Here is a 115,343-nt window from a genome sequence, read left to right on the forward strand (position 1 = left end):
TCAAAGGAGAAGGTTTCTTTAAGGTTCAGCCAGACAAGACCAAACCATTTGTAATAGAAACAAGTGACCTTACTGTAACAGTAGTAGGCACCTCATTCAATATCAGGGAAAGAGAAGGTTCAACCGAGGTGCTGGTAGAATCCGGCATCGTAAAGGTTTCACATAAAAATGAAGAAATTGAACTCCGTCCCGGTGAAAAGGCCACGCTGGCCTCGCCTGCAGCACCGTTGAAGAAAGAGCAGGTGACAGACAGGCTGCACGATTATTACAGGACCAAAACATTTACCTGTAACAATACCCCGCTTTGGAAACTGGTGGAAGTATTGAATGAAGCCTACCAGGCAAAGATCGTGATCAAAGACCCGGCCATAAGGGACCTGCGTTTGAACACGACGTTCAATGAAGAGCCTCTGGACAGAATCTTATACATAGTAAGCCAGACCCTCGACCTTACCATAAGCAGGGAAAACGGCACCATCATTCTCCAATAGTTCCGACGATGAGACAACAGCACAGGAAATTATTTATCCCGGTATTCATTCTTATCAGCCTGCTAACCTTTACCATTGAGTTGCGGGCACAGCAACTGCTTGACAGGAGAATTAACCTGCAGGTCAACCGCCAGCGGCTTGAAGACGTGCTGGAGATCATCAGCAACCAGGGAAATTTCTTCTTCAGTTACAACAGCAATATTGTGCGACGTGACAGCCTGGTAACGGTGAATGGACGGAACATCACTGTAAGGTCTGCCCTCGGCATTATTTTCCCAACCGGTTATGAATACCAGGAAAGCGGCAATTACATCATTATCCGCCGCGCCCCGCTCCAGGTCACGATCGTGACGGAACAGAGCCAGAGTGACGAAAATTATTATGTGGTGAAAGGCTATGTACGTGATGACCAGACCGGGGAGCATATCCGTGATGCTACTGTTTATGAAAAGCAACGGCTCAGTGCAACCATGACCAATGAGCAGGGATATTTCAGGCTGAAACTGAAATCACGTTTCAGAACTGCTGCGCTGACTGTGAGTAAGGAATACTACCAGGACACAACGGTGCAGATCCAGGCAGGTTACAACCAGCAGTTAACCATTACCCTCTCTCCTGCTGCGATTCCCGGGGCCAATGTGATTGTCGGTCCGGCCGGTCTGCCCGCGCCGGATTCGATTTATGTCGCGGTACCCCAACCCGATAGCACCACCATGTTGTATCTCTACAAAAAAATGGACAGCATCCGGGTTCAGCGCACGGCAATGGGAAAGTTCCTGTTGTCATCGAGACTTCGTTTGCAAAGTATAAACCTGGACAAGTTCTTTACTGTGCGGCCGGTGCAGGTTTCGCTTACTCCCGGACTGTCGACGAACGGCAAACTGAATGCGCAGGTGATCAACAATTTTTCGTTCAACGTATTCGGCGGGTATTCCGGTGGGGTTAACGGGTTTGAGCTTGGTGGACTGTTCAATATCGACAAGAAAGATGTGCAGTACCTGCAGGTGGGCGGCCTCTTCAATATCGTGGGTGGCAGCATGAAGGGTGTGCAGGTCGGTGGATTAAACAATACCGTGCTTGATTCTGCAGGAGGTGTACAGGTAGGCGGCATTAACAATTTCGTGAAAAACAATTACCGCGGTGTTCAGGTAGGTGGCGTGTATAACCACACCGGCAAAAAAATGAGCGGCGTACAGGTTGGCGGTGTGTTTAATTTTGCCGGACAAACCGCGAGTGGTGTGCAGGTGTCGGGCGTGTTCAATTATGCGAAGCGGTTACGTGGACTGCAGATCGGGCTGATCAACATTGCCGATACTTCCAATGGCTACAGTATCGGCCTCATCAATATTGTGTTGAAAGGCTATCATAAGCTTGCCTTTTATGGCAATGAAGTATTGCCCTTCAATGCTGCATTTAAAACAGGTAACCATAAGTTGTACAGCATCCTGATGGGTGGCGTTAAGACCGGCACTACCAACCGGCTTTTTGCGTTTGGCTATGGCATTGGAACCGACATCGGCTTCAACCGGACGCTGGGAATGAATATCGAACTTGGATCACAATACCTATATATGGGTTCATGGGACTATGTAAACCTATTGAACAGGGCTTCGGTGAACCTGCAGGTGAAGTTTGGGAAATACGTTTCTGTGTTTGCCGGGCCAGCATTCACGGTGTTCTATTCCGACCAGGACAGGAGTTTCCCCAATTACAAATACCCCGTTCCGGCAAGCTCATACAAAACGTATGATATGGGCACGAATCTGACGGGTTGGATTGGTTGGACTGCCGGGGTGCATATATTCTGATGCAGCCTCCTAAAAGCCGTGAAAGAGCCGACTAAGACAATTTACAGAGGAGAAAAGAACCAGAAAAGCACAGGTCGGGAACAGGAAAAGCACGGGAAAAGCACAGCCGAAGCACGAGAAAGCAGGGAGAACTGCGCACGAACAACACGGTCATGTATGCACGAACGACAGGAACTTTAAAGTATTACCAAATAATCACCATTTATCCGGATCAATGCTGTACAAATCAGAATCCTGGATCCATCCCGTAAAAATCTTACTAGAATTAGTAAGAGGACTATATTCCACTCGTGACCAACCCTGTACTTTTTCTATAATTTTTACAACATCATTAGCCACAACATATATTTTGGTCTTTTCAAGAGAAGGTGCCTGATGTAAATGGGCTTTATCTGCTCTAATAATACCGATCCTTTGCCATTTCCTATTTGCAGTTTTTTCAAATTTATACCCCTCACCTTCAAAATCAACCGCGGCATACCCATTTGGCTGATCTTTTAAGGCTAATCTAATTCCACCATCATAAGTTATTAAACCCGATATAAGTTCTTCACCTGGCCAACCAGACTTAATGGCAATCTTTCCATTACTTAATCTGCCAAAAAAATAAAACACATTAACATCTGTGAATTGCTTGGCACTCTCATTCCATTTATCATAATACTCGTACACTCCCGTTACAGTATCTCCACTTACTGCAATAGATACATCACCATATTTTCCACTCTCCAGTTTAGTAGTCTGTCGGTTATCATTTTCTTCTGAGTAAACCTCTTTTTTCTCCTTTTCTATATTAGCACAGTTCAGGGCACATACGATCAACAAAGAATACAAAAAAATAACTTTCATATTAGTTCATATTTTATCTCTGGATTCAGTATTCCTTCCAACCTACACCATATTTCAGGTTGCCATTTGAACCTAAACTTTCTCTTTCTACAATCAAGCATCTATGAAGCTAGCAGGAAGCTGCAAAAATGCATGAAAGACACATATATGTGTGCACGAACGACACATTTTTCAGCAGAGTTGCATTCCTGGGATTCAAAATCATCCACACATAGCCAACATCTTTCGCCCTGCTTAAGAAACTCCAACATTCAATCAACTAAAAGGCCGGCTCAAAGCCGGGTATAGGCCGTCTCAACTATAGAAAAGGGTAACAACCAGGCGGCAACGAGCTTTCGCGGAAGCGGAAAAACAGGGAGGGACAAGGGAGAATGAGCATAGTTCAAAGCCAGAAAACTGTATGAGTAGCATATACAGTAGGTATGAGTGACCGAAATTCGCCGCCTGTCGAGGTTCCTTAACCATAGGAAGAAGCTAAGAAGAAGCTAAGAAGAAGCAAAGAAGAAGCTATCGGCAAACATTAAAACTGCTGGCCCGGTACTACAAACACCGGTCAACGGATATAGAGAGGATATACAGAACCTTATACAACCTCCATAGAAAAATACCTTAACTGCCACCCTTTATAGACACGACCAGCAACATTCAGCGGTCCCCGCTACATACCGTGGCAATCGTCCCTCTTGCAGTCCGCCTCCCACCCTCGGCTAAATGCCCTTTTAAGCCTCATGGCAGGCCTGAGAACCAGGGAGAGTAGGTCAGGGGCGACAGTACGACGATATGCCGAATTTTCGGCTATACATGGCAAAGGCGCCTGGCCCCAGCCAGATATCAACAATAAACTATGAACCCGCCACCGTATTTCACAAAAATTCGCCCGTCGTCAAAATGGACACAGATGCGGAACCGGAGAGGCGTGAGTAGATGCAGGCAGCGCGCGCAACCAGCGAAAGTGCAGGGATAGTGCCGGGAGAGAGCCGAGAGAATGCCGGGACAGCAAAAGAAAAGCGTAACAAAAGTGCTACAGAAGTGCTGAAAAAGTGCTACCGCACAGGGAGGATTCCCGGAGAAAACCCATAGCTCGTTCGGAGAAAATGGCATGAATGACATATCCTGGGAGGCCTGAATGACATGAATTAAGACTATTCAGAATGTAACCAATCGCCGTTTTATGCCCCGATCCTTCACAATGCCTTCACAATGCCTTCACTATTCCCTCATGGATTGGTCATGCTTCTCCAATGAAACAATGAACAAACAGTATACGAATCGTGAACCCATTGTGAACCCATTGTGATGAAATCGACTGTCTGTCGATCCGATCACCGCCCCCTCATTACCATCTCACCAATCTTATCACTATCCGTAAAAATGTCACGCTGCTCATCATTACTCAACATGATCAAGCACACGTCAGTGTCGGGATAGAATTGGATATTCGCACGGAAACCCGGTACACCGCCCGCATGTGAAATACACACCCGGCCCTTTTTCAACTCATTGAACCACCCATATCCATAGTCGCCGCTGCGAGCAGTAAACGCGGCGGCGCGCGCACTGTCACTGAACACCGATCCGCTATAGAGGCCCTTGTACCACCTGTACAGGTCACCAGTTGTCGTATACATCGACCCGCATCCCGGCGCATACGTCGAATCAAAATCAACGATGGCTGTTTTCAACCGCACATCCGAATAGCCGGTTGACTTGTTCGTATCCACCACATGCATAAAATCAAAACCCGAGTGCTGCATTTGCAGCGCATCAAAAATGGCATCACGCGCCACGTGTTCGAACTTCCTGCCTGTCACTTTCTCCACAATAGCCGCCAGCAAAATGTAATTGGAATTGGAATACGCAAACTGAGCCGGCCGCAGCGCAGCACGCGGATAAGTACTGAAGCACGCTATCAGACTATCCAGGGTAATCGGCGCCGATGAATCCGGCAGTTGCGCGATAAAGGGAACCTCGAGATATTCCTTCACACCGGAATGATGCGTGAGAAGATCTTGCACTGTGAATCGGTCACCGTCCGGGTACGTGGGTAAAAATGTTGCAACAGGATCCGTTAATGCCATGCGGTTGGCAGACGCCAGTTGCAGTACCACCGCGGCGGTAAACGATTTGGAAGTCGAGCCGATACGATAGATCGTATTCGTATCATTCAGCGTGCCCGCCCGTGCATCCTTCACGCCATAGCCCCGGTGAAAGATAACCTGCCCGCGATCGGCAACAAGCACTGTGCCGTTGAAATGCACACCCTTTTTACCTGCCGACAAATAACGATCGATCTTATCCGGAAGTGGCTGTGAAAAAACGACACCCGCGAAGCACAATGCAACAGTTGAAAATATAAAGTGCATACGCATACAACAAAATACACTGGGATTTATATACGGATTCGTTAAAAGTGTAAATATTAAAATATTGCAAAGTGCCGTAGGGGTAAGAAGATGGTTCGTTGTCGTACTTCGAAAATGAAGTATTATGAACAGGAGCAGGAAGCTAAACCTTATCATGATGATGCTTTTGTCCGGGCTGTGGCTGCAGTTGGGGGCGCAACCCACACAAACTTTAAGGGGACAGGTTTTCGACCAGTTGATCCAGAGTCCGCTCGCAGGTGCAACCGTCGAATTACTTTCCACCGGGCAAACGGTTGTCACCGATGCCCAGGGATTTTACCGGTTTACCCGGATCCCTATCGGTACCCACCAGTTGCGGATCAGTTATGGCGGATATAAGCTGGTTCAGCTGGATAACGTCACATTGATTTCGGGGAAGGAACTGGTTCTCCCCATAGCCATGGAACTCGACGTTAAGGAGGAAAAGGAAGTGGTGGTGAAGGCAAAGGCCATTCGCAGCAAACCCATCAATGAGCTGAGTGTCGTTAGTTCAAGGGCATTTTCAGTGGAAGAAACCCAGCGCTATGCGGCGGCAGTGAATGATCCGCTTCGCATGTCGACAAGTTTTGCGGGCGTGGTTGGCGCCGACGACGGCAACAACAATATTGTAATCAGGGGAAACGCCCCTACTGCCTTGCTCTGGCGTATGGAAGGGGTCGATATTCCCAACCCGAACCATTTTGCAGGTGCGGGCAGTGCAGGTGGCGGCATCTCCATTCTCAGTGCGCAATTGTTGTCCAACGCAGATTTTGTAACAGGAGCTTTCGCGGCTGAATATGGAAATGCGGTGGGCGGAGTATTCGATCTTCACCTGAGGAAAGGCAACAATGAAAAACGCGAATACACTTTCCAGGCCGGGTTCCTCGGACTGAACCTCGCGGCAGAAGGTCCCTTCTCAAAAAATTACAATGGATCGTACCTGGTAAATTACCGGTATTCCACCCTGACACTGCTGGATAAAATGGGCGTGAATATCGGCGATGGAACAACTGACTTCCAGGATCTCTCCTACCATATTCACCTGCCCACAAAGAAAGCCGGCACTTTTTCCCTGTTTGGTTTTGGCGGCATCAGTGCACAGGAATTCGATACGGAAACCGACCCGGAAAAATGGGAATCGGAAGCAGATCGTTACGGGGGAACATATAAAGCAAATACCGGGGTATCCGGCCTCACCCACACTATCCAACTTGGAAGAAAAACATCCCTCCGTTCATCGATTGCCTATTCGTACCAGGACTTTGGTTATGATGAACAGTTTGTGGCAAAGCCCGATAGTGTGATCAACTCGCAAAAGGAAAACTACGCCACAAAAAAATGGATCCTGAATGGAACGGTGAATCACCAGTTCAACAGGCGTCATTCCATCAGGACCGGCTTCATTGTAAATTCAATCAATTTCGATTACTTCCAGCGGTCGAGGGAAAATCCCAATGCCCCGGTGGAAGAAAGGATCAATACGAACGATAATACCAGCACCATCCAGGCTTTTGCCCAGTGGCAATACAAAGCCACGGAGAAACTCTCTTTCACCGCGGGCATGCAATACCTGCAGCTGCTGCTCAATAACAGCAACTCTCTTGAACCTAGAGCATCGGTTAAATACGACTTTGATAACAGGCAGTCTGTTGCCTTTGGTTATGGCCTCCATAGCCAGGTGCAGGCCATGGGCGTATATTTCGCGAAAGCCCAGGATGCTGCAGGTAACTGGTATTCGCCAAACAAATCACTCTGCCTCACAAAGTCAAATCACTTTGTGCTTTCATACAACAGGTTGCTGAACAAAAGCCTTCGCCTGAAAACAGAGGTTTACTACCAGCACCTCTTTGATGTTCCCGTAAGTATTTACGATACCAGTACCTTCTCGACCGTGAACATTGAACAGGGCTTTGTTACAGAACCGCTTTCAAACAACGGGAAAGGGCGCAACTACGGCATTGAAATCTCCATTGAAAGACAGCTGAGAAACTATTTCTATTTCCTCTTTTCGAATTCACTGTACCAGGCAAAATATACTGCTGCTGACGGCATTGAACGCAATACCCGGTATAATGCAGGCTATGCCGGCACGTTTACTGCGGGTAAGGAATTTGTCCATGTTTCCCAGAAAAGAAGCTTCGGGGTGAATCTCAAGATGGTGTATACCGGCGGGTTCCGTGATACCCCGATCGATGTGGAAGCATCCACCAGGGAGGGCTACACGAAATACATTGAAAAAGATGCGTTCAGTATCCAGCAGCAGGCTTACTTCAGGACTGACCTCAGGCTGAGCATGAAGTGGAACAGGGCCAGGCATACCAGCACTTTGTCGCTCGACATCCAGAACCTGACCAACAGGAGCAACCTGTACAACAGGCAATATGACCCGCTGAAAGGCGAAGTGGTGAATATTTACCAGGCGGGGCTCATTCCAATCCTTAATTACAAAATCGAACTCTAATAGCACAACGATGAAACAATCTCAATCAAGGCTCTTATTAATATTTCTTGTATCGGTAACAGTTTTGGCAGCATCATGCAGGAAGGTCAATGGCGAAGGTCCTGTTGTCAGTGAAACGCGTGAACAGTCTGCTTTTGACGCAGTACAATATTCCTTGCAGGGAACTTTATATCATATCCCCGGTCCGCAGTTTTCCGTTGAACTCAGGGCACAGCGCAATATCCTGGATGTGATCGAGACTTATGTATCCGGCAATGCGGTGAAGATCAAACTCCGCGATAATACCGTGATCCGTTCATACGAGCCGGTGGAAGTATATGTGCATTCTCCTTCGCTGTCGGGCATTTCATTGAGTGGTTCGGGGAATGTATTTGTTCAACATGAGCTCACAACTCCACACTTGTCGATGGAATCGAGCGGGTCGGGAAATATTACGATCAATTCGGTAGTATCGGAAAGTCTCGATTGCCGGATCAGCGGTTCCGGCGAAATGCGCATCGCGGGCGGAAGCACGGGAAGTTCCAGGCTGAAGATCAGCGGCAGCGGGAATATTGACGTTTCAGGAGTGCAGTCAGATTCAGCGGAAACGCGCACCAGCGGGTCGGGAGATATTTCCCTTTGGGTGAACGATTACCTCGACAGTGAAATTTCCGGCAGCGGAACGGTGAAATATAAGGGCGGCCCAAAACTTATAGTTAAAATCTCGGGATCGGGTAAAGTCATCCCCTGGTGATGCAGCATGCATGATTTTTGCCATATTGCAGGTAGTTTATGAATCAGCATATGGCAAGCAACAAAAACAATTACCAACTGGTAATAATCGGGGGCGGACCAATCGGACTGGCGTGTGCGCTGGAAGCAAAAAAGGCAAAACTCGACTACCTGATCCTGGAAAAAGGATGTCTCGTAAACTCGCTTTACCACTACCCGCAGAATATGACTTTTTTCTCCACCTCCGACAGGCTGGAGATCGGGAACGTGCCTTTTGTAACGAATAACCCGAAACCGACACGTACGGAGGCGCTGGAGTATTACCGTCGCGTTACTGTCAGCAGTGAACTGAAGATCCACCTTTTTGAAGAAGTGGAATCCCTTCGCAACGAGGGTGGAATGTTCCGGATCAGCACGACAAAAGATGAGTACACGGCGAAGTATGTAATCATCGCAACAGGATTTTATGACCTTCCCTACCTGTTGAATATCCCGGGAGAAACGCTACCGAAAGTGACGCATTACTATAAAGACCCGCATTTTTATGCGCTGCAGCGGGTCGTGGTGATCGGCGCCCAGAATTCTGCTGTGGACGCAGCCCTCGAAACCTGGCGGAAAGGTGCGGAAGTGACGCTGGTGGTTCGCCAGCCCGATGTAGGGGAACGCGTTAAATACTGGGTTCGACCGGATATCCTGAACCGGATCAAGGAAGGATCGATCAAGGCTTTTTTCAACAGTTCGGTTGCGGCTGTCCGTGAGGGGGAGGTTGATATCCAGACTCCTGATGGAATAGTGACGATTGGAAACGACTGGGTCATTGCCATGACCGGCTACCAGCCGAATATTGAATTCCTGCGGAAGTGCGGGATCAGGCTCGCCAAGGACGAGAGCCTGAGACCGGAGTTCCAGGAAAGTACACACCAGACCAATATCCCAAACCTGTATCTCGCCGGGGTGATCTGTGGCGGCATGGACACGCACACGCTATTCATCGAAAACTCACGCGTGCATGCTAAAAGGATCATTTCGGACTTGAAGAAAAAAGAAAAGACTACGACAGGCTAAAGAACCTGTGACAGCAGCAGTACGAGGATCAGTCCGCTTACCGACACGATCGATTCCATGATGGTCCAGCTTAAGACTGTCTCCTTTACAGTAAGGCCAAAGTATTCTTTGAACATCCAGAAACCGGTATCATTTACATGCGAGCAGAATACGCTTCCCGCACCTACTGACAGCACCATCCATTCGGGCGAAACGCCGGTCGCCACTACAAGTGGCGCCAGCACGCCGGCAGCAGTGAGGCCGGCGACAGTAGCGGAACCAATAATGATCCTGATGGCTGCCGCAACCAGCCATCCCGCGACCAGTGGCGGAAACTGGTAACCCGTAACGAAAGCGGCCACTTCTTTTGCCACACCCGTAACCGTGAGTACTTCCTTGAATGCACCACCGGCAGCAATAACCATCATGATAAGCGCAATGCTTTCAATTGCGGATCCATAGTGACCCATTATTTCTGTAACCGTCATTCCCTTTCTCAGTCCCAGGAAATAGCCGGCGGAAAGTGCTGCAAGCAGCATCGCGAAAACCGGTTCACCGAGAGCAAGCAAAACTTTTAGTATAACAGAACTGTCCGGCAAAACGGGCACGAGAGCCGCGGGCAGGGCTATAAGTAAAACGGGCAGTAAGGCAACTAAAATACTGGTTGAAGCAGAAGGCAGGTTTTCCTCTTCCGGGGCAACAGTAGTAAAGTTTACCTTGTTTCCAGTCCTGATAAAGCGCCTACCGAAAAGTATGCCCGCAATGCATACTACTGGTACGGCAACGATCAATCCATAAAGAATCGTTTTTCCCAGCGAAGCATTGAACAGCGAGGCCAGTCCAACAGGTCCGGGGTGCGGCGGCAGGAAACCGTGGGTAACCGAAAGCGAAGCGGCCATTGGAATAGCTACATATAGTAGAGGCACATTTGCACTTGCCGCGATGGTAAACACGAACGGTACGAGTATTACGAAGCCGGCATTGTAAAACAGTGGAATGCCAACCAGGAAGCCCATCAGGAGCACAGCCCATTGCAGGTGGCGGACGCCAAACTTTTTCATCAGGTACCTGCTGATGACCACAGCGGCACCGCTTTTTTCGAGCATCCGGCCCTGCATGGCACCGAGACAAAGAATAAGCGCCATACTACCGAGGATATTGCCGACCCCGGCCTGGATGGTCTGCATGAGCTTACCGAATGGAAGTCCATATGCCAGTCCCACCAGCAGGGAAACAACCAGCAACGCAAGAAAAGGGCTCACCTTTTTTATCGTAAGGAAAAGCAGGATCAGGATGGCGGCAATGATGATGACGATCGACATAAGTGAAGAAAGTATTGGTAGTTTTTATCGTAAGTCATTTTCGTGTGGGCAGCAGGGTTATATACCTGCGTTGCGGGAGTATTCAACAGGTCCCAGTTACTGATGATGCCTGCCGATTTTAACGCAATAGCTATTGCCCCCATCGCAGAAGCGTCCCTTTCATCGCCCGGCAGAACCAGCGGGCGTTGAAGGATATCGGCCATCAGCTGCACCCACCATTTGCTTTCGGTAAAGCCGCCGCTTGCCATGATCTGCCGGATCGGTCCATGCGCTGCTTCGAGTTTTTCAAGCAGTTGCCGGAAGCTGAAACAGATTCCTTCCACGAGTGCCCTTTTAAAAGTTGCGTGGGTATGACTGATCTTAACTCCGCCGAAAGTGCCGGTTGCGGTCGCATCCCAGACCGGCGAGCGTTCGCCTGCGAACCAGGGCACACAGGTCAGTCCATCACATCCCGGCTCAACAGAAGCCGCATCGGCAGCAAAAGCTTCCATTATCTCAGCACTGTTTCCTTTTGCCTGCATCACTTCCTCCTGCCACCACCTTGTAATGATTCCGCCATTGTTGATTGCAGCTCCACAAACAAAATGATCCGCATCGATCATATAGGTAAAGAGCTCCATGTTTTCGTCTGTCCATAACCGGGGTAACATCACCCGGATTGCCCCGCTGGTGCCGATGGTAAGTGCTGCCGTGTCGCTGTCAGTGGCTCCGCTACCGATTTGTGCTAGTCCGCCATCACTTCCCCCGATGACCCAATTAACCGCGTGGATTTTTGAGTCGACTGTATAAGAACCGGTAATGTTATGGGTCACTGCCACAGGTGTTGAAAGCTGGCGGGGTGCTACACCTGCAATCCTCAGCGCGTCCGGGTGCCAGCTGACAGTGCGTTGTGAAAACAGGCCCGTTGCTGCGGCAATACTGTGGTCGACCTGCCACTGGCCGGTGAGCCGAAACCATACAAACTCCTTGATACCTACGCATTTCGCCGCTGTTGCAAGCATTGAAGGCTCTGACTCTTTGATCCAGGCCAGTTTGCAGAAAGGAGACATGGGGTGCAGCGGGGTACCGGTTTCGCTGAATAACTTTACAGCCATGGGATCCTGTCTCAACCTTGCCATAACAGGCTGGGCGGAAGCATCAGCCCAGGTAAAGAGTGGTGTCAGGGGAATGGCGTTGCCATCAACCAGCACCAGGCTGTGCATGGCAGAACTGAAACTTACGGTAAGATTATCGTCAGCCTTAAGGAAAGTGGAAAATACTTCCTGAAGCAGGAGATTTACATTGTCAAGTATTTCAAGTGAATCAAGCGTCGCCCCCGCCCCTTTTACATAGGGGCGCTTCGACTGGAAATAAACTGTCAGTGCCTGGTCGCAGATAACAATTTTCGTATGTGTGGTACCGATATCCAGTCCGGCGAAATAATGCATAAGCAGGTTTACTGCACCGAATATAATAAATCGGCGCGAGGTCCCTGGAAGCTGGTAATATCCAGCGGGAAATGCCTTGTCTTCCGCTTGTTCATGTTCAGCAGTTGTTTCAGATTGAAGGCTGCTGATTCAAGGTATCTTCCATCTTTGGAATCATAGTCATTCAGGACCAGGTCAGTTGCTTCTTTCACCGCAAGATCCGGTTCGTCGAGATAGTAATACATTTTCGCCAGCAGGTAATGCGATGCATATCTCAGTTTGCGGTCCGACTTGCTGCTGCTGTTGTATCGCTTCCTGACCTTTTCAAAATAGGCTACTGCTGGTTTTACTTCCTCCTTAACATCATCGACTGGTTCATTCGGGTTAAGGCGAAAAAGTGCGTTCTTGATGATTGCCCAGTTGGCCCGGAATTTTTCATATTCAGGGTGTTTCCTGCTGTCGAGGATCCACACCTGGTCGGTGACATTCAACTCTCCGTAACCATACTGCCGGCTGAGGGAATTCGTCAGCCGCTGGATATTGTCATACAGCACATCGCGGCTCAGCGTGGTGGTAACGGTCATCATATTGAGCAGGATATTGGCTGCTGCCGACCTGCTGGGATATTCCGTGCCCTTATAGGTATGCTGGGTTTCCCGCGACACCGCCTGGTATTGCTGCAACTGTACACCCTTATGGTCCTTTACGAGTACCCGCGCTGCGTACGTATAGGTCAGCAATGGCGCATACCAGTTGCGCTTGCCGGTTACATTGCCGTTCTTGTCTTTCAGTGTCTCCTCACGCTGGCTCACATCCGATTTCATGATGATGATGTCTTCCATCCGCAACTGCACGGTTATATGGGCACCGGTGGTCAGCCTTCGCCAGCCTTCGATCTCGAGGGCTTCTTCCGGGCGATCCTTCATAGTGCTTAATTTCATGAGCGGACCTGCATCCCAGTCGAACTGGAATGTATGGAAGGAAGTATCAATTTCCACGGAAGGCAGACTGCGGTATGAAACCGAAAAAGAATACCTGTCAAGGTCCACTTTCTGGGCCAACAGGGTCGTCGTAAGAAGAAATGCCGACATCAGGGCGAGGCAATTTTTCATAACAGGGGATAATTGGACTTTCCCTATAACGGGAAAGTCGGCAATTTAGTCTGTTATCGCCGTTTGCCAAACACATTCAGGAAAGATCGTTCTACGCTGATAAAGTAATTGTTCCGGGCCAGGCGGTTCATATCCCCGGTGGCTTCAAACCTCGCGCCCAGGTTCACCTTGGTATTGCTGGCGAAGATCAGCTGCAGTGCCGGTGCTATGTCCACGTAATACATGCCATTCTCGAATCCTTTCATTCCAAGCATCTCCACATAAAGGTTCAGGTTAACCTGGTCGTAGTTGTCATAGCTGCGGGGAAATAACAGGTAACCCGCAGAAAGACTGTAATTAAATCCAGTCTGGTCGTGCATGTCGCCGTGCGAAGTTTTGAATTTCTCATCCCAGATGCGCATAACCCCGGCCGTTCCGGAAATGGCCAGTTTATTGATCAGCTGGGTGCCGATGATTCCGCCCTGGATCCCGCTGTTATCGCCATCCAGGTTCATTTCGTCATATACCAGGTCATTTTTGGAATAGGAACCATCAACAAAAGCCGCCATCCTGAAATGGGAGTGAATGCCATCACTGGACAGGAACCGCCATTTGAGATATCCTTTTACGGACTCCCACTTCATGCCGGAAGAATAAAAATCAGAGAATGTGGTACTTGCCCGGAACATCAGTTGCTTGCTCAGCCCGGCTGTTAACTCAGGCATATAACGCTGGTTCAGTTTCTGCTGGCTGGCATTGTCGGCCAGTCTTGCCGTGATCTTTGCACTCAGCGATTTTGCCGGTACATTGCTGGCGGGTTCGGAGAATACGTATAGCTCCTGGCCCCGGACGAATGTTGCGAACAACATGCACCCGGCCAGTAATAGTTTGTTTTTCATCTTGATTAGTTTAAAGCCTGTTGCAGGTAGCGCTGCAACTCAGTTGGACTGGGATCAATAGAAATGATTACTCCATGCCTGTCGACCAGGAATGAAGTGGGTAACTGGTCAATCTTCCAGGCGAGGGCAGTTGCGCCGTCCCAGCCACCTGGTTCCAACATCTGCCACCAGGTCATCTTATCCTTTTCTATCGCATGTTTCCAGGCGGACTTATCTGTATCCAGGCTGATAGCGAAGATCTCAAACCCCTTTTTCGCAAACCGGTTATAAATGGGGGTGACTTCCCGGATGCCTTTACGGCAGGGCATGCACCAGCTTGCCCAGAAATCGACCAGAACCACCTTTCCTTTTAGTGAAGACAAAGTGCGGGTTTTGCCGGTGATGTCTGTCATTGAGATCTCAGGTGCCTTCTGCCCTATTTTCGGTTGCGCGTAGCCGGAAGCGGCCACAAGCATGGCGCCTAAAATGAATAAGAAAGTTCTCATATAAGTGTTGAAAAAAACCCATCCCTGGCGGGATGGGTCGGGAATGATCAAATAGTTACGTGGTAAATACGGGTTTCTGCTGAAAGGCCATCTTTCCGGCAACAGTCACCTGCCTTGCCGGTCTGAACACAGCTCATTTTGCTGGAAGCGCTGTATTTTTTAAAGTCTTTCGCCTGGACAAAATTCTTATCTACCAATGTCAGCTGCTGTTCACCGTCGAGCACACGCGGCTTCACGGAAAGAAAGTGAAATGCCTTTCCGTTGATTACCTGGTGGGCATCATTTTCAATGCTGACATTATTGAAATTACCGGTCAGCTGAAGCTTTGCCACAGAGAAGCCGGCGTCTTCCACTCCTTTCCGCAGGGCATCGATATTTACATCGGCGTCCTTTTTAAAAGTAATGCGGAAGGATGAAGTTTTGATATCAGCATTTACAGATTCAACAAAGGGAAGTTGCTCCAGGGATTTGTTGATCGCTTTTGTACAAAGCGCACAGGTCAGCCCGCTGGCCTGCAGGCTGGCACTGCTGAACTGGGCAGTGGCAACCATTGTGGACAATACAATGCCCATCAATAATATTACTCGTTTCATGATTGTTGTTTTTTATTGCTTTTTGCAACATGCTTTACCGGAGCCGGCGGATTTGTCCTGGCAGCACTCACCTGCATTTTTTTCGCAGGCTGCCCCGTCTTTGCATTTTCCGTCCAGACATTTTCCGTCTTTGCAACAGTTGTCTTTGCAGCTGCCTTCAGAACAACAATCGTTCTTTGAAGCTTTAGTAAGATCTGATGAAGCGGCCTTGCGCTCATACTGGCAACATTCATGAAGGTTGTCGTATGCTTTATTATCGGCTGTGAATTTTTCGGTGTCGTATCCGCTTGCTGCAATCGCCTGCTGGATCTTATCACTGCTGGTTTTTGATGAAGCGAAGCTTACCTGTAATTCTTTTGTTTCTGAATCCCAGCTGGCCTGTGAGGCACCTGCAGATTTTGCGGCGGTTTCGATTGTCTTCTTACACATGCCGCAGTTTCCCCATACTTTGATGGTTTCTTTCTTAGCAGATTTTGACTGAGCAAATGAGAAAGTGGAAACAAGTACGAATAAAATAATAGATAGCGTTTTCATATTGATGAAAAATAAAAAATTAAAAATTAAAATTCAAAAGGGCGCATTTCGATTTTGGATAGCGCGCAGCGGGTCGCAGTAAAAAGTATGTTTACTTTTTACTTTTCAATTTTAATTTTTAATCTCAAATCCTGAAAACACAGAGCAGGCTCTGGGCCGAGGAAAGTTTGGGGGGCGGAGCGTTTGCACAATAGGCAGTAACGCTTTCCTGGCTGGTAATGGTTTCGTACCTGGCCGGGAGTGTGAAGCCAGCCAATAAAGTAACAGGCGCTTCAATGAGATATTGTATCGAACTGAACTTCTGGTCAGATGCGATCTTAACCTGCTTGTATTCGTCTTTACAGCAGTGTTGGGATTCTTTCCCTTTATCCATACCACACTTACCACACTTATCATTGTCGGCATGCGACGTGAATATGGTAAGCCCTGCATCTGCGATGCGACCCATACAGTGATGGACCTCAACCAACAGCCCGCTGGAAATCAGCAGGTACATAAAGGCAAAAGATATGGCGAGAAACTTTTTCAACGTCGCAAAAATAGAAAACCTGCCGGTAACATGCAATAGCAACCTGTTAAAATCCTGAAAAAGAATCAGTTAACAAATCCCCAGAAGATACCCAAACGTAACTGGGCGCCCGGGTAGGGATAGTACGGAGCAGCAAGGTTGTTGTTGGTAAAGCCAAAGGAACCATCTTTCAGGCGCATCGTATTCAGGTTCTCCAACCGGAAATAGGTGGTAAAGCTCCTGATCCGGAAATGGACATAAGCAGCAATATCCGGAAGCTTCAGGCTGATGGTCTGCGTATCCTGGTAAAAGAACTGGCTCTGCAGGGGAGAATAGTTGTCTGCTTTGTAAGAGGTATGATATCTGCCCTCCAGCCCGGTAGAGAACACCAGGTTCTTGAAACCCAGGTTGCCTTCATATCCGAAACGCTGGTGCGTAAAGAAGAGTGGCATATTAACAGGGCCATTCCCCACACGTTGGTTAAACTGGACATTCACCAGCCAGTGCCAGCGGCGGCCGACACGGAATGTTTTTTCAGCAGAGAGGTTAACCACGTTGAAAAGGGCGGTTGCCTGGTCGGCTTTGTAGTAGTCGTGGAAATAGGTGTAGTTGCTCACCAGGTAATAACTGGCACCGAGTTTCCAGCGCCGCTGGTCATTCTCCAGGCTGGCAAATAAACGGGTGATATTTTCCTTGCTGAAAGAAGGCTGCTCGCCCAGGCTGAAACTGCTGGATGTTTCATAAATAAAGGACGGAGTCCTGTTCACATTCTGCAGGCCAAGCTGGGCAAACCCCAATGTTTTGCTGAGATATCTTTTCAGGCTGCCGTACACATCAAAGTCACCGTTATTAAACCCCGTCAGGTAAAACTTACCCGCGGCTTCCATATCCCATTTCTTGTTCTTTGTCTTGTTCCGGTATTCACCATGGACAAAAACGTTATAATATTTCCTCCTGCCCTCTTCGAATCTACCGGTAAGGTTCTGCAGCGAGATGCCGGCTTTCAGGAACTGCTGCGGATTCTGGTCGTCGGGAAAACTGTACAGTGAAAAATCGTTAACCATTTCCGACCACTTCTCTTCAATATTGAAACCATTGGCGGGTGTCAACAGGAAATCATAGTTCTTCCGGTAGTACACGCTATCGGGCTGTGAATCATAGTACCTGAAGCGGTGGCCACTGTACTGGAAATTGTATTCCATCCTGAACTTGGGATAGAACAGCTGCACAACAGTTGAATCGGTAACCAATGAATCCCTTCTTCCCAAATCATATTGCTGGCGAATGAAAACGGTGCTTGACCGCTGCCGGTTACCGGTATTAAGGGTACTGTTAAGGAAGCCCTGTCCCGGCGGCACATAATCTCCCAGCTGCACAGGAATGGTCGTACGCTCCGAGAATGAAACCACATCATTGAGGTAATCATAGTCGTCTTTTATTCCTCCATTTTCATTGGCCTGCATGGAATTGCCCATGAAGATGAAATAGAGGCTGTACCGACGGTTCTTTGACTGGTAAAGAGAATTAAAGAGGTAACGGTTGTGATTGGTATTCTGGTTCTTGAAAAAACCCGGGGCGTTGATCAGGTCATATTGGAACGCGAAGTTCCAGTTTGGCTGGATATTCTGCGTATGCAGAAGGTGGATGATCTGTTCAGATTTGCTACCCAGCAGGTATCCCAGTTGGGAAAAAGGCCTGGTGGTCTGGTAGAACTTGATCCGGTCGAGCCGCAGTTTATAAATATCGAATGCATGAAAGCCTGGATCCCAGCCACTCACCATGCGGGGTGAAAATGCATAAGGCTTTGCCGCCAGTCCCAGGTTGCCCAAAAAGGTATAGTCCATCGGCAACGGAAACCTTACCCTGAAATCAGTAACGGATGAATCAAGCATCATCAGCCTCGAGGTATCGAGATACCGGAAACGGATAGTAATGGAGTCTTCGGTATTGTCGCGCCGCTTAAGGCTGTCCTGCCCCGTACCTGTGCCCGAACGCATTCCCCTTACACCAGGAATCCTGTCGAGAGGATTCTGTGCATAGAGGTTCACTGTTCCCAGCAGCAGGAATAACGAGAATATATATGCGATATTTTTCAAATCAGATAGCTTGGACCAGTTGACTGAAGATGGCCGTTAGTTTTGGTTCGGCTTCCCTTGCCGCCTCCAGTACTTCTTCGTGCGTGATGATATTGTCTTCCTCCCTGATCCCGAGGTCGGTGATCACGCTGATGGCAAATACATTCATGTTCATATGCCGGGCGGTGATCACTTCCTGAACGGTACTCATACCCACTGCATCTGCACCCAGTTTGTGCAGCATTTTATATTCGGCACGGGTTTCAAAAGTCGGGCCAGTGACACCGACATAGACCCCACGATGCACTTTGATATTTTTGTCAGCTGCTATTTTCACGGCTTTCTTAACGAGCTCGCGGCTGTAAGGTTCACTCATATCGGGGAACCTTGTTCCGAGTTCGTCTTCATTCTTCCCGATAAGCGGGTTTACCGCAAACAGGCTGATATGATCTTCGATGATCATGAGGTCACCTACGGAAAAGGCAGCGTTCATTCCGCCGGCTGCATTGCTGAGGAGCAGGGTCTCCACTCCCAGCATCTTCATCACCCGCACAGGGAATGCCACGTCACTGGCAGAATAACCTTCATAATAATGGAACCGTCCAGCCATTGCAAGCACTTTCCTGCCGGAAAGCTCCCCGAAGATGAGTTTCCCCGAATGCCCCTGTACCGTTGATACCGGGAAATGAGGCACTTCACTATAAGGGATCTCAGCTTCCACCTTCATTTCAGCAACCAGGTTGCCCAGGCCACTGCCCAAAACAATTCCCACTATTGGTTTACTGTTATAACGAGACCTGATAAAGGCGACTGTCTCATTCAGGCGGTCCATTAATGTTGACATAAACTGTGGCTTGACGTTAACATCTTTTTGAGAGAATTCCGCCGGGGCGGGGCGCAAATATAATGATCTGTCATTTTTAAATGTGGATTTCCGCCAATTCATGTCAAAACAGGGGCATGGCACCAAACTTGACTATACACCCTTCCACTTCCTGCAGAATAAATAGTAGCTTGGAAGTGTTATTTTGTCATATCAACAGACGAACATGAATGAATCGAATTTTTTCCTGAAGCCTGAAGACGAGATGGATTTTATTCCTATTATTCCCCTGAATGAACATGAAGCAGATGACAGCTCGGAGATAGAGATCCCTTCTGATATACCGGTTTTGCCCCTTAGGAATACAGTCCTTTTTCCCGGGGTCGTTCTGCCGATAACGGTAGGGCGCGACAAAAGCATCAAGGCGGTAAATGAAGCATATAAAGCCGACAAACTTGTAGGTGTACTTGCCCAGAAAGACAGCAATATCGAAGATCCTGGAACTGCTGATTTGGAAAGCATTGGAACCATTGCCAAGATCGTGAAACTGATCAAGATGCCTGATGGCGGCACTACGGTTATTATCCAGGGAAAGCGCAGGTTCAGGCTCACAGAATTCACCGCCGAAGATCCGTTCTTCCGGGCGCGGGTAGAACTTATTGAGGAGCAGGCTGCCCCCGAGGATGAAAATTTTGCAGCATACGTGGCTAATATCAAGGACCTGGCCACACAGATCATCCAGCTTTCACCAAATATTCCTTCTGAAGCAGCCATTATACTAAAGAATATAGAGCACCCGGCATTCCTGATACATTTCGTATCAAGCAATCTGAATACGGAGCTTGGTGAAAAACAGCTGTTGCTTCAATCCAATGATATCAGGGAAAGGGCCGACCTCCTGTTGCAGCTGCTTCAGCGTGAGCTGCAGTTTGCAGAACTGAAGAACAAACTGACCAACAAGACGAAAACAGAACTCGACAAGCAGCAACGTGAGTACTTCCTGCAGCAACAGATGAAAAGCATCAAGGAAGAACTGGGCGGCGACACCAACGAGCTTGAGCTGAAGGAGCTGAAGAAAAAGGCAGAACAAAAGAAATGGTCCGCGGCAGCAAAAGAAGTGTTCAAAAAGGGCATCGAGAAACTGGAAAGGATGCATCCTTCCACCCCGGATTATTCGGTTGTATACAACCATCTCGACCTGATGCTCGACCTGCCATGGGAACAATATACAGATGATTCCTATGACCTCGCCCATGCAAAGGAAGTGCTGGATCATGACCACTATGGCATGGATAAGATCAAAGAGCGGATCATTGAATATATCGCCGTGCTGAAACTGAAGGGCGATATGAAAAGCCCGATCCTTTGCTTTGTTGGTCCTCCGGGTATTGGTAAGACCTCACTCGGCAGAAGCATCGCCAGTGCTATTGGCAGGAAATACGTGAGACTGAGCCTGGGTGGACTGCATGATGAAAGCGAGATCCGCGGTCACCGTAAAACTTATATCGGGGCTATGCCAGGAAGAATCCTGCAATCGATCCGTAAGGTAAAATCATCCAACCCGGTACTGATCCTGGATGAGATTGACAAGGTTGGCGCAGATCACCGGGGTGACCCCTCTTCTGCCCTGCTTGAAGTACTGGATCCTGAACAGAATAATTCCTTTTACGACAACTACCTTGAGCTGGAGTACGATCTCAGCAAGGTCCTGTTCATAGCAACAGCAAATAATATCAACAACATTCAACCTGCTTTGCGCGACAGGCTCGAGATCATTGACCTCAGCGGTTATGCCATTGAAGAGAAGGTTGAAATTGCAAAGCGGCACCTCGTACCAAAACAGAAGGAAGCCCACGGACTTGCTAAAGTGAATTTCAGGATCAGTGATAAGGTGCTGGAAAAAGTTGTGGAAGACTACACGCGTGAAAGCGGGGTCCGCGAACTCGACAGGCAACTGGCATCGATCATGCGTTCACAGGCCAAGGAATTCGCCATGAATGGCAAAGTAAAGCCAACACTGAACGTGGCCGATGTGGAGCAGATCCTTGGCAAGCCGAGGTACAGTAACGAGATCTATAAGTCTGCGGCTATGCCCGGTGTGGCGGTTGGACTTGCATGGACATACGTAGGCGGTGATATCCTGTTTATTGAAACGACGCTCAGTGAAGGCAAGGGTGAACTGCGCCTTACCGGCAATCTTGGTAACGTGATGAAAGAAAGTGCGAGCACAGCACTTACCTACATCCAGGCAAATGCCCGCAAGCTCGGTATAGATCCCGAAATCTTCCAGAAGAAGAATATTCATATCCACGTGCCCGAAGGCGCAGTTCCGAAAGATGGACCAAGTGCGGGCATTACAATGATGACCGCACTGACCTCGGCGTTCACCGGCAGGAAGATCAAGCCTTACGTGGCGATGACGGGTGAGATAACGCTGCGTGGACAGGTACTGCCGGTTGGGGGCATCAAGGAAAAAGTGCTTGCTGCAAAACGTGCGGGACTGAAAGAAGTAATCCTTTGCTGGCAGAATGAAAAAGATGTTGCAGAGATTGATGAAGGATTTATCAAAGGCCTCAATTTTCATTATGTAAAAACAATGCAGCAGGTGCTGGATATTGCACTGAACTAATAAAAGTTGAATAAGCATGCGGCATTTCGTTTTGCTGATCATTCCTGTATTCACGATCGTACTGCTGACCTGCAGTTGCGATATACAGGCTCAATCAGCAGGAGGAAATGCCGTTTATAATTTCCTGCGTTTCCCGGCGAACCCGCTGGCCTCTTCCCTTGGAGATGAAAACATTACCGTGATCAGCAGGGAAGTGACGATGTCGTACCAGCAACCATCACTACTCAGGGAAGAAATGCATGGACAGCTGGGAGCTGTATTCACTCCCATGTTTGACGGGGTAAAAAACCTGCACCTGGCGGGAGCCTTCCACAGTAAGTCGCTTGCCACCACGTTTGCCGGAAATATCCGCTATTTCAGTTATGGAGAGCTCACGCAGACGGATGCTGCCGGAAATATTGAAGGAAGTTTCAAACCGAGGGATTTTGTGATCCAGGCCAATGCATCGCGCCGATATGGAGAAAGAATTTATTATGGCGCCGCATTGAAATATATCCAGTCAGATTATGGCATGTACAGGTCGGGTGCAATAGCGATGGACATTGGCGCAAACTACTACGACAGCAGTAAGCGACTACAGGTCGGGATCTTAATGAAGAACATGGGAACGCAGTTGAAGAGTTATACGGGCCAGGGCTCCGACAACCTTCCGTTCGACCTGCAGGCCGGAATAACAAAAAGACTCGCCAGGGCACCTATCCAGTTTTCCGTTACGGTGCGTGAACTGCATAAACTGGTATTGTATGAAGCAGACAGTACCGGCACCTTCGATCATATCATGCAGCATTTTGTTTTTGCCACACAGTTCTTTATCGCGGATATAATTGAGATCAATGCAGGTTATAATCACCTGAAGAGAAAGGAACTCGGCATCCCCAATACGACCAACGGGTTAACAGGATTTGCATTCGGGACAGGTGTGATCCTGCCCCGGTTGCAGATCCGTTATGCCAGGAATTATTATTCGAACAGCAAAGCCATCAACCAGTTTGGCTTCAGCTGCACGTTTCCTTGAAAGCTTCGCGCGGCTTGAGGCCGAGAAGCTGGAACATCATATTGTCATCGTCAAAAGAAGGGTTGGGTGTGGTCAGCAATTTTTCACCCGCAAAAATAGAGTTGGCGCCTGCCATGAAACAAAGGGCCTGCTCAGCAACTGTCATATCATTCCTGCCCGCGCTTAATCTCACCATGGAACCAGGCATCAGGATCCTTGCTGTAGCGATCATCCGCACCATATCCCAGATATCAATCTTCTTGTTGTGCTCCAGCGGCGTTCCGGCTACTGGTACAAGAGCATTGATGGGAACTGATTCAGGGTGCTGGGGTAAAGTTGAAAGGGTATGCAGCATACCAATCCGGTCTTGATGCGTTTCACCCAGCCCGATAATTCCGCCACTGCAAACGCTGATCCCTGCTTTCCTCACATTGTTGAGTGTGGAGAGGCGATCATTGTAAGTGCGGGTAGTGATGATATCACTGTAATGTTCTTCGGAGGTATCGAGGTTATGGTTATACGCGTAAAGACCAGCTTCCTGCAGTCTCTGGGCCTGGCCTTCGGTAAGCATTCCCATGGTGCAGCAAACTTCCATGCCCAGTTCATTCACTCCTTTCACCATTTCTATTACCCTGTCGAAATCGCGGTTGTCGCGAACTTCACGCCAGGCAGCGCCCATACAGAAACGGGTAGAGCCGGCATCCTTTGCTTTTTGGGCATAGGTAAGCACTTCCTCCGTTTTCATGAGGGCGTGAACATCAACGCCGGTATTGTACCTGGCGGCCTGCGGACAATAAGCGCAATCTTCCGGGCAACCGCCGGTCTTGATGCTGAGCAGTGTACAAACCTGTACTTCTGCGGTATCCTGGTGTTCACGGTGTACAGTAGCTGCACGGTAAATCAGTTCAAGCAGGGGAGTATTATAGATTTCAGTTATCTCTTCCCTTGTCCAGTCATTTCTTCTCATATTACGCAATTAAACTAGTGGCGAAGATACACTGCAGAATCTTTCAACAATGGAATCTCTTCCTTGAAATACTTTTTCAGCACAACCCGGAAAGTATTAACAGCACTTATTGAATCGTACAGGTATTTATAATCCCCGTCGGGGAAATAAACTGCAGTCAGGTTGTTGAATTCCAGGCAGGAATCTTTCTTTTCAATAAACGACCGGTAACCATGGTCACTCTGAAAAATTATTACCCTTGGCCGCTTCGCGTCATGCACAAGTGTAGTGCTGAGATCACGGATCCAGGTATTGGTGTGTTTAACTTGTTGAAGGTAACGGGTTGCTTTTTCCCGGCCATCAAAAACCATCCACTCCTTTTTGGGAAATACATTACTTAAACTATCAAAATAGTATGGGTCGTGAGGCAGAACAAAGTGGCCGTATACAAAAACTGGTTCACTGAACCTACGTGCAGATGTCGCTTTGACAGACGAATAGTTTTTCACCAACTTTTCAAGATCGGTTTCCATAATGTCAAGCAGTTCTTTATTTGTCTTCCTGTGAATCTTCACGAGCCAGTCAGGCAAATTAAAATTCCATCCGAGGTCATCAATCATGCAGTAGGAAAGCGTTTTTGCAAAGATGAGTTTTCGGCGGTCGTTTAGATAGGAAAAATCCATCGGCGGTTTGTTCTCACCTTCCAGCTCAAAAATGGAATGATTGACAATACGGTATCCATGCTTTGCGAGAAATGAAGGAAGCACCGTGTGTCGGATATCCCGCGCAGCTGTCCAGAACATTCTGAAATTAATCGTGTCGGTCTCAATCTTCTTATAGTAATCAAGATTCAGAATACTGCCTATTGACAACGGGGTAAAATTATAATTGCTTGTTGAAAGGTTTGCGTTATAATAACCTTTGGCCCTTAGAAACGTGTCTATTCCCGAATTGTCATATCCCCAATGTTCCTTCAACGTCCGGGATGCACTATAACCATCAAAAACAATGTAGTAAATATCAGGTCGCATCTTCATACTGTCACCGGCATCCAGCCAGGCAGGAAGCAATACCTTCTGTTTTTGAAGATTCGCATTGCCAACCTGGAACACGGTCAATAAGGTCAGGATAGCCATCAGGGTATTGAAGTACAGATAAAGGCGGGGAGACTTTCCCTGCATTCGGCTGCATTGCCTGAATAATGCAAACAACAAAACCAGCAGAACAGGCAACAAAACACTATACTTCGCCAGGCTGGGAAAAATGGACTTCACCGAATCCCTGATGGGGTCAAAATACAAGTATATTATGAACACAACCGCAAATGCGACGGAATAGTCTCTCCCTTTTGGCCTGAACCAGGTGCAAAAAGCAAAGCAAAGAATCCCGGTGAAAACAAAAAAAAGCGATGCCAGCTCCAATAGGTGCCTGTAAGTGAAGAGTGGGTGGTAGTCTTCCACCAGGTACAGGAGATAGTAAACCGGTATCAGTAGAAGAAAATAGGGAGCTTTTTGGAAATGCGATACTATTTGCTTCAATGTTCTGCTTTGTTTACAAAATGTATGGAAAAAATATTTATCGTTGAATCCTTGCTGTTTAAAGGTCCGGTCTTTTTACCACCATTCACTTTTGAGAAATACTCTGACAGTGCTTCCTTCGGACGGCCCCAGAACAATACTTTATCCGAACCAGGGACATCGCTAAAGGAGTTCAACCCGAAGCGCTGGAGAATTCGCCAGTGAAGGTTCATAAGAAAATGGTCGCTATCCAGGTAGTTTGGCAGCGGATACTCACGAGGATCAGACCATACGGGGACTGACTCTAACCGGAATGTCCCCATTGTGTTGATAAATAGATGTTCCGGGTATTTCTTATAAATACTATAATTCCTGCAAAATTCTTCTGCCCGAATATTGTTTCGGATCCCTAGCTTATATAATCGTACCGCTCCCCAAAGCATCAATATTGAAGTTGCAATTATGATCACATAGTTGACAAACCAGAAATCAATTCGCAACTCAAGGTGGATAATGGTTAACAGGGTAAAAACGAAGAGGCACGCAACAGGAAGATACTCCGGAAGTTTTGCGTGCACAGCAAGGAGCCAACAACCAAAAACCATTAATAAAGCGCTGATCATCACGACTAATAACCTGTTGCCATTTTTCAGACAAAACAATAAAACCAGCATCAATGCGGTAACAAAATACAGTCGGTTGTTTATCCAGAACCACTCCGACCACCCTTTTCGTCTGTTCTGCACCTCTTGTTCAATAGCTCGATTTAGCTCTAGAAGTTTAACCCTTGATATATATGCACTATCAGCGGGCAGCCCCATTCTCACCAGGTCCAGTTCATTCTGAAAATCACCTCTCCTGAAAGATGTCGTTCCGGATTTGTTGTACAACCCATAAATGAGTTGACGGTAACTCTCTTCGTCTGACCATCCTGGGATATTCGAACTGTACCACCATTTCTGCACGAGGCCCATAGCAAAAATTGATACAATTAACAGAAACAGGAAGGCCAAATTTCCTCTGTTGAATATTTTGTCTTTGAAGAATAAGTAAGGCAGCGCGATACCAAATAGGGGAATCATGACATGCAAACGAAATAATGAAGCGGCGACCAGGAATATAAAAGCGTACACCCGGTTCCGCCCACCTACCAACAAGGCGATGCCGGCAATGGTGAGTATTATTGCTACAGAAGTGAAACCAATATGCACCATTAACCACCCCTGGAATATAACCTGAATTGCGAAAAACACCCACATTACTTCCCTTCTCCGCGTTCTTTCAAGCAGCACGGACAATATAGCTGCACCTGCAATGTAGTGCATTAGAAATAACGCAAAAGTATACCAGTTCACTCCTTCAAATACATCAAAAAATGTTTTCAGCACCACGTTGATCAATGGGCTCATTATATGGTTGTAATGAAGCAACACACTGGTAGGACTTCCAAAACCGCCCCCCAACAGATAAAGGATAAAGGCATCTTCTTTCGAATAATAGGCAGGTTTACCGATCCATACTATAAATACAAAGACCAGTGAATAAATAAAAAAAGATATCAGACTTAACCTGTCTTGCTTCATTGTTTAATTTTTCGGCCAGGTGCTTTCTTCATTTTTTTTTATCAAATACAACACGCGATCTGAATGCAACAGGGGAACTCTTTGAACGATTGAGAAATACCTGGTCAGGTGATGTTCAAAAGCTTCAAATGTATATCCGGCAAGCAGCGCCTTCTTTTCCCTGCTGATCTGCAAGACCTTTTCATCATGTGCAGGAATCATTTCCACAATGCAATATTTTTTTGAAAGCTTCGCCAGCTGCCTGGCGACGGATTCCAGTGGAATATTATTGGTAAAATATAAATGATGAATAAGTGCGAGAGCCACCACAATGTCAGCTTTCCCCCTTTTGAGAAACGATTGATGCTCCTGGTTGTCCCAGCCAGTGCCCGGACTAGGATTAACCAGGTTTGTCACCATCGGATTTATTTTTGTATCATTTCGTGCCGATGCTGCGAGATACAACTCATTTACAGCCTGAGGGTCGGCATCAACCGCTATCACTTTGAAGCCAGCTTCAGAAAGTATAAGAGTAAAATTACCGGTATTCGCCCCTAGGTCGATAGCAGTACCAGTTTCCAGCCCATTCAACAACTTACGAAAAGCAGTTTCCTTTTCCCGGAGGTATTCACGACTTAAAATCGATTGCTGGTAGTATTGATTCCATGTTGAATTTCTTTTTCGATAACGCAAAGAACGAATAACCGATTCGAGGTGTTGCAGGATCTGTACCATTTTCGTTTTCGAAAATAGCACTTGTCGCTCTTCACCCTGATGGCGCATGGCAATGCGATTCTGCAGATGAACATGTAATGCCGGTCCCAGACTGAACTTTGTCCTGAAAGGAAGGAGTTCAGCCGTCAGCTGAACTGGTAGCCCATCATGATGAAGCTGCAGCCATTGTTGCGCTTCGATGCCTTTATAATGATTGATCAAAAGTGGAAATAGAAAATGCTGACAAAACTGCCGATAAGCGATCCAAGGCCTAGCAGCATCATAACTTTCAAATGAAAGTGTGTCAATAAAGACAGGCTGGCTGCCATCAAAAAGGATATTGTATGCACTCGCATCCTTGAGGATCATTCCGTAGTCTACAGCTTTTCGGTTGATCGCCAGCGTTAATAACGCGGCATCTTTCAGCATGTCAAAAGACCATTCATAAGGATAACTGTTGAACGGGATCTGTCTTGGGGCCAGTACGAGCCAGGCATTGCCATCTTCACCGGTATGACCAGGCAGTTCCTGGTGGTGCAATAACCATTTCTTTTCCCATAATGCCGTTAACAGGCCGGAATCACGCAATTGCGTATACTGGCCTGAATATTCCAGGTTAACTTGGCGAAGCAACCGGCCGTTTTCCATAAAAATATACCCGGCCGGATCTTTAAAGGAAGCAGGATGCCGCTCTCTATTTGTCATTGGGATCAGCCTGTTTTCCACTTTCTTTCTGCTTACGCCCAAAGATGGACCGGATTCGCGCCCCTATTTGCTTAAAGTAGAAGAGTCCACCCAGTGCAGCTGCGATCAGCATCTGCACCAGGTAGCTCCCACTTCCGGGATCGATATACAAAAGAAATGAATGCATTACAGGTATTGAAGATTTGTTTTCGGAGTCAGTACCAGCAAGGTTTCATACATCAGCCTGATGGTGTTCTCGATGTCATCTTTGTGCAGCATTTCCACTGTGGTATGCATATAACGCAGCGGAATGGAGATCAGTACGGAAGGACAACCATCATTCGCATAGGCAAAGGAATCCGTATCCGTTCCGGTACTGCGGCTTACAGTACGCATCTGTACCGGGATCTGGTTCTTCGCTGCTACCTCTTCCACGAGGTGTAATAGTTTCACGTGTACTGCAGGTCCGTAGGCCAGTGACGGTCCCTTTCCTGTAGCAACATCACCTTCAATGATCTTGCTCACCATTGGCGTTGACGTATCATGGGTAACGTCTGTGATGATCGCAATATTTGGTTTGATCCGCCTGGCGATCATTTCTGCTCCGCGAAGGCCGATCTCTTCCTGCACTGCGTTTACTACATACAGGCCGAATGGAAGTTTTTTCTTGTTTTCATTCAGTAACCGGGCAACTTCCGCGATCATGAATCCGCCAATGCGGTTATCGAAAGCGCGGGCGATATAGTTGTTGTTGGCGAGTTCGTCGAATCCGTCCTGGTAGGTCACTACAGCACCGATGTGGACACCGAGGTCCTCCACTTCTTTTTTATTCCGCGCACCACAGTCGAGGAACAGGTTGTCAACCTTTGGTGCCGGCTCTTTCTGGTCGGGGTTAGCAAGCCTCGTGTGAATGGCAGGCCAGCCGAAGACCGCTTTTACCGGTCCTTTTTTACCGTGGATGAATACCCGCTGTGCAGGCGCGATCTGGTGGTCTACACCCCCGTTTCTCTTCAGGTAAATAAGTCCTTCGGCAGTTATATAATTTACGAACCAGCTGATCTCATCTGCATGCGCTTCAATAACCACTTTAAAAGGTGCGTCGGGGTTTATCACTCCTACCACTGTTCCGTAGGGATCCACAAAGTGAGTGTCAACGTATGGCTTTAAATATTGCAACCAGACTTTCTGGCCTGCACTTTCGAAACCTACCGGTGACGGTGTATTCAGGTAATTACGTAGAAACTCGTGTGACTTGTCGGTAAGGATCCCAGCTGCCTTTTTCGTTGATTTTCCCTTGGCCATATGCGGTTTGAATTTTACTATGGTCAAAGATAGGGGGAAACCTACTGATCGAGCAGCACGATCTGGCCGGAGATGGCGGTATCGCTGGTGTTGCCTGCGCGGTCCTGCAATACGAAACGAATGCGGATGGTGTCATTCTTGTCGTGCCCCGGTGTATTGTCGGCAATCTCTTTATAGTACAGGAAATGGTCGAGGCGAAGTTCGATTTCGCCGGATGATTTGTCGGGAAAATCAGGGAGGGGGTCTTTAACCGGAATATATTCACGCGGACCAACGGGCCTGCGAACATTGAGTAATTCAGGAAGGTACCAGATGGAATCGCGGGCAATATCACCTTCCTTATCGGTAAACTTTAAACGAACATATATTTGTCCATCCCTCGGTACTATACTGCTCTCGTCTAGAACTTCCAGAGAAGGTTTGGTCTTGTATTTATCTTTGCTACAGGCGTAACAAACAGTCAGAATAAGCAGCGCGGGTACCAAAATCCTAATCATATACGATCTATCTTGTGAACGAATTTATCAACTACCCGGTGATTTACCTAACATGCGGAGCGAATTGATTCATAAAATTTTCCAGGGGAACGGCGTAATGGACGATGCCCTGGTCCTCGAAGTTTACCGTTACCAGTATGAGAACAATGAGGTGTATCGCAGGTTTGCGGATTGCATCGGGCGTTATCCCGATGCTGTTAGCGAAGTAGCTGAGATCCCTTTTCTTCCTATCCGTTTTTTTAAAACCCACGATATCCGAAGTGGTCATTACGAGCCCGAAACCTGGTTTGAAAGCAGCGGCACCACTGGCATGACCACAAGCCGGCACCTGGTTCGTTCATTGGATGTCTATCGCGAAAGCTTCACCCGTGGTTTCCGGCATTTTTATGGTGATCCTGCAGACTGGTGTATTATCGGGCTATTGCCTGCCTACCTGGAACGCAAGCATTCTTCACTTGTCGTTATGACGGATGAACTGATCCGGCTTTCGGGTCACCCCGACAGTGGTTTTTACCTTTATGAATTTGCAAAACTGTTTGAGGCGCTTTCATCGTTGGAGGAAAGGGGACAAAAAGTGCTGCTTTTGGGTGTCACCTTCGCCTTGCTGGACTTTGCCGAACAGTTTCCCATGAACCTGAAATCGACAACCATAATGGAAACCGGGGGAATGAAGGGCAGGCGGAAAGAAATGACCCGACCCGAACTGCATGCCCTGCTTTCGGAGGCATTTGGAGGTGCCCCGATCCATTCCGAATACGGGATGACCGAATTGCTGTCCCAGGCCTATTCCCAGGATAATGGGGTGTTTTTCTGCCCGCCCTGGATGAAAATCTCCCTACGCGAAGAAGATGACCCGTTGAAAATCATTGACTTACATTCACCCGACGGGTGGCACCCGACGGGTGAGACCCGACGGGTGAAGAGCGGGGTGATCAATGTGGTTGACCTGGCCAATATCGATTCCTGCAGTTTTATTGCGACCGATGACCTGGGAAAAATCAGGGGGGATGGTGGGTTTGAGGTGCTTGGGAGGATAGACAATTCAGACATCCGGGGATGCAGCCTGATGTTTTTTTAATTATTTTTTAATTGTAAGCAGCATATCGAGATCTGCCGCAGTCTAATTTACCTGAAGGATTTATTTTCTCCTTTAACTGACCAGATCTTACTGCTTTCTTGCTTACCAGCCACTGAACCGGGAATTAACAATTCCCGGTTTATTTTTTCCCGGGCTCCCCTGTCGAAGGCAGGGCGAATGCCACGTAGCTGTCACCAGACTTTGTCCTTAATTTTCCGCCGCCACAGGCGATAACTATATACTGCCTGCCGCTTACTTCATATACTGAGGGGGTAGCAAAACCGCTGGCCGGCAACGTAAATTCCCAAAGCAACTGACCGGTTCTTTTATTGAAAGCGCGCATTTTCCGGTCACTTGTAGCTGCAATGAATACCAGTCCACCTGAGGTCACCACCGGCCCACCATAGTTTTCAGTCCCGGTATGGTGCCCCTTTGCCTTCAGTTCCGGGATCTCCCCGAGAGGGATCTGCCAGACATGTTGGCCGGAGTTGAGGTCTATCGCAGTCAGGGTGCCCCATGGTGGTCGAATCGCCGGTTGCCCGTCTTTTGTCCTGAACTTGGTATATCCCGCACCCATGTAAGGGAGCTGGCGGAAAGTGTCCGGGGTCGAGGGCGGCACGGTAAACCGTTTTTCCTGGTCCGCCTTCAGGGAAAGGATATATGAAGCGATCGCTTTTCTTTCTTCTTCCTGCAGGTGTTGGAATGAGGGCATCATCCGCCTGCCCGACAAAAGCAGGGAATCGAACTGCGGTTGACTGTACCGTTTTTCCATATTCAGGAGTGAAGGATAATGCCCCCCGCCTTTTGTGTCAACGCCATGGCACGACTGGCAATGCATGCCATACAATCTTTTGCCGGCCTGTAACCAGTTCTCTGATTTCGGCTGCTCGTTTTTTGCATCCAGCATCTGGAGGATCCAGGGCATTTCATTGGCATTGACATAAATGATGCCGGTGGATGGATCAAAGGCCGGCCCGCCCCACTCCGCTCCCCCATCATAGCCGGGAAAGATTACCGTTCCTTTTTTTGAAGGAGCCTGGAACATGTGACTATGGTTCAGCGTGGCGAGTTTCTGTTTCAGCTCGCGCTGCTCTTCCGGCGAAACCAGGTCATTTATATCGTTTTCAGTAATTGATTGCCTTACAAAAGGTTTCGGCAGAACAGGAACAGGTTGTGTGGGATATACCTTCTCACCGGCAAGGTCCGTTTCAACAGGCACCGGTAGTTCGTTTACCGGAAACAGTGGTTCGCCTGTTTCCCGGTCTAACAGGAATATATAACCGGTTTTAGTAGGTTGCGCAACTGCATCTACATCTTTACCATTGTGCTTTACCGTAACCAGGGCTGGCGGGGTGGGAAGATCACGATCCCAAAGGTCGTGATGGATCTGTTGAAAATGCCAGCGTCTCTTGCCGGTGGCGGCATCGAGAGCAAGCACACAATCGGCAAACAGGTTTGCACCTTTGCGCATGCCACCATAAAAGTCGTAGGATGCCGAGCCGGTCGGGGCAAAGACTATCCCCCTTTTTTCGTCGAGGGTAAATCCACTCCAGCAGTTTGCACCACCAATATATTTCCAGGCATTGGGGTCTTCCCAGCTTTCAAAACCATCTTCACCAGGCTGCGGGATGGTATGAAAGATCCATTCCTGTTTTCCTGAACGCACATTATATGCCCGGATATGTCCCGGCGCTGCAACCGGTCCTTCGTCGACCCTGGATCCCAGGATAAGCAGGTCTTTGTACACAACCCCTGGTGAGGTATTGGTAATGAACATGCCGCTGACATCACGACCCAGTCCTTCATGCAGGTCCACTTTTCCAAAGCGACCGAATGCGCTGTCAAGCCTGCCTGTGGTTGCATCAATTGAATGCAGGAAAGGACCTGCGGTAAAAAAGATGCGCTTTGCCTTACCGTCCGTCCAGTAGGAAAGTCCGCGCGTATTATTCATCACAAACCTGCCTTCATCGCTCTCAAGAGCTGAAAGCGGATCAAATGTCCAAAATTCCTTCCCGGTGGAAGCATCGATAGCAAACACTTTCTGTTGCGGGGAAGTGCCGTACATAACGGCATCCACGATGATAGGATTACACTGGATCTGGGAGAAATTTTCAATGTCGGCATCGCCGGTATGGTATTCCCAGGCAACTTCAAGCTGGGCGACGTTTGACGTGTCGACCTGGTTGAAAGCTGAAAACCGGGTTCCTTCATTTGAACCACCATAGACCTCCCAGCCCCGGGAGTGATCAGAGGTGGCTGCATGGTGCCCATTCTCACAAGCTGCGGTTAGTAATATCGAAATAACTGCGGCGGAGAATGAGATCTTTTTCATGGGGCTTTCAAAAGATCAATATATAAACATTTCATCAAAGAAGATCCATGTCTTGTCCCCTTTCTTCTGGTGCCATTTGGGCAAGGCCGCGAGTGGCCGCACTACCACCTTCATGTTTTTCACCATTACAGGTTTGATCGGAATGGCATAGGAAGTTTGGTATGCCGATGTATCTTTTGAAGGCTGTTTGGGAATAAGTTTACCAAGCAGTGTCATCTTGCTGCCGGTTCCGCCCCAGACCTGGATTTCCCCCGGGGGCATAATATGGGAACCGATATCCACCAGGCCCGTAAGCCAGATAGATGACAGTTCGATAGGGTTGTTAAAATCCATGCTCACTTCCAGGTTCCTGCCATGATAACCGATCCACTTTGGCGTTTTAAAATTCAGGTCGCCCTTATCGAAATCGAACAGGGTGGCTGCGCCATTTCCTTTGTAGGCAGGATCCGGTGCTGATGCCAGGCGGAAAGAATCCGGTCTTTTTCCCTCGAGGTAGAACGCCCGCGTCGTAACCGGGCTGGTGATCCAACCCTTTTTATACGCCTTTGATTTAACTACTGCGGTACTGCTGATTTCCGCACCGCTGTCATATTTGAGGGAATGGATACTGTCGGGCTCACTTCCATCCAGGGTATAACGGATCTCAGCGCCCCTGACATAATGTTTCAGCAGTAAAGGCGTGCCTTGTTTGATTACCTGCGCCGCGTTTTCCACGATAGGCGCATTCAACTGGATTTGTATAGTATCACCGTCGAAACCTGACTCGATCTTCCAGGCTTTGTTCCTGTGTTGAAGGCTTTTGATATCCGCCAACGTTATTCCTGTATTCCAGCAATATAATTGCTGTAAAGCAGGCAATGCGGAAAGCTTCTCCACTCCTTTTGCTGTAACCTGCGTTCCCGAGAGTGACAGCTGGCGCAGCCTGGTCAGTGGCTTTAAGAATGCCAGGCCGGAATCTGAGATCTGCGTGAATGAAAGAATCAACTGCTGCAGGTTGGGAAACTGGGCAAGTACCTCAAGGTCTTTATTATTCACCGGCATCTTGTTCAGGTTCATACTGATCACCTGTTCTTTCACCGGCAGGATCTCACTGAGTTGCTTCGGGGTAAAATTTGCAGCACCGAAAAAATTAACCTCGAGTGCAGGCGAACCAGCGGCAAGCGGCGATATTACCCGGTAGTGATTGTTAAGGGAAGCAACGGTTCCTTCATCCGCCGGATCAAATTCAAACACCGGTTCAGATGGTGTTGAAAATTTCATTTCAGCAAGGATCCGGAGACTGTCTGCCGGATCAAGCTCAGTCAATCGTTTGGTCGTGCTGCTACCTGAGCGGACCCAATGATAAAGGATCGCAATCTCTTCTTCAGTCAGTTGCGGTTTGCCTTTTGGCGGCATGTGCTTCCGATCTTCAACGGGCAGGTGTACGCGACGCAGCATCAGACCGTAATCCTTGGCTGTCGTATCCCACAGGATCCCGTTTCGGCCGCCTTTAAGCAGTCCTGCCGGGGACTCCATTATCAGGTCTCCTTTGGCTTTCTGTGAATTGTGGCAATTAATACATTTCGCCTCGAGCACGGGTTTCACCAGGTGTTCGAAAACGAGCGCGTCTTCAAATGCAATCACCTGTTGCTGCTCATCCTTGCTGACCGGCGCAGTGAGGAACTGGTCACCATGCGTTATGGTAGCTCCCTGGTGCCCGGTAAAAATCAGCAGCACAAGGGTTGCCGCGGAAGTACTGAAATAAAGTAATCTTTTCTTTCTCAAAGAATCCCGTAACCCATACCAGAACATGCAAATAACAGGCAACAGTATACCGCCCCATTTATGCAGCATTACCGTATTGCCTTCATACCCTTCTTCCCGGGAAAGCAGTAATCCCATAATTGCGGTGATAGTGGACGTTACTGCGGTTGCCAGCAGCAATCCATCGCCGATGGAATCATACCAGTCTTTATCTGCATGGCGCCGGAAAATTCCAGACTCCCAGGCAATGTTAAGCAATAGGAGTACTACCGGGAAATGCAGAATGAGCGGATGCATCCTTCCGATAACCTGGAGCCAGGCCGGGACAACGATATACTTTTCTGCGGCAAGCAAAAAGAGCAGCAGGCAGTTACCGGCAAAAATGATATTAAATACAGTGTTCTTACGGATGGTCATTACACCAGGGATAATTTGTACGGGTAAACTTTTCCTGAATTCCATTGGGCAACATATAGGTTCTCATCATCATCGACACATACGTCGTGCGGATACGAAAATATAGCTGAAGACTGGCCCATATTCTGCAATGTGCCGCCAGTATAAGCGGGCTCAGTGCCACCGGGATTTGAAATCACTTTATCTGATTTGTCCAGGATGGTAATGAATCCTGACTGTTTCCATTGGCGGTCGTTGGACTGCAGCACAGCTGCATAAAGGTTGTCGCCATGAATTACCGGCCTGCACACCCATGCACCGGGCATTGCGATAGTGCCCAGGTATTTACCCATTAAGTCGTAACGCTTGAAAGCGTTTTCCATCCGCGAAGTAGCAATGAGGGTGGGATTGTTCTTATCACGCGCATCAAGGGCAATGCCGTGTGCATTAAGCAGGTTGGAAGGTTCGCTGCCCTTCCCGCCGAAATGGCCGAGATACCTGCCTGATGCATCATAGCGCAGGATATAGTCCTTGCCATAACCATCCGCCACATAGATATCACCGTTAGGTGCAATGGCAGTTTCAGTCGGAACGTATTCTTCAGCCTTTGTATATAGCCCGCTTTCTTTCGGGTAGTCAAGTACCATCAACTCACGGCCATCAATAGTTGTTTTGATCACCTGGTGACGGTTATTGTCACAGATGAACAGGACATCCGTACCATTTTCATTGAAGATGGTGAGACCATGTGCACCAGGATAACTGTTGCCCCATGTGGAAAGCAGCTTACCCTTTTTGCTGTATATAAGAACGTTGTTCTTTGTTTCATTGGTCAGCAAAAGGATGCGTCCCTTGCTGTCCTGCACCATTTCATGACAATCATTTACCGGGTTTCTACCTGCGTCGGCCTTACTCCAGGCTGTATCGATGCGGTATTTCTTTTTGCCATGACCGATGGTCTCCTTCCCGGAAAAAAAAGCTGACGGGTCAACAAAAGTGCCGGCCATTACAAGTGAACTGTTCCTGATAAATCCTCTGCGGTTCATACCAATATGGTGTTATGCTTTAATAATATCGTTTACTACTTTTCCTGCGACGTCGGTAAGACGATACCTGCGGCCGAGGTGCTTGAAAGTGAGTTGTTCGTGGTCCATGCCCATCAGGTGTAACACCGTTGCATGAAAATCATGTACGTGAACGGGGTTGTTGATGATATTGTATCCGTATTCATCTGTTTCTCCGTAAACTCCCGGTTTGATACCACCACCTGCCATCCAGATTGAAAAGCAACGTGGGTGATGATCACGGCCATAATTTTCTTTTGTCAAAGCACCCTGGCAGTAGTTGGTCCTGCCGAATTCACCACCCCAGATCACCAGGGTTTCATCAAGCAGTCCGCGTTGTTTCAGGTCTGTAACCAGGGCTGCAGATGCCTGGTCGGTATCCTGGCATTGGCCACGCATTTCACCTGGCAGGTTACCATGACTATCCCACCCCTGGTGATAAAGCTGAACAAAGCGTACGCCGTTTTCTGAAAGCTTTCTTGCCAGCAGGCAGTTTGCTGCATAGGTTCCGGGAACCAGGCAGTCGGCACCGTACAGCTTGATCACTGATTCGGGTTCTTTGCTAAGGTCCGTAACCTCCGGAACTGCTGTTTGCATGCGGTAAGCCATCTCGTACTGCTGCACTTTCGCACTGATTTCCGGGTCGCCGAACGTCTTGTAATTTTCATCGTTCAGGGCCGCGAGCTCGTCAAGCATTTTGCGGCGATCAGCCTTATCAATGGATTCGTGGTTGTTGAGATATAAAACGGGGTTCTCGCTGCTGCTGAACTGTACTCCCTGGTGGATGGAATCGAGGAAACCGTTGGTCCACAGTTTAGAGTAAACACCCTGGCCGTTTCCTTTTCCTTTAGACAGCAGCACGCAGAATGCGGGTAGGTTGGCATTCTCACTTCCCAGTCCATAACTCAGCCATGCACCCATGCTCGGCCGGTTACCGACCTGCGCACCTGTCTGGAAGAACGTGAGTGCGGGGTCATGGTTGATCGCCTCGGTGTACATGCTTTTGATGATGCACAGTTCATCTGCTATTGCAGCCGTGTGTGGCAGCAAATCACTTATCCATGCCCGTGATTCACCGTACTGGGCGAAATCATAGAAAGAACCGGCAAGTGGGAATTTCGTCTGGCCGGCAGTCATACCCGTCAGCCTCTGCCCCATCCTGATGGAAGCGGGAAGGTCCTTTCCAAACTGTTCGCGCAGCAATGGCTTGTAGTCAAACAGTTCCAGCTGCGAAGGTGCACCGTTCTGGAAAAGATAAATGATGCGTTTTGCTTTTGGTGCAAACTGGGGCAGTCGCTGAAGCAATTCCTCCTGGTGATCCTTGGAACCGAACAGGTCGGGAATCAGGAGGGATCCGAGGGCAACGCTTCCGACACCCAGGCTAAGTTTAGACAGGAACCTGCGCCTGTTCATATTCAGGTGGTGCTGCAGTACTTCTTTTTCCATTGTCAGGATTTTACGATGGTTTCTTCCATATTGTACATCAGGTTGATCACTTTCATCATCGCAGCGAGCCCGTCTTTATCGAGCTTTTCGTCATGAGCAAATTCTCCTACCCTGATTGTTTTTTCCGCGTTGAGTTGTTTGGCTTTGAAAGCCTGTAACTGGCTGTTGTAGTATTGATTCAATAATTCCAGTTCCTTAGCTGAAGGTTTCCGGCAGACGATCTTCCTGAAAGCGGTTTCCACGTTTGTTTCCGCATTAGCTCCGGTCTCAAGCAGGCGCTCGGCAAGTACCCTTGAAGCTTCCAGCACCAGTGGATCATTCATCATAGCAAGTGCCTGCAATGGCGTGTTCGTCTGAAGTCGTTTTACTTCGCACTGGTCGCGGTTGCTCGCATCGAAGATGATCATGGAAGGTGGTGGAACCGTCAGCTTGATGAAAGTATACATACCGCGCCGGTACAGGGCTTTACCCGTATCCTGCTGGTAAGTTGCCAGTGCTCCGCGGCCTGAAGTGGCACTTTCCCAAAGCCCCTTCGGCTGGTAAGGCTTCACACTTGGTCCGCCGATCTCAGGTACCAGCAGTCCGCTGCTGGATAATACGAGGTCCCTCACCCATTCTGCTTTCAGTCTCTGGCGTGGCGCGTGCGAGAGGTAAATATTTTCAGGATCTTTTTCCAGGCTTTTCTTTGACACCTGGGCAGATTGACGGTACGCAGATGACATTACAATCTGTTTCACCAGGCGTTTGATGTTCCAGCCGTTTTCCATGAAGTCGACCGCCAGCCAGTCGAGCAGTTGGGGATGTGAAGGAAGATCTCCCTGCATGCCAAAATCGCCTGAAGATTTAACGAGTCCGCGACCGAAGAACTCCTGCCACATCTGGTTCACAAACACCCGGGCGGTGAGCGGGTTCTTTTCACTTACCGTCCACTTCGCGAGACCGAGCCTGTTCCGTGGCAACTTAACGGTGTCATATTCCATTACCGACTGAAGTGCTGCCGGTCTAACGAGTGCACCGGGCTGGTCATACACGCCCCTGTTGAGCACATAAGTTTTACGTACCGTGTCCATCTCACCCATTACAGATACCATCAGTGAGCCGGTATCCTTTTTATTGATATAGGGAAGGATGTTTTTGATCTCATCTTCAGTAATCGAAAGGACAGGTTTTTTGGCAGGCCTTGATTGCAGGATATCGCCCTCAAAACCCAGTTCATAGGTATTATTGAAGAAGGCGAACAATTGGAAATAATCCTTCTGTGAAATCGGATCATACTTATGATCGTGGCACTGTGCACACTCAGCGGTTAGTCCCAGGATCCCCTTACTGAATGTTTTGGTCTTATCAATGATATATTCGATCCGGTATTCTTCGGGTATCACGCCGCCTTCCTCAGTGTATTTATGGTTCCTGAAAAAGCCGGTTGCCAGGATCTGTTCTTTCGATGCTTCGGGCAACATATCACCTGCTACCTGCAGGGTGACAAATTCATTATAGGGGATATTTTTATTGAAAGCATGGATTACCCAGTCGCGCCAGGCCCACTGGGTGCGGACATTATCATCCTGGTACCCATAACTATCCGAGTACCGCGCCACATCCAGCCAGTGCACCGCCATCTTTTCACCGAACTGGGGTGCGGCCAGCAATTCGTCAGTCATCTTTTCGTAGGCGTTTGCTGATTCATCAGCAAGGTATTTGTCCATCTGCTCCAGCGAAGGCGGCAGACCCGTCAGGTCGAGCGACAGCCTTTTAAGCAACCTTTCCTTATCGGCGAGGGCGTTTGGCTTAAGGCCTTTCTCCTGCAATTTCTCCAGGATGAACTGGTCGATTTCGTTGGATGCCCATTCCTTGTCCTTAACTTTTGGCAGCGGGGCTTTTTTAGGGGTGGTAAATGCCCAGTGAGGTTCATATACCGCTCCCTGCTCTATCCACCGGGTGAACAGTTCCACTTCATAAGGTGTAAGGGCGCCAAGGTGTGATTCCGGCGTAGGCATCTGGTAAGTTGGATCCTGCGAACTGATCCGCCTGATCAATTCGGAAGAATCAGGTTTGCCCGGCACTATGGCGTAAGCACCTTTTGTTTCTTTGAGCGGGGCGTAGGCAAATTGTGGATAGTCCAGCCGCAGGCCAGCTTCCTGCTTACTTACATCCGGACCGTGGCATTTAAAGCATTTGTCGGACAAAACCGGTCGGATGTGAAAATTATAGCTGACCTTTTCAGGCAGGGCAGTTTCATCTCCCGGGTTCTGGTTCAGGCAGGCGGCAAAGCCAATTACTAGGCTTGCAATTCCGGCAATGGCAATCAGTTGTTTTATTCTCATTCAGACAGAAGAAAATGATCCATCAAATGTATATACATATATACTTATAAAACCTTTTTTTCCTGTTTTTTTTTGGACCCGTATTTCCCCGGTTCCGGTAAACTGCCAAAAAAAGCAGGAATTGCCGGTTTCAATACTCTAAAATTAAGTTACATGTGGAAAGAATGAGACAACTGATTTACCAATAGCTGGTTGAAATTTAACAGAAGGTCATAAAAAAGGGTAAAGCACTTGGATGAGCAAGCGCTTTACCTGTTCACTATTTTTTCCTTCGCAGGCATTACCCTGATCAGGTAGTATGGGTGTTATCTCAGGTCTGAACAAACTAACCTAAAGTCAGTTTATTATTAAACCACCCCATAAATAGTGATTGTACCTGATATAGTGTCAAAACTGTGCCAGTTTTTCCTGCCGCTGAAATCCGGCCGTAGGTCCCAAAATTTGAGGAAATTTATGCAGTGGGTGTGGAATAGACTCAACAATTAAATTACGATCGGGTGATAGGTAAACAGGTGAATCAGTGACAGGTTACGGTGCAACTGCGGATATGAGCAACCAATGGATGGCGAATCTACCGGCACAGAAATTTTATCTGGAGGCAAAAAAATCATATGAAAGATTGGCTGCGCACTTTACTTGCCGGATACGGCGCCTATAAATGGGGCGGCGGTTGCCTGGGAACGATAGTAGTTTTTATACTGTTGTACTGGTTACTGGGACAAACAGGATGTTAGGTATGATTATTTTTTGAACCAGGCTGATGAAAAGACTGGTGATAATAATTCTTGTATTGGCAGCAGTTGGCACTGCTGTTTATTTTGTTGCAAGGAAATATGTCGAATCTCCCGACCTGGCGCGGCAGCTGAAAGAACGGCTCGTGCAACTTGTTGCGGAAAAAAGCAACGGCCTCTACCAGCTGAGCATCGGTGAAATTAATATTGATGCAGACAACACATCGGCGGTATTAAAGGATATCAGGTTGCAGACAGATAGCGTGTTACTCGGGCAACTTATCGAAAATCGTGTATCCCCTGCCGTTGTATATGATTTCTCCCTCGATAATCTCATCATCAAGAATGTTGACATTCTTTCTTTCCTGAATGAAAATTCGGCACGGTTAAAAACGATCACGGTCTCCGGCGGGAAGCTGGTAATCCGCCGGCTCGGCCGCGGAAAAGACAGTGTAGCCGTCGCCTCTGAGCCCAGGCATGAAGTATTGAAATCTGTAAGGCGCTCCCTCCGTGAAGTAAGGATCGATACCGTTCACATCAACGATATTGATTTCCGCTATGTTAACCTGAAAAAACAGGAACAGAAACTAAAGAAATTACATATCGACCTCTATTCAATCGCAATTGACAGCACGGCATTGCATGACAGCACCAGGATATTTTTCGCAAAGCAGATCATGGTTTCAATGGATAGCATTTCGCTGCCGGTAGCGAAAAATATGTACAGGCTGTCGGCAGAAAAGCTGGTCCTGGCTGCCGGTGAAAAAAGGATCACTACCATACACCAATTGCGTTTCCTGCCGGTATCCGGCAAAAGCCTTGAAGCGCTTGCAGCGGAGACAGGCAAACAAAGAGATGTGTTCAGGTTAAAAGTGTCTGATCTTACCATTCATGATTTTGATTACATGGCTTTACTGGAAGACAGCGCAATCGTAGCAGGATCGGTGATATTGAAAAAGCCTGTCCTGCAGGTTTTCAATGATAAAAGCCAACAGCCACCCACAGAGAGCAAGGTGGGAAAATATCCCATCCAGCTTCTTGCAAAACTACCATATGGAGTAAGGATTCCCCGGGTGGAGATTGAACAGGGCAGCGTCACTTACCAGGAAAAGAATGAGCAGGGAAACGATATCGGAAATATCAGTTTTGACCAGGTGAACGGAAGTGTTGGTCCTCTCCGGTTTTCGTCAGCAGGCACTTTCGCAGTGAAAGCGGAATTCCGGGCAAGGTTTATGTCCCGCTCGCCCATGCATGTCAGGTTCGACTTTCCCGTATCACGCAATGGCCAGTTTTCGGTCAGGGCCCGCTTCGATCCGTTTGAGGTGGAACAGCTAAACCAGGCAGCATTGCCCCTTGGCAGCATGAAGCTGAAAGAGGGGAAAGTAACACGGCTGGATTTTGAGATTAAAGGTGATAATACCAGTGCAACCGGGACTACCACCATGAACTACGAAGGGTTGAAAGTAGAAGTGATGAAAAGCGATGACGGTGAAGACTATAAGAAGAGAGGCTTACTGACATTGTTCGCCAACAAGTTCGTGTTAAACAAGGACAACAAACCAGGCGACAGGCACAAAGACACCTACACTGCGTCGTACAAGCGCGTAACTACAAAATCCTATTTCAACCTGGTTTGGAAGACGCTCTTTTACGGCGTAAAAGCAAATACCGGAGTAGGCCTGAAAGGAAGAGATAAAGAAAGGGCCAGGATACATTAACTTTATCTCCTTGTTATCAGCACAACAAATAAAGGAAACCCTCGGTCGGGAAGCAGCCGGGTATGTAAAGGATGGGATGACCATTGGCGTGGGCACAGGCTCCACTGCGTTCTGGTTCATCGCTGCATTGGGCGATCTCGTCAAAAGCGGGCTGGCCTGCAGGGCGGTACCCACCTCACTGGAAACAGACCGACTGCTCAGGCAGCTGAAGGTACCCGTTATATCACTCGCAGACACAGACGAAATAGACCTTACGATTGATGGGGCTGATGAAGTGGACCACCAGATGCAACTGATCAAGGGAGGTGGTGGCGCGCTGCTCCGTGAAAAGATGGTAGCGTTTTCTTCCAGGAAAATGATCATCATCGCAGATGAAACCAAACTGGTAAAAAAACTGGGCGCATATCCGCTGCCGGTAGAGGTGATTCCCTACGGGTACAGGCAGGTAAGTCTTCATATAAAATCAGAGTTCGGGATTGATCCCACACTGCGGATCAAAGACGGAAACCCGCTGCTGACCGATAACGGGCACTACATTATTGATTGTCCTTTCGGCGAAATCAATGATGCTGCGGCACTTCATATTATGCTGAACAATACGCCGGGAGTGGTTGATAATGGTCTCTTCCTTAATCTTGCAGACAATGCCCTGATCGGGTACAACGACGGAACAGTAAAACTCATATAGATCAATGAAAAGAACACTTGCCCTGATTATCTCATTTGTACTCCTGGAACAAAGCTTCGCACAGAAAACAGAAAAAGGCACCTCGTCCGGGAACCCGATATTCCCCGGCTGGTATGCCGATCCGGAAGCAATCATCTTCGGAAAAACTTACTGGGTCTACCCCACTTTTTCTGCACCTTACAACAAGCAGGTATTTCTTGATGCATTCTCCTCCCCTGATCTGGTGAACTGGAAAAAACATGAAAGGATCCTTGACACCAGTGCGGTGAAATGGGCCAAACGGGCTATGTGGGCTCCGTCCATTATCAAAAAGGATGATAAGTATTTCCTATTCTTTGGCGCCAATGATATCCAGAGTGATGCAGAATCAGGTGGCATCGGGCTGGCAGTAGCCGATAAGCCGGAGGGTCCGTATAAGGATTACCTGGGCAAACCGCTGGTCGGTAAGTTTCATAACGGCGCGCAACCCATTGACCAGTTCGTATACCGGGATGATGATGGACAGTACTACCTGATCTACGGAGGTTGGCGGCATTGCAATATTGCAAAACTCAACAATGATTTTACCGGGTTTACGCCATTTGAAGATGGCAGCACTTTCAAGGAAATAACACCTGAAAAATATGTGGAAGGTCCGTTCATGTTCAGGCACAACGGAAAATATTACTTCATGTGGTCAGAGGGTGGATGGACAGGCCCTGATTACAGTGTTGCCTATGCGATAGCAGATTCTCCGCTCGGGCCGTTTAAGCGGATCGGGACGATCCTTCAGCAGAATCCTGCAATTGCAACGGGGGCGGGACATCATTCCGTAATCCATCCTGACAAAGACAGCTGGTACATTGTGTATCACCGGAGACCGCTTACAGAGAAAGATGGCAACTCGAGGATGACCTGTATTGATAAAATGGAATTTGATGAGAACGGTTTGATCAAACCGGTTGTGATCACCAATGAGGGTGTAAAGAAAAGAAAAATCAGGTAGTACCGGTAGATTGCCGCACTACCAGTTCCGCTTCCATATTCACCTGTGTAACGCGAACACTGGAATCAAGGCCATCCAGAAGAATACGGGTGGCCTCTTTTCCCATTTCCTTCAATGGCTGGCGCAGGTAGGTCAGCGGGGCATAAAACAGGTCAAGACATTCCGTTTCATCGAAACTTACGAGTGCCAGTTGATCCGGCACTTTCAGGGATAAAGTGTTGATGTATTTAACCGCGTGTTCGGCAATCCTGTTGGAGGCAAACAACAAGGCATCCGGCGCAGGGTCGGCAGATAACAATTCCTTTGTGGCAGCAATAATCTCCGCGCTGTAACTCTTAATGCCCACCTGCCTGATCATATGCCTGCGTGCAGAAATGCCAAAGTACTTGCAGGCTTCCAGGAATCCGCGCTTTCTTTCATTGATGTGAAAAAGCTGGCTTTCGTAAGTGATCAGACCGATGCGCTGGCGGCCTTTTTCCGCGAGGTGCTGTACGGCCTTCCAGGAAGCATTGTAATTATCAAGACCGACATAATTGGAAGTGAGGCCCGGAAAATACCGGTCCACGAGTACGAACGGTACTTTTTGTTCCTGCAGCTGGCGGAGCTGATCTTCTGTACCCGCTGTGGCCGCGATAAGGAGTCCATCCACATTTCTGCCAGTAAAAGTTTCGATGAGTTTCGCAAACTTTTCCGGGTTTTCATCGGAGCTGCCGATGATCACGGTGTAGTTTCTTTTATCCGCTTCATCCTCGATGATACGTGCCAGTGAAGAAAAGTAAGGATTAGAAATATCCGCGACGATCATACCAATGGTATCCGTACGGTTTGTTTTCAGGCTTTTGGCGATCTGGTTGGGCCGGTAGTTCATGAGCCTGGCGGCTTCCCGGATCTTTTCTGCCACGTCCTTGCTGATACGCCCTTCCTTCTTATTGTTAAGGACGTAAGACACGAGGGCAGTTGATACGCCCACTTTCTCCGCAATGTCTTTCAGACAGACTTTTTTACCGTGATCAGCCATGGCAAGAAATCGTTAACAATTATTTAATCGTTTAAACAAATTTATAGGAGATTTCAAAAAATAAAAAGTAAAAATTCAGAAACGGACAATCGTCAGGGCCAGATTGGGCTTATTTGAAGCTGTTTCAAGTGTTAAAATCAGGACATGTGTTTAATCGATTAAACAGAATGTGGTAATTTTGTGCTGAATCCTGATTGATTAACCAAACACTTTAAAAGATGACAACAACAACTAAAAATATCGGACTCGTTGCAGCAAATGCCACCGGTCACCCACTTGAACTCCCTGTTTCAAACGCAGTAAATGGCTATCGCCTGAAAAAGGTATTTATCCAGGGTGATCTATCGGAAAGCCTGGCTAAGACCCATTACCCCATGGCGGAAATAGTCGGCGACCTGCGCGATCTCATTCACGACGAATCCATTGACCTGGTACTGGTAGAAGCCCCCAAGGGCGCGGACCTCGGTATCGTCAAAGAGGTTCTTGATGCCGGAAAGCACGTCCGGATTCTATAATTAAAAAACAATTATGCATAATCCCATATATCCACACATTTCAAAACGTAAGGCCTATGTGGCCTGGTCACCAAAAACCAATACTAAAGAACAGATGAGCAAAACGGCAAATGACACAACAGACAGTCTGCAGAAACCAGCGAAGAAAAAAAAAATGCTCGCAGGGCTTAAGCCCAGCCTGTTGACACTGACAATCGGCGGATTCAGCATCGGGATGACGGAATTCATGATGATGGGCGTTCTTCCGGATGTTGCTTCCGACCTTGGTGTCACTATTCCGGCCGCAGGCCACCTCATCGCGGTATACGCCCTCGGTGTGGTGATCGGCGCGCCGCTGATGGTGGCACTTGCCGGTAATTACCCGCCACGGAAAGTCCTGATTACGCTCATGGCGATGTTCGCTGTATTTAATGGTTTGTTTGCGATCGCTCCCAATTACGGGACATTAATGATCGCGAGGCTGTTTTCCGGCCTCCCTCACGGCGCCTTCTTCGGAATGGGCGCCGTTGTTGCAAGCAGGCTGGCCGAACCGGGCCGTGAAGCCAGGTCGGTATCCCTGATGTTCGCAGGCCTGACCCTGGCAAACATCATCGGGGTGCCCATGGGTACCTATATCGGCCACAACCTCAGCTGGCGCCTTTCCTTTGTCATTATTGCCGCCATTGCAGCCATCGCTGCCATAAGCATCAGGCGCTGGATGCCTGACCTGAAGGCGGAAGGAGGCACCAGCTTCCGCGACAGCCTGCGCATTTTCAGGAAACCTGAGCTCTGGCTCATAATTGGAATTGCCTCGATCGGTACGGGCGGGCTCTTTGCCTGGATCTCTTATATCGCCCCCCTCATGACTGAAGTTGCCGGTTTCGGCAGCAATGCGATCACCTATATCATGATCGTGGCCGGGGTCGGTATGGCGGCAGGAAATTATTTTGGCGGCAGGCTTGCAGATCGGTTTTCACCCCTGAAGACAACAGGTTCCCTTCTCCTGCTCATGATCGTTTCACTACTCGTCGTAGCTACTGTTTCCCGTTTCCAGGTTCCCGCGGTGATCATGACATTTGTCACCGGCGCAATTGCCTTTGCAGTAATCGCACCCATGCAGATGCTCATTATTAACGCAGCCAAAGGATCAGAAATGCTGGCGTCGGCCTCACTGCAGGCATCGGCAAACATGGGTAATGCCCTGGGTGCCTACCTTGGCGGAATACCGATCGCAGCCGGACTGGGATTCACCTCACCACAGTATGTCGGTGCCCTGCTGGCATTTATCGGCTTTCTTTTCTGCCTTTCACTTGCCCGCAAATCGGGCCGGAAAACAGCACTGGCGGCTACTGCCTGACCGGCTTTTGCCCGTCACGGAATTTTGCCCGTAAAGCTTCATCGAACCTTTATTTATACTTTTTTGTATAGATAAAGGTATTTTTGTAGCCGCAACGGGCTTTATCATTTTATCAATACCATACCATGAGTAATGAATTAAGCACGATCGAACAACACGTCCTCAGCGATTATAAATATGGGTTTGTGACCAATATTGAAGCTGATGAAGCTCCCAGGGGACTTAGTGAGGACACCGTCCGTTTTATCTCCGCCAAAAAGAATGAGCCGGAATGGATGCTGGAATGGCGGCTGAAAGCATACAGGCACTGGTGCAATATGACCATTCCGCACTGGGCAAATATCAAATATCCGCCCATCGATTTCCAGGACATCATCTATTATTCCGCACCGAAACAAAAAGTGACGCCGAAAAGCCTCGACGAGATCGATCCCGAACTGCGCCGCACTTTCGAAAAACTGGGTATCTCCCTGGAAGAACAGAAGAGACTCAGCGGTGTTGCCGTAGACGCAGTGATAGACAGTGTATCCATTGGAACAACATTTAAAGCACAACTTGCCGAACTGGGAATTATTTTCTGTTCCATGAGCGAAGCGATCCGCGAACATCCTGAACTGGTCAGGAAATACATCGGCTCTGTTGTGCCGATTACCGACAATTATTTCGCGGCTCTGAACTCTGCCGTTTTCAGTGACGGATCTTTCTGTTATATCCCAAAAGGTGTGCGGTGTCCGATGGAACTGTCGACCTATTTCCGGATCAACGCAGAAAACACCGGGCAGTTTGAACGCACCCTGATAGTAGCGGAAGAGGGCAGTTATGTCAGCTACCTCGAAGGTTGTACCGCACCGATGCGTGATGAAAACCAGCTGCACGCTGCAGTTGTGGAACTCATCACAATGGATCACGCCGAAATAAAATACTCCACCGTACAGAACTGGTATCCCGGTGACAAGCAGGGTAACGGCGGCATTTACAACTTCGTTACCAAGCGCGGCATTTGTAAGGGAAACCATTCCAAGATCTCGTGGACACAGGTTGAAACAGGATCGGCAATCACCTGGAAATACCCAAGCGTTATCCTGAAAGGTGATCACAGTACCGGTGAATTCTATTCAGTAGCCGTTACCAATAACCACCAGCAGGCGGACACGGGAACCAAAATGATGCACCTGGGAAAAAACACCCGGAGCAGGATCGTATCAAAAGGAATTTCTGCCGGAGTCAGCAATAACAGCTACCGCGGACTGGTTCACATTGGCAAGAACGCTGCAGACGCACGTAACTTCTCGCAATGCGACTCACTGTTGTTGGGAGATAAATGTGGTGCGCATACCTTCCCATATATCGAAGTAAAGAACAACACTGCTGTTGTGGAACATGAAGCCACTACCTCCAAGATAGGCGAAGACCAGATCTTCTATTGCAACCAGCGGGGCATCGACACTGAAACCGCAGTGGCCCTGATCATTAACGGGTTCGCAAAGGAAGTGATGAACCAGCTGCCAATGGAATTCGCAGTGGAAGCGCAAAAACTGCTGGCCATCAGTCTCGAAGGCAGCGTAGGCTAACCACAAGCGCAGTTCAACCAATTTTGAAATTTGAATTTGACTTTGAAATATCATGATAAAGATTAAAAACTTACATGCAGGCATTGAAGGAAAACAGATCCTTAACGGCATTGACCTTGACATCAGGCCTGGTGAAGTACACGCCATCATGGGACCAAACGGTTCCGGAAAGAGCACGCTGGCTTCAGTGCTGGCGGGAAGGGAAGATTATGAAGTCACTAAAGGATCAGTTGAGTTCCTGGGTAGAGACCTGCTTGAACTGAAGCCAGAAGAACGGGCAGGCGAAGGACTGTTCCTCGCTTTCCAGTACCCCGTTGAGATCCCCGGACTAAGCACCATCAATTTCATCAAGACTGCGGTAAACGAAGTCCGAAAGTACAAAGGCCAGGAACCACTGGATGCCGTCGCCTTCCTTAAGCTCATGAATGAAAAGATGGCGCTGATGAACATGGATAAAACATTACTGAGCCGTTCACTCAATGAAGGGTTTTCCGGTGGTGAAAAAAAGCGCAATGAGATCTTCCAGATGGCAATGCTGCAACCGAAGCTTGCCATCCTTGATGAAACCGATTCCGGTCTCGATATCGATGCGATCCGCATAGTTGCCAATGGCGTAAACAAATTGAAAAGCAGCGACAATGCCATACTGGTGGTGACTCACTACCAGCGCCTGCTGGATTATATCGTACCTGATTTTGTACACGTACTGTACAATGGACGTATTGTTAAATCCGGCTCCAAAGAACTGGCCCTCGAGCTCGAAGAGAAAGGATATGATTTTATCAAGAATGAGAACCCAACAATAAACGAACCGGCATGGACACGCTGACCTATTTTAAAAAAAGATTTGAGCAGCTGGGCAATGCAAACGGGAATGGGCTGTCTGCCATCCGGCGGAATGCGTTTGACGCATTCTCCAAAATGGGCGTTCCTACTTCGCGACATGAAGAATGGAAGTACACCCGTATCAGTTCACTGTTCAATAAAGAATACGAGATTCCCGGGGAAACCGTGGAATCCGGCATCTCCCCTGCTGACCTGGATGGCATTCGGCTGCCAGGATACGGGGAAGCCAACGAGCTGTTTTTTGTAAACGGAATTTATTCACCGGAACTTTCGGTGGTACGATCACCTGAGTTGCAGGTGCAGAACCTCGAGAAGGCTGCGGCAGGCGAACACGCTGCCTGGATCAAAGCACAATTAGGGCACAGCGCTACATACCTGAAAGATGGTATTAACGCATTGAATACAGCCTTTGCCCATGGTGGTGCATTCCTGAAAGTGAAAAAAGGAAGCATTACCGAACATCCTGTATACATCTACAATATCACTGACGCCCGGGGCAGGAATATGTTATCGCAGCCGAGGAGCCTTATACATGTAACGGAGAATGCACAGGTAAGCATTGTTGAAACCTATGCAAGCTTCGGAAAGGAAGAAAGTTTTTCCAACCAGGTAATGGAAGTAGTGATGGAGAGGGATGCGATGCTGGAATACTATAAAATCCAGAACGACGAAAGCAGGACGGGACAGGTGAGTACCACGCATATCCGCCAGTCGGGCAAAAGTCATGTGCATGCAGTAACGGTTACGCTCGGTGGAAAGATGGTGCGCAATAACCTGAACATTGTGATGGAAGAGCAGCATTCCGAAGCGCATATGTACGGCTTTTATTTTCCGGAAGGTGATGCGCATGTCGACAATCATACCATTGTAGACAATGTGGCGCCGAACTGCTACAGTAATGAACTGTACAAAGGGGTGATGAAAGAAAATTCAACCGGCGTGTTCAATGGAAAGATTTTTGTCCGGCAGCAGGCCCAGAAGACAAATGCTTACCAGTCGAACAAGAACATCCTGTTATCGCCCGATGCAACAATAAACACAAAGCCGCAGCTTGAAATATTTGCAGATGATGTAAAGTGTTCACATGGCTGTACAGTTGGAAAGCTTGATGAAGAAGGACTGTTTTATCTCAGGTCCAGGGGTGTTCCTGAATCCATAGCCAGGTCATTGCTCCTGCATGGATTTGCACTCGACGTCCTGGAGCAGATCCGACCAGAACACATTCGAACCTATGTAGACAGACTCATTTCTGAACGACTAGAATTATTGTAGCATGATTGACGCACAAACAATTCAAAGCAGGTTTGATATTGACCATATCAGGAGCCAGTTTCCCATCCTCAGCCGGGAAGTGAAAGGCAAGCCATTGGTATACTTCGACAATGCCGCGACCTCGCAGAAGCCGCGGCAGGTTATCGATGCGCTGGTGCATTACTACTCTTACCAGAATGCCAACATCCACAGGGGAATACATTCCCTCGCGGAAGAAGCCACTGCCGCTTTCGAGGATACACGTGATGAAGTGAAGAGGTTTATCAATGCGGCACATCGTGAAGAGATCATTTTCACCCGCGGGGCTACTGAGGGTATCAACCTGGTTGCCTATACCTGGGGTCGCCAGAATATTTCTGCAGGCGATGAGATCATTATCTCCGCCATGGAGCACCATTCCAATATAGTGCCGTGGCAGCTGCTCTGCGAGGAGAAAGGCGCCCTGCTCCGGGTAATACCTGTTACCGGCAAGGGTGAGCTCGACATGGATGCATTCAGGAAAATGCTGACCGGGAAAACAAAACTGGTTGCTGTAGTGCATGTTTCAAATGCGCTGGGAACAGTTAACCCTGCCCGTGAAATCATTACCCTGGCACATGAGGCAGGAGCACTTGTCCTGCTCGATGGTGCGCAGTCAACCGTTCACCTCGATATCGACGTGCAGGAGCTGAACGTTGACTTTTTCGTATTCTCAGGGCACAAGATTTATGGTCCGACCGGCGCCGGGGTGTTATACGGGAAGAAGCATTTACTTGAAGAGATGCCCGTCTTCCTCGGTGGCGGGGAAATGATCAAAGAAGTGAGTTTTGAGGGTACTACGTACAATGAACTACCATACAAGTACGAGGCGGGAACGCCTAATATTGCGGATACTGTCGCACTGAAAGCAGCGCTTGAGTTTATCCGCCACACGGGCAAGGAAAATATCCGCAGGCATGAAAATGAACTGCTTGCCTATGCCACGGAAAAACTGGAACAGATCCCCGGGGTACGGATCATCGGAACGGCGAAGGAAAAGATCAGCGTTATTTCATTTGTGATAGACAAGGTTCATCCCCAGGATGTCGGCATCCTGCTCGACAATCGCGGTGTAGCGGTGAGGACAGGCCATCATTGCGCGCAGCCGCTGATGGACATCTTCTGCATTCCTGGTACGATCAGGGCATCCTTCGCGATGTACAACACGAAAGAAGAGATAGATGAAATGATCACCGGGGTGCAACGCGCGATCAAGTTATTATCCTGACAATAACCCGGAAATGAAAACAGTAAAACCGATAGTGGAAACAGAACAGGAGATCATCGAGGAATTCGGCCTCTTTGATTCGTGGGATGAGAAATATGAGTACATCATAGATCTCGGCAAAAAGCTGCCCACGCTGGACGAGGAATACAAGCAGGACGAAAACCGGGTGAGAGGCTGCCAGTCGACAGTGTGGCTCGTGGCCTTTTACCACGACGGGCAGGTAACATTCAAAGCCGACAGTGACGCTGTGATCGTGAAGGGGCTCATCAGTATGCTGATCAGGGTTTTGTCCGGCCACAGTCCCGATGAGATCATCAATGCACCACTCGGCTTTATAGACAGTATAGGAATGACCAGCCATTTGGCGCAGACCCGGTCGAACGGGTTGCTGGCCATGGTGAGGCAGATGAAGCATTATGCGCTGGCATTCAAATTAAAACACCAATCAGCCGCTACGTAGCATGGAAACAACAGACTTAAAACAACAGGTTATTGATTGCCTGCAAACGATATACGATCCGGAGATACCGGTAAGCATATACGAACTGGGGCTGATCTATGAAGTCGAAATTTTGCCGATAGGGAATGTCCAGATCGTGATGACGCTCACGGCACCCGGTTGCCCGGCAGCCCAGTCGTTACCCGTGGAAGTAGACCAGAAAGTGCGCAACATCCCGGGGGTAAACGACGTACATGTGGCGGTAACCTGGAATCCACCCTGGAATAAGAGCATGATGTCAGAAGCGGCGCAACTGGAACTAGGAATGTTGTAATAAGCATCACATGAAAATTTCAGCACAGGAAGAATACGGTTTGCGGATCCTGATCCGGATTGCGGGCTGCAAGTCCGCAACAGGCATGAGTATCCCACAACTCAGTGAGGCTGAGGGGCTAAGCCAGACTTATGTAGCGAAACTTACCCGCCTGATGCGCATTGAGGGATTCATCAACAGTACCCCGGGTAATAAAGGCGGTTATGTATTGGCGAGACCCGCTGAAACCATCGTCATCAACCAGGTCCTGAAAGCGCTTGGGGGAACGATGTTCGACAAGGAATTCTGCGGCTTTCATGCGGGCAATATGAACCTGTGCACCCACTCTGTCGACTGCTCCGCCCGCTCACTCTGGCAGCTGATCCAGTACACGCTCGACCAGATGCTCGACAAAGTTACCCTGCACGATCTCGTTAATACGGAAAAAGAATCAGGAAAAATTCTTGCGTCAAAATTTTTCATTTGATGATTTGTAAAAAAGAATTTAATTTAAAGGAACGATTAGCTCTCTCAAATTCTTTGCCATGGATACCGTCAGAAATATCCTGCAATTAAAAGGAAACCTGGTTTATACAGTGAGTCCGGATAGCTCAGTGTATGAAGCCCTCGAATTACTTGAATCAAAAAACCTGGGATCATTGGTCATCGTAGAAGATGACGGGAAGTTGGACGGAATATTCACTGAACGCGACTATGCACGCAAAGTCATTCTCAAAGGACGATCCTCGAAGGAAACATTTGTACGGGACATTATGACTGATGATCCGATTTTCGTAACGCCTGACACCAAGATCGAAGAATGCATGAAGCTGATGACTGAAAAGTTCATCCGCCACCTGCCTGTGCTGGAAAATAATCAATTGATCGGACTAGTATCGATTGGTGATTTAGTGAAGTACATCATCAATCAAAAGGATTTTATTATTGAGAACCTGGAACATTATATCTGTAGCTGAAAAGGGTGCATTCATCCATCTATGAAGCTATTTAAATGCCGGAACATCAAGCGTATAGTATCCCGTTATGGCCGATGCTGTTATATGCAGGCATCGTGCTGATTTTGCTTTCCGCAATTCTTACACTCTCCTATTTACTGGGGCAGCGGCATAGCGAAAGGGCTACTGCAAAGCCATATGAAGGCGGCATTGAACAAACCGGTTCAGCAAGGCTTCGCTTTTCCGCGCAGTTCTACCTCGTTGCGATGCTCTTTGTGATCTTTGATGTGGAAGCAGTGTTCCTGATGTTGTGGGCCCTTGGTTTCTGGGAACTCGGGTGGCCAGGATATATCGGCGCTTCCATTTTCGTTCTGCAGCTTGTTGTCGTCCTGATCTATGAGTGGGGCACCGGCGCATTGAACATCGGCATCAATCCGAATAAATTAATGAAAGTGGTACGTGATCACCATAAAAAATCACAGCAATGAAATGGTGGGCCAGTAAAGCAGGTGATCCTGCAGGCAGGGTAAGCGGTAACGGCAGTATGGAAGAAGCCGTCAGCAAAAGCATTATGCTTACCACCGTGCAGGACCTCGTGGCGTGGGGAAGGAAGAATTCCATGTGGCCATTTCATTTCGGTCTCAGCTGCTGCTTCGTGGAAATGGCCACGAGCATTACCAGCAAATACGATGTTGCCCGCTTCGGTGCGGAAGTAATTCGCGGCACGCCCCGCGAAGCAGATGTGATGGTGATCGCCGGTACTGTGTTCATAAAAATGGTCCCCATCATCAAACGCCTCCATGAACAGATGATGGAACCACGATGGGTCATCTCCATGGGAAGCTGTGCAAACAGCGGCGGCATGTACGATATATATAGTGTGGTGCAGGGCGTTGACAAATTTCTCCCGGTTGACGTTTACGTTCCGGGATGCCCGCCACGACCAGACGCATTCATGCAGGGATTGGTATTACTCGCCGAATCGGTCGGAAAGGAAAGACGGCCATTGAGCTGGGTGATCGGTGAACAGGGCGTTATACGGCCCGAACCCGAAAGCATGAAAGATCGCAAGCGCGAAGAAAGAAAGAACATGGTACACTTCAGGGGTATTGACGAAGTGTAATTAATTTTTATACCATGCGGCCTGCGGATACCATATTACAGCAGCTGCAGCAAACATTTGGTGCAGCCGGGTTTCACCAGCAGAACACTGTTGACGGGATAGCTACATTCTGGCTTCCCGCTGAACAGGTAATACCGGTGATCAGCCACCTGAAGACCTCAACCGGCCTCGCATATCGCATGCTGTACGACCTAACGGCACTGGATGAACGCAACAGGCAGATCCACAATGGCGTGCCGAGGTCTTCCTTTACCGTTGTATATCATCTCTTCTCCTATGAGCGCAATGATTTCATCCGGCTGAAAGTACCACTCGATGGAGATTATCCTTCTTTACCAAGTATCACCGGAATATTCCGGAATGCAAACTGGTATGAACGTGAAGTGTATGACATGTTCGGGATCCGCTTTAACGGTCACCCGCACCTGCAGCGACTGCTGATGCCACTGACATGGTCCGGCCATCCACTCCGCAAGGAACATCCTGCACGCGCAACCGAAATGGGACCGTTCCGGCTGACTGATGAGAAGCAGGACCGCGAACAGGAAGCACTCCGGTTCAAGCCGGAAGAATGGGGAATGCAAAGAAAAAGTGACGATGCAGATTTCATGTTCCTCAATATTGGCCCGCAACACCCGGGCACCCACGGTGTGCTCAGGATCATCCTGCAGCTCGATGGTGAAGATATTGTTGATGCTGTACCTGAAATTGGTTTCCATCACCGCGGTGCCGAGAAAATGGGCGAACGCCAGAGCTGGCATACCTACATCCCCTATACCGACCGCGTCGATTACCTGGGTGGAGTAATGAATAACCTTGCCTATCTCCTTGCCGTTGAAAAACTCGCAGGAATTGAAGTGCCGGACAGGGTGAAAGTAATCCGCGTGATGTTATGTGAATTTTTCCGGATCGCCAGTCACCTCGTATGGTTTGGCACTTTCGCCCAGGATGTTGGTCAGCTCTCGCCGGTATTTTACATGTTCACCGACCGCGAAAAGATCTTCGACGTCATAGAAGCTGTGTGTGGTGGACGCATGCACCCGAACTGGTTCCGCATTGGCGGCGTTGCACAGGACCTGCCGAATGGCTGGGACGTGCTCGTAAGAAATTTTGTGGAGCATTTCCCTAAGCAGCTCAAAGAGTATAACAACATGGTGATGCGTAACAGCATCTTCAGGGCACGCACGAGGGGCATCGGCATTTACACACTTGATGAAGCGATTGAATGGGGCGTTACCGGCGCAGGGCTCCGTGCATGCGGATTTGACTGGGATTTCCGCAAGAAGCGTCCCTACTCAGGATATGAAATGTTCGAATTCGACATTCCCACGGCCATCCATGGCGACTGTTATGACCGCTCTTATGTACGGGTGGAAGAAATGAGGCAAAGTCTTCGCATTATAGAACAATGCCTCAACAATATGCCTGAAGGAAGTTATAAGGCAGACCATCCGCTTACGACCCCACCACTGAAAAAGTATACCATGCAGGACATCGAAACCCTGATCACGCATTTCCTGAATGTGAGCTGGGGCCCCGTAATGCCGCCGGGTGAAGCAATGAGCTGTATTGAAGCAACAAAAGGTGCAAACAGTTACTATCTCACCAGCGACGGCAACACATCGTCATATCGTACCCGGATCAGGACCCCGTCTTTTCCGCACATGCAAATGGTTCCCTATATCAGTAAAGGATATACAGTGAGTGACCTACTGTCGATACTTGGAAGTGTTGACTTCGTACTGGCGGATATAGACAGGTAATTAAAAATTAAAAAAAGAAGCGTGCTGACAGAAGAAGAAATAAAAGCGATCGATCATGAAGCGTCGAGGGTGCCGCACAAGAAGGCGGCGCTGATTGATGCGCTCAAGATTGTACAGCAGCAACGCGGATGGGTAAGCGATGAAAGTGTGTCTGACCTCGCGGAATACCTTGAGATCAGTCCGGCTGAAGTGGACAGCGTTGCCACATTCTACAACCTGATCTTCCGCAGGCCGGTTGGCAGCAACGTGATCCTGTTGTGCGACAGCATTTCCTGTTACGTGATGCACTACGAAGAAATTTATGCGTCGCTGAAAGACAAGCTTGGCGTGGCCTTCGGTCAGACCACCGAAGATGGTCTTTTCACTCTTCTACCCAATGCCTGCCTGGGATGTTGTGACCGTGCCCCGGCAATGATGATCAACCATGACCTATATACTGACCTCAAACCTGAACAACTCGATACGATCCTTATGAAATACAAATAGTATGGAACGTCCGCTAACCAAAAATATACACCCTGGCCGTCCGCCACTCAACCTGAAAGACTACGAAATGACAGGCGGATACTCTGCATTGCGCAAGATCATGGCCGGCATGAGTCCCAAAGATGTGCAGCAGGCCGTGCAGGACAGCAACCTGAAAGGTCGCGGGGGTGCGGGTTTCAACACCGGGATGAAGTGGAGTTTTGTGCCGATGGATGAAAAAGGCGGCCCCACAAAATACCTCATCGCAAATGCCGACGAAATGGAACCCGGCACATTCAAAGATCGTTTGCTGCTTGAAGGAAATCCCCACCAGCTGATCGAAGGCATGATCATCGCTGCATACGCCATCCAGGCAAACATCTCCTACATCTTTTTGCGTTGGGCTTATAAAGCTGCTGCAAAATGCCTGGAGGAATCGATCCATGAAGCATACCATGCAGGCTATCTCGGTGAAAACATCCTCGGCACCGGTTACCGTCTCGAGATGTATTTGCATACTGGTGCGGGAAGGTATATGTGCGGGGAGGAAACTGCCCTGCTGAATGCATTGGAAGGCAAGCGTGCCATGCCAAGGGCGAAGCCGCCATTTCCGCAGGTAAGCGGCTTGTTTGGGAAACCAACCATCGTCAACAATGTAGAGACCCTTTGCTGCATTCCCCATATCATCAACAACGGCGCAGAGTGGTTCAAGTCACTCAGTTACAGTGAGGATGGCGGCACAAAGCTCTACGGGGTGAGTGGCAAGGTGAATAAGCCGGGTGCGTGGGAATTACCAATGGGCGTGACCATGCGCGAACTGATTGAAGAATATGCAGGGGGAATGAAGAATGGTTACCAGCTGAAAGGTGTACTGCCGGGGGGCGCATCAACAGACTTCCTGACTGTACAGCACCTGGACCTGAAAATGGACTTCAAATCGGTTGCCGCGGCAGGCAGCAGGCTTGGAACAGGCACCATGATCGTAATGGATGATGCTACCTGCCCGGTTGGTTTTGTCCATAACCTGCAGCACTTTTTTGCACAGGAAAGTTGCGGCTGGTGCACGCCCTGCCGTGAAGGGCTGCCCTGGGTGGAAAAGCTGTTGCTATCACTTGAAAAAGGCACGGGCACTGAAGAAGATATTGACCTGTTGCAGCAGCATACACAATGGCTCGGACCCGGTAATACTTTCTGTGCATTGGCACCGGGCGCTATGGAACCATTGCAGAGTGCGCTGAAATATTTCCGTGACGATTTCGACAGGCACGTGAAAGAAAAAAAATGTCCGTATCACCATAACCATCATTGAAAAAAAGCGGCATGCCTACCATAATCATCGATAACATTCCTTACCAGGTAAAAGCGGGCAGCAACCTGCTTGAAGCCTGCCTGGGTGTGGGCATTGACCTACCCTATTTCTGCTGGCATCCTGCTTTGGGAAGTGTTGGTGCGTGCAGGCAATGTGCCGTCAAGGTATTCAAGGATGAACAGGATAATTCCGGCCGGCTGGTCATGAGCTGCATGGAAGCTATAAAGGACGGCATCCGGATTTCTGTGCAGGATAAAGGCGCAAAAGCATTCCGCGAACAGGTCATCGAATGGCTGATGACCAATCACCCGCACGACTGCCCGGTTTGTGACGAAGGTGGCAGCTGCCACCTGCAGGACATGACGGTAATGACGGGTCACGATTATCGCCGGTTCAAATACAAAAAACGTACGTACGTTAACCAATACCTGGGACCGCTTGTACATCATGAGATGAACCGTTGTATCCAATGTTACCGTTGCGTACGCTACTACCGCGACTATGCAGGTGGTCACGACCTCAATGTCTTTGGTGCGCATAACCACGTTTATTTCGGCAGGGAAAAAGATGGAATCCTGGAGAGCCCGTTCAGCGGAAACCTCGCTGAAGTTTGTCCCACCGGCGTATTCACCGACAAAACACTTAAACAACATTATACCCGCAAATGGGACCTTACAAGTGCGCCCTCTGTTTGCCAGCAATGCAGCGTTGGCTGTAATATCCTGGCAGGCGAGCGGTATGGCCAGCTGCGGAATGTTTTGAATCGTTATCACAGCGAAGTAAATGGGTATTTCATCTGCGACCGGGGACGGTTTGGCTATGAGCACGTGAACAATGTAAACCGCATCCGCCAACCGATAATCCGGAATCTTACTGTGGAAGCTGTTGATGAAACTACGCTGCTGACACACCTGCAGCAGGTCATCAATAACCGTAACCTCATCGGGATCGGGTCACCGCGGGCATCGGTTGAAAGCAATTATTCGCTGATGCACCTTGTGGGAAAAGAAAATTATTATTCCGGCATTTCAGAAGATGCCACATTTATCGAAAGAAAGATCGTTGACATCCTGGAGAACGGCGGCATTCATACTCCCTCCTTAAAAGAAATCGAAAATGCCGATGCCGTAATTGTGCTGGGTGAAGACATCTGGAATACAGCACCTGTAATGGCCCTGTCGGTAAGGCAAAGTGTAATGAAAACGGCGGCACGTGAAGCCATGACACAAATTTCGACTCCGGCGTGGAATGATGCCGCAGTCCGCGAGCGGGTGCAGGAAGACCGAGGCTACTTCGCCAACCTGGCTATCACTGAATCACCGGTCGATGAGTGGAGCACACATACCTACCATAGTGTTCCGGACAATATAGCCAGGCTGGCCTTTGCCATTGCTTCCAAATTGCGCCCGGAACTTCCGTTGCCTGAAGGCATGCCTGAAGCTGACCTGCAACTAGCAGAAAGAGTAGCAGGCGCGCTGGAAAATGCAAAGCATGTTGTGGTGATAAGCGGATCCGGCCCGGGGAGTGAAACACTGGTCAGGGCAGCATACAATATCGCGAGAGCGGTACAGGAAAAAGGCAAAACAGCGGGACTTGCATTCGTACTTCCCGAAAGTAACAGTATGGGAGCTGCAATGATGAAAGCGCCATCATTCGATAAGGCCTTACAGCGCATCCGTAAAGAAAACAATACCACTGTTATTATCCTGGAAAATGATTTGTACCGGTATAATTCCACGACAGACGTTGACCAGTTCCTCGACACCTGCAAAAGTATAATTGCAATAGATTCGCTGAACACCTTAACTACCGGTAAAGCACATGTGCTCGTTCCTGCTGCAACATTTGCAGAATCCGATGGCACTTCCATCAATTACGAAGGCCGGGCTCAGCATTATTACCAGGTATTCATGCCTGCGAATCCCTGCATCAAAGAAAGCTGGAAATGGCTGTGGAAGATGAAAAGCTTAATGGCAGGATCCGCAAACGGACAGGAACATCACCCCGATGAAATACTTAAGCAGATAGAGTCAAGTTATCCGCAATTCACCGGCATTTCAGCTTCGGCTGCACCAGCGGATTTCCGGATCTACGGCCAGCTGCTTCCGCGCGAACCGCACCGTTATAGCGGACGTACTGCGATGCTTGCCAATATCGGGGTAAGTGAACCCAAACCCCTGGATGATGGCGACAGCCCGTTTACATTCACGATGGAAGGTTACCAGGGCCTGCCTCCTGCCCCGCTCATTCCATTTTACTGGCGGCCTGGCTGGAACTCTGTACAGGCCCTCAACAAATACCAGCAGGAGATCGGTGGGCCGCTGCGTGGCGGAGATCCGGGAATCAGGTTATTTGATCGCAATGACAAGGTTGCATCCTGGTGGTTCAATGACACGCCAGAGGCTTTTGCCGGCAGAACGGGCAAATGGCTGCTGCTGCCGCAATACCATGTATTCGGCTCAGCGGAAATGAGCAGGTGGTCGGCGGCGCTTGACTTTCTTACACCGCAACCATGCATCAGCATTTCGCAACAAGACGCTGCACAATTGGGCGTCTCAGAAGGACATATGCTTACCATTGAAACCGACAAAGAAAGATTTAGTCTGCCGGTTGCCGTCAGGAGTGACCTGGTACAGGGTGTTGTTTTGGCGCCGGCGGGCTTTCAATCAATTCCTTCATTGGCATGGGGTACATGGATAAAAATTATGGCATGACCGTAATGCAACATATATGGATCGTTCTTGGCGTGCTCTTCGTGCTGCTGAATATTGCAGCAGGACTCATCTGGGTGGAAAGAAGATTGCTCGCACTCTGGCAGGACAGGCTTGGACCGAACCGGGCAGGCCCGCTGGGAATTTTTATTGTGCTTGCAGACACGCTGAAACTGTTTTTCAAAGAGGACTGGATTCCGCCGTTTGCCGATAAATGGGTATTCATCACTGCCCCCGCTATCGTTGCCGGAAGCGTGCTGTTAAGTTTCGTCATCATCCCTTTTGCCCCGGGAATCGTGGTTGCCGACCTGAATGTTGGCCTGCTGTTCTTTCTTGCCATGTCATCGCTCGGCGTATACAGCATTGTGTTGGGCGGATGGGCTTCCAACAATAAATATGCATTGCTCGGCGCCATGCGCGGCGCCTCGCAGATGATCGCATACGAAGTATTCATGGGGCTGTCGCTGATGGGCGTAGTAATGATCACCGGGTCATTCAATATGGGTGACATTGTAGACGCCCAAAAGAATGTCTGGTTCTGTTTTACGCAGCCACTCGGATTTATCATCTTCTTCATTGCCGGCGTTGCCGAAACGCATCGCCTGCCCTTCGACATCCCGGAAGCAGAAAGTGAACTGATCGCAGGCTTCCATGCGGAATATTCGGGAATGAAATTCGGGATGTTCTTTATTGGCGAATACCTCGGCATTACATTGATCTCTGCCATGACCGTGACCCTCTTTTTCGGCGGATGGCACGGGCCTGCATTTCTTCCACCGCTTGCCTGGTTCGCATTGAAGACGATCCTGTTCCTTGGACTGTTTATCCTGTTACGTGCATCATTACCGCGACCGAGATATGACCAGCTGATTGAATATGGGTGGAAAGTACTGTTGCCTGTTGTGCTGGCCAACCTTATGATAACCGGAGCCATTGCCCTGTGGCTGAAATCAACATAAAACAACTACCATGTTAAGTAACCTGAGAACGATGTGGCTGGTTTTTGTGCACCTATTCAAGAAGAAGGCCACTGTTCAATACCCGGAAGAAAAGAACACGCTGCGTCCACGCTGGCGGGGAAGAATTGTGCTGACGAAAGACCCCGATGGCGGAGAGAGATGTGTCGGTTGCTACCTGTGTGCAGCAGCCTGCCCGGTTGATTGCATCGCACTGCAGGCAACGGAAGACAAAGACGGCCGTCGTTACCCCGAATTCTTCCGCATCAACTTTTCGCGCTGCATTTTTTGCGGCTATTGTGAAGAAGCCTGTCCGACTTATGCCATTCAACTCATTCCCGATTTTGAAATGGCGGAATACAACAGGCAGAACCTGGTATTTGAAAAAGAAGACCTGCTGATCGACAGCCAGGGAAAATACCCCGGCTACAATTTTTACAAAGTCGCCGGAATGGATGCAGGCGTGAAAAAGAAAGGGGAAGGCGAAAATGAAGAACCACCTGTTGACATCTACAGCCTTTTACCCTGATGGAAGTATTATTCTGCATATCATCGCTGGTCGCCATCCTGTCAACCGTTATGGTGATCACGCGCCTCAACCCGGTGCATGCCCTGTTATACCTGGTAGTATCATTCATGTCGGTCGCCATGATCTTTCTTTCACTTGGCGCACCATTCATGGCGGTACTGGAAGTGATCGTTTATGCGGGTGCTATAATAGTGCTTTTCATCTTCGTAACGATGATGCTTAACCTGGGAAAAGAAACGGCCGAACAGGAAAGAAACTGGCTGAAGCCAAGGGTCTGGGTTGGTCCTTCCCTACTCGCCGCCGTGTTGCTTGCCGAAATGATCATACTGCTTACAAAAGGGCAACCCGGTTCAATGCAGGTGACAGTGGTGGATCCAAAAAAAGTGGCCTTGTCATTATACGGCGAATACATCATTGCGCTGGAACTTGTCGGTTTCCTGATGATCGCGGGAATAGTCGGCGCGGCACATATCGGCAAGCATCGCAAGAAAACATTTCACCGGTTCCTGGAAGATGAGGCTGAAACCGAACAACAATTAAAAGCGGATTACCATGATGTCCATACAGGTTAGTGCCGTACTGATCGTTGCCGCCATCCTTTTCGTGCTGGGATTCATTGGCGTGCTGACCAGGAAGAATATCCTGTTCATGCTGATTTCCGTAGAAATCATGCTGAACGCGGCAGGGCTCGCATTTGTTGCGGCTTCCGCGAAATGGCAGCAGGCAGACGGCCAGGTCATGTTCCTGTTCATCCTGGCCATGGCTGCGGCAGAAGTATCTGTCGGACTTGCGCTAGTGTTACAGATCTATCACCAGTACAAAACACTTGACATTGAAAAACTGAATGCATTAAAGGATGAATAACCTTTTAGCCTATATACCTGCCTTTCCCCTGCTGGGCTTTCTCGTCTTATCGATCGCGGGGAGAAAGATGTCGAAGAACCTGGTCGCTTTAACAGGCGCGGGAACCATTTGCATCTCCGCCATCATCAGCCTGGTAATTGCTGCCGGTTTTATTAGCTCGCCGCCAACAGAAGGTTTTATCAGCACGTCAGTCTGGCATTGGTTCACCTTGAGTGATTTCATTGTAAATATCGGCCTGCGCGCAGATGCGCTTTCGGTTGTTTTTATTTTCATCATCACTTTTGTGGGCGCCCTCATTCATATCTATTCAGCTGAGTTCATGCGCCACGATGAGGACTATGCGCGCTTCTTTGCCAGCATGAATTTATTTGTATGCTCCATGCTGTTACTGGTACTGGCAGACAACCTGGTGCTGTTATACCTGGGCTGGGAAGGTGTCGGACTCTGCAGCTACCTGCTCATCGGGTTCTGGTTCAAGGAACCCACGAATAATCACGCAGCAAATAAGGCCTTCCTGATCACGCGTATTGGCGATACTGCCATGCTCATCGGGCTGTTTTTGATCTTCCATAACCTGCGGACATTGAACATCCAGGAGATCCTGTTACTAGCACCCCAAAATTTCAGTACGGGCAGCAGCGAGATCACGCTGATAGCTTTGTTATTGCTGGCAGGCGGCATGGGAAAATCTGCACAGGTCCCCCTGCAAACCTGGCTTCCTGATGCCATGGCTGGTCCGTCGCCCGTGAGTGCGTTGATACATGCAGCCACGATGGTAACAGCAGGCGTATACCTGGTAGCAAGGATGAATGCAGTATTTGCCTTATCTCCACTGGCAATGTCAATAGTTGCGGTTGTGGGCGCGGTAACACTGCTGCTTGCAGGGTGCAGCGCAATGGTACAAAGCGATATCAAGAGGATCCTCGCATACTCGACCATCAGCCAGATCGGGTATATGTTCCTGGCGCTGGGTGTGGGTGCCTGGACTGCAGCCATATTTCATTTCTTCACACATGCATTCTTTAAGGCCCTACTCTTTCTTGCTGCAGGTGTGATCATTGAGAGCCTGCATCATGAACATAATATTTTCCGGATGGGTGGATTGAAGAAATCGATGCCGGTAGTATTCGTCACCTTCCTTGCAGGAGCGGCCGCCCTGGCAGCATTGCCATTGGTCACGGCGGGATTCTTCAGCAAGGATCCCATTCTTTGGTATGCGTTCAGTTCTGAAAAAGGGAACGCCTGGCTGTGGATGACAGCCCTGCTGGGAGCCTTCCTTACTGCGTTCTATACAACGAGATTGATGATCGTTGTTTTCTGGGGAGAAGCAAAAACGGCGATAGGGCATCATCCGGGCAAGGCAATGATAATTCCGTTGATCATTCTGGCCATATTATCAGTGACTGCGGGGTTTGTTGAATGGCCACATAACATGATCCACCTTACCTTATTCTCCGATCTGCTTCATCAGCAACTGCCGGAAGTTGCACTAAAACCGGACCTCCCGGCGGAATCGTTATTCCAGCTGATTGCGGCGCTGACAACCTTTGCCGGGATTGCCCTGGGGTATATGCTTTACTACCGGAAAACATACCTGGCGACATCCTGGCTGCAATCACCTTCTGTCGCGGGCGTGCACAACCTGTTTAAGAGTGGCTGGGGGTTTGATCATTTCTACCGTGCTGTTTTTGTGCAGCCATTCCTCTTTATTACCCGGATCAACCGCACAGATTTCTTTGACAGGATCTATGACGGCATAGCATCACTGAACATTCAATTGAACAGGTTTTTGTCCCTTTCACAGAATGGCTCACTGCGATGGTATGTCGTGGGTGTGCTGGCCGGCGCACTATTTATAATCACCTTACAGCTTTTATTATGATTCTGATATGGCTGATCATATTACAACTGGGTGCCGGCATCCTCAGCTGGCTGCTGTCGAAGCGCGATAATCGGCTGGCGGCGGGAATAGCACTTACCGCGGTAATCGCTTGCCTGTTGCTGACAATTCAGCTATTTGCCCGATTCAGGCCTTCATTTGCTGGGGGTGGACAATGGCTAATGGAATACCGGGCAGACTGGATCCCGGCTTTCGGTATCAGCTTCCATCTCGCACTTGACGGACTTAGCCTGGCGATGTTACTCCTGACTTTTTTCCTCGGGGCACTCGCAGTGTTATGTTCGTGGAAGGAGATCAGGCAACGTGCCGGCTTTTTTTATTTCAATCTTTTGTGGACGCTTGCAGGTATCACCGGTGTGTTCCTGGCAATTGACCTCTTCCTGTTTTACTTTTTCTGGGAAGTGATGCTCATCCCAATGTTCTTCCTGATCTATATCTGGGGTGATACCCGGCGACGTTATGCAGCCATCAAATTCTTCCTCTTCACCCAGGCAGGCGGCTTACTCATGTTGCTTTCGATCCTGGCAATGGTCATTATTCATGCAGGCCAGGCCGGTCGTTATTCATTTGACTATGCCGATCTCCTCAATACGACATTATCGCCCGGAACAGCGAAACTGATCATGGGTGGCTACCTGCTGGCATTTGCGATCAAGCTGCCGGTAGTGCCATTCCATAACTGGCTGCCGGATGCGCATGGTGAAGCGCCGACAGCAGGCAGCCTTATCCTTGCCGGACTACTGCTGAAAACCGGTGCCTATGGCATCATCCGTTTCGTGATAACCATGTTTCCCGAAGCTGCTGCTTCTGTATCGTGGTGGGCCATGCTCGCCGGGGTAATCGGCATCATATACGGAGCTTTTCTTGCCTATGGACAAACAGACCTGAAACGACTCATTGCCTATACTTCGGTCAGCCATATGGGTTTTGTTATGCTGGGAGCTTTTTCGTTCAGTGAAATGGCCATGCAGGGCGTGGTTATGCAGTTGCTGACCCACGGCATCAGTACAGGAGCTTTGTTTGCGATTGCCGGAATGCTCAAGGAAAGGCTGCACACCAGGGAGCTTGGCAGGATGGGTGGCATGTGGACCACCATGCCGCGAATGGGTGGTATTGCCATGTTGTTCACAATGGCTTCACTCGGACTACCCATGCTCGGGAATTTCATTGCGGAATTCTTTATCCTGATGGGCGCATTCCAGGCAAGCGTACCGCTGACTGTTATCGCCTCAACAGGACTTGTATTTGCCGCACTCTATTCACTCAGGATGGTGCAGAAAGTATTTCTTGGTCCACCATCAGTAGAGAATATAACCTTCGATCTTGATGCAAGAGAGCTCGTCGTACTCGGCGCCCTGAGTGTCAGTATCGTGTTGCTGGGCCTCTTTCCCCAACCGGTGTTCGACATGATAACAAATGTAATCAGGAACCTAAACCATACTTATGAATGAGCTGGAACTACAGGCGCTGCTACCCTTCATGGTGCTGGCAGCATCTTCGCTGGTGGTGATCCTGCTGATCGCTTTCCGGCTGAGCCATACCGTCATCCAGATTTCCGGCTTCATGATGATGTGCCTGACCGTGATATGCATGTGGCTGGTTCGCGACACCCTGCCACGTGAAATTCCTCCCCTGCTGGTGATCGATGGATTTGCAGCATTCACTACAGGCCTAATTGTTTTTGTTGTACTGGCGGTTGGGCTGTTCTCCTATATCTATTTCGAAGAACGCGAAGAGAACCCGAAAGAATATTATATCCTGCTGTTCCTTGCCACACTCGGGGCGGCCGTGCTAACGGTCAGCAAACATTTTATTTCGCTGTTCATCGGACTTGAAATCTTAAGCATCAGCCTGTATGGACTGATCGGCTACCTACGAAACCGGAATAACGCAGTTGAAGCGGGATTGAAATACCTGATGCTGGCTGCACTTACCTCGGCATTCCTGTTATTTGGAATGGCACTTGTTTACCTCGAGACCGGCAGCATGGATTTTGCCGTTATCGGGAGGCATGTACAGTCATCAGGATTTTCGGTGCTGATGATCCTCGGCATTGGCATTTTGCTGGTCGCAGTGGGCTTTAAACTAGCCTTCGTCCCGTTTCATTTGTGGGCAGCAGATGTGTACCAGGGTGCCCCGCCACCAGTAACCGCTTTTATTGCAACCGCTTCCAAGATCGGGGTATTTTCGGTGTTGCTGCGTTTCGGCCAGTCGCTCGGACTGCAAAATGAACAATTACTGCAGGGAATCTTTTCTTTCATTGCTATTGCCTCCATGATCGTGGGCAATTTGCTGGCATTGCGGCAACAGAACATCAAGAGGCTGCTTGCGTATTCTTCAATCGCACATTTCGGCTACCTGCTGGTTGCCTTCCTTCCCGGCAATGACAATGGCGAAACTGCAGCGCTGTTTTACCTGCTGTCGTATTCCGTAACGCTGCTCTGTGCTTTCGGCATCATCACCATAATGTCGGGTACAAAACAGGATGCAGAATCGGTCTCCTTCTACCAGGGCCTGTTCTGGAAACAACCCATACTTGCCGTGGTTCTTTCTGTTGCGATGCTTTCACTTGCCGGCATCCCGTTAACAGCTGGCTTCCCGGCGAAATTTATGGTCCTCGCCAGTGGAGTTGAAGACAGCAGGTGGATCCCGGTGCTTGTGCTGGTTGCCACAAGTGTTATCGGTCTCTACTACTATCTCCGGGTGATCGGGATCCTGTTTGAGAAGCCTGAAGAGGAAACAGCAGCAACAAAAGTGCTTCATCCTTTCTTTTATTATGCCACTTATACCTCGCTGACCGTGCTGATGCTGGCGATCTGCTGGCTGGGATTATTTCCCGGGAATGTAATTGATGGAATCAGGCAGCTGTTACAGCTTGAATAAAACAGGTTGTTATCTGCCCTGGAAATACAGGGTCAAATAGTATAACCCACCGACATTGGGTCCGCCAAGGAAAGAAACATTGTATTGATTCAACAGGTTCGTTGCACCGACCCTGATCTTGCAACCAATCTTTGGCAGGGAATAATTCACCTGGGCATCAAGCGCATGAAATGCGGGCACTGTTCCATTTACAAGGAACGACTGCCAGTAATAACGGTCCTGCCATCGCCAGCTGATTCCTGCACCAAGATTTTTCCAGATCGATTCATTTGCCAGGGTCAGGTTGAACATCCATGGCGGTGTATTGAATCCGTCTTCCAGTCCATCATTCGCTTCTGTCTTGTTCAGTATTGCGTGGGAAGTGTTTGCATCGACCAGGAAATTTTTTCCAGGCAGGTAACGCAACCGAAATCCAAAACCCCAGTTGTTGACGGTAGTAGCAGAGTTCGTCCACATCCGGTATCGTCCCTGCTTTCTCCGGTCATATAAAGCAAAAGCAATGGAATCGGGGTTTGAAGTTGAAGGCACACTCACTTCCACCTGTGCTATGAAGGAATTGTAATGATTGAAATAAACTTCACCATCCGCAAATAAACGTCCGTCAAAAAAGACCGCTTTATATCCGAACTCGAGTGACCTGATATGCTCCGGATCTAGGTAAGTGTAATAATTCTTTTTAAGCATGCTGCTGTTGTTCACTATAGCATCATTAACGGAGGAACCTGAAGTATTGACTTCCTTGTTTACGGCGGCCTGGAATGCATCGATCGATGACTTCAGCCAGGAATTTTCAAAAATGCCGGACGACATAACCGGCAGTCCCCCCACTCTTTTCCCCCCGCCGCTATTCACATTGGAAAAAGCTTCAAAGATGCTGGGGTAACGGTATCCGTCCTGGTACGCAAGCCTGAAATTATGTGCCGGGACAGGAGAATACACAATGCTGAAACGGTAGTTGATGGTTGGATCGAAATAGTCGTTTTTATCAAATCTTAATACTGCGCCTGCGGTGAGTTTATCTTTGAACAATTTCTTTTCTGCAGAAAGGAAACCACCCCATCGCAGGTATTTAAGGTCTTTATCGCCCTTTCCCGCAACCGGGTTAATGAAATAGTTACCATCTGGTTCGATAAAGTAATAACGGCTGTCCATTCCAGCCAGGACTGTAAAGCCTTTTTGTTTCAATGCACGCCAAACTTCAGAAAGATCTGTGTGCACTTCACCATGCAGCAGCCTGGCCTTCACCATCAAGGCAGCACCGCTATCCCAGTTGTTGATATTCGCCAGCTTTTCCATTGCAGCATTGAAACCTGGCGTTCCCGGAACCGGCCTTTCGCTATCCGCAAAACTTCGGGCATTGCTGTGAGCAGATACCACATCTGTACCAGTGGCAATGGAGTTATTGAATTGTGTGCTATAGGTGTTGAACCAGCTTTCGTCAGATTTCGAAACGCGATCCATATTTTCAGCCATGGACCTTAGGTTATATGAATCGCCGGTATTTTCCGTATTGAGATACACTTTCGCTTTCAAAACGCGGGAGGAATAATTCAACCCGTGCTGTTGCATCAGGTAGTTTTCCAGCCGGAAGCGATTTGACCGCTGGTAAACCGTATTGATATCAGCAACCCGGTAAGTATAGCTCAGGCTGGATGACAACGAAGGCCGGAAATAAAGACCTGCGTCAGCTTTCATATTGCGAAGGGAATAATCAGCAACTTCCTTTTCAAAATAGCCGGTCCGAGCCACCACGTAATTCTTTCCGCCCAGGTTCAGGGTGCGACGGTTTGACGATTCATTGCCGTATCCATTAACAGGATCTTTTGCCGGGTTGTCTGGCCCGGTAAGCCCGGTTGTCGCATTGGCATTGGGATTGAGGTCTGTCCTGTCATCGGCAATCCAGTCGCTGCCTGCACTGAAGGCCGCATTGAATTTGAATGCAAACTTATTACTGACGACTTTAGCAAACCGGGCACTGGTTTCCGAAAACAAGGCAGCACTATTACCTGCTGAAGCGATCCTGTTGACACCGGTTTTTTGCATCACGCTCCATCCAGGCGAATCAAACGGATCTTTCGTGATAAAATCTGCCAGCCCGTTGATCGTGTTCATGCCGTATAACGCTGAAGCACAGCCTGGAATAATCTCCACAGAGTTGATGTCGAGATCGGTTGGTCCAAGCGCATTGCCGACAGGCGCCCCGATATGAGGTGACTGGATATCCATTCCATCTACCAGTTGGGAGAACCGCACATTGGTGGTATTGGTGAAACCGCGGGTATTGATTACCCGGAAGCCAAGGCTGGGGGTGATCATCTGTACGCCTTTCAGGTTTTGCAGTGCATCGAAAAAAGAAGGTGCGGAACTGGCATTGAAATATTTCTCCCCGGCTTTTTCAACTGTTACGGGCGACCGGAGCAGTTGCCTGGGAACCCTGGTGGCAGTGATCACAATTTCATCTAGGGACCGCACGCGGGTGGAATCCTGTGCGCATACAGGAAGCGCCAGTAAAGCAGTTGCAAATGAAAGTAATATCCTCATTTAATCGCTACCTGTCAGCTGTTTGTGCCTTAACTCTTCAATGTCGAGCCGTGCTTCCATTTTACGGATCACATGGTCATCATAACCCTCATCGTTCCTCAACTGGAGCAGCACTTCCCGTTTCAATGTATTCAGCTCCTTAAAAATACGGCTGTATTCGATTGAGAGATCCCCTGCCAGAATATTCTTACCGTTGGCCTCCAATGTGCCGGAAGTGTTTCTCAATTCCTTCTCAAGTTCTTCACGCAGATCGGCAACAAGGTTATTCGCTGAAGTTACCATTGAATATTTTTCATCGAGAAGTTTCAGGGAGGCATTGAGCATACGCAGGTGAATATCGGCTTCCTGTTCGTGTTCCGGCCTCGGGCGATCAGGATCCTTCGTATGCAGCCAACTGATCACATAAGGGAGTGTTAATCCCTGGAATACCAGCGTAACCAATATTACGATAAACGTAATAAACAAAATGAGGTTCCGGTGCGGAAACGCGTCACCGCTTGGAAGCATCAGTGGCAGTGATAAAGCGGCCGCGAGTGATACCACGCCACGCATCCCTGCCCAGCCTATGATCAACGGACCCTTCCAGCCCGGCCGGGGATCATTGGTGCGGATATACCGGCTGATAAACATGGTAAACAATGAAGTGCCCAAAGCAGTCAGGATCCTGACGATGATCAGGATCACGGAAATGATCAGTCCGTACAGTATAGCCTCGCCAATGGAATAATTTTCCAGTCCACGTAAAACAACCCGTAACTCAAGTCCTATCAGGATAAACACCAGCCCGTTCAAAACAAAAGTCACGCTCGACCACATGGCGATCCCCTGCATCCTGCTGGCATGCGAAAGGATCAGGTGACTGCGATAGGAAACAAACAGGCCTCCGCTGACTACTGCCATCACCCCGGAAAAATGAAATGTTTCCGCTATGATATACATGAGGTAGGGTGCCACAAACGAAATGGCCGTATCAATACTCGGAGAGGTCGGCAGCCATTTGTAGAAAGCATATACGAGAATACCGATTACAATTCCAACAACGACCCCCATAACCGCCACCACCACAAAATTCCAGGCAGCCTCCCTGAACACAAAGGACCCGGACATTACCGCAGCAAGTGCAAATCGAAAAATGATCAGGCTCGTTGCATCATTCACCAGGCTCTCCCCTTCCAGGATGGCGACGATCCGCTTCTGGATGTGAATGCGTTTAAGCACCGACGTGGCAGCCACCGCATCGGGGGGAGAAACAATACCGCCAAGCAGGAAACCAAGCGCGAGGGTGAAACCAGGAATGATCAGGTAAGCCGACCAGGCAACAACAGTGGAGGTAAGAATGACAAGACCAAAGGCAAGCGTAGTGATCACCCGTCTCCATTTCCAGAAATCTTTCCAGGACGTGAACCAGGCCGCTTCATAAAGAAGGGGCGGCAGAAAGATCAGGAAGATCAGCTCCGGATCGATATGGATTACCGGAAGGCCCGGGATAAAACTGAGGACGATCCCTGCAACCACCAGGAAAATCGGGTATGAAACGTGCAATTTTTCACCCAGCATCACCAGCAGTGACATCACGACGATCAGAGTTATGACCAATAAAAGCGTTTCGAGCATACGAGGCGTTTGCTGTTTTACAAATATTGTGTTTTCCGGGCTAAATTTGAGTATAAATCATGGGCCATGCAAACAGGTATCGTTGATATGTCGGAACGCATGCAGTTTCAATTTGACCTCGACACCATGATCAGCTTCAAACCCTTTATAGACTACCTGGGCCAGTGTGAAATGCAGGAAGGGTCAATAAAACGGGAACTTTATCAACGCGCACTCCGTGCCTTTTCCGCCTGCAAGGTTTATGACCAGGACATCCCGCTCGAAGCGGCAGCACAATACCAGGAACTGTTTGAATTTGTGTACGCCTGCGTAACCCCGACACTTGAAAGTGAGAAAAAACTTTCGTGGGGATTATGCCTGCCGCTCAACCCCACTTTCTTTTACGGCACAGACAAACTCTATCAATTCTTCAGTGATGCATTAAGTAATCGTTATTTCAGCGACATGTTTGATAAAAAGGATGAAGCACTCAGGGAAGAACGCATGCGCACCATCTACCTGCTGATACTGGAAAAGTTATACCACTTCAAACCATTTACCAAGGAACAGGCCCTGAATAACACACGTGATGCCCAACAACTGCCGTCGCATTTTATGGCCCGGATCGATACGCGGTTTATTTCCGTCAGGCCCAAGCAGCAATTGCCGTCGCTCGACCTGCGCAGGGTCCAGGCCTTGCTCAACGAAGGCGGCGGGTATGAGATCTTCGAGAGGTTTGTGCCGATGCACCAGTTTGCATTCCGGGGAATCGGGATCATTTCCATTGAAGATATTACCAGCAACCAGGCCATTAACAATATCCGGAATACTATTACCATATGTGTGCCTGGCAATGAAGATGAAGTATACAGGATTGTATCCCAATCATTGAAAATGTTGCTGCAGGATAAAGAAATTGATTTTGGCATGGTACCGGTAATGCAGCTGAACGGGAAACCAGTACTTGGTAGTGGCCAGGCGCGCATGAGCCTGCTGGCCACACACTGGCACAGGATGCAAGACTATCTCAACAATCCCATTCCGCTGATCTTTACAGATATCCGTGAAGAAGATGTTTCGAAATATCGGTTCCTTGAACCATTGAAAGATGATGGCATCTGCTCACTGGCACTCATCCCTATCACGCACAACAATATTCTGGTAGGGATAACCGAGGTCTTTACCCATCACCCGGTGAAGTTTACCCCCTCCATCCTTCCCCTTATAGAACCGGTGTTGCCGATATTGGGACAGCTCTACAGGTTTTACCTGGACCAGCTTGAATGGGAAGTAGTAGCGACCATCCGGAATAAGTTCACCTCATTACTACCAGCAGTACAATGGAAATTCAATGAAGCGGCGTGGAAATACCTGCTTCATAAACAAGGTAACGATGATGCAGACATTGAACCGATCGCATTCCGCAATGTGTACCCGTTGTATGGCGCCATCGACGTACGGAATTCTACCATGGAAAGGAATATGGCAATTAAAGCCGATTTCCACAGCCAGTTGTCTGCCCTGGACGCGCTACTCGAGTCACTTAATACCGGGCACGATACAGCTTTGCTGGATGAGATCCTGTTTAAATGCCGGCACATGCTTGATGCCACATCCGGTGAAATGCTTACCATCAACGACGAAAGCAGGATCAGCAATTTTCTCAGCACTGAAGTACGTCCGCTGTTGCAGCACCTGAAGAATGAAGACGAAACCCATGTTCCGGCCATAGACGAATTCATGGCATTATCCGATGACATGCACGATTCCACTTTCGCAAACAAATATAATTTCGAGCAGTCCATGAAACTGCTGAACGATGCGATCAACAAGTACATCGAATCAGAGAATGAGAAAATGCAGAAGGCCTATCCATTCTATTTTGAGAAATTCCGGACTGACGGAATTGAGTACAATATTTACATCGGGCAGGAAATCACACCCTCGAAGGCATTTAACCGGTTCCACCTCAAGAACCTGCGGATCTGGCAACTGAACTCGATGGTATCGATCGTAAAGATGACGCGTGATTTGAAGGCGCAACTGCCGCATCCACTGGCAACCACGCAGCTGATCTTTGTACATAATCACCCCATCGACATCAGCTTCCGTACCGACGAAAGGAAATTTGACGTGGAAGGTGCATATAACATCCGTTATGAAATGGTGAAGAAACGGATCGACAAAGTTCATGTGCTTGGAAATGGTGAAAGGCTTACGCAACCGGAAAAAATTGCCATCATCTATTTCAACCGGCGCGATATAGATGATTATATCGGGTTCATCCAGTACCTGCAGGAGAAAAAGCTGCTTTGCCACGAGGTGGAACAGCTGGATCTTGAAGAATTACAGGGAATATCCGGGTTGAAGGCCATCAGGGTTACCGTTGCCTGATACATACCCTGATTTCTTAATATAGATTAATGGAGGAAGAGCACATTCGTACGGACATTTGCATTACAAAAGAAAGGAACAGATAATGAAAGACTTCATCATCCATAAGGCAGGTAGCAGGGGACATGCGGAAAACGAGTGGCTGTCGAGCTACCAGACTTTCAGCTTCAGCAGATACTATCATCCCGAACGCATCCAGTTCGGCGCGCTCCGGGTACTTAACGATGATACAGTGGCTGGGGGAAAAGGATTTGGCTCCCATCCGCACGACAATATGGAAATCATCAGCATCCCGTTGGAAGGTGCGCTTGAACACCGCGATAACCTGGGCAATACCGGCATAATCCGGAAAGGCGACATCCAGGTCATGACGACGGGCACCGGGGTATTTCACAGCGAAGTAAACGCGGATCCGGAACAACCGGTAAAGTTCCTGCAGATCTGGATTTTTCCCAAACAGCTGAATGTGAAACCAAGATATGAGCAGATCACGCTTGATCGGGTTCACCAGGTTAACCAGCTGCAGCAGATCGTATCTCCGTATCCTGAAGAGGAAGGCTGCCAGATCAACCAGGATGCCTGGTTCAGCATGGGCACTTTTGAGCGTTCAAAAACGGCCCGCTACAATGCACGCATTACCAATAATGGCCTTTATTTCTTTGTCATCAACGGCTCATTCAATATCGAAGGGCAAAAGCTTGACAGCAGGGATGGCATGGGCATCCCGGAATGTGGCCCCGTTAATATTGAAGCCTTGGAAGACAATTCTACCATTCTCATCATGGACATCCCGATGAAAGTCGATCAACAAAATATGTAACTATGGAGCAGCTGAAGATCCTGGCGGCAGGAAAGAATAAGGATATCATGACAGTAATAGACAGGCTAATCAATACACATGAAAACTGGTCAGGTGTTACTGTCACAACAACAGAAGAAGCCATCGATACCGCAAAAGAAGCACGATATGATCTTCTTTTGATCTGCGCGGGACTCAGTAGCGTTGAAGAAAAAGAACTGACGGAAGAACTTCATACGCTCCAGCCCAACCTTCGGGTCATGAGACATTACGGTGGCGGAAGTGGTCTCCTCGAATCGGAGATCCAATCGTACCTGAAAACAATTTAAACACAAGCAAAAACAGGATATGAAAGACAATATACTGGGCTTACACCATATAACGGCGATTGCCGACAACGCCCAACGCAATTATGATTTTTATACAAAAGTAATGGGACTCAGAATGGTCAAGAAGACCGTGAACTTTGATGATCCGGGCACATACCATTTCTATTTCGGGAACGAGAACGGCAGTCCGGGTACCATCCTCACTTTCTTCCCCTGGGAAGGAATTGGCAAAGGCCGTAACGGAACAGGAATGGCAACGGAGATCGGCTATTCAGCACCGTCAGGAAGCATTGAAGCCTGGCAGGAAAGGTTCCGGAAATTTAATATCACCCAGGGGGAACCGGGTGAACGGATGGGCGAGATCTACCTGCCCTTCACAGATCCTGATGGTTTACAGTTAAGCCTCATTGTACCGCAGCGGGAAGACGACCGCAAGGCCTGGGAGTCTGCCGAGGTTAAATCGGATCTCGCTACCAAAGGCTTTCACAGTGTCACACTTACCCTGAAAGACATCAAGGCAACCGCATCAATTCTTACCGAAGTATTTGGATACAGGCTCCTGCAGCAGGAAGGAAACCGCTACCGTTTTATTACAGATGCAGTGGGCGCAGCTTCTATCGTTGACCTGCTTGAAGTTCCGGATGGCAAGGCAGGATACAACGCTGCCGGTACGAACCACCACATTGCCTTCCGGGTTGCGGATGATAAGATCCTGATGAACTACCGGGAGAAGATCCTGGCACGCGGGTTAATGATCACACCAAAGGTTGACCGGGATTATTTCTTTTCCCTCTATTTCCGTGAACCTGGTGGTGTGCTGTTTGAGATTGCGACAGATAACCCGGGCTTTACAGTAGATGAACCGTTAAGTGAATTGGGTAAGGACCTGAAGCTGCCGGTACAACATGAACGCCTGAGAAAGGAAATTGAAAAATCTTTGCCACAACTCGTCAACTAAATCCCAGCACAATGGACAAATTAATCACCGGGATCCATCATATCACCGCCATAGCATCCGACGCACAGAAGAATATCGATTTTTATGCAGGAATCCTTGGCACCAGGCTGGTAAAGAAAACTGTGAATTTCGATGCCCCGGAAGTATATCACCTGTATTACGGGGATGAGAAAGGCAACCCCGGCAGTATCATGACCTTCTTTCCTTACGCCGGCCTTGTAAATGGCCGGCACGGGAAGGGCATGCTCAACACTTCAACTTTCTCCGTGGCTACCTCTTCCCTGGACTTCTGGCTGGAGCGACTGAAGAAATACAATATCCCGTTTAAGCAGCCGGCAGAAAGGTTCGGCTCCGAAATGGTGGTATATTTTGAGGACATGGATGGGCTCGGACTTGAACTGGTATTCAATGATACTGACAACAGGATTGGTTACGCTACAAAAAATATTTCTGCCGAAAATGCCATAAAGGGTTTTTACAGTGCAGAGATCTGGGAAGAAGGTTATGAGCGGACGGCAGGATTGCTGACAGAGCAGCTGGATCATAAACTTATCGCAGAAAAGGGGAACAGGTTTCGCTTTGCAGCAAATGATTCGCCTGGCAACTATATTGACCTGCTTTGTTCACCTGATGCATTGAAGGGACTCGCAGGCAGTGGAACAGTCCATCACATTGCCTTCAGCACACCTGACAACCAATCGCAGCTCGAAGTGCGGAAACGTATCCTCCAGAGAATGCTAAACCCCACTCCTGTCCTTGACCGGAATTATTTTTCGTCCATCTATTTCCGTGAGCCCGGTGGTGTACTGTTCGAAGTAGCGACTGCAGTCCCCGGCTTTACGATCGATGAAGATCTCAACCAGCTTGGCGAATCACTCATGCTTCCCGAATGGTTTGAAAAAGACCGCAAACAAATTGAAAAGACACTCCCGCGCCTGTACTTCAACGCAGATAATTTTGCTTAAACCCCTTTTTATTTTAAATCATGCACAAGTTTAATTTATTCACAGCAGGAAAGAAACTGGAAGACGCTAAGAAAGTATTGATATTACTCCACGGACGCGGCGGCAGTGCGGAAGACATTATTTCGCTTAGTGGTTATCTCGATGTTGAAGAATACGCATTGCTTGCTCCGCAGGCAACCAATAATACCTGGTATCCATATTCCTTTATGGCGAAGCCAAATGAAAACGAACCGTGGTTAAGTTCTGCACTTGATATTGTGGGTGAAGCCGTTAAAGTGGCCACCAATGCAGGAATCCCGAAAGAACAGATCTATTTTGCCGGCTTTTCACAGGGCGCCTGTCTCACGCTTGAATATGTGACAAGGAATGCTGCGCAGTATGGCGGGGTTGCAGCATTTACCGGTGGATTGATCGGCGACAAAATTTACCGCGACAACTATACAGGCGACTTCAATGGAACAAAAGTGTTCATCGGCACCAGCAATCCTGATCCCCATGTTCCGGTCGAGCGCGTATATGCTACTGCCAATATTCTTAAAGAGATGAAAGCGGATGTTACGGAAAAGGTTTATGAGAATATGGGCCACACGATCAACCAGGATGAGATCAATACCGCCAACAGCCTGATCTTCGGAAACAATGTTTAACTATTTTTTATTAAGGTAGACCCGTTTACCTGTTTTTGCACTGCGAACGCCGGCATCCAGGATCTCCATTACGATCATGTTATTCTCCAGTGAAGAAAGATCGTTAGGCGGAAGCTTAGTGGCACCGCGCACCAGGTCAGCGAGCAATGTAAAGGGGTCGCGGTATTTAAGTGTATCGGCTGCTTTGTAGGCGAGTGATACCGTATCCTTACCAAGGCGCATGCGCATATCAACCCGGTTGTCGCTGAAAATATAACCGCCGACACCATACACTTCCATATCCTTGCGACTATAGGGCCAGTTCCATGATGCCTGGATCACGCCCTGCATTCCTGGATACTCGACAATAATAGTCGCCTCGTCATCCACCTTTGGATAAACATGCGGCTTGATCTGCTGGGTTACGGCAGTAACGGACAATGGGCGTTGTCCTTTGTTCAGCCAGGTGATCAGGTTGGCACCATAGCAGCCAAAATCCATGATGGCTCCGCCCCCGTTTTTCACCGGGTCAGTAAGCCAATCGAGGAACTCTTTATTTACACCAATTTCTTTCGGTCCTTCATGACCGTCATGCACCACAATTTTCCTTAACTCGCCGATCTCATTTTTTCCAACCATCTCAAACGCATGATGATTAGAAGGATACCAGGTGGTCTCATAATTTGTTATCAGGTGGATCTTATGTTTTTCGGCCAGTGTCTTCATTTTTTTCGCATGGTCAAGGCTTACTGCTAGCGGCTTCTCCACCATCACATGCACACCCTTTGGCGCACAGGCTTCCACTACTGCAAGGTGGTCGTAAATTGATCCGAATGCAGTAACCGCTTCCGGCTTCGTGCGGGCAATCATTTCTTCGACGGTGTTATAGACAATGTCCATGGAAAAGCCATAACGGGCAGCATATCGCCCAGCCAGTTCGCGGTTTGGCTCCGCTATACCCACAATGGCTATCTCACTGCCCGGATTACCGAGGATCCAGTGCACGTGACTGTGGGTCAGTCCGGCTATGCCAACCTTTACCTGACGGTTTGTCTGGGCCATTCCAACATTGTTAACAAAAAGGAAAAGCAGCGAAATCATGGCTATTGCTCTCATATTAAACAGTGGCTTTTAACGAATATTAACAATAATAAATTATAATTCGTGTAAATGGCTTTTTTGGGGGAAAATATGGTGGCATTTTTGTACTTATCAGTGCACTAAAGTTGAAATGAACCCATTATGAAAAAACTCTTGATTGCCCTGCTTACAGCAATTTCTTTTATACCTGCAATGTCGCAGGTATATAATACGTCGCACGACCTGCCATTCCAGGCCGGTGAGCGGATCGATTATACCGTGTTTTATAATGTGATCGGCCTGTATGTGAATGCCGGTTCTGCGAGCTTTACTACTTCGCGGACTATGTACAACGACCAGGATGTGTTCCATGTGGTTGGAGAAGGAAAAACCAACGCGCGGTACGACTGGATCTTTAAGGTTCGCGACCGTTACGAAACTTTTTTTCACGCGACCACGATGAAGCCGGTCAAGTTTATCCGCAACATTCATGAAGGTGGTTACAAGAAACAGGAAGAAGTGATCTTTGATCATCAATCACGCAAGGCCCATACCAAGAAGGGGAACTATGATATTCCCACCCAGGTGCAGGACGTGGTGAGCTCCATGTATTTTGCGCGTAACATCAACTACGACCTTTATAAGCCTGGTGACAAGATCCCGTTCAGTATGTTCCTTGATGATGAAGTGTATAACATCTACATCAAATACGAGGGCAAGGAAACTGTCAAAACCAAATATGGCAAGTTCCGCGCAATCAAGCTGAAGCCGCTGCTGCTGAAAGGTAACGTCTTTAAAGGCGGTGAGCAGATGACTGTTTGGGTAACGGACGATGAAAACCGGATCCCGGTTCGGATCGAAAGTCCCATTTCAGTAGGCAGTATCAAAGTTGACCTGAAAAAACACGAAAACTTAAAATACCCGTTAACAGCGATGGCCGAATAAGGCCATCGTTTTTTTAGTCTTCTTCGATCCTCCGCAGTCTTATATTCCTTACAGGCGCAACAATCAGCGGGAATTTTTCCACCGTAACATTACTGGCATCAAGCCCGAAACCTTTCTCTTCTGACAGGCTGATTTCTTTCAGCCAGAAATGGACCTTCATAATGATCCTTTCGCGCAACGGCAGTTCATTATCCTGGCTGAGGTATTTTTCCATAACGATAAATTCGAAGTCGCCGGCCACATTGTTTTTACCAAGACTGTCGTACCGGCTTGTTACGTTCACCTCCTTATTCTGAACCAGGTCTTCCACTACTTTCCTGAACAGCAGGTTGATCCGCGGTTGAACCCTGAAACCCAGCCGGAAATCGACCCGGATAATATCATTGGGGATAATGTGTGAAACCTGGTATTCTGAGGTATATGGGTCATCAAGCGTATCCACGTGAATCAGCCAGTAAATATCTGCCCGTTTAGGCTTCCTGTTCAGGATGGAGTAAATAATCTTGTGTTCAATTTCCTTGGGGTTATCGGCACTTGTCAGGTACACCAGGTGTGTGGCGTATTTCGGCACCGACCTGTCGTTGCTCAGTTCCTGGATCTGCGGAATATAGTGATCGAGCCGTACGAACTCCACGTACCTGTTCTTGATCTTGCGGGCCTTGAACCAGTTATACATGACCAGGAACAGTGCACCACCCACGAATAAAGTCACATAACCGCCATGCGTGAATTTTTGCATGTTAGCATACAGGAAGCTGAACTCTATGGTGAAATAAACAATGAGGTACAAATAGATGAGTACGGGCCTTGTCCGTCGCAGGACCAGGAAATTCGCAAACAGCATTGACGTGGCGATCATACACAACGTAATGGCCAGTCCATATGCCGCTTCCATATTTGCCGCTTTCTTGAAATACAGGGTTATACCCACACAGCCGATGTATAACATGATGTTAATGGCCGGGATAAAGAGTTGTCCACGTGCTTCTGTCGGGTAATTGATCTTAAGCTTTGGCCAGAGATTAAGCCGCATCGATTCGCTGATCAGTGTGAACGAGCCCGAGATCAAAGCCTGGCTTGCAATGATGGCTGCGGCAGTGGCGATGGCGATCCCGAAATACATGAACCAATCCGGCATTACGCCATAGAAAGGATTGAATCCCGACTCAATCATTTCGGAGGAGATTGGCTGACCATGGTAATGACTCAGCAACCAGGCTCCCTGCCCGAGGTAATTCAGGATCAGGCAGGTTTTTACGAAGATCCAGGAGTACCGGATATTCCATTTGCCGCAGTGGCCGAGATCGGAGTATAATGCCTCAGCTCCCGTTGTACACAGGAACACGCCTCCCAGTATATAAAATCCATGCGGGTAAGTGACCAGCAGGTTGATGGCATAATACGGGTTGAAGGCTTTGAATACGCTCCAGTCGTCGGAAATATGCACGACCCCAAGTACCGCAAGCATAATGAACCAGACAGTCATGACCGGCCCGAACGAACGGCCGATGAAAGCAGTACCAAACTGCTGGATGAAAAAAAGCAGCGACAGGATGCCGATAACTATATAAATGATCGTGGTCTGGCTGATATGAGAAATTGCGGGGATCTGCTTCAGGCCTTCTACGGCAGAGGTCACCGAAATAGGTGGTGTGATCATTCCGTCGGCAAGCAGCGCGGCACCACCGACCATAGCGGGGATCACCAGCCACTTCCTTCTCCTGCGAACCAGGGCGAAAAGCGAAAACACGCCACCTTCCCCTTTGTTATCGGCCTGCAGGGTCAGGATCACATATTTTACTGTAGTCTGCAGCGTGAGCGTCCAGATGATACAGGACAATGAACCTACTACCAGCTGTTCTGTTATCACTTTGCCGCTGGTGATGGCGTTCAGTACGTAAAGGGGGGAAGTTCCAATATCACCGAAAATAATTCCAAGCGCGATCAGGAGACCGGCAACACTTACTTTATTATGGGAAGACATGTAGCATTATCCATTTCAGAGCCCAAATGTAGAGCCGATAAACCGATCGGCGCATATTGACCGGCAGATTTGCAGAAATCTTTATAAAATCTTTATACCGTTTATTTTTGCTTTACCAATTCAATGCGGACACTACTCATTAACAGGATAAGCAGGCCGAAACAATTCCTGATCAGCGCGTTAACCATCACCTGCGTATCGGCAATCTGCTTTATGCTATCCGACTATATAGATTACCGGATGGTTGCCCTTGTATTGCTGCTTGCTGTATCATTAGTCGCCGTTACACTGGATATCCTTCCTGTGTTGCTTGCCGCAGCATTGAGTGCATTGATCTGGGACATGTTCTTTATTCCGCCGAGGTTCACCTTTCTCGTGAGCAATACGGATGACGGCATCCTGCTTGCCACTTATTTTATTATCTCGATGGTAAATGCAGTACTTACCTATAAGATCCGGGAGATCGACAAAGTCGCCAGGCAGAAAGAAGAGAAGGCAAATGCCATAAAATTATATAACACGTTGCTCAACTCTTTGTCGCACGAGCTACGTACGCCTATCGCGACGATCATCGGGGCAACTGATAACCTGCAGGCCAATAACACAAACCTTACTGCTGAACATAAATCGCAGCTGGTGGAAGAGATCTCGAAAGCTTCACTGCGACTGAACCAGCAGGTGGAAAACCTGTTGAACATGTCGAGGTTGGAAACCGGGATCCTCAAACCGCGGAAGGACTGGTGCGATATCAGTGAGCTTGTATACGACACGGTGGAAAGAATGGACGACAGGAAGAACCGGCAGCGCATTCACATCAATATTGACCCGGCGATCCCATTGTTCAGGACAGATAAAATGATGATTGAACAGATCCTCCAGAACTTATTGAACAATGCTGTGATCCATACCAGGGCAGGTACCAGGATTGATATTTCCGCGAGGAATCATGGCAACCTGCTCGAGATGGTGGTGGAAGACCAGGGCAGTGGAATCCCGGAATCTGAGGTGGGCCATGCCTTCGAAAAATTTTACCGGCTTGAACGGACCAAAGCGCCGGGCACCGGGCTGGGACTTTCTATTGTGAAGGGGTTCACAGAGGCATTGTCCGGGTCTGTGATACTGACCAACGTGGCACCGTCGGGAGCACAGTTCCGCGTCCAGATCCCGGCAGAAACATCGCGAATCAAAGCATATTCATGAACAGGGCAGAAATACTTGTAATAGATGATGAACCGCAGATCAGGAAACTGCTGGAGATCACTTTACAAAGCAACAACTATACATTTCGGGAAGCTGCGAATGCGCGTGAGGGAATGATCATGTCCGAAAATCATCCGCCTGACCTGATCATCCTGGATCTCGGTTTACCTGACAGGGAAGGGCATACTGTGCTGCAGGACCTGCGGCAATGGTACACGAACCCGGTCATCATCCTGTCTGTCCAGAAAAACGAGGAAGATATTATCCGCGCACTCGATAATGGTGCGAATGATTACCTGTCCAAACCCTTCCGCACGGGCGAACTGCTGGCGAGGATCCGTTCGGCCCTGCGGTCCGTAGCCACTGAAGACCCCGATACCATGCTCAATTTTGGCAACCTGCACATCAACCTGCAGGAACGTACAGTAAAAAAGAATAATGAGTTGGTTCGTTTAACCGGTACGGAGTACAGCCTGCTTGCACTATTTGCCCGAAATGAGGGCAAAGTACTTACGCATCAATATTTACTGCGATCTATCTGGGGACCAGGGTATATTCACCAATCGCAATATTTACGGGTATTTATTGCACAAATCCGCAAGAAGATTGAAGATGATCCCAACCGTCCAGAACACCTGCTTACTGAATCCGGTGTAGGATACCGCTTTGTTTAGGCCCCATTTAGATTTTCTTTAAGATTTGATGCAGAGATGTTAAACTATTATTAACGTCCTTTGCAGGAATGAAATTTAAATCTACACTGCTGTTACTCGCCGTAATATTTTCTGCGACGACAGTTATGGCACAGGTAACTGCAACGGATAGGATCAGCATCAGTGGTAAGGTGAAAGACACCAAGACCGGCAACGCAATTGAAGCCGCCACTATAACGGCGATGACCATCCGCTCCGAGAACGGGCAGAAAGATACGCTTTCCAATACAAGCATGTCAGATAAGACCGGTGCTTTTTCACTCTCTACAACAAAAGGCATTAACTATATTCTTATTATTTCCGCAGTTGGTTTTGAAACCTTTGAGCAACCGCTGTCTGCTCAACCCGGCGCTTCAACCATGAACGCGGGAATTATTTCACTCCGTACAGAAGCAGCCAACCTCGCGAATGTGATGGTTACCGCAAGAAAACCTGCGATGACCCTGGGTGTGGACCGCAGGATCTTCAATGCAGACGCTGCTGTTACTGCCAAGGGTGGCAATGCTGTGGACGTTATGAAAAATATTCCCTCTTTGTCAGTGGATGTAAACGGTGGCGTGCAACTGCGCAACGGAACACCACAGATCTTTGTAGATGGCCGTCCTACCATCCTTACGCTTGAACAGATTCCCGCTGACGATATTGAAAAGGTTGAAGTGATCACCAACCCTTCTGCCAAATATGATGCCGGAAGCACTGGAGGTATTATCAATATCATCATGAAGAAGAACAGGAAGGCAGGCTTCAATGGCGTTGCCAACCTGGGGATAGGCACACCTGAAATTTTAAATGGTGGACTGAGCCTTAACTTCCGCAAGAACAAAGTGAATTTCTTTGCAAGCGGCAACTACAACCGTGGTGGTGGCGTAGCAAAAAGCGAAGCTTACCGCGAAAACAAATCAAACGGAGTTATCACAGATTATTTCAAGCAGCAAAGTGAAGGAGACCGTACGCGCCGTTTTGTCTCCGCAAGATTCGGGCTGGACTATTTCTTTGATAACTTCAACAGCATCTCCATCAGCCAGGGATTTGTGAACGGACGATTCGGCCTGGATGAAGACCAGTACCAGCAATACCTCGACCAAAATGGCATGCTCACCAATACAGGACTGCGCAGGAACTTTGAGGAAGATGCATTTAACCGGTCAAGCACACAGATCAATTATCGCAAAACATTTGATAAAGCAGGTAAGGAATGGACCGTTGATTTCAATTTCAATGGTGGACACAATGGTGGCGATGCATTTATTTACAACCAGCGCTACCAGCCTGATGGCACCGCTTCCGGACCTGTGAGCCGCGTCGATAACTATTCCACCGGAAGCGGTAAGCAGTACACCTTCCAGACAGATTATGTAAACCCGATCTCAGAAAAGAGCAAGGTTGAATTTGGTGCGCGCAGTTTCCATTATGTGTCAGATGACAAACTGGATGTGTATGCTGTTGACAACAACGTCGCTACCAAGCTACCGTTAAGCAATAACTACAGGTTCCGTGAAATGGTAAATGCCGTGTATGGTAATTATTCCAATGAGTTGGGGAAACTGAAGTACCAGGCAGGTGTGAGACTGGAGCAAAGTTCATTTAATGGAGAACTGATCGACAGCTCACTGAAATTCGGTTACGATTACCCGTCGAAGGGTAATGATCTCTGGAACACATTCTTCCCGAGCCTTTACCTGACTTACCCGTTGAGTGACGGCAATGACCTGCAGATGAATTTTTCGCGCCGCATCCGCAGGCCCAATTTCTGGCAGATCAATCCATATGTAGACATTACTGACCCGATGAATATCCGCGTTGGTAACCCTGCATTGCGGCCCGAATTCACTAATTCGTTTGAACTGAATTATAATCGCACATTCTCAACCGGTAATGTTTTGGTATCTACTTATTTCCGGAACAACACCGACGACATTACGATGTACAGCGATACCATTTCTTCAAAACAGCTTGAGGACCTTCACAACGCAGCCATCGACCCGAATGCATTGCTGACCACGTTCATCAATGCAGACCGCACCAACCGTACGGGTATTGAAGTGACCTGGCAGCAGAAGATCGGAACTGCGTTCGATTTCACTCCCAACTTCAATGCGCAGTACCGCGATGTGAAAGCAACAGTCAACGGTATGGACCTGAGCAACCAGGGTTTCAACTGGAGCACCAAGCTTATGGCCAATTACCGGGTTACCGGTGTTCGCAGCAAATTCGCAAACAACTTCTCCTTCCAGCTTTCAGGCGAATATGAGTCGCCCCGCGTAATGCCGCAGGGCAAGCAGAAGGAACAGTACAATATGGATTTCGCCATCCGTAAAGATCTCTTCAAAGACAAGGCAGGAACCATCACTTTCAACATCAACGATGTATTCAATAGTCGTCGCTGGGGAAGCATTACCGACACGGAAAACTTTTACCAGGATAGCTATCGCCGCTGGAATGTGCGCAGTTTCCGCCTGACCTTCAGCTACCGCTTTGGTAAGCAATTTGAAATGTTCAAGCGGAAGGAAGGTGGAGAAGAAGAGCGGAGTTAATTTTTAAATACCTGTTTCTTTCGCCCCTGCCGCCCTGAGGATCCTGATGATCTCGTCATGTTGCTGCAGGGGCTCATTTTTTGCCGACCATAATGCCTGTCCAAGAACGGTACCGCCATAACAGTTTTCAATTTCAAGCGGTGCGCCTTTTTCCAACAGGAACCGAACCATTTCTGCCTGTCCACCGATCGCAGCCCAATGGAGTCCTGTCATGCCATTCGTGAGGGTGGAAAGGTCGAATCCATTTTCAACGAGAAAGCGGACGACATCCAGGTGTCCGAATTCGCAGGCCCAGTTAAAACCAGCATTCAGTTTTTCGCGCAGCGTTTCATCTTTCAGTGAGCCATCTTCATGTAACCATGATTTTAGTGCGTCAAGATCGCCGATCCCGGCAGTGCCTTCAAGATTTGTAGGAACGCCTTTTTTTGCCAACCATATTGCGGCCTTGCCCCTGCCATTAGCCAGGCAGGCAGTAATTAAATCCCCATCGTACCCCGGACTCACCGCAATAGCCGGGTCTGCCCCATAATCCATCAGCAGGTCAACCAGGGCTTCCTGCACTCCAGCATCGGCAGGGTGACAGCTTGTAGCGGCAAGGCCAAGTGTCGTGGAACCGCCATACATCTCTCCCACCGCATCTACTTCAGCACCGGCATCGAGCAGTATGCGGGTTATCTCGACAATATTTGGCGGCGTGAGCTGCCGGTAATCCTCAACACCGTTGGCTGCAGTATAGTGCAGCAGCATCGCATGATGATCGCGGTCAGATCGCGCTGTTATCAATGCAGGATGGTGATGCAGCAACTCTTTCAGTGTGGCCGCATCACCATTCACGATAGCATCAACTGCTTTTTCAAATTCGGCTTGCAACAATTTAAGTGCAGATTTTAATTTAAATTAGAAGAGATAAATCCGGCTCCGTAGCTCAGTTGGTAGAGCAGCTGACTCTTAATCAGCGGGTCTAGGGTTCGAGTCCCTACGGAGTCACAGAAACCACCCTATAAACTTGAGGATCAGGGCGCATCCGGGATCTCGGGCTCAACCAGTTTAGCCAGCTTTTCCAACGATTCCTGCCAGCCCAGGTAACACATTTCAACCGGTATCACAGCAGGAATTCCTTCCTGGGTAATTTTTATTTCTGTACCTGCAATTGTTTTCCGCAGGGAGACAGTGGTGAGCATTTCTCCCGGCAGGTTTGGATCGTCAAACTTATCCGTGTATTTCAAAAACTCATTGGGTTTAAGTTCCAGGAACTTTCCACCGAAGGAATGACTATTTCCTGTTGAGAAATTTGTGAATGACATCCTGTAAGAACCGCCTGTCTCCGCTTTCATTTCGTGCACGGTGCAAAGAAATCCATAGGGAGGTAACCAGGCCGCCATCGCAGTTGCATCAGTAAATGCGCGGTACAGTTTTTCCGGAGATGTTTTAATGACCCTGTGTAGTGAAACAGTATTGTTCGACATACGATTTATTTTATTCCTACTCATCTGGCTTTTCGGTTCCGCCCGTTTTTATCGTGGTTGCTGCTCCACTGTATCGGCAGTTCAAAGATGGTAAGAAGATTGAATTCGGACAGAGGCCAAATCCGGCATTTTAAAGGGCTGATTGCGACTATACATCCCGGAACCGTTCGATTACCAGTTTCATCTTGTCATAGTGGGATCCTTTCCAATAAACCCGAAGGCAATCTGAACAGGTGAAGAATTCATCAAAGTCCTGGCTCACCTGTAACGGAACTTTTCCTTCGACCTCTTCCCTCGTGGTTTCCATGATCAGGCCATTGCATTCAAGACAACGGCTGAATGGCCTGAACCTACCCGTTAACCCGAAATACTTAATCACCTCAGTTGTTTGTTCATAGGTATGCTGGGACCTCAGCCAATAACCGGACCTGATAACTTTATGCTTCAATAACAAAACGTCACGGGTAAGAATAATACGGTTTTCTGTTACCGCTATTTGCACAATTACTTTATCCTCATAATAATTTTGATAAAGGGTATCGAAACCGAGTAACCGAAGCATCCTGGCCAGGGAACCTAAATGCACATCCAATATAAACTTTATCGGCGTCCCATGCTTAACGGAAACCGGGTAAACTTCGATTGCATCCCCTTCATGCAGGTGATAGTCAAAATCAACAGCAATCTTATTAACGAGTATCACATCCACTTCCGGGTGCGGAACGCCCATCGATTCGATTGCATCCTTAACCGTTGGAGCGATATAAAACTCATACCTGATCACCGAGAACTTCCGCCGCCATGGCAGGAAATCATTGAGCGAATCGTGAAACCGGAAACTGGCTGACTTCATGGAAAGTCATGGTTTTATGGAAGATGTCCCACATTGTCAAGTTCCACCAACTGCGATCCGGGAATCTTCTTTTGCGTCTCTTTTCCCAACAACTGGTACTGCCCCATCTTATCCCTTATGGTCGTATCTTTTACCAGGTTTTTACCAATGGCGGTACGATCCCTCGTTCCAATGATAAGCAACACAGGCATTTTGCGAACCCTGAATTCATACACAACAGGCTGGGTAAAAATCATGTCTGAAGTCTGCGCATTATTCATTGCTACAACAGGATAACCTGGCGATCTGATTTCCGGGCAATTTCGTAATCCGCCTTAGGGCTACCAGCCAGCACCGTAGATTCATCTTCGTTTATTTTTTAGCCGCCTTTTCAAGTATACCCGCAATTTGCGTAAACCCTCTTGACCTGGCATGCTGCAGCGGTGTAACGCCATCCTTGTCCGCGATCTTCACATTTGTCCCTGCATCGACCAGGATCTGAACTATCTGAATATATGGCTCGCTTCCATCGCCTAAAATAACCGCCTCAAGTAAGCCAGTCCAACCAAGCCTGTTGATGTGATCGATCGGAAAACCTTTTGTATTGGCGAGCAAGCGGACGGTTTCCACGTGTCCGCGCTCACAAGCCGGGATCAGTGCGCTTCCGTTATACCGGTTAAACACATCAAAACGTGCGCCATTGCCAAGGAATAATTTTACCAGTTGCAGGTAGCCTGATGCTCCTGCAAATAAAAACGGCGAGTCCTTAATATTGTCCTGCTGGTTTACATTGGCGCCGTGTTTCACCAAAAGTTCCGCCATGTTCAAGTCGTTATTCCTGGTTGCGATCAATAGCAAGGAGCGCCCGTTTTTATCTGCGGTGTTTACATCAGCCCCCTTTTGAAGCTCCTTCTCTACTTGTTCAGTTTTGCCTTTTTCAACTGCCTGGATTATATCCATCTTCTGTTCTTTTGGTTCCTGCCCGTGAAAAAACAAAAAGGACAAGAGTAAGAAAAGTTGTTGCATCTCTATATTATTTACTGTATCTGTCGTTGCGCCAGGGGTAAGCGGTATCTGAATAGCCTCTTTCTTCCCAGAATCCCAGCCTGTTGCGGGACATAAACTCGATCCTGTTAACCCACTTCGCTCCTTTCCACGCATATAACTGTGGAGTGATGACCCGCACCGGGCCGCCATGTTCTTTTGGCAATGGGTTACCTTCAAACGTGTGAACCAACAACACGTCAGGCTTCAGGGCTTCTTCCAGTGAAATGTTTGTAGTATAATCGTCGTAACCATAGAACATAACGTGCGTTGCGGAATCCTTTGGCGTTACCAGTGCAGCCAGGTCCAGCAGCTGAACGCCTCTCCATTGCATATTCAGCTTCGACCATGTAGTGACGCAATGAAAATCAGATATATCATCAGTCTGGGGTAATGCTAAAAATTCTTCCCATGAAAACTCCATAGGCTGCTCTACGTCACCATCTACAACCAACCTCCACTCACGGGTTGGAATATCCGGTTGCAAGCCGAGATCGAGTACGGGCCATTTTTCTGTTATTGTTTGCCCAACCGGCAGAACAGGCATACCATGGCGGTTATTGTTGCCGGACCCCATTGGCCTGTCGTCTCCGACAGAAGGCGTCTTTTTCATTTTTTCTTCAAACCTTGCCTTCAGTTTCATTCGCGCTTCGACTATACGAGCCAGCTTCCCTGCAGCATCTTTCATTTTATCCGGTTTGAAAAGTGAAAAATAATGGCGAACAAGCTAGCTCACCAGATGGAAAGTTAACAATCAAAACTGACGAATCGGGCCTAAATAAATCCTACCCTTTGACTTTTCACTTTTCACCTAATATATTATGTTTATGGTCTGATTCTATGAAATACCTTACCCTACTCCTACTTACTCTGTGTAATTTATCACCCCGTGTATTTGGTCAATTACTTTCGCCGCATGGCCAATGGCCAATGAAAGAAACAAGCATTTCATATTTTCAATGGTCAGGGCGTGTTAATCATGTAATTACCCGGGTAAAGTACACTACAAAGGGAAGTATGATAGCCTTGTTTAACACACCCTTTGCATCCAGGCAACAACTATTAAACATCTATGGCTTGCCCCCTGAGAATTACGGGAAAACGCAAATCTCCGAATTGGATTATATAGTGGCCTTCGAACCCACATTGGGAGGCTATGATGACTGGATGATTTTACATGGATCGACTTCCAATTATGCACGCGACCTTGAAACTGACGCCGATGATAATTTAATTATTGTTGGAGATAATATAGGGACATGGGATATGTTCAGGTATCCCCCTCCAAGCTCGTCGGGAAACACCCAACTGCTGATCTTTAAAATAGATTATCAAAGAAACCTTTTCTGGCATAAGCTTTACGGCGGATCAAACCATGAAAATGCTGTCGCCATAAAAAAAGCCCGTGACGGGAACATGATTGTACTGGCGCAGTCACAATCCGGCGACGGTGACGTGAAAACTGCCCACGGCGGGAAAGACATCTGGTTGCTGAAGATCAACCAGTACAACGGGGATATAATGTGGCAGAAAACATTCGGCAGTACCGCTGACGAAATTCCAACGGATCTTGAAATACTGCCAGATGGTTCCATGGTAATATCCGGAATGGCAGACCCGGGCAGTTTTGCTCCTTCGGTATATTCAGGCAAAAATTCATTCCTGGTGAAACTGGATGAGGCCGGCAATTTAACCTGGAGTAAGGTATTCGGCGGAAGTGGTGAAGACAATATCCAGCGTTTCATTCCCGTGAACGGCGGAGGATTTGCATCTATTGGCATTTCAAATTCAAATGACGGCGATTATGATTCAAATGCTGGTGGATTTGATGTGCACATTTTCAGGCATGATGCTAATGGCGATATCTTGTGGAAGAAACAATATGGCCGTGCCCTCGACGATGAGGCTGGTGACATAGTGTACGTACCATGTAATGATGCCATATTTGCGTCCTTCGCTGAACAATATCCAAACCTTCCTATTGATCGAAAACAGAAAGGCGCCGGGGTTGGATTGAAAAGTGACGGCACTGTATTTTTCTACAAGTATAATGAAATGCCAATCTTTCCTACAATGGCACCCAACATCCGTGGTGGTTTCCTGGCGGGTGCGATTAAATACTATACATACGGACTTCCTTATTGGGATGAACCACTGAGGTCCTTCGACATGGTCGAGTATGGGGTACCTCTTGTCAAAACGATCCGCGACACCACAATCTGCAATGGTGAAAGGGTTGATGAAAAACAATATTTCAATGACACCATCTTCTACGACACAGCAAGAAACGGTTGTGGAATAGACACCCTAATCCGGACAACCAAAATTCATGTCATCAATACTTCTGATTCACTTGTAACGACAGATACCACACTTTGTTACGGATCACTGTTTGAAGGTGCAAGCGCGACAGCGTCATTTGTGCGGTATGACACCACCATCAGCTCTACTATCTGCGGACCGAAAAAAATTATTCATGAGAGAAGGGTAAACGTCAGGTCACCCATCCCTCTTGAGCTGGGAAAGGACACGGTTATCTGTGAAGCGGGTATCTCCCTTTATGCCCCACCAAATATGACCGGGTACATCTGGCAAGACGGAAGCCCGGGCCCAACCCTGCAACCCAAAAACAGCGGTACTTATTGGGTTGAAGTGACGGATCAATATGGATGCAAGACTTCAGACACCATTAAGCTTGCAAAAACCGACCTTTATTTGGAACGGATAAATGATACCATTGTTCTTAGCGGCGATAAGGTTACTGTATCACCTGCAACAAACGGTATATTGACCTGGCGTCCGGATGTAGCCCTCAGTTGTACAGACTGTCCCATAGTTACCGTTTCACCTGCCACAACTAACAGCTATAAATTTCAGGCTGCCAAGGATGGTTGTATCATGCAGGAATCATTCAGGATTACTGTTACCGAACGATTTGAAATAAAGATCCCCAATGCCTTTACCCCTAACCGCGACGGAATAAATGATGTTTTCAGAGTCAGGGCACAGAACCTGTTGAATTACCGGATCGAGATTTTTAACCGTTGGGGCCAGGTAGTGTACAGATCGACTTCTGTAACTGAAAGCTGGGATGGATCATTTGCGGGCAAGGCACTCCCGTCCGCGACATTCACTTATCAGGTTCACTACCAGCGGTTCAACGGAAAAGCTATTTCACTTAAAGGTACCCTGTTATTGATACGTTAAAAGGTCAAGGCGTCCCACTGTTCTTCCCAGCTTCCGTCCATGAAGGATCTATATACTCGTTAATATAAGTGATTGGCCTGATCACATTACCACGCAGAATTTTTTATTCTGCAGTTTCCAGCGGCTGTAATATTTATTTATCTCCTTCTTCCACCTGGGCAACTTCATACATGGATTTGCCATCGATCTGCACCGGCTGGTAATAAGTCTCACCGATCTTTACATATGTCTGGTCACCTATTTTCACCTCTTCACCACCTTCAGGAAGGTTCTCAACAGTAGCCCCTGCAGGTGGCGGAACAACTTTATAGGTCTTGCCGTCTTTTTCATAATAGGCACCGCCATAATAATAATTGGTCACATTGTTGACCGTGACCGTCTCGGATCCTGAGGGGATGGTTGTGACCGTACCTCCAACCGGCGCCTGCACGACTGTATAGCCGCTGCCTGAAGGTGCATACCACACGCCCTGGTCGTAATGATAGGTGGCGTCGGCTACTGCAACAATAATAGCCGTAGTTGCCAGCGCTGCAACGAAAAATCCCCAGGGATGCCATGCCGGTCCCCAGTAAAATGGTCGGTACGGGTGATAGTAATAAGGATGGAAGGAATAGTATCTCCTGCCTCCATATACATAGGGCGGACGGGAATAAACTGCGACATTATTCCTGCGTACAACGGTATTGCGGTTGTTGACTACATTATGACTGCGGTCAACATTGATATTGACATCACCGGTATTGACGTTCACATCACCGCGGCTTTTATCAACGTTTGTCCGGTTATTGGATTTATTATTCCTGTTGCTGGTATTGGTATTGCGGTCCCCGTCGCGGTTTGCCACTTCGCGGTCGGGCTTCTGCCGCTGGTCATAACTGCGGTTTGAGGATGTCTGGGCTGGCCGCTGTGCAGAATGCTGGCTGCCACCATTGATCGTGTTCCTGGTGCCCCCACCACTGTGACCAGCACTCCTGGCTCCGCCACCGCCGCCACCACCACGCCCTCCGCCACCATGGCCCATGCGCTGCGGCAGTACATCGGTACAGACAAATATCATGAAGCTGGTTGTCAGGATAAATGATAAAGATTTCATGACAATTGGTTTTTTTGTTGTTGATTACTTTGGCAGGATCTTCATCTTACTGGCATCAGGAGGCGGGTCAAAGGCAAACAATGCATCGGGAAGGTTGGGGTTGATCTTCCAGTCTTTGAACAAAACATTATACTGTTGCGACTGCTTGTCGTACTGGATGATATTCATCCGCACAGGAAGCAAAGTGGCATCGGTATTGATCCAGACCTGGAAGCCGAGATCCTTACCCCTTGCCGCGATATGGTAACATTCTTTGCCACCTATAACGGACTTACCCAGGTATTCGATCCGGTCGGCAGTTGCGATCAGGTCATCCGTAAAAGTGGGATAAAATATATCTGCTGCGGGGAACTCAATATCAAATTTTTTATTGGCGTTTTCAATGGCTTCGATATTCGTTTTACCAATTGAGTCGAGATAACCGAAATGATTATTGGTATAGGAATAATACACCATACTCCCTGCATTGAACCACACACCGAGGTGCCCTCTTTCGCCATGGGTCATCACCTGGAATTTATTGTTGCCTGAAAACATCACATCATGTTCCGCGATGCGCGTAAGCATGCCCAGGTCCGGGTCATTGTAGTTGCTTTCGGTAATGGCGGTAAAACTGCAGGAGGTCATGTCACCAATAATTGATGACATCCTGTCGAGGATCCTGATCGCCAGTGAATCATACGTTTTTTTCTGTGCACCGGCTGACGTAACAAGAATAAGCGAAAGGAATAAGAAGGCTAGTTGTTTCATAACAGGAAGTTTTTGGCGGTATACTGAGTACGGTTAAAAACATCCTATCAACTTTTCCAAAGATAAAAAAAGGAGCCGGGAAACAATGTTCCCGCTCCCTTTAGATAATAACACACACGAGCGACCTCCCGGCTATTTTAGGCTATCCTTTCCTGTTTAGCAACTCTTCGAGTTTCTTTTCAAGCGCTTCACCCCTAAGGCCCTGTGCAATAATCACTCCTTCAGGGTTCACAAGGAAACTTGCCGGAACCGCCCTTACGCCGTACAATACGCCAACGGTATTGTTCCAGCCCTTCAGGTCAGAGACCTGCATCCAGGGCAATCCGTCCACTGAAATCGCCTTCAACCACTTTTCGCGATCACTGTCCAGCGACACACTCAGAATTTCAAAGCCCTTGTCCTTATAAGTACTATACATCTTCACGAGGTTGGGGTTTTCGGCGCGACAGGGTCCGCACCAGCTGGCCCAGAATTCAAGCAACACATATTTTCCACGATAGTCGCTCAATTGAACAGCAGTACCAGTAGTGTTCTTCTGTGTGAAAGGTTGGGCAGGCTTACCGGTTTCCACCTTGCTCAATAAGCCAATTCGCTCTTTAAGCTCCCTGCCAATTGCTGACTGCTTTACTTTCTCAGCCATTTTCGCATAGCCCTGTACACTTTGTGCAAGCGAGTTATTGTCGGTTAGTGCAAGCAGTTCCTTCGCTGCAACATAACTCTCAGGATGGGCGAATGCATACTCTTTCCGGATAGCAAATTCATCGCGGTACTGCTTGTCGCCCTTCGCCTTCAGTTCAGCAGCTTTAACTGTATCACCGACGATTTTCGCTCCTTCCGCTTCTTCAAAAAGCGTAATGGTTTCCTGGCGGTTCTTCATGATCCGCTGGCTGAATTTCTCAAATTCTGCAACCACTCCCGTTCCTGTCACCACATAACTATAAGGCTTCATGGAAGTACCGGTAACATGGATCTTTGTATTCTCAATGAAGAGATCAACGCGAACCCTGTAATCCGGTGAAAAGATCATGGCCGGTGTGGGTTCATCCACACTGCCGGTAAAACTGAACTTGCCGTCCTTTACAATTGCCGTGTCGATCTTAGAGCTTCCTATAGTTCCGTAGGTCAGGAAAACCTTATCTCCTGTGAACGCAGTTATCTCAGCGGTAATTACAAACTTGTCGGCAGCAGGTGTTTTCCAGGCCGCGAGTGCGCAAATCACAACCACGCAAATGGCTGCCAGTTTAATCTTAATATGTTTAATATTCATTGTTGTTTTCTTTTGTGGTTATTGATTTCTTTCAGCCATGTCAATTACTTTGCCGGGAAGCCCGTCAATTTTCTTCAGCAGGTCGCCAAAGCTTCCTGTTGAAATATTGAGATAATAAATACTTCCCTGTGTGCCTGCTACGAGTGTGTTATTGTCAGGTAAGATCTTCATCATCGTGATCTCATCGCCTTCGATCCTGGTATTCAATTCCCTGAATTCTTCGTTGGCAGGATTATATCGATAGATGCTGTTACCTGAAGTGAAGTAGATGATCTCGTTCGGAGTCGTAGCCCAGATGCTGTTCGCTTTAGCAAGTTCAGGCTGTTTGAACGCGCGCTTATGGATTGGATTGAATTCAAACGGACCGTTGAACTGCGTGTTGAATTTCAGCTCCTGCAGCACTCCGCCTTCCCTTATATATGCGTAACATAATCCACCGTTGATCTGCAGCATTTTTTCGAGGTCCGCTCCTACGTGCATAGGATCAAAAGCTGAGCCTGTTACGGCATATGCCGTTCCGAAAAAGATGGCGTCGCCATACAGGTTAAAGCGCACAAACTGTTTTTTCAGTTTGTCGAACCCGATATAGTTACCCGGACCAAATACACCCAGGTAGTTGAACACCAGTTCGGGTGAAAGGTCGTAATCGCCCGCTGCTCCAAGTCCGAACATGCCATAGGTTGGTGCCTGGTCCCAGGTGCTGGTGGTTCCGTTCTGCAGTCTTCCGTTCACCACACCGGTCAATACGCCCATGGGGGATGCAAACATCCTTGAAGGCCTGATCGTTTCCGGCGCATCAAAATACAACGCGGCAAGATCCTGCTTCATCCTGAACGTGTTGGCATCAACCTGGATGCCCGTATTGGAGCCATCCTTTCCGAACACCCAGTAGGTCTTGACCGTACCAGGCATCCGCGCCTCGGGTACAGCTACCAGTTGGGTAGGACCTGGAGGCAGTGGCTTACCGGGATTCACGGCGCCGAACAATCTTGCCTGTACGGCACCGTCCGGTTTAATGAATGACAACTGTGCCTGGTCGCCTTCCTGCGTCAGCACGGTCGTTCCTGATGAAAATGCAGTTTTACCTTCCACGATGAAGTCACGGAAATATTTCATCCCGTTGCTTTGATTGAGGATGGTCAGCTTTGCGGTGTATCGCTGTGCGCCAAGGCCGAAGATCACGCGCATGCTGCTACCTGAGTCTACCACATCAGTCATCGTGGGATCAGGAACAGCGATCCGCCATTCATAGCTGAGGGCCGGGTTACCATCCATTTTTATCGTAGGTTCAATAATGAGACTGTCACCGACAAATACACTGTATACGCTGTCCATTTGTGTAATGCCCGGCTCTCCCGGCATGTTGTAGGAATAGTTTCCTTTATCCTTGTAACAGGCCACCCACAGTAGTGACAACAGCACTCCTGCAGCCAGGTATATTAATGTTCTTAATTGCTTCATGTCTTTTGTTTTTGAATTACTTCACTTCAGTTCCGAGCTCATCAATAAAGTAATACTTGTTTGCCTGCTCGTTTTTCCGGTAAAGGATCTTCTTGGTTGGCTTTGCCCCGTGATAAAAATTATAATTTCCATCCGGCAGGGATTCCATTATATAGCCTGCATCGGGGTGCTTGCTGATCCAATTGAACGGATCGTTGATGAATGCATTCACCAGGCTCACGAAATACAGGTTCTTCGGTGCATCAAGTCCTTCCCTGCTAAGCTCCGTAAGGCCGGTCGCGATCATGAAGAACTCATGCTTGGCCCGTGAATAGTAATCACCGAACCACATGTTCCACCAGTTCGGCCTTTCCAGTTTACTGGAGAATACCAGTTTACCAAAAGTGAGTTTTGGAATATTCACACCGAAGTCTTCTGTGGGAAACAACCGGAAACGGAGCGTTACACTCTGTTGCTCCAGCAATGGGTCAGTATTGAAGATCACCAGCGGAACCCAGGTGAAGCCGGTTCCTTTTTTGATGTAATACACCGGATCCAGTGGCTGGTAATGGATGTCAGGTTTTGCGGTGGAGGAATCCGTTTCCGCTTTCAGTACGAACTTACGGTCGGCAGTCGCATTACTGTCGGTACGTATCCCCGAAATGCGGACAGGAACCCATACCGTATCCTTCACTTTGCCCGGGTTGTATGCAAATGAATACAGGATGCTGTCGCGTTCTTCACGGCTCAGGTCGAGATAAATATTATCGTTGCTGTCATACCGTGCGAGTTCGGATTTACTGCATGCCGTGAGCATGGTAAATGAAACCAAAAGCAGGATGATGAAGTTTTTATTCATGATCAGTTTTTTAACCGATTAATGTTATTGTTTACCTGCCGCCAAATTCTATCTCATCATTTGGCAGGGGAAGGATATACATAGCCGATGAAGCAGGTATCAATCCGCCCGTCTGCGCGGGTATCGACCTGTTCAGCCTTTTGTACATGTGGAAGATCTGCCCTTCGCCATACCACTCTTTGCGTGCTTCCTTCACCAGCTCATCCATAAATTCAGTGTATGAATCGGTAGCCAGTGTTGTGCCTATTCCCCTGTTCCGTCTTACTTCATTGAAATAGTTCAGCGCTTTGGATGGATTGCCTTCAAAACTTGCTTCAGCAGCGATATAGTACATTTCACTGAGCCGGATTGCCGGTGCCATTAAGGGATGGCGGTCGGCAGTCGCATCATCTTCTTTCCCGTTAGGGTTACGGTAATACTTCAGCAGCTCAAGCCTGTTGCCACCGGTGGGCTGGAACCATTGTTTGTACCTGAGATCCTCGGCACCCACGCCACGGAACTCGTACAAAGTCTGCCCGGCATCAAGGTCGATCCAGAAGCTTGCGGTCTGCTGGCCGAAACGCCTGATCACATCATTTGCGCGTTCTTTGATGGGCCAGCCAAATACCAGCTCCTTATACAGGATCCGGTCTGTCATCTTTACATCCACATGAATGAAATCAGCCTGGCTTGTCCATTTGAACTTGTTCGACTGGATCACCTCTTCGGCATTGACCAGGGCATTCACTTTATCCTGGCGATAGAGGTACACTCTCGCCAGTTCACCACATACTGCGTAGTAGTTGAGGCGGTGCCGCCTGTTCTGCAGGAATAGTGAAGGACTGGTCGTTTCAGTTGAGGAGTCAGTGGCATTTGGATAGTTCACCTGGTACGAGGGACGCAGGATTGAATCGGACGTCCGGAGCAGGGCTTTGGCTCCTTCGAGGTCGGCGATGACCTTCGTGAGCACTTCATCAGCGCCAGACATGGCAGTTACCTTATTCGTATAAATGGTTACGTAAGGAATGCCGGCGAGGGTGGATTGCTGGTAAGAACCAAACAACCTGAACAGGTCGAAATGCAGGAAGGCCCGCAGCGCCATTGCCTCACCCTTAATGAGGGCAAAGTTGTTACCGGTAAAGAGGTCCGGCTTCTTATCAATCTCCTGCAGAATGAGGTTCGCATTCACGATGCCGTTATACAGGCCTTTCCAGGTTTTATCTTTCCGGGTAATGAAGTCAATATCCTTATAGTTGTAGCGACCTGTCTGCAGGTAATACATGGGATCCATGCCAGTAGCCAGGGTGTAGTTTTGTGCCAGCACTTCGGGATACCCGAATGTCAGCTCATCACCATAAAGATCGCCCTGTACACATCTCGTATATACGCCGTTCAATGCTTCCTGGAAGCCGGCCTCGGTCTGGAACAGTTCGTCCCGCGACACTTCTGTCTCGGGCTGCAGGTCGAGCCATTTTTTACAGGAAGAAAGCGATAAGGCGATCAGCAGTATTGTTGTTAGTTTTTTCATGTTTTGCTAGCTTTTTAGATCAGAAACCTGCCATTACAGAAAATGTCACACTCCGCGCAAACGGGTAGTCGATGCCCCGCTCCTGTTTCACCGACGACCAGCGCCAGATCTCGTTCATCGTTACCGCCAAACGGAGATTTTTCACCGGGGTGCGGGAAAGGATTTTTTTCATATCGTAGCCGAGGTAAAGAGATTGCAGCTCCAGCACATTATCCTGCTGTACGAAACGCGAACTTACATCTGTAGTACCGAGGTCAGCGATGTTCTTATAGAAAGTATGGTCGCCACGCTGCTTCCATTTTTCATCGAACACGCGCGAATCGACATTGAAGCGTGGATCTGCATTTTCCACCCGGTCTACGAGTGTCTGGTTATAGAGGTCGCCACCGAAGCGCGTATAGAAACTCAGGTTGATGCTGAACTGCTTCCATACGCCGTAGAACCCGAAATACCCTTCGGCTGTTGGTGTCGAGTTTCCAACCGGCACAATATCGCGTGCACTCCAGTCGTAGGTAAGGGTTCCATCTTTCTTCACGTACAGTTCCCGCCCGTTTTCCGGGTCGATCCCGAGCGAACGGACCGCATAGATCGCGTTGAGTGATTGTCCTTCCTGGAACCTCAGGAGCGGTGCTCCCTTATATTCTTCATCGTCCTGAACATCGTCAACCTTATCGTTATACGCTTTTAATGAGTTGGAGATCTTCACAATGGTGTTGGTATTGTGAACCATGTTCGCCATGACACTCAGCGAATGGTTTTTCCCCCTCAGGATATTTGCCTGGATGCCGAGTTCAAGGCCGGTATTGCGCATGTCACCGACGTTATCCTTGTAAGATGAGAACCCGGATGATGGTGGCAGGGAAACATCCGCCAGCAATCCCATCGTAAGCTTGTAGTAATAACGAGGCAGGATCACGATCCTGTCGTCGAACAATCCAAGTTCAACCCCGAGATCATAGTTGCGGGTTTTCTGCCACTGCAGGTTGGGGTTACCGTAATTGTTTACGACAGCACCAAGGCCTGTTGAATACCAGTTGCCGGTATAATAGTTATACGTCGGGTGTGACATATACGGATCGAAGGAAACCGATCCGGTAAGTCCCGTGCTGGCCCGCAGCTTCAGTCTGCTGATGGGCGAGTGCGCCATAAAAGCTTCGCGGTGCAGGTTCCAGCCAATCCCGATTGCGGAGAACGGTGCCACCTTATTTTCGCTGCCGAATTTCGATGATCCATCCTGGCGGTAGATCACGTCGAGCAGGTATTTGTTAGCGAAGGAATAGTTCACCGATAGAAACGCACCTGCAAGCCTGTCGCGCAATAACCGGCTGTAAGGCTTGGCATCTTTTCCATAACCCGCAGCAAAGCCGATGTCTGTAAACCGATCGTTATTGAAACCAATTACGTCGATGGAACGGAACCGCGACATATAAGTGCGCACATTCGTACCTGCCATGGCGTTGATGAAATGTTCGCCCAACTGCCTGTTGTAATTGAGCGTCAGGTTTCCGTCAAAGCTCGTTTCATCATTTGTTCCATAGGTATATGAGCCGCGTTCGTCAATCCGGTCGGGACCATAATTATAAAACGCATTAGCGAATGGTGATACAAACTGATCGCCGGTGGTCTTGGTCTTATTTATGCTCGCAAGCCCGCGGAACCGAAGCCCGGGCAGGATATTCCATTCCATTGTCAAAGCATCGATCACTTCGAGGTATTCCGAACGATCAAAACTGCCGAGGGTGGCATTGTACATCGGGTTAAGCACGGGCACGAATTTTCTTCCGCCCGCAGCGCTTTCCTGCTGTACCCAGGTATCGATCACCTGGATGGTCCTTCCCGTAGAATCAGACTTCGGGTAATAAGGGTTCATTTTGGTATAGTCGGAGAAGCTGCCATAGGGCGACTCCTTCGACTTCATCATGGTAACGGTAAGCTGGTTGCGGAACAGGAATTTGGATCCCTTGTTATAAGCGAGGCTGAGCCCGGTGCTGTAACGATCGCGACCTGAACCCTGCATCACGCCGGGCATTGTCTGGTAGCGAAGTTCGAGACCATAGCGAAGCGACTGGTCACCACCCTCAACATACAGGGAATGTTTATGCCCGAAAGCGGTACGAAGCGGTTGCGAAAGCCAATAGGTGTTCACTCCGCCAACCACGGCAGCTTTGTGATGGTAATAGAGACGATCCAGCTGGTCCTGGCTCATCGCCTGGTTCTTGTTCGCATCATATACGCCTGCAAGCCTTTCATACTCCAGCTTGTCTTCTGCGTTCAACACATCGTATTGCGTAAGGTCCGGCGAAGTCACGTTCAGTTCATAATTATAACTGACCTGCAGTTTCCCGCTCTTAGGTGCCTTTGTATTGATGACCACAACGCCATTGGCAGCGCGGGAACCATAAATGGCCGTGGCGGCAGCATCCTTCAGCAGGGTGATGGTCTGGATCCGGTTCACATCCAGGTCGTAGATCTTCTGAACGCTCACTTCGTAACCATCAAGGATGAAGGTGGGCATGTTCACATTGTTCGCGAGGTTGTTCCGGCTGATGATATCCGTGCTGCCACCGGGTAAGGCGGTTGAGCCACGCACGGTGATATTGGGCATGCGGTTGGGATCGGAACCCAGCAGGGTATTTTCCATAATGCGGAAAGAAGGATCGAAGGTCTGCAGGCTCTTCATGATGTGCTGCGGATTGATCATCTTCAGTTCCTCACCAGTTACCGTAACTGCTGTTCCGGTAAAACTTTCCTTACGGATATTCTGGTACCCGGTTAATACTACGGCGGCAATTGTATCCCCCGTGCGTGCACGTTTCATCCGGATGATGAAGCCACCCGGACCATTTACCGTATAGAATTCCGGTTCGAAGCCGATAAAACTGATCACCAGCACGGAACCGGGCTCCACTTTCAGGGTGAAGTCACCCGTGGCGCTTGCCGATGTACCGATAGAAGATCCTTTTACGGAGATACTTGCGCCTTCGAGCGGTTTGCCCATTTCGTCTACTACCCTGCCGGAGACCGTCACGGGGTCCGGCGCCTCCGGAATTGCCATTTTTTTAGGCGACGGTTTTACCACAATGGTCTTGTTGACGATACTGTAATCGAGGAAGAGTTTGTTCAGGAAAGAGTCCAGGGCCGCGGTCAGTGGGGCGTCGACCAGGTTGAGGTCGATCTTTTTTGCTTCATCAAGGGTACTGGCATTGTAGAAAAAAGTGAAACCGGTCTGCCTGCTGATATCGCGCAGCACGGTTTTCACCGGTGCGTGACGGTAGGTCAGGCTCACCTGCTGTGCCGCACCGTTTGCGGAGACCTGTAAGAAGCCGGCCAGTAATAGAAAAGCAGTCCACTTCATAACCCGGATAATTTGATTTCGGAAAATCATAATTTTGATACCAATTGGGATGAATAAATGCAGTTGTCTAGGCTGATATGTTCGCCCGATCCATACCGGAAGCGTTGCAGCGCTGCCGGTTTTTTTTATGGGCGTTTTTATGGGCGTATGGTATCTAAGCTTCCGGAGGTTTTAATTTTCTCATTTGCAGTTGTTTTGTTTTGGTTTGGTTTTTATGGTAATACGGTGACCTTGCGGCCCTCGCGTTTTACGCGCAGTTTGCTGAGTTCAAGAATGCTGAAGATCTCGTCGATGGTGCTGCTGCGGGGAATGGTGCCTTCAAATCGTTCATCAGGGACTTTCGCAGCATAAAAAACTTCTATATCATACCAGCGCTCAAGTTGCTGCATCACTTCATGGATGTCGGCATTCACAAAAGCGAACTGGCCATTGTGCCAGGCCATCACCGGTTCGGTATCCACGGTATGAACAGCAATTCTGTCGTTACTGATCCGTCCCTGCTGACCCGGCGCCAGGTATGCAGGTTCCCGGTTACCGGCGCTGACCATTACCTTGCCTTCAACCAGCGTGGTATTAATAGTTGATAAATCCGGGTAAGCATTAATATTGAACTTCGTGCCTAATACGGCAACTTCTCCCTGTTTGCCTGAAGATTGTTTGATATCGACGATAAAAGGCTTCTTTTCCCTGGTGGGTTTAACTTCGAGGTATACTTCACCGGTAATCTCCACTCTTCGTTCATTACCAGGGAATGAGGTCGGAAACCTGATAGATGACGCTGCATTCAACCAGGCCCGTGATCCGTCGGGAAGTATCACGCTGTATTCCCCGCCGCGCGGCGTTGCGACGGTATTAAAATTGACATCAGCACCGTTCGTAACCGGTGTTTTGCCTTCGCTGAAGGTGTAGGTGAGGATACCACCCTGCTTAGTAATCTTCACATCACCCTGCGATGCGAGGTTTCCGTTCGCACTGCTGTCGAGTTCGATCACGGAACCGTTGGCAAGGGTGAGTGTGGCTTTTTTGCCACCGGGAAGAAGGTCTGCCTGTACTGAGGCCAGTTGGGAAGTTGGTTTGCGGTCCGCTTGACGGATGCTGTACCAGGTGATGGCGCCGGCGATCACCAGCAGGAAAACTGCCGCAATGCGCAACCAGGTTTTGCGCATGCTGACTACGGGTGCAGGTTTGACAGCCTCTTCGGAAGCCAGGATCCTGGCGGGAACATCTTTCAGGTGGGAATCAGCAAGTTGCCTGATATTATCAGAGGGTTCATAACGCTGCCAGGCATGGGACAATAAGTCCGCCAGCTGCTCATCATTATCCGCCTGGCCCACCAGCCGGGCTAGTTCCGCATTCTCCTCTTCAGTCGTTTCTCCTTTTAAAAACCGGTCAGTAAGCGCGTAAATTCTCTCCACAGGCATAAAAAATTATAATGTCTGATATGGAAAGACAATCGGCAGAAAAAAGAGGCATAGTCGAAGGGAGAAAATATTTTCTCTTCGAGACTTATTGACTTTTAAACAATGTCGCCAGGGCAATGAACCACAGTACCAGTTTCGGCTGTTGCGGGAATTCATCGAGATGGCGACGCAACGTGCGCAATGCCTGGATCATATGGTTCTTGACAGTTCCGGGGGAAATGTTGAGCTGGACGGCGATCTCGTGGTGCTTAAGGCCCTGTTCACGGCTCAGCGTATATACGAGCTTTTGCTGGGCCGGCAGCCGGTTTACCAGGGCCTGGATAGTCTTTTCAAGGTCGCGCGCCTCAAATGCCTGCTCGGTACTTACCGGGGAGGGTAAGGCCTGCTTCAATTCAGAAAGTACCAGTGTTTCCCTGGCAGTCTTGCGGAAAGCATTGATGGCCTGGTTCTGCGCCATCCGGAAAATATAAGCATCCAGGTTTTCGATCTCCCCGAGCTTTGACCTGTTTTTCCAGATCAGCGCAAACACTTCCTGCACCACATCCTCGGCCATTTCTGCCGATTCAGTGAGCTTATACATGAAGCCGAACAACCTGTATTTATAGCGGTGAAAAAGTTCAGTGAAAGCAGCTTCACTTCCTTCCGTTACCTGCCTGACAAGTGCTGCGTCTGCATATGAATCGTCCCTAACCAATATGCGTATCGTCTTTTTTCAATTATGCAATGTAAAGAAAATCGGGTAAAAGCAGAAGCGGCGCGGGCCATTTCACCCGCCAGTTGAAAGCTACTTAGCCTATCTTTATACAAACAATAAGCTCATGGTTGCATTTTTAGGAATGGGATTGCTCGGGACAAACTTTGTAAAGGCGATGCTGAAGAAAGGAGTTGAAGTGCAGGTCTGGAACCGGACGCCGGGCAAGGCAGGCGCACTTGCAGGCGAAGGCGCAAAAGCATTTGAGCAAGCGGCCGATGCCGTAAGGAATGCGGATGTTATTCATGTAACCCTGAAGGATGATGCTTCCGTGAACGACGTACTGAACCTGGCGCAAGGCGGGTTTAAACCGGGAGCGATCATTGTCGATCACACCACCACATCGGTTGAAGGCTCTATAGAAAGAACGAATCTCTGGAAAGAGCGTGGCTATACATACCTCCATGCCCCGGTATTTATGGGGCCAGTCAATGCACTCGAGAGTACTGGCTTCATGCTTGTTTCCGGCGACCAGCAGCTCATCAGCAAACTGGAACCACAACTTTCGGCAATGACGGGCAGGCTGATCAACTACGGCGAGCAGCCGGGTAAAGCAGCAGGCATGAAACTGGTTGGCAACTTATTCCTGGTAAGCTTCACAGCCGGTATCGCCGATTCGCTTTCATTGGCAAGTGCGCTGAACATTCCTTCTTCAGATGTCGGTGAACTCTTCGACATCTGGAACCCGGCGATGATCCTGCAGGCACGACTGAAAAAAGTCGCAGGCGGCAAATATGATAACCCGTCATGGGAATTAAGCATGGCAAGGAAAGACACCCAGTTGTTCATGGATACCGCGTCTAAAGCCGGCAAAGGTTTCATAGCCGTTCCTGCCATCGCAAAAAAGATGGACCAGTTGATCGCTGAAGGTCACGGGAACGACGACTGGACCGTGCTGGGAAAGGATTCACGCATGTGACAGGTTTATTTACATTTAAATACATGCTTTCACACTTCAGGTTAAAGGAAAACAACAGCACCGCACAAACGGAGATCCTTGCGGGTGTATCGAGCTTCCTCGCCACTTCCTACATCATTGTGGTTAACCCGGGTATTCTCAGCCATGCCGGGCTACCATTCGCAGCAGTTCTCACCGCAACCGTGCTGGTTTGTTTTTTCAGCTCGGTGATGATGGGACTGTACGCGCATAACCCGATCATTGTTGCGCCGGGCATGGGATTGAATGCATTCTTCACTTATAGTGCGGTGCTTGGCATGGGAGTTCCGTGGCAGACTGCGCTGGGAGCGGTTTTCTGGTCGGGGGTGTTTTTCCTGTTGCTATCGGTATTCAATATCCGGACATTCATTGTAAAGGCGATTCCCCGACCCTTGCGCTATGCCATTGCCGCGGGTATCGGGCTTTTCATTACACTGATTGGACTATCGAATGCAGGATTTATTGTTCACAATCCCGCTACCATTATCGGTCACAGTAAGTTTACGCCACCCGTACTCGTGTTTCTTTCGGGGTTGTTCCTCACAGCAGTACTGATCGTCCGGAAGGTCAAGGGCGCCATCCTGCTGGGGATCGTAGCAACCACCCTGCTGGCGGCTACACTCGGACGTGGCTGGGGAGAAACGACACTGGTCAATTACAAGGGTCTTGTGGCCATGCCCGACTTCAGCCTGCTGTTTACACTCGACCTGGCGGGTTCACTGAAATTCGCTGTACTGCCGGTCATCTTTGCATTCGTATTTACAGACCTTTTCGATAGCCTGTCGACACTGGTTGGACTTGCAGAAGCGGCCAACCTGGTTGACGAGAACGGTGATCCACGGAACGTCAAGCGCGCACTCGTTACCGATGCTGTATCCACGACACTCGCCGGCCTGGTGGGATCCAGTCCGGGTACCGCTTATATTGAATCTGCCGTCGGCATTGAGGAAGGTGGCCGGACCGGGCTAACGGCCGTGGTGGCAGCCATTCTTTTCCTGCCCTTTCTTTTCCTGGCCCCGTTACTGTCCATGGTACCCGCAATTGCGACCGCTCCTGCCCTCGTGCTTGTCGGAACCTTTATGTTACGCCCGGTAACAAAGATCAACTGGATGCAGCTGGACGACGCCTTCCCTGCTTTCCTTGCCATGGTGATCATCCCCTTCAGCTATTCTATTACACAGGGCATTATCTGGGGTTTCCTGGGGTGGACGGTCATCAAGTTTGCAGTGGGGAAGAGGCGTGAATTGTCGCCCGCCCTCCTGATCATTGACCTGTTCTGCGTGCTTGCAGTTGTGATTGAATAACGGGATGTCTGCAGGTTCAATATCTTCGCCCGAAATTTACCGTGATGGTTCGATTGTTTTCATTGATGCTGTTGTGCTGTATTGTGTTGTCACCAGCCCTTGTATTCTGCCAGGACAAAGTTCCGGCAACTCAACTCATTTACAATGCGCGCATCATTGATGTGGTAGCGGGTAAGATTCGGAAAGAGAAAGCCATATTGATCAAGGGACAGACCATTGCGGCTATCGGTGATTATGCCCGGCTAAGCAAAGGAGTACCAAAGCAGAACCAGGTTGATGCGCAGGACAGGTACCTGATCCCGGGATTGTGGGACAACCACGTACACCTCGAGGGGCAGGCGCTCGTGCGCGACAACGAAGCACTGCTTCCACTTTTCCTCACGTATGGAATCACGACAATCCGTGATTGTGCCAGCGACCTGGGTCTGCAGGTGTTGAACTGGAGGGACAGCATTAATGCAGGCAAGCTCGTGGGACCAACCATCTTTACTGCCGGGCTCAAGCTCGAAGGGAAAAATTCCATCTGGAAGGGCGATCTTGAAATTGAGAACGAAACCGAGATGAACCGGATGCTCGACAAACTCGACAGCCTGAAAGTAGATTTCATCAAGATCACGGAGAACACGCTTGCCGGTCCGCTTTTTCTTGCCAGCATTAAGGAAGCGCATAAGCGTGGCTACCTCGTATCGGGGCATGTGCCGCTGGAACTCACAATTGAAGAAATGCTGGATGCAGGATTCTCCAGCGTAGAGCATTCCAGCTACCTGCTACGCCTGGGTTGCGATGAGAATGGAATTGTGGAACAACTGAGGGCAGGAAAAATTACCAGGCAGGAAGCGAACAGGTTATACCAGGCCACTTTTAACCAGGAGACCGCGGATAGAAACTATGCACGGCTGGCAAAGAAAGGACTAACGGTCACCCCCACCCTGATCGGCGGAAGACAGCTTTCATTCCTCGATGAAGACAATCACCTGCAGGACAGCATGATGACCACCTACCTGACCAAATTATACACTGATGCATACCAATGGCGGATCGGCCGGATGGCGAACGAAACGGCGGAACAGAAAGCTGACCGTAAGACAAGGTATCGTTTTGGGGTGAGCCAGGTGCCCCATTTCCAGCAAGCCGGCATCCGCATCATTGCAGGAAGTGATGAAGCAGCACTGAATACATTTGTTTATCCGGGTGAATCATTGGTGGATGAATTGCAGATCTTCCAACAGGCAGGACTGAAGCCGGCAGAGATCCTGCGCACGGCTACGATCAATGGCGCATTATTTCTCCGGAAGGCCGACAAGACTGGCTCGCTTGAAGTGGGTAAGACCGCAGACCTGGTGATCCTCGACGCGGATCCATTAAAAGATATAAAAGCAGTACGCCAGGTATATGGCGTTTACAGCAGGGGCAGGTACTTTGATCGCGCTGCGCTCGACGGAATTCTTGCGGATGTAAGGAGCGTGAAGCAAAAGCTGGACGCGGAGCGGGCTTCAAAATAATCTTCAGACCTATTGTTTCGCAGCAACCGGAACATTTTGTTTAACCAGCTGTATTTCCGCATGGATTTTCACGTCATCGCTTACCACCACGCTACCTGCTTCGGTAACCGCATTCCACATGAGGCCGAATTCCTTGCGGCTGACTTTCCCGTCAATAGTAAATCCTGCCTTTGTTTGTCCGTAAGGATCAACTACGATACCGCCGAATTCTACTTTTAAGGTGATGGGCTTAGTTGTGCCCCTGATGGTCAGGTCGCCGTGCAGGCTGACTTCATCGCCATCCGTTTCATACTTGTTACCTACAAAACGCAACTGGCTTTGTTCCTCCGCATTGAAGAAGTCTGCCGATTTCAGGTGAGTATCACGTTGTTCGTTGTGTGTATCAATTGAACTTATATCTGCAATGAATTCAATTTTCTTTGAGGTTTTAAAATCGTCCGTTTCGGTTTCCACAACGATCTCAAACTTGCGGAAATACCCGGTTACGGTAGTGATCATCAGGTGTTTTACTTTAAACACCACTTCAGAGTGCGCCGGGTCAGCTGTCCATGTAATGTTTGCCATAAGAAAGTGCTTTTTAGGATTAGATAACGCAGGAACACGTATTCTGTCCTGCAAATCGCGTCCTTGGTTTTCGCGGGTATAACTGTCCCACCAGTTCCACACTTTCGCGATTTTCGTGGGAAGTTTTGCGGCAGGTGGGCAGACACCGGGGTCCCAGCGGAAAAAACCTGCATTCTCTACATTGTTAAATAAGTTATTGACAATAAGTGGATTACGAAAAAGATAAAATATCATTTTACGTACGAACTTTGGATGCAAATGGAAACACCAACCGTTAGTCCCCTTCAAACCGGCGCACCAATAACTGCCCTGAAAATAAAGAGGATCGAATCAATTGATCTTTTACGCGGAATCATCATGATCATTATGGCACTTGACCATGTCCGTGATTATTTTCATGCGTACTCATATTATTATGATCCGATGGATCTGCAACATACCAGTGGTCCTATTTTCTTCACCCGATGGATCTCCCATTACTGCGCACCTAATTTCATGTTGCTTGCGGGGATCTCGGCTTGTCTCTATGGACTTAAGAATGGACGTAAGGCACTTTCCACTTTCCTGTTTACACGCGGGCTTTGGCTGGTTATCGTAGAACTGTTCATTATTACGCTGGCGTGGACATTCAATCCGCATTACCAGGTTTTCATCTTGCAGGTGATCTGGGCATTCGGCCTGAGCATGATGGCACTTGGGTTACTGGTTTATTTACCCCGACCGGTACTGTTGTTACTTTCGCTGGCGCTGATGTTTGGCCATAATATGCTTGATGGAATACATGTGGCGGGTGATAATATCCCGGCATTCCTTTGGTCCGTGCTGCATGAGCCGAATTTTTCGGGCTTCCGTTTCGGCAATTCCAATGTTGTGATCGGGTATCCTGTGATCCCTTACATTGGCATCATTTCATTCGGATTTTGTCTTGGCAATCTCTTTACTTCGGAGATAGCTGCGAATGATCGCAAAAGAACATTGCGTAATTTAGGCTTAGGAGCAATACTGCTGTTTATCGTTCTGCGATGGACGAATACTTATGGCAATCCATCACCCTGGGTGGAGCAAAAGAATTTCCTCTTCACTGTTTTCTCGTTTGTCAATACAACAAAATACCCGCCTTCCCTGCTGTTCATACTCATGACAATCGGTCCTGCCCTGCTCTTCCTCGCATATGCCGAGCGACCATTGAATAAGATCAGTTCTGCAGCAGCTGTATTTGGCCGCGTGCCGATGTTTTTTTACCTGTTGCATATTCCCCTCATCCATGGCATGGGGGTGCTGGCAGCCATGATGACGGGCCATCCTGCATCGGATATGGTAAACTTCACGAACTGGGTAACTGCCAACCCGCAACTGAAAGGATATGGTTTTACCCTGCCCATCGTTTACCTGATATGGATAGTTGTGCTGGTGATGTTATACCCGCTATGCCTACGTTTCAGTGAATACAAGCGGGCGCACCAGGCGAACAAAAAGTGGCTGAGTTATTTCTGAGGGGGATGGTTTATGCTAAGAAGCTGTGGCAGTGTTGGTCACCTGTATTTGCGGAAGGAAAGATTGTATTGTATACCATTTTCTTTGAGCACTTTTAAAGTGGAGAAAAACTTATCCGCATGTTGGATACTTGAAATAAAAAAACGTTCGGATACTTTCCGATCGCCCAACTTAAAATTGACAACGTTATTGATACCGTGTTCAATTGCACCTGCCGTCTCAGTAAAATATCCAAGTGAAGATTGATTAAGAAAAGAATGATAGTGAAACTCAAGGGAATCTATTTTATTGAATTCGAATGCTTCAGTTCCAACTACAATCCTGTCCATTTCAATTTTGATTATTCGCTGCTGGTCAACTTCATAAAGGCTTCGACCATTTCCTCCAACGATTCCAATTATTACCAATACAATCCCCAGGAGAGTACAGGATAATGAAATTGCATCACCGACTTTAAATGCCCATAAACAAATAGAAACTATAAACAACAATGCGCCGACCAACGAAACCAGCATTGAATCTGAATCATTTGTTTTTATAAGAAATGTCTGGAACATCATTAATCCTTTAGAAAATACTCCACACTCCAATAATCTTCTTTAAATGACTTGCCATATTGTCTCAGAACCAGGCTATCATCACTTAAATGGGAAACTTTGTAATAAAAAAAAATCTCACTTCCCGAAAAATCCAACACCAGTTGATCTAAATTATTTCTACTCCACTTACCGGAAACTGTATTACCAACAATATGGTCGTAGTTCTCTATAGAAAATGTTGAATCTTTATGGAAAGTAATTGCTACCAGTCCTTGATTTCTGATTGCCCTTCCGATCAATTCAGCTATCGAGTCCGGATGTCCTTTAACACGTTCCGAAACCAATGAATCAATATTTGACCTGTCATAGTCCAATTGCCGTTCATGTCGCGCTTCATCTAAAACAACAATTTTAGCAGGCAGCCACCTCCCATAAATCGAACTATCTTCCGCATTAGAGCATGCTAAAAACATAAAACCCAGAAGCAATAAGATAAGTCTCATATCTGCCTTTATTTGCTAAAAGGTTTAATAATTCATTTCATAGCTTCCCAGATTTCCGGGCCGGGTTTTGTGCCGGTCATCATTTCAAGCAGGTTAAGCAGGAACTCATTTTCTTCTTCGCCACTATCCTCGATCATTTTCTTGAAGGTCATGTTTGCAATGGGAAACAGGGATGTAAGGTCTAATTTCCAGTTTGCCTGTTCCTTGTAAAAATGAAAGTACATTGGAACTGCATTACCCCGGACAACCAACTGCCCTTTTGCGAAATCCTTGTCGATGGTGACTTCCCCAATGGTATTATTGGCAACGCTGTTTTTGCCTACCATTCCGTTCTTAATAGCGTAGATGAACAATCCTTTCCCATCCATGGACGTTATCTCTTCTTTTGAAGCCCGGTGCCGGAAAGTCAGAATGGTGATTTTATCGATCAGCGGCAGGGAGTTGAGCTTGCTGCTGTCCACATGTTTAGCAGCCTCAAGGATATGATCATAATATTTTAAAGTCCGGGAGTCAACATAGGTCACTGCGTCTTCTCCTTTGTCATTCAGGATTGCAGACTTATAGTTGTCAAAAGCTTTCTTAACTGCGGCAGCATCGGTTGATTGTGCGATTGTAACAATGGATAGGGAAAGAAACGCAAAGAGGGTACAACAAATTTTTATCATGGATTTTTTGATTTAATGGCACGCTGCTTAGCAGCAATGAAGGTGATCATCAGGATTATAAAACCTACTATCATTGGTGTGACCGAAAGTCTTGCCCCCGTGATGCCGTGCCTTTCAAAATTGATAAGCGTCAGCGCTCCTCTGGCAAATGCGATAAAACCAACTATGTAGGAAAGTACAAAGCCCTCGGACTTACCTTTTATCAGCCACACTATGGCCAGCACCGGCATGACCATAGATGCAAGGATAAACGCTCCGAGAACCAGAAATATTTTCTCTATGTCGGGCGACAGCGATTGAAGACCGAAGAATTCTACTGCGTTTGCATGGTCATGCAAGGTCAGCATGCCAATCTTAAGGGGAATAAGGCTGGTAATCGCAAGAACAAAAACAAGGAGTTTGGTTAGACTTTTCATACAGTTGAAAATAGTAAAAGCGATGTTCTCATTATTCTACAGTTAAGGTTTATCATTACAAATATGCGATAATGAAAGTCAGACTCATATATGTCCAGAAAATTGAAAACACCACATGAATGGTTGTCTCAAAAGTTTTTCCTTTCCACAGTTGTGAAGAGTATCCAAAGAATTGGATTACCAGTCTTGCCAACCAAAAAACCCCCAGGCATAAGCAGATCTTTTTTCCCAGGCTTGTATTCACTAGTTCCTGCGCGGAAGTCAGGCACAGTATACCCATAAGTAAAACAACGAATGCTATAAAGAAGGAATGGACATAAAACATTTGCCGGTTGACAATGCTTACCGTACTGAAATCGCGTTTCCAGTCAAAATAACGGGGAAAATACAGGTGAACCAAAGCCAGCATGACCAGCAGAGTTCCTATTATCCTGAGGTGAATTTCCATAAGGCTAGTGGCTACAATTAAAAATTGACATAAACGGCGTGAACTTGGTCTCATTAAAAGTAGAGAAACCGGCCGCTTCAAATGCATGTCTCCAGGTCGTTCTGGAAAAAAAGTGTGTAAACCCGACAGAGAATGCAAGGAAATTGGGAAAATCACGCAGGTGTTCAACCATTACAACTTTTCCACCGGGTTTGCATAACCGATGGCATTCTTTCAGCAACATTACTTTCTCCTCCTGCGATCTGATCTCATGTGCAGCTGATAATAGAAACACAACATCGACCGTCTTGTCCTGAAGCGGAATTGAGTCAGAACTTATCGTCTTTGTATTAGGGTAAATCATGCTCACTTTCCGGGCTCTTTTGATGGCAGGTTCCGTGTGGCGTTTCGAATTATAAAAATCAAACACCCGGATTTCTGAGAGCGGAAATTTTTCTTTCAGGATAAAACTCGTTTCATCAAAGCCAGCGTT

The 115,343-nt window shown here is 48.4% G+C and carries 101 protein-coding genes, 1 tRNA gene and 1 riboswitch (2 of these 103 cut by a window edge); of the genes, 51 read left to right on the top strand and 51 right to left on the bottom strand.

From position 1 onward, the window contains the following. Together OI18_RS16935 and OI18_RS16940 are read left to right on the top strand one after the other, a co-directional pair. Positions 1-491, top strand: the 3' portion of a protein-coding gene (locus OI18_RS16935) for a FecR domain-containing protein (RefSeq protein WP_039141925.1). The gene continues 469 nt to the left of window position 1, outside the view; the window shows 491 of its 960 coding nt (coding positions 470-960); its start codon lies beyond the left edge, outside the window; its stop codon occupies positions 489-491. Between the two features lie 8 nt (positions 492-499). Next, a complete protein-coding gene (locus OI18_RS16940; RefSeq protein WP_039141931.1) occupies positions 500-2,299 on the top strand; it encodes an STN and carboxypeptidase regulatory-like domain-containing protein in 1,800 nt (599 codons plus the stop codon). A 195-nt stretch (positions 2,300-2,494) separates the two neighbouring features. Here OI18_RS16940 and OI18_RS23900 read toward each other — a convergent pair whose 3' ends face one another. Together OI18_RS23900 and OI18_RS16950 are read right to left on the bottom strand one after the other, a co-directional pair. Further along, positions 2,495-3,148 carry a hypothetical protein gene (locus OI18_RS23900; RefSeq protein WP_152616861.1) on the bottom strand — a complete coding sequence of 218 codons (654 nt, stop codon included), beginning with the start codon at positions 3,146-3,148 and terminating at the stop codon, positions 2,495-2,497. Positions 3,149-4,470: 1,322 nt separating this feature from the next. Further along, complete coding sequence (locus tag OI18_RS16950) at positions 4,471-5,517, bottom strand: serine hydrolase domain-containing protein (RefSeq protein WP_039141933.1); 1,047 nt, start codon at positions 5,515-5,517, stop codon at positions 4,471-4,473. Positions 5,518-5,635: 118 nt separating this feature from the next. Between OI18_RS16950 and OI18_RS16955 the strand changes: the two genes are divergently transcribed. From OI18_RS16955 to OI18_RS16965, 3 genes are read left to right on the top strand one after another with little or no spacing between them, the layout of a single operon-like run. After that, a complete protein-coding gene (locus OI18_RS16955) occupies positions 5,636-7,990 on the top strand; it encodes a TonB-dependent receptor (protein ID WP_052273324.1) in 2,355 nt (784 codons plus the stop codon). A 10-nt stretch (positions 7,991-8,000) separates the two neighbouring features. Next, a complete protein-coding gene (locus tag OI18_RS16960) occupies positions 8,001-8,723 on the top strand; it encodes a head GIN domain-containing protein (protein ID WP_082038016.1) in 723 nt (240 codons plus the stop codon). 50 nt (positions 8,724-8,773) lie between these two features. Beyond that, positions 8,774-9,766, top strand: a complete 993-nt coding sequence (locus OI18_RS16965; protein ID WP_039142250.1) for a YpdA family putative bacillithiol disulfide reductase — start codon at positions 8,774-8,776, stop codon at positions 9,764-9,766. Here OI18_RS16965 and OI18_RS16970 read toward each other — a convergent pair. From OI18_RS16970 to OI18_RS17015, 10 genes are all read right to left on the bottom strand, one after another. Further along, positions 9,763-11,067 carry a GntT/GntP/DsdX family permease gene (locus OI18_RS16970; protein WP_039141936.1) on the bottom strand — a complete coding sequence of 435 codons (1,305 nt, stop codon included), beginning with the start codon at positions 11,065-11,067 and terminating at the stop codon, positions 9,763-9,765. The genes OI18_RS16965 and OI18_RS16970 overlap by 4 nt on opposite strands. Then, positions 11,034-12,494, bottom strand: a complete 1,461-nt coding sequence (locus tag OI18_RS16975; RefSeq protein WP_052273325.1) for a gluconokinase — start codon at positions 12,492-12,494, stop codon at positions 11,034-11,036. Before OI18_RS16975 ends, OI18_RS16970 begins: the two co-directional genes overlap by 34 nt. Before the next feature lie 8 nt (positions 12,495-12,502). Beyond that, positions 12,503-13,585 carry a hypothetical protein gene (locus tag OI18_RS16980; protein ID WP_152616862.1) on the bottom strand — a complete coding sequence of 361 codons (1,083 nt, stop codon included), beginning with the start codon at positions 13,583-13,585 and terminating at the stop codon, positions 12,503-12,505. 53 nt (positions 13,586-13,638) lie between these two features. Then, positions 13,639-14,463, bottom strand: a complete 825-nt coding sequence (locus tag OI18_RS16985) for a hypothetical protein (RefSeq protein ID WP_039141940.1) — start codon at positions 14,461-14,463, stop codon at positions 13,639-13,641. Positions 14,464-14,468: 5 nt separating this feature from the next. Beyond that, complete coding sequence (locus OI18_RS16990; RefSeq protein WP_072039045.1) at positions 14,469-14,948, bottom strand: peroxiredoxin family protein; 480 nt, start codon at positions 14,946-14,948, stop codon at positions 14,469-14,471. A 47-nt stretch (positions 14,949-14,995) separates the two neighbouring features. Beyond that, positions 14,996-15,541 (bottom strand): heavy-metal-associated domain-containing protein, encoded by a 546-nt coding sequence (locus tag OI18_RS16995; RefSeq protein ID WP_082038018.1) that lies wholly within the window; start codon positions 15,539-15,541, stop codon positions 14,996-14,998. A 12-nt stretch (positions 15,542-15,553) separates the two neighbouring features. Beyond that, the gene (locus tag OI18_RS24915) at positions 15,554-16,075 is read right to left on the bottom strand and encodes a heavy-metal-associated domain-containing protein (protein WP_072039035.1); all 522 of its coding nucleotides are present in this window, start codon (positions 16,073-16,075) and stop codon (positions 15,554-15,556) included. Between the two features lie 124 nt (positions 16,076-16,199). After that, positions 16,200-16,604, bottom strand: a complete 405-nt coding sequence (locus tag OI18_RS17005; RefSeq protein ID WP_152616863.1) for an HYC_CC_PP family protein — start codon at positions 16,602-16,604, stop codon at positions 16,200-16,202. Positions 16,605-16,669: 65 nt separating this feature from the next. Continuing rightward, positions 16,670-18,679 (bottom strand): putative porin, encoded by a 2,010-nt coding sequence (locus OI18_RS17010; RefSeq protein ID WP_052273327.1) that lies wholly within the window; start codon positions 18,677-18,679, stop codon positions 16,670-16,672. A gap of 1 nt (position 18,680) precedes the next feature. Then, positions 18,681-19,502 carry a purine-nucleoside phosphorylase gene (locus tag OI18_RS17015; RefSeq protein WP_039142259.1) on the bottom strand — a complete coding sequence of 274 codons (822 nt, stop codon included), beginning with the start codon at positions 19,500-19,502 and terminating at the stop codon, positions 18,681-18,683. Positions 19,503-19,707: 205 nt separating this feature from the next. Between OI18_RS17015 and lon the strand changes: the two genes are divergently transcribed. Both lon and porQ read left to right on the top strand, forming a co-directional pair. After that, complete coding sequence (gene lon / locus OI18_RS17020) at positions 19,708-22,110, top strand: endopeptidase La (protein ID WP_039141952.1); 2,403 nt, start codon at positions 19,708-19,710, stop codon at positions 22,108-22,110. A 16-nt stretch (positions 22,111-22,126) separates the two neighbouring features. Next, on the top strand, positions 22,127-23,125 hold the full coding sequence (gene porQ, locus OI18_RS17025; protein WP_039141953.1) for a type IX secretion system protein PorQ: 999 nt from the start codon (positions 22,127-22,129) through the stop codon (positions 23,123-23,125). On the opposite strand, the gene bioB is transcribed toward porQ, so the two are convergent. Genes bioB through OI18_RS17055 form a run of 7 tightly spaced genes read right to left on the bottom strand, consistent with a single transcriptional unit; the run spans position 23,106 to position 30,326 of the window. Further along, on the bottom strand, positions 23,106-24,071 hold the full coding sequence (bioB, locus tag OI18_RS17030; protein ID WP_039141956.1) for a biotin synthase BioB: 966 nt from the start codon (positions 24,069-24,071) through the stop codon (positions 23,106-23,108). The genes porQ and bioB overlap by 20 nt on opposite strands. 14 nt (positions 24,072-24,085) lie before the next feature. Beyond that, the gene (locus OI18_RS17035; protein WP_039141958.1) at positions 24,086-25,588 is read right to left on the bottom strand and encodes a sulfatase-like hydrolase/transferase; all 1,503 of its coding nucleotides are present in this window, start codon (positions 25,586-25,588) and stop codon (positions 24,086-24,088) included. Beyond that, the gene (locus OI18_RS17040; RefSeq protein WP_039141959.1) at positions 25,585-27,150 is read right to left on the bottom strand and encodes a hypothetical protein; all 1,566 of its coding nucleotides are present in this window, start codon (positions 27,148-27,150) and stop codon (positions 25,585-25,587) included. Before OI18_RS17040 ends, OI18_RS17035 begins: the two co-directional genes overlap by 4 nt. 3 nt (positions 27,151-27,153) lie before the next feature. Continuing rightward, positions 27,154-28,548, bottom strand: a complete 1,395-nt coding sequence (locus OI18_RS17045; protein ID WP_039141963.1) for a class I SAM-dependent methyltransferase — start codon at positions 28,546-28,548, stop codon at positions 27,154-27,156. Then, positions 28,538-28,714, bottom strand: a complete 177-nt coding sequence (locus OI18_RS24815; RefSeq protein WP_162836159.1) for a hypothetical protein — start codon at positions 28,712-28,714, stop codon at positions 28,538-28,540. Before OI18_RS24815 ends, OI18_RS17045 begins: the two co-directional genes overlap by 11 nt. Then, complete coding sequence (locus OI18_RS17050) at positions 28,714-29,829, bottom strand: M42 family metallopeptidase (RefSeq protein ID WP_039141965.1); 1,116 nt, start codon at positions 29,827-29,829, stop codon at positions 28,714-28,716. The genes OI18_RS24815 and OI18_RS17050 overlap by 1 nt, the downstream gene beginning before the upstream one ends. Positions 29,830-29,870: 41 nt before the next feature. Continuing rightward, the gene (locus tag OI18_RS17055) at positions 29,871-30,326 is read right to left on the bottom strand and encodes a hypothetical protein (RefSeq protein ID WP_039141970.1); all 456 of its coding nucleotides are present in this window, start codon (positions 30,324-30,326) and stop codon (positions 29,871-29,873) included. A 52-nt stretch (positions 30,327-30,378) separates the two neighbouring features. On the opposite strand from OI18_RS17055, the gene OI18_RS17060 reads away from it, so the two are divergent. Continuing rightward, positions 30,379-31,404 (top strand): LuxE/PaaK family acyltransferase, encoded by a 1,026-nt coding sequence (locus tag OI18_RS17060; RefSeq protein ID WP_039141973.1) that lies wholly within the window; start codon positions 30,379-30,381, stop codon positions 31,402-31,404. 139 nt (positions 31,405-31,543) lie between these two features. Here OI18_RS17060 and OI18_RS17065 read toward each other — a convergent pair whose 3' ends face one another. The 5 genes from OI18_RS17065 to OI18_RS17085 are packed head-to-tail and all read right to left on the bottom strand — an operon-like array spanning position 31,544 to position 40,709. Beyond that, a complete protein-coding gene (locus OI18_RS17065) occupies positions 31,544-33,736 on the bottom strand; it encodes a pyrroloquinoline quinone-dependent dehydrogenase (RefSeq protein ID WP_039141975.1) in 2,193 nt (730 codons plus the stop codon). A 15-nt stretch (positions 33,737-33,751) separates the two neighbouring features. After that, on the bottom strand, positions 33,752-35,941 hold the full coding sequence (locus OI18_RS17070; RefSeq protein WP_082038019.1) for an FN3 associated domain-containing protein: 2,190 nt from the start codon (positions 35,939-35,941) through the stop codon (positions 33,752-33,754). Then, on the bottom strand, positions 35,896-36,921 hold the full coding sequence (locus tag OI18_RS17075) for an NHL repeat-containing protein (protein ID WP_039141979.1): 1,026 nt from the start codon (positions 36,919-36,921) through the stop codon (positions 35,896-35,898). Before OI18_RS17075 ends, OI18_RS17070 begins: the two co-directional genes overlap by 46 nt. Before the next feature lie 12 nt (positions 36,922-36,933). Then, positions 36,934-38,385 carry a DUF1501 domain-containing protein gene (locus OI18_RS17080; RefSeq protein ID WP_039141981.1) on the bottom strand — a complete coding sequence of 484 codons (1,452 nt, stop codon included), beginning with the start codon at positions 38,383-38,385 and terminating at the stop codon, positions 36,934-36,936. A 2-nt stretch (positions 38,386-38,387) separates the two neighbouring features. Next, positions 38,388-40,709 (bottom strand): PSD1 and planctomycete cytochrome C domain-containing protein, encoded by a 2,322-nt coding sequence (locus OI18_RS17085; RefSeq protein ID WP_039141982.1) that lies wholly within the window; start codon positions 40,707-40,709, stop codon positions 38,388-38,390. A 249-nt stretch (positions 40,710-40,958) separates the two neighbouring features. After that, positions 40,959-41,079: riboswitch (TPP riboswitch) on the bottom strand. Positions 41,080-41,320: 241 nt separating this feature from the next. On the opposite strand from OI18_RS17085, the gene OI18_RS25105 reads away from it, so the two are divergent. Genes OI18_RS25105 through OI18_RS17100 form a run of 4 tightly spaced genes read left to right on the top strand, consistent with a single transcriptional unit; the run spans position 41,321 to position 44,831 of the window. After that, positions 41,321-41,443, top strand: coding sequence for a hypothetical protein (locus OI18_RS25105; RefSeq protein ID WP_262494019.1), 123 nt, complete (start codon positions 41,321-41,323; stop codon positions 41,441-41,443). 26 nt (positions 41,444-41,469) lie between these two features. Beyond that, the gene (locus tag OI18_RS17090; protein ID WP_039141984.1) at positions 41,470-43,158 is read left to right on the top strand and encodes an AsmA family protein; all 1,689 of its coding nucleotides are present in this window, start codon (positions 41,470-41,472) and stop codon (positions 43,156-43,158) included. Between the two features lie 10 nt (positions 43,159-43,168). Next, the gene (gene rpiA, locus OI18_RS17095) at positions 43,169-43,846 is read left to right on the top strand and encodes a ribose-5-phosphate isomerase RpiA (protein WP_082038020.1); all 678 of its coding nucleotides are present in this window, start codon (positions 43,169-43,171) and stop codon (positions 43,844-43,846) included. A 4-nt stretch (positions 43,847-43,850) separates the two neighbouring features. Next, entirely contained in the window at positions 43,851-44,831 is a 981-nt protein-coding gene (locus tag OI18_RS17100) for a glycoside hydrolase family 43 protein (protein ID WP_039141985.1), read from the top strand. Here OI18_RS17100 and OI18_RS17105 read toward each other — a convergent pair. Continuing rightward, on the bottom strand, positions 44,824-45,849 hold the full coding sequence (locus OI18_RS17105; RefSeq protein ID WP_039141989.1) for a LacI family DNA-binding transcriptional regulator: 1,026 nt from the start codon (positions 45,847-45,849) through the stop codon (positions 44,824-44,826). The genes OI18_RS17100 and OI18_RS17105 overlap by 8 nt on opposite strands. A gap of 218 nt (positions 45,850-46,067) precedes the next feature. On the opposite strand from OI18_RS17105, the gene OI18_RS17110 reads away from it, so the two are divergent. The 23 genes from OI18_RS17110 (at position 46,068) to OI18_RS17220 (ending at position 68,846) form a co-directional block, all read left to right on the top strand. Then, the gene (locus tag OI18_RS17110) at positions 46,068-46,364 is read left to right on the top strand and encodes a hypothetical protein (protein ID WP_039141991.1); all 297 of its coding nucleotides are present in this window, start codon (positions 46,068-46,070) and stop codon (positions 46,362-46,364) included. Between the two features lie 13 nt (positions 46,365-46,377). Next, positions 46,378-47,700 carry an MFS transporter gene (locus OI18_RS17115; protein ID WP_240312790.1) on the top strand — a complete coding sequence of 441 codons (1,323 nt, stop codon included), beginning with the start codon at positions 46,378-46,380 and terminating at the stop codon, positions 47,698-47,700. 125 nt (positions 47,701-47,825) lie between these two features. After that, positions 47,826-49,271 carry a Fe-S cluster assembly protein SufB gene (gene sufB / locus OI18_RS17120; protein WP_039141994.1) on the top strand — a complete coding sequence of 482 codons (1,446 nt, stop codon included), beginning with the start codon at positions 47,826-47,828 and terminating at the stop codon, positions 49,269-49,271. Positions 49,272-49,323: 52 nt separating this feature from the next. Next, positions 49,324-50,100 carry a Fe-S cluster assembly ATPase SufC gene (gene sufC, locus OI18_RS17125; RefSeq protein WP_039141995.1) on the top strand — a complete coding sequence of 259 codons (777 nt, stop codon included), beginning with the start codon at positions 49,324-49,326 and terminating at the stop codon, positions 50,098-50,100. Continuing rightward, positions 50,088-51,389 carry a Fe-S cluster assembly protein SufD gene (sufD, locus tag OI18_RS17130; RefSeq protein WP_039141998.1) on the top strand — a complete coding sequence of 434 codons (1,302 nt, stop codon included), beginning with the start codon at positions 50,088-50,090 and terminating at the stop codon, positions 51,387-51,389. Before sufC ends, sufD begins: the two co-directional genes overlap by 13 nt. Position 51,390: 1 nt before the next feature. Then, the gene (locus OI18_RS17135) at positions 51,391-52,635 is read left to right on the top strand and encodes a cysteine desulfurase (protein ID WP_039142001.1); all 1,245 of its coding nucleotides are present in this window, start codon (positions 51,391-51,393) and stop codon (positions 52,633-52,635) included. Positions 52,636-52,648: 13 nt separating this feature from the next. Next, complete coding sequence (locus OI18_RS17140; protein WP_039142003.1) at positions 52,649-53,095, top strand: SufE family protein; 447 nt, start codon at positions 52,649-52,651, stop codon at positions 53,093-53,095. Between the two features lies 1 nt (position 53,096). Continuing rightward, complete coding sequence (locus tag OI18_RS17145; RefSeq protein WP_039142006.1) at positions 53,097-53,408, top strand: SUF system Fe-S cluster assembly protein; 312 nt, start codon at positions 53,097-53,099, stop codon at positions 53,406-53,408. Between the two features lie 10 nt (positions 53,409-53,418). Further along, entirely contained in the window at positions 53,419-53,874 is a 456-nt protein-coding gene (locus tag OI18_RS17150) for an RrF2 family transcriptional regulator (protein WP_039142007.1), read from the top strand. A gap of 58 nt (positions 53,875-53,932) precedes the next feature. Continuing rightward, complete coding sequence (locus tag OI18_RS17155) at positions 53,933-54,364, top strand: CBS domain-containing protein (RefSeq protein WP_039142009.1); 432 nt, start codon at positions 53,933-53,935, stop codon at positions 54,362-54,364. Between the two features lie 35 nt (positions 54,365-54,399). After that, on the top strand, positions 54,400-54,831 hold the full coding sequence (locus OI18_RS17160) for an NADH-quinone oxidoreductase subunit A (protein ID WP_039142011.1): 432 nt from the start codon (positions 54,400-54,402) through the stop codon (positions 54,829-54,831). Continuing rightward, on the top strand, positions 54,828-55,466 hold the full coding sequence (locus tag OI18_RS17165; protein WP_039142013.1) for a NuoB/complex I 20 kDa subunit family protein: 639 nt from the start codon (positions 54,828-54,830) through the stop codon (positions 55,464-55,466). The genes OI18_RS17160 and OI18_RS17165 overlap by 4 nt, the downstream gene beginning before the upstream one ends. Positions 55,467-55,480: 14 nt before the next feature. Next, the gene (gene nuoC / locus OI18_RS17170) at positions 55,481-57,229 is read left to right on the top strand and encodes an NADH-quinone oxidoreductase subunit C/D (protein WP_039142015.1); all 1,749 of its coding nucleotides are present in this window, start codon (positions 55,481-55,483) and stop codon (positions 57,227-57,229) included. A gap of 21 nt (positions 57,230-57,250) precedes the next feature. Further along, positions 57,251-57,715, top strand: coding sequence for an NADH-quinone oxidoreductase subunit NuoE (nuoE, locus tag OI18_RS17175; protein WP_039142017.1), 465 nt, complete (start codon positions 57,251-57,253; stop codon positions 57,713-57,715). Between the two features lies 1 nt (position 57,716). After that, positions 57,717-59,003: an NADH-quinone oxidoreductase subunit NuoF gene (gene nuoF, locus OI18_RS17180; RefSeq protein ID WP_039142020.1), complete on the top strand. Its 1,287-nt coding sequence runs from the start codon at positions 57,717-57,719 to the stop codon at positions 59,001-59,003. An 11-nt stretch (positions 59,004-59,014) separates the two neighbouring features. Next, entirely contained in the window at positions 59,015-61,717 is a 2,703-nt protein-coding gene (nuoG, locus tag OI18_RS17185; protein WP_039142021.1) for an NADH-quinone oxidoreductase subunit NuoG, read from the top strand. Then, the gene (nuoH, locus tag OI18_RS17190) at positions 61,714-62,673 is read left to right on the top strand and encodes an NADH-quinone oxidoreductase subunit NuoH (RefSeq protein ID WP_039142024.1); all 960 of its coding nucleotides are present in this window, start codon (positions 61,714-61,716) and stop codon (positions 62,671-62,673) included. The genes nuoG and nuoH overlap by 4 nt, the downstream gene beginning before the upstream one ends. A 10-nt stretch (positions 62,674-62,683) precedes the next feature. Further along, a complete protein-coding gene (nuoI, locus tag OI18_RS17195; protein WP_039142026.1) occupies positions 62,684-63,199 on the top strand; it encodes an NADH-quinone oxidoreductase subunit NuoI in 516 nt (171 codons plus the stop codon). Next, positions 63,199-63,771: an NADH-quinone oxidoreductase subunit J gene (gene nuoJ / locus OI18_RS17200; protein ID WP_052273329.1), complete on the top strand. Its 573-nt coding sequence runs from the start codon at positions 63,199-63,201 to the stop codon at positions 63,769-63,771. The genes nuoI and nuoJ overlap by 1 nt, the downstream gene beginning before the upstream one ends. Further along, positions 63,752-64,063 (top strand): NADH-quinone oxidoreductase subunit NuoK, encoded by a 312-nt coding sequence (nuoK, locus tag OI18_RS17205; RefSeq protein WP_039142027.1) that lies wholly within the window; start codon positions 63,752-63,754, stop codon positions 64,061-64,063. Before nuoJ ends, nuoK begins: the two co-directional genes overlap by 20 nt. Then, positions 64,056-65,945, top strand: a complete 1,890-nt coding sequence (gene nuoL / locus OI18_RS17210; RefSeq protein WP_039142029.1) for an NADH-quinone oxidoreductase subunit L — start codon at positions 64,056-64,058, stop codon at positions 65,943-65,945. Before nuoK ends, nuoL begins: the two co-directional genes overlap by 8 nt. Then, a complete protein-coding gene (locus OI18_RS17215) occupies positions 65,942-67,414 on the top strand; it encodes a complex I subunit 4 family protein (RefSeq protein ID WP_039142032.1) in 1,473 nt (490 codons plus the stop codon). The genes nuoL and OI18_RS17215 overlap by 4 nt, the downstream gene beginning before the upstream one ends. After that, positions 67,407-68,846 (top strand): NADH-quinone oxidoreductase subunit N, encoded by a 1,440-nt coding sequence (locus OI18_RS17220; RefSeq protein WP_039142034.1) that lies wholly within the window; start codon positions 67,407-67,409, stop codon positions 68,844-68,846. The genes OI18_RS17215 and OI18_RS17220 overlap by 8 nt, the downstream gene beginning before the upstream one ends. A gap of 9 nt (positions 68,847-68,855) precedes the next feature. On the opposite strand, the gene OI18_RS17225 is transcribed toward OI18_RS17220, so the two are convergent. Both OI18_RS17225 and OI18_RS17230 read right to left on the bottom strand, forming a co-directional pair. Further along, entirely contained in the window at positions 68,856-71,387 is a 2,532-nt protein-coding gene (locus OI18_RS17225) for a TonB-dependent receptor plug domain-containing protein (protein ID WP_039142037.1), read from the bottom strand. Continuing rightward, positions 71,388-73,001 carry a Na+/H+ antiporter gene (locus OI18_RS17230; protein ID WP_039142039.1) on the bottom strand — a complete coding sequence of 538 codons (1,614 nt, stop codon included), beginning with the start codon at positions 72,999-73,001 and terminating at the stop codon, positions 71,388-71,390. 66 nt (positions 73,002-73,067) lie between these two features. Here OI18_RS17230 and OI18_RS17235 point away from each other — a divergent pair, with 66 nt between their 5' ends. The 6 genes from OI18_RS17235 (at position 73,068) to OI18_RS17260 (ending at position 79,072) form a co-directional block, all read left to right on the top strand. Next, on the top strand, positions 73,068-75,374 hold the full coding sequence (locus OI18_RS17235) for a GAF domain-containing protein (protein ID WP_039142041.1): 2,307 nt from the start codon (positions 73,068-73,070) through the stop codon (positions 75,372-75,374). An 85-nt stretch (positions 75,375-75,459) separates the two neighbouring features. Next, on the top strand, positions 75,460-76,194 hold the full coding sequence (locus OI18_RS17240) for a pirin family protein (protein ID WP_039142043.1): 735 nt from the start codon (positions 75,460-75,462) through the stop codon (positions 76,192-76,194). A 2-nt stretch (positions 76,195-76,196) separates the two neighbouring features. Beyond that, on the top strand, positions 76,197-76,502 hold the full coding sequence (locus tag OI18_RS17245) for a hypothetical protein (RefSeq protein WP_039142046.1): 306 nt from the start codon (positions 76,197-76,199) through the stop codon (positions 76,500-76,502). A 19-nt stretch (positions 76,503-76,521) separates the two neighbouring features. Further along, a complete protein-coding gene (locus OI18_RS17250; protein ID WP_039142048.1) occupies positions 76,522-77,460 on the top strand; it encodes a ring-cleaving dioxygenase in 939 nt (312 codons plus the stop codon). A gap of 11 nt (positions 77,461-77,471) precedes the next feature. Beyond that, complete coding sequence (locus OI18_RS17255; protein ID WP_039142051.1) at positions 77,472-78,425, top strand: ring-cleaving dioxygenase; 954 nt, start codon at positions 77,472-77,474, stop codon at positions 78,423-78,425. Positions 78,426-78,445: 20 nt separating this feature from the next. Continuing rightward, positions 78,446-79,072: an alpha/beta hydrolase gene (locus OI18_RS17260; protein WP_039142052.1), complete on the top strand. Its 627-nt coding sequence runs from the start codon at positions 78,446-78,448 to the stop codon at positions 79,070-79,072. On the opposite strand, the gene OI18_RS17265 is transcribed toward OI18_RS17260, so the two are convergent. Then, positions 79,073-80,167 (bottom strand): Gfo/Idh/MocA family protein, encoded by a 1,095-nt coding sequence (locus OI18_RS17265; protein ID WP_039142054.1) that lies wholly within the window; start codon positions 80,165-80,167, stop codon positions 79,073-79,075. It abuts the gene before it with no gap. A gap of 126 nt (positions 80,168-80,293) precedes the next feature. On the opposite strand from OI18_RS17265, the gene OI18_RS17270 reads away from it, so the two are divergent. Next, positions 80,294-81,076: a DUF3108 domain-containing protein gene (locus tag OI18_RS17270; RefSeq protein ID WP_039142056.1), complete on the top strand. Its 783-nt coding sequence runs from the start codon at positions 80,294-80,296 to the stop codon at positions 81,074-81,076. Between the two features lie 13 nt (positions 81,077-81,089). On the opposite strand, the gene OI18_RS17275 is transcribed toward OI18_RS17270, so the two are convergent. After that, on the bottom strand, positions 81,090-83,060 hold the full coding sequence (locus OI18_RS17275) for a KUP/HAK/KT family potassium transporter (protein WP_039142059.1): 1,971 nt from the start codon (positions 83,058-83,060) through the stop codon (positions 81,090-81,092). 123 nt (positions 83,061-83,183) lie between these two features. On the opposite strand from OI18_RS17275, the gene OI18_RS17280 reads away from it, so the two are divergent. The 3 genes from OI18_RS17280 (at position 83,184) to OI18_RS17290 (ending at position 87,507) form a co-directional block, all read left to right on the top strand. Beyond that, entirely contained in the window at positions 83,184-84,260 is a 1,077-nt protein-coding gene (locus OI18_RS17280) for a sensor histidine kinase (RefSeq protein WP_072039036.1), read from the top strand. Then, the gene (locus OI18_RS17285; protein WP_039142061.1) at positions 84,257-84,934 is read left to right on the top strand and encodes a response regulator; all 678 of its coding nucleotides are present in this window, start codon (positions 84,257-84,259) and stop codon (positions 84,932-84,934) included. Before OI18_RS17280 ends, OI18_RS17285 begins: the two co-directional genes overlap by 4 nt. A 68-nt stretch (positions 84,935-85,002) precedes the next feature. Beyond that, positions 85,003-87,507 (top strand): TonB-dependent receptor, encoded by a 2,505-nt coding sequence (locus OI18_RS17290; protein WP_039142062.1) that lies wholly within the window; start codon positions 85,003-85,005, stop codon positions 87,505-87,507. 3 nt (positions 87,508-87,510) lie between these two features. Here OI18_RS17290 and OI18_RS17295 read toward each other — a convergent pair whose 3' ends face one another. After that, the gene (locus tag OI18_RS17295) at positions 87,511-88,380 is read right to left on the bottom strand and encodes an ankyrin repeat domain-containing protein (RefSeq protein ID WP_052273330.1); all 870 of its coding nucleotides are present in this window, start codon (positions 88,378-88,380) and stop codon (positions 87,511-87,513) included. Between the two features lie 41 nt (positions 88,381-88,421). On the opposite strand from OI18_RS17295, the gene OI18_RS17300 reads away from it, so the two are divergent. Beyond that, positions 88,422-88,494: transfer RNA gene (locus OI18_RS17300), tRNA-Lys, on the top strand. A gap of 26 nt (positions 88,495-88,520) precedes the next feature. Here OI18_RS17300 and OI18_RS17305 read toward each other — a convergent pair. The 5 genes from OI18_RS17305 to OI18_RS17325 form a co-directional block, all read right to left on the bottom strand. After that, the gene (locus tag OI18_RS17305) at positions 88,521-88,973 is read right to left on the bottom strand and encodes an SRPBCC family protein (protein ID WP_039142065.1); all 453 of its coding nucleotides are present in this window, start codon (positions 88,971-88,973) and stop codon (positions 88,521-88,523) included. 148 nt (positions 88,974-89,121) lie between these two features. Further along, positions 89,122-89,826 carry a Mut7-C RNAse domain-containing protein gene (locus OI18_RS17310; protein ID WP_039142067.1) on the bottom strand — a complete coding sequence of 235 codons (705 nt, stop codon included), beginning with the start codon at positions 89,824-89,826 and terminating at the stop codon, positions 89,122-89,124. Between the two features lie 14 nt (positions 89,827-89,840). Then, on the bottom strand, positions 89,841-90,086 hold the full coding sequence (locus OI18_RS17315) for an alpha/beta fold hydrolase (protein WP_039142068.1): 246 nt from the start codon (positions 90,084-90,086) through the stop codon (positions 89,841-89,843). Positions 90,087-90,177: 91 nt separating this feature from the next. Then, positions 90,178-90,765: an ankyrin repeat domain-containing protein gene (locus OI18_RS17320; RefSeq protein ID WP_152616864.1), complete on the bottom strand. Its 588-nt coding sequence runs from the start codon at positions 90,763-90,765 to the stop codon at positions 90,178-90,180. A 73-nt stretch (positions 90,766-90,838) separates the two neighbouring features. Beyond that, the gene (locus OI18_RS17325; RefSeq protein ID WP_039142073.1) at positions 90,839-91,537 is read right to left on the bottom strand and encodes a sulfite oxidase-like oxidoreductase; all 699 of its coding nucleotides are present in this window, start codon (positions 91,535-91,537) and stop codon (positions 90,839-90,841) included. Positions 91,538-91,866: 329 nt separating this feature from the next. Here OI18_RS17325 and OI18_RS17330 point away from each other — a divergent pair, with 329 nt between their 5' ends. Beyond that, the gene (locus tag OI18_RS17330) at positions 91,867-94,056 is read left to right on the top strand and encodes a T9SS type B sorting domain-containing protein (RefSeq protein WP_160290252.1); all 2,190 of its coding nucleotides are present in this window, start codon (positions 91,867-91,869) and stop codon (positions 94,054-94,056) included. Positions 94,057-94,189: 133 nt separating this feature from the next. On the opposite strand, the gene OI18_RS17335 is transcribed toward OI18_RS17330, so the two are convergent. The 9 genes from OI18_RS17335 to OI18_RS17375 all read right to left on the bottom strand — a co-directional run bounded on the left by OI18_RS17335 (position 94,190) and on the right by OI18_RS17375 (position 106,442). Then, positions 94,190-95,149, bottom strand: a complete 960-nt coding sequence (locus OI18_RS17335; RefSeq protein WP_039142077.1) for a DUF6515 family protein — start codon at positions 95,147-95,149, stop codon at positions 94,190-94,192. A gap of 24 nt (positions 95,150-95,173) precedes the next feature. Continuing rightward, positions 95,174-95,899, bottom strand: a complete 726-nt coding sequence (locus OI18_RS17340; protein ID WP_039142079.1) for a DUF2092 domain-containing protein — start codon at positions 95,897-95,899, stop codon at positions 95,174-95,176. Positions 95,900-96,041: 142 nt separating this feature from the next. Beyond that, entirely contained in the window at positions 96,042-97,166 is a 1,125-nt protein-coding gene (locus tag OI18_RS23905; protein ID WP_052273331.1) for a TlpA disulfide reductase family protein, read from the bottom strand. Positions 97,167-97,184: 18 nt separating this feature from the next. Further along, on the bottom strand, positions 97,185-98,627 hold the full coding sequence (locus OI18_RS17350; RefSeq protein ID WP_039142081.1) for a PKD-like family lipoprotein: 1,443 nt from the start codon (positions 98,625-98,627) through the stop codon (positions 97,185-97,187). A 16-nt stretch (positions 98,628-98,643) separates the two neighbouring features. Beyond that, positions 98,644-99,465 carry a DUF4843 domain-containing protein gene (locus OI18_RS17355; RefSeq protein ID WP_039142082.1) on the bottom strand — a complete coding sequence of 274 codons (822 nt, stop codon included), beginning with the start codon at positions 99,463-99,465 and terminating at the stop codon, positions 98,644-98,646. A gap of 31 nt (positions 99,466-99,496) precedes the next feature. Further along, the gene (locus tag OI18_RS17360; protein ID WP_039142084.1) at positions 99,497-100,972 is read right to left on the bottom strand and encodes a RagB/SusD family nutrient uptake outer membrane protein; all 1,476 of its coding nucleotides are present in this window, start codon (positions 100,970-100,972) and stop codon (positions 99,497-99,499) included. Between the two features lie 19 nt (positions 100,973-100,991). Further along, positions 100,992-104,327 (bottom strand): SusC/RagA family TonB-linked outer membrane protein, encoded by a 3,336-nt coding sequence (locus OI18_RS17365; RefSeq protein ID WP_039142272.1) that lies wholly within the window; start codon positions 104,325-104,327, stop codon positions 100,992-100,994. A 212-nt stretch (positions 104,328-104,539) separates the two neighbouring features. After that, positions 104,540-105,742, bottom strand: coding sequence for a FecR family protein (locus tag OI18_RS17370; protein ID WP_160290253.1), 1,203 nt, complete (start codon positions 105,740-105,742; stop codon positions 104,540-104,542). A gap of 91 nt (positions 105,743-105,833) precedes the next feature. Beyond that, positions 105,834-106,442, bottom strand: a complete 609-nt coding sequence (locus tag OI18_RS17375; protein WP_052273332.1) for an RNA polymerase sigma factor — start codon at positions 106,440-106,442, stop codon at positions 105,834-105,836. Positions 106,443-106,566: 124 nt separating this feature from the next. On the opposite strand from OI18_RS17375, the gene OI18_RS17380 reads away from it, so the two are divergent. From OI18_RS17380 to OI18_RS17390, 3 genes are read left to right on the top strand one after another with little or no spacing between them, the layout of a single operon-like run. Then, entirely contained in the window at positions 106,567-107,418 is an 852-nt protein-coding gene (locus OI18_RS17380) for an NAD(P)-dependent oxidoreductase (protein ID WP_039142088.1), read from the top strand. Positions 107,419-107,441: 23 nt separating this feature from the next. Continuing rightward, positions 107,442-108,740: an NCS2 family permease gene (locus OI18_RS17385; RefSeq protein ID WP_039142090.1), complete on the top strand. Its 1,299-nt coding sequence runs from the start codon at positions 107,442-107,444 to the stop codon at positions 108,738-108,740. Positions 108,741-108,784: 44 nt separating this feature from the next. Beyond that, the gene (locus tag OI18_RS17390) at positions 108,785-110,242 is read left to right on the top strand and encodes an amidohydrolase family protein (protein ID WP_039142092.1); all 1,458 of its coding nucleotides are present in this window, start codon (positions 108,785-108,787) and stop codon (positions 110,240-110,242) included. 9 nt (positions 110,243-110,251) lie between these two features. On the opposite strand, the gene OI18_RS17395 is transcribed toward OI18_RS17390, so the two are convergent. Continuing rightward, positions 110,252-110,806, bottom strand: coding sequence for a YceI family protein (locus OI18_RS17395; protein ID WP_039142276.1), 555 nt, complete (start codon positions 110,804-110,806; stop codon positions 110,252-110,254). Positions 110,807-111,064: 258 nt separating this feature from the next. Between OI18_RS17395 and OI18_RS17400 the strand changes: the two genes are divergently transcribed. Next, the gene (locus tag OI18_RS17400; protein ID WP_052273334.1) at positions 111,065-112,300 is read left to right on the top strand and encodes an acetyltransferase domain-containing protein; all 1,236 of its coding nucleotides are present in this window, start codon (positions 111,065-111,067) and stop codon (positions 112,298-112,300) included. A 38-nt stretch (positions 112,301-112,338) separates the two neighbouring features. Here OI18_RS17400 and OI18_RS17405 read toward each other — a convergent pair whose 3' ends face one another. The 6 genes in view from OI18_RS17405 to OI18_RS17430 are tightly spaced (at most 55 nt apart) and all read right to left on the bottom strand, a layout consistent with a single transcriptional unit that may run on beyond the window. Beyond that, positions 112,339-112,890: a hypothetical protein gene (locus tag OI18_RS17405; protein ID WP_152616865.1), complete on the bottom strand. Its 552-nt coding sequence runs from the start codon at positions 112,888-112,890 to the stop codon at positions 112,339-112,341. Next, a complete protein-coding gene (locus OI18_RS17410) occupies positions 112,860-113,342 on the bottom strand; it encodes a hypothetical protein (protein WP_039142096.1) in 483 nt (160 codons plus the stop codon). Before OI18_RS17410 ends, OI18_RS17405 begins: the two co-directional genes overlap by 31 nt. 32 nt (positions 113,343-113,374) lie before the next feature. Continuing rightward, positions 113,375-114,007 (bottom strand): hypothetical protein, encoded by a 633-nt coding sequence (locus OI18_RS17415; RefSeq protein ID WP_039142099.1) that lies wholly within the window; start codon positions 114,005-114,007, stop codon positions 113,375-113,377. Further along, complete coding sequence (locus OI18_RS17420) at positions 114,004-114,423, bottom strand: hypothetical protein (RefSeq protein WP_039142102.1); 420 nt, start codon at positions 114,421-114,423, stop codon at positions 114,004-114,006. Before OI18_RS17420 ends, OI18_RS17415 begins: the two co-directional genes overlap by 4 nt. A 55-nt stretch (positions 114,424-114,478) precedes the next feature. Beyond that, on the bottom strand, positions 114,479-114,871 hold the full coding sequence (locus OI18_RS17425; RefSeq protein ID WP_039142104.1) for a hypothetical protein: 393 nt from the start codon (positions 114,869-114,871) through the stop codon (positions 114,479-114,481). A gap of 4 nt (positions 114,872-114,875) precedes the next feature. Next, a protein-coding gene (locus OI18_RS17430; RefSeq protein WP_039142106.1) for a class I SAM-dependent methyltransferase crosses the window boundary here: on the bottom strand, positions 114,876-115,343 show its 3' portion. Its footprint extends 285 nt past the window's final position; the window shows 468 of its 753 coding nt (coding positions 286-753); its start codon lies beyond the right edge, outside the window; it ends in the stop codon at positions 114,876-114,878.

This window comes from Flavihumibacter solisilvae, from assembly GCF_000814475.1.
Lineage (GTDB): Bacteria > Bacteroidota > Bacteroidia > Chitinophagales > Chitinophagaceae > Flavihumibacter > Flavihumibacter solisilvae.

Coding starts and splice junctions, on each gene's coding strand:
- OI18_RS16940 (WP_039141931.1), top strand. CDS start 500: ATGAGACAACAGCACAGGAAATTATTTATCCCGGTATTCATTCTTATC.
- OI18_RS23900 (WP_152616861.1), bottom strand. CDS start 3,148: ATGAAAGTTATTTTTTTGTATTCTTTGTTGATCGTATGTGCCCTGAAC.
- OI18_RS16950 (WP_039141933.1), bottom strand. CDS start 5,517: ATGCGTATGCACTTTATATTTTCAACTGTTGCATTGTGCTTCGCGGGT.
- OI18_RS16955 (WP_052273324.1), top strand. CDS start 5,636: ATGAACAGGAGCAGGAAGCTAAACCTTATCATGATGATGCTTTTGTCC.
- OI18_RS16960 (WP_082038016.1), top strand. CDS start 8,001: ATGAAACAATCTCAATCAAGGCTCTTATTAATATTTCTTGTATCGGTA.
- OI18_RS16965 (WP_039142250.1), top strand. CDS start 8,774: ATGGCAAGCAACAAAAACAATTACCAACTGGTAATAATCGGGGGCGGA.
- OI18_RS16970 (WP_039141936.1), bottom strand. CDS start 11,067: ATGTCGATCGTCATCATCATTGCCGCCATCCTGATCCTGCTTTTCCTT.
- OI18_RS16975 (WP_052273325.1), bottom strand. CDS start 12,494: ATGCATTATTTCGCCGGACTGGATATCGGTACCACACATACGAAAATT.
- OI18_RS16980 (WP_152616862.1), bottom strand. CDS start 13,585: ATGAAAAATTGCCTCGCCCTGATGTCGGCATTTCTTCTTACGACGACC.
- OI18_RS16985 (WP_039141940.1), bottom strand. CDS start 14,463: ATGAAAAACAAACTATTACTGGCCGGGTGCATGTTGTTCGCAACATTC.
- OI18_RS16990 (WP_072039045.1), bottom strand. CDS start 14,948: ATGAGAACTTTCTTATTCATTTTAGGCGCCATGCTTGTGGCCGCTTCC.
- OI18_RS16995 (WP_082038018.1), bottom strand. CDS start 15,541: ATGAAACGAGTAATATTATTGATGGGCATTGTATTGTCCACAATGGTT.
- OI18_RS24915 (WP_072039035.1), bottom strand. CDS start 16,075: ATGAAAACGCTATCTATTATTTTATTCGTACTTGTTTCCACTTTCTCA.
- OI18_RS17015 (WP_039142259.1), bottom strand. CDS start 19,502: ATGTCAACATTAATGGACCGCCTGAATGAGACAGTCGCCTTTATCAGG.
- lon (WP_039141952.1), top strand. CDS start 19,708: ATGAATGAATCGAATTTTTTCCTGAAGCCTGAAGACGAGATGGATTTT.
- porQ (WP_039141953.1), top strand. CDS start 22,127: ATGCGGCATTTCGTTTTGCTGATCATTCCTGTATTCACGATCGTACTG.
- bioB (WP_039141956.1), bottom strand. CDS start 24,071: ATGAGAAGAAATGACTGGACAAGGGAAGAGATAACTGAAATCTATAAT.
- OI18_RS17040 (WP_039141959.1), bottom strand. CDS start 27,150: ATGAAGCAAGACAGGTTAAGTCTGATATCTTTTTTTATTTATTCACTG.
- OI18_RS17045 (WP_039141963.1), bottom strand. CDS start 28,548: ATGACAAATAGAGAGCGGCATCCTGCTTCCTTTAAAGATCCGGCCGGG.
- OI18_RS24815 (WP_162836159.1), bottom strand. CDS start 28,714: ATGCATTCATTTCTTTTGTATATCGATCCCGGAAGTGGGAGCTACCTG.
- OI18_RS17050 (WP_039141965.1), bottom strand. CDS start 29,829: ATGGCCAAGGGAAAATCAACGAAAAAGGCAGCTGGGATCCTTACCGAC.
- OI18_RS17055 (WP_039141970.1), bottom strand. CDS start 30,326: ATGATTAGGATTTTGGTACCCGCGCTGCTTATTCTGACTGTTTGTTAC.
- OI18_RS17060 (WP_039141973.1), top strand. CDS start 30,379: ATGCGGAGCGAATTGATTCATAAAATTTTCCAGGGGAACGGCGTAATG.
- OI18_RS17065 (WP_039141975.1), bottom strand. CDS start 33,736: ATGAAAAAGATCTCATTCTCCGCCGCAGTTATTTCGATATTACTAACC.
- OI18_RS17070 (WP_082038019.1), bottom strand. CDS start 35,941: ATGGAATTCAGGAAAAGTTTACCCGTACAAATTATCCCTGGTGTAATG.
- OI18_RS17075 (WP_039141979.1), bottom strand. CDS start 36,921: ATGAACCGCAGAGGATTTATCAGGAACAGTTCACTTGTAATGGCCGGC.
- OI18_RS17080 (WP_039141981.1), bottom strand. CDS start 38,385: ATGGAAAAAGAAGTACTGCAGCACCACCTGAATATGAACAGGCGCAGG.
- OI18_RS17085 (WP_039141982.1), bottom strand. CDS start 40,709: ATGAGAATAAAACAACTGATTGCCATTGCCGGAATTGCAAGCCTAGTA.
- OI18_RS25105 (WP_262494019.1), top strand. CDS start 41,321: ATGAAAGATTGGCTGCGCACTTTACTTGCCGGATACGGCGCCTATAAA.
- OI18_RS17090 (WP_039141984.1), top strand. CDS start 41,470: ATGAAAAGACTGGTGATAATAATTCTTGTATTGGCAGCAGTTGGCACT.
- OI18_RS17100 (WP_039141985.1), top strand. CDS start 43,851: ATGAAAAGAACACTTGCCCTGATTATCTCATTTGTACTCCTGGAACAA.
- OI18_RS17105 (WP_039141989.1), bottom strand. CDS start 45,849: ATGGCTGATCACGGTAAAAAAGTCTGTCTGAAAGACATTGCGGAGAAA.
- OI18_RS17110 (WP_039141991.1), top strand. CDS start 46,068: ATGACAACAACAACTAAAAATATCGGACTCGTTGCAGCAAATGCCACC.
- OI18_RS17115 (WP_240312790.1), top strand. CDS start 46,378: ATGCATAATCCCATATATCCACACATTTCAAAACGTAAGGCCTATGTG.
- sufB (WP_039141994.1), top strand. CDS start 47,826: ATGAGTAATGAATTAAGCACGATCGAACAACACGTCCTCAGCGATTAT.
- sufC (WP_039141995.1), top strand. CDS start 49,324: ATGATAAAGATTAAAAACTTACATGCAGGCATTGAAGGAAAACAGATC.
- sufD (WP_039141998.1), top strand. CDS start 50,088: ATGGACACGCTGACCTATTTTAAAAAAAGATTTGAGCAGCTGGGCAAT.
- OI18_RS17135 (WP_039142001.1), top strand. CDS start 51,391: ATGATTGACGCACAAACAATTCAAAGCAGGTTTGATATTGACCATATC.
- OI18_RS17140 (WP_039142003.1), top strand. CDS start 52,649: ATGAAAACAGTAAAACCGATAGTGGAAACAGAACAGGAGATCATCGAG.
- OI18_RS17145 (WP_039142006.1), top strand. CDS start 53,097: ATGGAAACAACAGACTTAAAACAACAGGTTATTGATTGCCTGCAAACG.
- OI18_RS17150 (WP_039142007.1), top strand. CDS start 53,419: ATGAAAATTTCAGCACAGGAAGAATACGGTTTGCGGATCCTGATCCGG.
- OI18_RS17155 (WP_039142009.1), top strand. CDS start 53,933: ATGGATACCGTCAGAAATATCCTGCAATTAAAAGGAAACCTGGTTTAT.
- OI18_RS17160 (WP_039142011.1), top strand. CDS start 54,400: ATGCCGGAACATCAAGCGTATAGTATCCCGTTATGGCCGATGCTGTTA.
- OI18_RS17165 (WP_039142013.1), top strand. CDS start 54,828: ATGAAATGGTGGGCCAGTAAAGCAGGTGATCCTGCAGGCAGGGTAAGC.
- nuoC (WP_039142015.1), top strand. CDS start 55,481: ATGCGGCCTGCGGATACCATATTACAGCAGCTGCAGCAAACATTTGGT.
- nuoF (WP_039142020.1), top strand. CDS start 57,717: ATGGAACGTCCGCTAACCAAAAATATACACCCTGGCCGTCCGCCACTC.
- nuoG (WP_039142021.1), top strand. CDS start 59,015: ATGCCTACCATAATCATCGATAACATTCCTTACCAGGTAAAAGCGGGC.
- nuoH (WP_039142024.1), top strand. CDS start 61,714: ATGACCGTAATGCAACATATATGGATCGTTCTTGGCGTGCTCTTCGTG.
- nuoI (WP_039142026.1), top strand. CDS start 62,684: ATGTTAAGTAACCTGAGAACGATGTGGCTGGTTTTTGTGCACCTATTC.
- nuoJ (WP_052273329.1), top strand. CDS start 63,199: ATGGAAGTATTATTCTGCATATCATCGCTGGTCGCCATCCTGTCAACC.
- nuoK (WP_039142027.1), top strand. CDS start 63,752: ATGATGTCCATACAGGTTAGTGCCGTACTGATCGTTGCCGCCATCCTT.
- nuoL (WP_039142029.1), top strand. CDS start 64,056: ATGAATAACCTTTTAGCCTATATACCTGCCTTTCCCCTGCTGGGCTTT.
- OI18_RS17215 (WP_039142032.1), top strand. CDS start 65,942: ATGATTCTGATATGGCTGATCATATTACAACTGGGTGCCGGCATCCTC.
- OI18_RS17220 (WP_039142034.1), top strand. CDS start 67,407: ATGAATGAGCTGGAACTACAGGCGCTGCTACCCTTCATGGTGCTGGCA.
- OI18_RS17225 (WP_039142037.1), bottom strand. CDS start 71,387: ATGAGGATATTACTTTCATTTGCAACTGCTTTACTGGCGCTTCCTGTA.
- OI18_RS17230 (WP_039142039.1), bottom strand. CDS start 73,001: ATGCTCGAAACGCTTTTATTGGTCATAACTCTGATCGTCGTGATGTCA.
- OI18_RS17235 (WP_039142041.1), top strand. CDS start 73,068: ATGCAAACAGGTATCGTTGATATGTCGGAACGCATGCAGTTTCAATTT.
- OI18_RS17240 (WP_039142043.1), top strand. CDS start 75,460: ATGAAAGACTTCATCATCCATAAGGCAGGTAGCAGGGGACATGCGGAA.
- OI18_RS17245 (WP_039142046.1), top strand. CDS start 76,197: ATGGAGCAGCTGAAGATCCTGGCGGCAGGAAAGAATAAGGATATCATG.
- OI18_RS17250 (WP_039142048.1), top strand. CDS start 76,522: ATGAAAGACAATATACTGGGCTTACACCATATAACGGCGATTGCCGAC.
- OI18_RS17255 (WP_039142051.1), top strand. CDS start 77,472: ATGGACAAATTAATCACCGGGATCCATCATATCACCGCCATAGCATCC.
- OI18_RS17260 (WP_039142052.1), top strand. CDS start 78,446: ATGCACAAGTTTAATTTATTCACAGCAGGAAAGAAACTGGAAGACGCT.
- OI18_RS17265 (WP_039142054.1), bottom strand. CDS start 80,167: ATGAGAGCAATAGCCATGATTTCGCTGCTTTTCCTTTTTGTTAACAAT.
- OI18_RS17270 (WP_039142056.1), top strand. CDS start 80,294: ATGAAAAAACTCTTGATTGCCCTGCTTACAGCAATTTCTTTTATACCT.
- OI18_RS17275 (WP_039142059.1), bottom strand. CDS start 83,060: ATGTCTTCCCATAATAAAGTAAGTGTTGCCGGTCTCCTGATCGCGCTT.
- OI18_RS17280 (WP_072039036.1), top strand. CDS start 83,184: ATGCGGACACTACTCATTAACAGGATAAGCAGGCCGAAACAATTCCTG.
- OI18_RS17285 (WP_039142061.1), top strand. CDS start 84,257: ATGAACAGGGCAGAAATACTTGTAATAGATGATGAACCGCAGATCAGG.
- OI18_RS17290 (WP_039142062.1), top strand. CDS start 85,003: ATGAAATTTAAATCTACACTGCTGTTACTCGCCGTAATATTTTCTGCG.
- OI18_RS17305 (WP_039142065.1), bottom strand. CDS start 88,973: ATGTCGAACAATACTGTTTCACTACACAGGGTCATTAAAACATCTCCG.
- OI18_RS17310 (WP_039142067.1), bottom strand. CDS start 89,826: ATGAAGTCAGCCAGTTTCCGGTTTCACGATTCGCTCAATGATTTCCTG.
- OI18_RS17315 (WP_039142068.1), bottom strand. CDS start 90,086: ATGAATAATGCGCAGACTTCAGACATGATTTTTACCCAGCCTGTTGTG.
- OI18_RS17320 (WP_152616864.1), bottom strand. CDS start 90,765: ATGGATATAATCCAGGCAGTTGAAAAAGGCAAAACTGAACAAGTAGAG.
- OI18_RS17325 (WP_039142073.1), bottom strand. CDS start 91,537: ATGAAAGATGCTGCAGGGAAGCTGGCTCGTATAGTCGAAGCGCGAATG.
- OI18_RS17330 (WP_160290252.1), top strand. CDS start 91,867: ATGATAGCCTTGTTTAACACACCCTTTGCATCCAGGCAACAACTATTA.
- OI18_RS17335 (WP_039142077.1), bottom strand. CDS start 95,149: ATGAAATCTTTATCATTTATCCTGACAACCAGCTTCATGATATTTGTC.
- OI18_RS17340 (WP_039142079.1), bottom strand. CDS start 95,899: ATGAAACAACTAGCCTTCTTATTCCTTTCGCTTATTCTTGTTACGTCA.
- OI18_RS23905 (WP_052273331.1), bottom strand. CDS start 97,166: ATGAATATTAAACATATTAAGATTAAACTGGCAGCCATTTGCGTGGTT.
- OI18_RS17350 (WP_039142081.1), bottom strand. CDS start 98,627: ATGAAGCAATTAAGAACATTAATATACCTGGCTGCAGGAGTGCTGTTG.
- OI18_RS17355 (WP_039142082.1), bottom strand. CDS start 99,465: ATGAATAAAAACTTCATCATCCTGCTTTTGGTTTCATTTACCATGCTC.
- OI18_RS17360 (WP_039142084.1), bottom strand. CDS start 100,972: ATGAAAAAACTAACAACAATACTGCTGATCGCCTTATCGCTTTCTTCC.
- OI18_RS17365 (WP_039142272.1), bottom strand. CDS start 104,327: ATGAAGTGGACTGCTTTTCTATTACTGGCCGGCTTCTTACAGGTCTCC.
- OI18_RS17380 (WP_039142088.1), top strand. CDS start 106,567: ATGGTTGCATTTTTAGGAATGGGATTGCTCGGGACAAACTTTGTAAAG.
- OI18_RS17385 (WP_039142090.1), top strand. CDS start 107,442: ATGCTTTCACACTTCAGGTTAAAGGAAAACAACAGCACCGCACAAACG.
- OI18_RS17390 (WP_039142092.1), top strand. CDS start 108,785: ATGGTTCGATTGTTTTCATTGATGCTGTTGTGCTGTATTGTGTTGTCA.
- OI18_RS17395 (WP_039142276.1), bottom strand. CDS start 110,806: ATGGCAAACATTACATGGACAGCTGACCCGGCGCACTCTGAAGTGGTG.
- OI18_RS17400 (WP_052273334.1), top strand. CDS start 111,065: ATGGAAACACCAACCGTTAGTCCCCTTCAAACCGGCGCACCAATAACT.
- OI18_RS17410 (WP_039142096.1), bottom strand. CDS start 113,342: ATGAGACTTATCTTATTGCTTCTGGGTTTTATGTTTTTAGCATGCTCT.
- OI18_RS17415 (WP_039142099.1), bottom strand. CDS start 114,007: ATGATAAAAATTTGTTGTACCCTCTTTGCGTTTCTTTCCCTATCCATT.
- OI18_RS17420 (WP_039142102.1), bottom strand. CDS start 114,423: ATGAAAAGTCTAACCAAACTCCTTGTTTTTGTTCTTGCGATTACCAGC.
- OI18_RS17425 (WP_039142104.1), bottom strand. CDS start 114,871: ATGGAAATTCACCTCAGGATAATAGGAACTCTGCTGGTCATGCTGGCT.